This window comes from Actinoplanes sp. NPDC051388, assembly GCF_055586225.1.
Genome location: NZ_JBVJIP010000008.1, coordinates 92639 through 206513 on the forward strand (window position 1 = coordinate 92639; position 113875 = coordinate 206513).

A 113875-nucleotide genomic window follows, 5' to 3' on the forward strand; every position below is an offset into this window, starting at 1 on the left:
ACGTCGGCGGAAACCGCGATGACGTACCGCGGGTTGTCCGCCGGCGCCATGCCGATGAACGACCCCGCGTTGTGCTTCGTGTACTGACCGTCGATCAGCCGCTTGCCGGTGCCGGTCTTGCCGGCGATCCGCCAGCCGTCCACCCGGGCCTGGGTGCCGGTGCCGCCCTTGCTGTCCACCACGGCCTCCATCAGCGTCCTGAGCTGCGCCGCCACCTCCGGCTTGAGCACCTGGTGGCTGGCCGGCGCGGGCGCCGGCACGGCCGGGCCCTCGAACGGGATCGTGGCCTTGATCAGGTGCGGCTGCACGTAGGTGCCGTTGTTCGCGATGGTCGCGTATCCGGCGGCCATCTGGATCAGCGTGGCGTCGACGCTGTGCCCGATCGGGATCGAGCCGCTCGCCGAGCCGCTCCACTCGTCCGGCGGCAGCAGCTTGCCGGCCGCCTCGCCGGGCATGCCCTCGCCGGTGGCCCGGCCCAGGCCGAACTTCTGCTGGTACTCGTACACCTTCTGCTTGCCGAGCCGGTCCGCGATCAGGATGGTGCCGACGTTCGACGAGTAGGCCAGCAACCCGGCCATCGTCATCTTGGTGCCCTTCTTCTGCCGGTGCGTGTCGGCGAACGGGTACCCGCCGCGCTCCACCGCCGGCCCGACGACCTGCACCGACTCCGGCGTGATCAGCCCCTCCTCGAGGGCCGCGCCGAAGATGAAGGCCTTGTGCGTCGACCCCGGGTCGGTGATCACGCTGGTGACCACGTCCTCGCGCTCGACCGGCTTGGACTCGAACGGCTTCTGCGCGTTGTACGCCGGGTAGCTGGCCTGCGCGAGCACCTCGCCGGTCTGCACGTCGAGCACCACCGCGCCGCCGACCGTGGCGTCCACGTCCTCCATCCGCTCGGCCAGGATCCGCTGCACCTCGAACTGCAGGTCACGGTCGATGGTGAGCTGCAGCGACGTGCCCGGAGAGGCGGGCACGAGCTTGTGGAAGCCGCCCGGGATCTCCTTGTCCAGCTCGCCGCGGCCGGTCTCGTAGACCCGTTTGCCGTCGGTGCCGCGCAGCAACTCGTCGTAGCGCGCCTCCAGACCCTCGAGCCCGGTGTGATCCTCACCGGTGAAGCCGATCAGGTTGGCCGCCAGGTCCGCGCCGGGCACGTCCCGGCGCTCGTCGCGGTCCTCGCTGATGCCCGGCAGGTTCATCGCCTTGATCCGGTCGGCCACCCCGACGTCGACGCCGCGGGCCAGATAGACGAAGCGCACGTCGCCGCCGCCGGCCCGGGTCTTCTTGGACATCAGCGCGAACAGCTTGGACTTCTCGACGCCGAGCAGCGGGGACAGCTGCTCGGCCACCGCCCGCGGGTTCTGCACCAGCTTGGGGTCGGCATAGATGTAGCGGGCCTCGACGCTGTGCGCGAGCACCTCGCCGCCCCGGTCCAGGATGCTGCCGCGCGGCGCCGGGAGCAGCACCTCGGTGAGGCGGTCCTGACGCTGGCTGAGCACCCGCTTCAGCGACTCCGGCGACTCCACCATCTGCATCACGACCAGCCGCACGCCGATCGTCGCGAAGAGGGCGAGCGCCAGCACCGTGCCCAGTCGCAGCCGGCGGGCGCTGCTGGCCAGCCGGGGCGGCGGCGCGGGTGGTGCCGGCGGTGGGCGGCGGGCGGGTGGCCGGCGCGGCGGTTCGGCCCGGCCGGGCCGTGCGCCGCCCGCGGTCCGTCGTGGTGCGGGCGCGACGGCGACCTTGCGCTCCCGGATCCCACGACCGTTCGCCTGGGTACGCGCGGAGCCCGCGCCTCGCCGGTCCTTGGTCGCGGTCTCCCGCCTCGCGGGCTCGCGCCGCTCTCTCTGCCCGGGCTCGCGCCGCTCTTTCTGTCCAGGCTCGCGCCGCTCTCGCTGTCCCGGCTCGCGCCGCGCGGGATCGCGCTGGGCCGACTCGCGCTGGGCGCGCTCGCGGCGGGCGGGCTCAGGCTTGGTCGGCGCCTCCTTGCCGCGCGCCTCCCGGCCCTTGGCGGGCTGCCGTGGCTTGCGGGGCTCCTCCGCCTCGTCGTCCTCCACCGGCGGGCGTCGGTCGCGGGCCGGCTTGCCGCCCTCGAGCACCTGCAGCGCCGGGCGGAACGGGTCGGTGGTGCGGCCCGCGCGCGGCGACCGGGTGCGCTGGTCGCGCTCGGCGACCGTGCGTCCGCGCGGCGTGTAGGCCCGGGCGTCCCCGATGCCGCCGAAGCCGCGCCGGGTGTCCTCGTCGCCCGGCGGCGGAACGTCGCGGGACGCACCGCGCCGGGGCTGCTGACCCCGGCGCGGTGGTTCGTCGGCTCTCGGCGACATGTCCTTACTTCCCGGCGTTCGCGGCGGTCTGACCCGTCGAGCCCTGGCCCGCCGCAACCTGGCCCGTCGAGCCCTGGCCCGCCGAGCCCTGGCCGGCAGCGGCGTTGTCGGCCGGGTCCTGCGCGGTCACGGCCGGCTTGCCCTGGCCCGGCTTCGGCACGCCGATGATCTTGCCGTCGGGCAGCCGGATGTAGGCCGGCTCGCCCTTGACCAGACCGGCCCGCTTGGCCGCCGCGTCCAGGTTGCCCACGCTCTCGTAGGCCGCCAGCTGGTTCTCCAGCTGCTGCTGCCGCTTGTCCAGCGCGGTCTGCTCGTCCTGCAGCTTGCTGAGCTCGAACGAGTTCTCCATCGTCTTCGTGTTGATCAGCAGGATGCCCAGCACCCCGGCGACCACGATCGCGATGACCACCGCGATGAACGGAGCCCGCGGCGCCCGGATCGGCGCCGGCGGTGCCACCCGCAGCCGCGGCGGCGCGGTCCGCTCGGTCCGCAGCGGCTCGGCCACGGCGGTGTCCAGCCGCAGCGCGGCCGTCCCGTCGATCGGAGCCTCCGTGACGGTCTGATTCCGGCGCGCCCCCCGGGCGTCGGCTCCCGTGCGGCGCAGCGTCTGGGTGGTGTGCGTCTCCGCGGTCCGGCCCCCCGACCGCGGCGCGTACGTCCGCTCGCTCATTGCCCCTCCCCCTCCTGTGTTCCCCCGGGCGTAACCGCCCTTGTCCCCCGTGCGTTGTCGACATGCGAGGCCGTTCGCGGCGGCTTCGCGTGCCGGGTCGTGCTAGATGCGCTGCACCGCCCGCAGCCTCACCGAGGCCGCTCGCGGGTTCTCCTCCACCTCCGCCGCGGTCGCCTGCTCCGACCCCTTCGTCAGCAGGCGATGCGTCGGAGAAGTCCCGGGCAGCTCGACCGGCAGGTCGATCGGCCCGGTGCTGCGCACCCTCGCGGCGATGGCGCGCTTGACGATCCGGTCTTCCAACGATTGGTAGCTCATCACCACAAGTCGCCCGCCCGGTGCCAAAAGCTCTAAAGCAGACGGCACCGCGGACTCGAGTGCGGCGAGTTCGCCATTTACCTCAATACGTAACGCCTGAAAGGTTCTTTTCGCGGGATTTCCACCCGTTCGTCGCGCGGCGGCCGGGATCGCGTCCTTGACCAGCTCCGCGAGGCGGGCGGTGGACGTGATCCGTCCCTTCTCCCGCTCGCGGACGATGGCCGAGACGATCCGCGAGGCGAACTTCTCCTCGCCGTACGTCCGCAGCACCCGGACCAGGTCGCCCGGCTGATAGCCGTTCACGACCTCCTCGGCCGTGCTCCCCCGTGACTGGTCCATCCGCATGTCCAGCGGCGCGTCCTGCGCATAGGCGAACCCCCGGTCGGGCTCGTCCAGTTGCAGCGACGACACGCCTAGGTCGAACAGGCCACTGTGGAAATCCCGGTGGCCCAGGTCGTCGAGCACCGACGGCAGCTCGTCGTAGACCGCGTGCACCAGGTGCACCCGGTCCGCGAAGCGGGCCAGTCGCCGGCGGCTGTGCGCGAGCGCCTCCTGATCACGGTCGAGTCCGATCAGGACCGCGGCCGGGAACCGCTCGAGCACCGCCTCGGCGTGACCGCCGAGACCGAGAGTGAAGTCGACGTGTATCCGGTTTTCAATCTGGTGTTTTCCGCCGCGTGTTGGCTCAGCAGACGGGAGCTCCAGCGCGGGAGCGAGCAGCTCGAGACAGCGCTCGAGCAGCACTGGCACGTGCGTGCCACGAAGCTCCCCCACGTCGACCCCCAGTCGCCAGGCTGAATTGCGTCACCCGGTGGTCCGACCGGACGTCGAATCCGTACCGCCAGATCCCCATCCGCTCGTGCCCACTGCCGGGGCGTCGCGCCTGGCACCGGGGAAGAGGTGCCAGGAACTCAAGCGGGTGGAGATCTCGCAGTACGGACGGCAGCGACGCCATCACAGTCCGCCGGGCAGCACCCCCTCCTCGATGTCGGCGAAGTCGTCCTCACTCGCCGAGAGGTAGTCCTCCCACGCCTGCTTGTCCCAGATCTCCACTCGAGTGCTGGCCCCGATCACCACCAGCTCACGCTCGAGGGTCGCGTACTCCCGCAGGTGCGACGGGATGGTGACCCGCCCCTGCTTGTCCGGGACCTCGTCGTGCGCGCTGGCGAAGAACACCCGGCTGTAGGCCCGGGCGGCTTTGTGCGTGACCGGCTGCTCGCGCAACTGCCCCGCGATGCGCTGGAACTCCGGCATCGGGAACACGTACAGGCAACGCTCCTGCCCCTTGGTGATCACGACACCCCCCGCCAACTCATCCCGGAACTTCGCCGGAAGGATCAGCCGCCCCTTTTCGTCCAGGCGTGGGGTATGCGTGCCGAGAAACATCGGCCACCCCCCTACGCCCTTGCCCGGCGGTTTCGCGGTCCGCCGAGTCGACTCCGGGCCGGCAGGTCCCCCCTGCCACTGCACTCCACTCTACTCCACTTCCCTCCACTCGCAACCGGAATGACGCCGTCCTTGAAATTGATTCGCGGATGAATGCGCAGCTCAGAGACGTGGAGGAGAAGTGGAGGGAGTTGCGCCTCGATCGGCGGTCCTAAACCCGACATCGCGCCTAGCCGGGCACGAAACCCTGCCCGAAATGGCGTCGGGGAGGGCTGTGGAGGGATCCGGGGAGCGAAGTAGAGGAGAAATGACAGTGGCGGGGCGCGACCCGGGAATCCCGGATCACGCCCCGCCCACTGTCCTACCTACCTGGCGGGTGCCGCTCCTCAGACGAGGCGGCGCACCACGTAGTTGCTGCCGATCATCTTGCGCTTGGAGACCCGGGCGCCGGAGTGCGGCGAGTCCCAGATCTTGCCACCGCCGGCGTAGACCGCGGCGTGGTAGCCGTACGACCCGGACCGGAAGATGATCAGGTCACCGGGCTTCTTGCCGCCCTTGCTGACCGACTTGCCGTACTTCTGCTGCGAGTTCGCCTTGTGCGGCAGCTTCCGCCCGGTCGTCTTCTTGTAGACGTAGAGCGTGAACCCCGAGCAGTCGAAGCGCTTCGGGCCCGCGGCGCCGTACTTGTACAGCGCGCCCTTGTGCTTCGCGGCCTCGGCGAGCACCTTCGTGCCACTCGCCTTGACCGTCACCTTGATGTAGTTGCTGCCGCCGGCCTTCGTCCCGCCGCCACCGAGGAACACGGTGCGGTAGGTGCCGGTGACGAGCGGCTTGCTGGTGAAGGTGACCGTGCCGGACTTGGACAGGCTCTTCGTCTGCCAGGTCTTCCACCCCTTGCGGTACGCCTGGAGGCGGACCTTTCCGGTGGTGACGACCTTGCCGGTCTTCGGGTTGATCACCTTCGCGGTCACTCGCACGGTCGAGCCGTAGGAGATGGTCCGCGTGTTCACGCTCTGGGTCACCTTCGCCGCGGGCAACGCGGCGGCGGCCGTCACGACCGACGTGGAGGCGGCGACGGGAGCGGCAGCCGCGGGCTGGCCGGCCACGAGCAGACCGGCGCAGAGGCTGAGACCCAGGGACAGTGCGATGCTGCCGGTGCCGATGCGGCGACCTCGGCTCGAACTGCTTCCGTGCACGGTAGAGATATCCCTCCGGCACGCCTGCGAGGTTAGCTGTCGGGTTCGGGCGGGAAGGTTGCCCGGCCGCGTTAGCGGCTTCACCCCAAGGCCTGAAGGAATCACCGCGGGTTCGCGGCGACCTTCGCGAGACCGGAAATGGGTCCCCCGTCCCTGCCCCCCACTGCCTATGTTCGGTCTTTCGCTTACTCGGGTCGCGGGACCGGACCGGGGCAGGGCTCGGCGTGATCCGGATCCGCACGAACGGCGAGCGGTCGCTCACCGGCGAGACCTTGCTACCGGATTTTTCGTACGGTCGCTGAGCGTGATTAGTGACCCAGAGTAATTGGCACATCGACGCGTGTCCGGTTTGTGATCGTCCAGAGAAAAATGCCGACGCACTGCGCATCGAAGCCATTACCGATTGTCGAAGTCGACTAGTGAATCAGAACACATAAATAAAGTGTGATGCCCCTATCACGAACGGGTTAAGGCTCCACCATTCATCTCATCAGCCGCCCCATCTGCCGGTTTCCGTCCGGCCGTTCGTCCGAGGCGCCTGGAGGCAACTCGACGTGGTGTCCGTTTCCGGTACTGTCGCGACCGTGACGGACGGGAAGATGCCCCTGCGGGCCAAGGTGGCGAGTTCCGTCTCGCGGACGGCGGCCGCGCTCTCGCGCGCCGCGGGCCGCGGCGACGGCTCGGTGATCGGCGGCTGGATCGGTCTGAAGATCGACCCGGACCTGCTGCGCAACCTGGCCAACGGGCGTGCCATCGCCTTGGTCTCGGGCACCAACGGCAAGACCACGACGACGCGGCTGACCGCCGCGGCGCTGGGAGTGCTGGGCCCGGTGGCGACCAACTCGTTCGGCGCCAACATGCCCACCGGGCACACGTCGGCGCTGGCCAAGGCCGGCGCCACGCCGTTCGCGGTGCTCGAGGTGGACGAGCACTACCTGGCTCGGGTGATCGACGAGACCACCCCGCGCGCGGTCGCGCTGCTCAACCTGAGCCGCGATCAGCTCGACCGGGCCAAAGAGGTCGCGATGATGGCGCAGATGTGGCGGACCGCGCTGGCCGGCCACCCCGACATCAGGGTGATCGCCAACGCGGACGACCCGATGGTGGTCTGGGGCGCGATCGCCAGCCCGCACGTCACCTGGTTCAGCGCCGGCCAGCGCTGGCACGACGACTCCTGGGTCTGCCCCGAGTGCGGCTCCGCCATCGAGCGGGCCAACGGTGACTGGTGGTGCACGGGGTGCCCGCTGCGCCGGCCGGACGCGCAGTGGGTCGTCGAGGACGACGGCGTGGTCGACCCGAACGGCGACTGGCACCTGGTCAAGCTGCAGCTGCCCGGCACGGTCAACCTGGGCAACGCGGCCGCCGCGCTGGCCACCGCCGCCGAGTTCGGCGTCCGCGCGATAGAGGGTGTGCCCCGCCTGGCCGCGGTCACCTCGGTGGCCGGGCGTTATGCGCAGGTCGACCGGGACGGCCGCAACATCCGGCTGCTGCTGGCCAAGAACCCGGCGAGCTGGCTCGAGGCGTTCGACATGGCCGACGTGGCGCCGACGCTGCTCTCCATCAACGCGCGCGACCCCGACGGCTTCGACACGTCCTGGCTCTATGACGTCGACTTCTCCCCGCTGCGCGGCCGGCCCGTGCTGATCACCGGCGACCGGGCGTACGACCTGGCCGTCCGGCTCGAGGTGAACCGTGTCCCGTTCCGGCACGTTAAGACCTTCGACGAGGCGATCCGAGAAACCCCGCCCGGGCGGCTCGAAGTGATCGCGAACTACACCGCATTCCAGGACATCCGAGCGGAGTTGGACCGTGTCAACTGAAAGCACGCTCCGGATCGTGTGGATCTATCCGGACCTGCTGTCGACGTACGGCGACCGCGGCAACATGCTGATCCTGGCGCACCGGGCGGCCCTGCGCGGCATCCCGGCGCAGACCCTCGAGGTCCGTTCCGACCAGCCGATGCCCTCGTCCGCCGACATATACCTGATCGGTGGCGGCGAGGACGGGCCGCAGGCGCTGGCGGCGCAGCGGCTGATCGCCGACGGCGGCGTGCACCGGGCGGTCGGTCAGGGCGCCGCGGTGCTGGCCATCTGCGCCGGTTACCAGCTTTTCGGTCACTCCTTCTTCGCCAAGGGGGCGAAAGTTCAGGGCCTCGGCCTGCTCGACCTGACCTCGGACCGGGGCGAGACCCGGGCGGTCGGCGAGCTGCGCGGCGACATCGACCCGCGGCTCGGGCTGCCGCCGCTGACCGGTTTCGAGAACCACGGCGGCCGCACCCACCTGGGATCGGGCGTCGCGCCGCTGGCCCGCGTGACCGCCGGGATCGGCAACGACGGGCAGACCGAGGGGGCCTGGCACGGCAAGATCCTCGGCACGTACAGCCACGGTCCGGCGCTGGCCCGCAACCCAGATGTAGCCGACCTGCTCCTGCGATGGGCCACCGGCGCGGATAGTCTTGCCCCCGTTGACGACACGTGGGCCGACCGGCTGAGAACCGAGAGACTCGCGGCAGCAAGCGCCTGACCTGCTCTAATCCCAAGACGAACCAGGAGTGCAAGCCTTTATGACTGACACCCTGATCGCCCCGCGGGGCCTTCTGCTCGCGGACCCTCAGGTTGCCGAAACGGCTCCCCTGGCAATTCTTCCCACCGCCCCCAAGATCACTCTGCGTCGCCGCCTGATCCGCTTCGGCGTCCTCGGCCTCGTGGTCGGCGGCCTCGCCGTGGCGGCCTCGGTGCTGCCGCTGCGCGACATCGCGGACGCGGTGGTCGCGCTCGGCCCCGCCGCCGCGGTCGCCATCGCAGTGGTCGGCGGGCTGCTGCTCTCGGTGCTCGTCCCCCGCACGGCGATCACGCTGGCCTGCGGCGCGCTGCTCGGCGCCGGCGTCGGCGCGGCGACCGCCCTGGCCGCCGCGGTGATCGCCGCGATCGCCACCTACTACGCGGGCCGCTGGGCCGGGCGGGGCGCGCTGGGCGCCAAGGCCGGCGGGCGGATGCAGCGCCTGGACGGCTGGCTCAACCGCCGTGGCCTCTCCGCGGTGCTGCTCGTGCGTTTCCTCCCGCTGGCGCCGTTCGGCCTGATCGGCTACGCCTACGGCACCACCAGCGTCTGCCGCAAGCGCTACCTGCTGGGCACCACGCTCGCCTCGATCCCGTCCGCGGTGTCCTACGCGGTGATCGGCGCGGCGGTGACCGCTCCCGGCGACCTGAACCCGATGAGCCTGGCGCCGGCCCTGATCGGCTTCGCCCTCACCACCACGATCGTGGTCCGCTGGCGCCGAGCCGCCCGCCGCGCGGCGGCGATCGCCACCGCCACCGCAATCTGACCCGAAGCACAGCGAAAGGCCCGGCCATTCGGCCGGGCCTTTCGTCTTGGCCGCATGCCGCCCGCCGCGCCGCCACCCGCCGCCCAGCGCGCCGCTACCCGCCGCCCAGCGCGCCGCTACCCGCAGCACCGCCGCCCAGCGCGCCGCTACCCGCAGCACCGCCGCCCAGCGCGCCGCCACCCGCCCGCCGCACCGCCACCTCCCCCACCCAGGCACTGGGTGGGCCTGAAATTAGGCGACGGCTACGACATTTCTGGCCGGCCATCCACAGCAGCACAAAAGGCCCGGCCCACCCGGGGCCGGGCCTTTCGCTTGTCTCAGTCAGACGACGACGCTGACCAGGCGGCCCGGCACCACGATGACCTTCTTCGGCTCGCGGCCGGCCAGCGACTCCGCCACCTCGGCCAGCGCCACCTCGCGCACCAGCGCCTCCGCCGCGTCCGGCGCCACCTCGACCCGCCCGCGGACCTTGCCGTTGATCTGCACCGGGTAGGTGATCGACTCGGCCTTCAGCAGCTCCGGGTCGGCCACCGGGAAGTCCGCATAGGCCAGCGTGCCCGAATGGCCCAGCTTCCCCCACAGCTCCTCGGCCATGTGCGGGGCGAACGGCGACAGCATCAGCACCAGTGGCTCGACCGCCTCGCGGGACGCGACCGGCAGCGGGGTCAGCCCGTTGGTCAGCTCGATCAGCTTGGCGATCGCGGTGTTGAACCGCAGCTCGTCCAGGTCGGTGCGGACGCCGTCGATGGTCCGGTGCAGCAGCCGGCGGGTCTTGGCGTCCAGCGGGTCGTCGGTGACCCGCACCGCGCCGGTCTCCTCGTCCACCACCAGCCGCCACACCCGCTGCAGGAAGCGCTGCGAGCCGACCACCGCGCGGGTCTCCCACGGGCGGGACACGTCCAGCGGGCCCATCGCCATCTCGTAGACCCGGAACGTGTCGGCGCCGTACTGATCGCACATCTCGTCGGGGGTCACCACGTTCTTCAGCGACTTGCCCATCTTGCCGTACTCGCGGGCGACCTCCTGGTCGTGCCAGAACCACTTGCCGTCGCGCTCGACAACCTCCTCGGCCGGCACGATCACGCCACGCGCGTCCCGGTATGCGTACGCCTGGATGTAGCCCTGGTTGAACAGGCGCTTGAACGGCTCGAACGATGACACGTGACCCAGGTCGAACAGGACCTTGTGCCAGAACCGCGCATACAGCAGGTGCAGCACGGCGTGCTCGACCCCGCCGACGTACAGGTCCACGCCGCCGGTGTCGCCGGGCTTGCGCGGGCCCATCCAGTAGGCCTCGTTCTCCGGGTCGACCAGCCGCTTGTCGTTGTGCGGGTCCAGGTAGCGCAGCTCGTACCAGCAGGAGCCGGCCCACTGCGGCATGGTGTTGGTCTCGCGGGTGTAGTGCTTCGGACCGTCGCCCAGGTCCAGCTCGACCTCGACCCAGTCCTTCTTGCGGGACAGCGGGGTCTCCGGCTCGCTGTCCGCGTCGTCCGGGTCGAACGTGCGCGGCGAGAAGTCGTCCACGTCCGGCAGCAGCACCGGCAGCATCGACTCGGGCAGCGCCACCGGCAGGCCGGTCTCGTCGTAGACGATCGGGAACGGCTCGCCCCAGTACCGCTGCCGGCTGAACAGCCAGTCGCGCAGGCGATAGGTGGTGGCGCCGCGGCCCTGGCCGTCCTGCTCCAGCCGGGAGATCATCGCCGCCTTGGCGTCGGCGACCCCCATGCCGTTCAGCCAGTCGCTGTTGATCGCCGGCCCATCACCCGTGAAAGCGCCCGCAAAACCTTCAGGCGCTTCGACCGTACGAATGATCGGCAGGTCGAAGACCTCGGCGAAGGCCCAGTCCCGCTCGTCCTGGCCGGGCACCGCCATGATCGCGCCGGTGCCGTAACCGGCCAGCACGTAGTCCGCGATGAACACCGGGATGCGCGCGCCGTTGACCGGGTTCGTCGCATAGGCGCCGGTGAACACGCCGGTCTTGACCTTGCCGTCGGCGGTGCGCTCGTCGTCGGTCTTGGCCGCGGCGTCCGCCCGGTAGGCCGTCACCGCGTCGGCCGGCGTGGCGTGCCCACCGGTCCAGGCCGGCTTGGTGCCCTCCGGCCAGGCGTCCGGCACGATCGTGGAGACCAGCGCGTGCTCCGGCGCCAGCACCATGTACGTCGCACCGAACAGCGTGTCGGGACGGGTGGTGAAGACGCTGATCACGTCGTCGCCGTCCATCGGGAAGTCGACGTGCGCCCCGCGCGAGCGGCCGATCCAGTTGCGCTGCATGTGCTTGACCGGCTCCGGCCAGTCCATCAGCTCCAGGTCCTCGACCAGACGGTCGCCGTATTCGGTGATCCGCATCATCCACTGCTTCAGGCTGCGCTGGAACACCGGATAGTTGCCGCGCTCGCTGCGGCCGTCGGGGGTGACCTCCTCGTTGGCCAGCACCGTGCCCAGCCCCGGGCACCAGTTCACCGGCGCCTCGCTGACATAGGCCAGCCGGAAGCCGTCGATCACCTTGCGCCGGTCGATCGGGGACAGGTCGGCCCAGGCCACGTCGCCGGGCACCGCGCGGGCGCCGGACTCGAACTCGGCGATCAGGTCGTCGATCGGCCGGGCCTTGCGGGCCTCCCGGTCGAACCAGGAGTTGAACACCTGCAGGAAGATCCACTGGGTCCAGCGGTAGTACTCCGGATCCGTGGTGGCCAGCGAGCGGCGGTTGTCGTAGCCCAGGCCCAGCCGGCGCAGCTGGCCGCGGTAGCGCTCGACGTTCGCCTCGGTGGTGGTGCGCGGATGGGTGCCGGTCTGCACCGCGTATTGCTCAGCGGGCAGCCCGAACGCATCGAAGCCCATCGGGTGCAGCACGTTGAAGCCGGCCATCCGCTGGTAGCGGGCGTAGCTGTCGGTGCCGATGTAGCCCAGCGGGTGCCCGACGTGCAGGCCGGCGCCGGACGGGTAGGGGAACATGTCCTGCACGAACATCTTGGGCGCGCCGTGCCGCGGATGCTCCGGGTCGGCCAGCTCACCCTCCGGGTTCGGCGCGAAGAAGGTGCCGTTCTCCTCCCAGTACGCCTGCCAGCGCGGCTCGATCTCGCCGGCGGTCGCGGCGGTGTAGCGGAAGGGCGGTGTCTCGGACTCGCTCATCTTCACCATCTCGTCAAAGTCAAAAGTGGCCGGGGACAGCCTGCTTCAGGGCATAAAAAAGCCCCTCTCGCAGGAGGGGGCGCCGCGCTGCCGTCGGATGACGGGCGAGCACGGCTAGCTAAGAAGCAGGAAACTCCGGGCCATGCGTTGCATGATACCGGTCGCCGCCGACCGACGGCGACCGGTATCACCTCGTGCGTGCTAGGCGGTCGGCGTTCCGTACGCCGCCAGTTCGACGGAGTCCATGAACACGCAGCCGCTGTAGCCCTCGTTGCCGGTCGGGCAGAGCCCCGCGTCCTGGCCCTGCGTGGTGACCATGGTGTAGCGGATGAACGAGACGCCGGTGGTGCCCGCGGTGAGCGGGACCGTCTGCGGCGTGGTCGTCCAGGCCGGGAAGCTGCCGGTGGCGGCGACCGTCCAGGCCGTGCCGTCCGGCGACGTCTCGACCCGGAAGCCACCGGTCGAGGCGGTGATGTCGTCGCCACAGGTGGCGGACGGGTTGATCACCAGCTCGGAGATGGTGACCGCGGTCGGCATCTTGATCACCGCATTCTGTCCGCCGTCGGCCGTGTCCGAACCCCAGCCCGAGCCCTGCGACTGGTCGATCAGCTGCGGCGGACCGCAACCGAACGGGGTGTAGTCCGGCCCGGTCGCCGAGACGATCGACGCGCCACCGCTGGACGCCGCCCAGTCCCGGCGCACCTGCCAGTCGAGGCGGGTGGTGCCGGAGTTCACCGAGACGGTCCGTGACTGCGGGTCATAGCCGGCCCCACTGGCGAAGACCTTCGGGTACGTGCCCGGAATGATCCCGCTGATCGTGTACGAGCCGTCCGCCGCCGTGGTGGCCGCGTAGTCACCGGCGAACCCGGAGGCGTGCCCGCCGAAGCCGACGGTGACGCCGGCCGACGGGCGGCCGCTGTCCCGGTCGGTGACCGTGCCGGTGAGCGCGCCCCGCGGGGTGTTCGCCGGCGGCGGCATCGAGAAGTCCTCGGCCGGCGCGACGTCCGCCCCGTTGACGGCTCCGGCGAAGTAGCCCATGCCGCGGGCGGCGAAGACCTGCCAGATCTTCGTCTGCTGCTTGCCCTGGTTGACGACCAGGTCGGCTTGCAGGATCGAGTTGCGCATGTCCAGGTAGGACGGGTCCGCCGGGGACAGCTCCATCGCCCGGGTGACCAGCGACCGAGCCTTCTGGCTGCCGATCGCGGTGCGCAGATCCCAGAGGGTCTGCGACCAGATCACGCCGTCCGAGTGCACCTGCGGTCCACCGCCGGCCCAGATCTTGCCGAAGTCGCCGTAGGTGTAGCCGCCCGGGCCGGTGCTCGCGGTGCCCGCGCAGGCGGTCGCGGTGCTGCCCACCTTGCAGTCCATCGGCTGGGTGCGGATGGTGCCGCCGGAGTACCAGTACTTGCCGACCCGGACCTCGCCGTCCGTCGCGGTGTCCGTCTCGAGGCCCTCGTCGACCAGGTAGTCCATCGCGTACCAGTCGCTCCACGCCTCGCCCATCGCGCCGGGCTGCTGGCTGTTCAGCGTGGAGTTGCCGGTCGCGTCCACCACCAGGCGGTTGGACAGGCCGTGGCCGTACTCGTGGTAGACGATGTCCGCCGCGTCGCCGGTGTTGCCCGCGATGCTCTGGGCGCTGGGCAGCGCCAGGTACATCTGCATGCGCGGCGGGGTGCCGTCCGGCGGGGTCAGCATGTTGGCGTTGTTGTCGTGGTCGGCGTCCGGGAGGCCGTTCGCCGTGTTGGCGCCGTCCAGCGACTGGCCCTGCACGGCGTCGCCGTCGACCGCCTCGAAGTTGCCGGCCGCCCGGGTGAAACCGATCGGGGCGGCGGCCAGGTGGTCGTGCCAGTTGCCGAGGAACCAGTACATCTGGGCGGCGTTCTGCTCGCGGTTGGCCTGCCAGGAGAACGGCACGGCCGGGTTCCAGGAGCACTGGTACGCGGCCGAGCAGCGGCCGCCGACCTGCGCGGAGAAGTCCACGAACGGGAAGTCGAAGCTGCGCTTGGCGGCCGGCAGCACCTCCTCGGCGGCCTGCGGGGCGTCGTCGTCGTTGACGTCCGAGTAGACGTGCGCGACGTTGCCCTCGAGCTTCGGGGCGTTGACCGGCAGCCACTTGTTCAGGTTGACGCTGCGCTGCTCGCCACCGCGCGGGGCGCCCGGGTAGTTTTCCCAGGTCTGCGCGCGGTCGTGGGCGAGCAGGCTCTGCCGGTAGAGCACCCGGCCGTCGGACGCGTCCACCACGTGCAGGTAGCCCTCGTCCATGGAGATCGTCTGCCAGGCCGGCTTGGGGCCGCTCGCGGTCTGGAACACCACCTGCCGGGCGCTGCCGCCGTCGCTGAAGGTGGCGGTCTTGGTGGTGGCGGACTTGACGGTGGCCTTCGACGTGCCGAAGACGTCCTTCACCGCGGCCTGCTGCGCCTGGGCGGCGGTCAGCTTCGCGGCGCCCGCGGAGGCGGGCAGTGCGGCCAGCGGGGACCCGTCGATGCCGATCAGCCGGCCGTCCTTGGCGACGTGCGCCTTCAGGCCGTTGCCGAAGACGTCCACTCCGCCGACGCTCTGGGTGAAGCTCAGGTGTGCGGTGCCGGCGACGTCGACATAGCTCTTGCGCAGGCTCAGCCCGGCGATGTCCGCGGCGGTGAGGCCGAAGACCGCGGCGTTGGCCTTGACGTAGTCGCGGGCGATGCGCTCCGGACTCTTGCTCGAGGCCGCGGTGAGAAAGCCGTCGAGTTTGGCGACCCGGCGCGGCGTACCGGTCGTCTTGTCGATGTCGACGATCCCCTGCACGCCGAGCGAAGCACGCAGATCGCGTGCCGCCGAGCCGGGTTTCGCCGCCGTCAGCGCGCGCAGCGCGGCGGGCGAGCCGGTCCGCGCGGGTGCGGCGGTCCGGGCGTCGAAGTTGGGCAGCTCCGCGTCATGGGCGGCGGGCGTGACTCCGCCCGGCTGCGGTGCGGCCTGCGCCTGGTTGGGCAGCAGGGCCGCGAGCAACACCACTCCGGCTGCGGCGGCGAGTAACCGCCGGCCGGATGGTGCGGTCGAAATGTTCATCCAGGTCCCCTATGGCCTACATGGCCTACATGAGGTGCGCCACCCGATGAGGCGAAACCGGGGACCCACCCCCACTGCGGTACGTCGATGCCCGATCGTTTCGAGCATTGAGACAGGTAACCAGATCGATGTCCGATTCGTTACTCATCCGTGATGCGTGCCCGGTTGACCACCGTCCGAGGCGAGAGGCTGCCGGGCTCGGCGGTTTGCTGTGACCGGGCTAACCTGTCAACACGGGCGGCGAGCGCCGGAGGCCCACGGACCGCCGGCCGCCCACGAACCTTCGGTTCCCTTTCGGCGTGCGCGCTTGGATAAGGGGCTGGTACGACTTGGAGGAGGCCCGTGACAACGCCAACCTGGGATGAGCCGGGCGGCGCCCTGCCGCCCGCGGAGTTCCGTGCCGCGACCGAAGCCATCATGGCCAACATCGAGCAGGTCATCGAAGGCAAGAGTGCAACGGTCCGGCTGGCACTAGCCGTGATGCTCGCCGAGGGTCATCTCCTCATCGAGGACGTGCCCGGCGTCGGTAAGACCAAGCTCGCGAAAGCGCTGGCCCGCAGCATCGACTGTTCGGTGCGGCGGATCCAGTTCACCCCCGACCTGCTGCCCAGCGACGTCACCGGGGTGAGCGTCTACAACCAGGAGCAGCGCGACTTCGAGTTCAAGCCGGGTGCGGTGTTCGCCAACCTGGTGGTCGGCGACGAGATCAACCGGGCCTCGCCCAAGACCCAGTCCGCCCTCCTGGAGTGCATGGAGGAGCGGCAGGTCACGGTCGACGGCACGACCTATGAGCTGCAGGCGCCGTTCATGGTGATCGCGACGCAGAACCCGATCGAGATGGAGGGCACCTACCCGCTGCCCGAAGCTCAGCGTGACCGGTTCACCGCCCGCATCGCGATGGGCTACCCGGACCCGCGCGCCGAGCTCGCCATGCTCAGCGGGCACGGCTCGGTCGACCCGCTGAACAAGCTGCGAGCGGTGTCCGACGCGGCGCTGGTGCGGCGGCTGATCGCCACCGTGCGCGAGGTGCACGCGGCCGACGCCGTGCAGCAATATGCGATCGCCCTGGTCACCGCGACCCGCGAGGCGCCGGAGATCCGGCTCGGCGCGTCCCCGCGGTGCACCCTGCAGCTGCTGCGCACGGCCAAGGCCGTGGCCTGTCTCGAGGGCCGCGACTACGTGCTGCCGGACGACCTGCAGGCGCTCGCCGTCCCGGTGCTCGCGCACCGCATCATCCCCACCACGGACGCCCAGCTCAACCGGCGCACCACCGACGCCATCGTGGCCGAGATCGTGCACCGGCTCCCGCTGCCGCACGACCGCTCACGCTCGCCGTACGACACCCGGCAGGCCGGCGACGGACGCGCGCAGTACGAGTCGCGGGGGCGTTAGGCATGCGGGAGGCCATGCGGGGCCTGACCACCCGGGGCCGATCGTTCCTCGCCGCCGCGGCGGCCGCCGCCATCTCGGCGTTCATCCTCGGCGAGCGCGATCTGCTGCGGGTGGCCATCCTGCTGGCCGCGCTGCCGCTGCTGGCGGCGGCATATGTCGGACGCAGCCGTTACAAGCTGGCCTGCACACGATCGCTGGAGCCCGGCCGCACCCCGGTCGGCTCCAGCGCGCGGGTCATCCTGCGCCTGCAAAACCTGTCCCGGCTGCCCACCGGCACGCTGCTGCTGGAGGACCGGCTGCCCTATGCGCTGGGCTCCCGGCCGCGGGTGGTGCTGGAGCGTCTCGGGCCGCACCAGGCGAGCTCGGTGGCATACACGGTGCGGGCCGACGTGCGCGGGCGCTACCCGGTCGGGCCGCTGGTCATCCGGCTGACCGACCCGTTCGGGCTGTGCGAGCTCAACCGCTCGTTCCCCAGCGTCGACCGGCTCACCGTGATCCCGCAGGTGGTGCCGCTGCCCGCGGTGCGGCTCGCGGGCGAATACGCGGGCACCGGCGAGAGCCGCGCCCGGTCGGTGGCCGTGCACGGCGAGGACGACGCGGCGACCCGCGAATACCGGCGCGGCGACGACCTGCGGCGGGTGCACTGGCGCTCGACCGCGCGCACCGGCGAGCTGATGGTCCGGCGCGAGGAGCAGCCCTGGGAGAGCCGGGCCACAGTGGTCCTGGACACCCGGGTCTACGCGCACCGCGGCGAGGGGCCGACCGCCAGCTTCGAGTGGGCGGTCTCGGCGGCGGCCAGCATCGCGGTGCACCTGCGCCAGGCGGGCTACAAGTTGCGCCTGGTCACCGGCAACGGCGTCGACGTGGACGCCACCGACGGGACCGGCGACCACATCATCCTGGACACCCTGGCGGACGTGACCACCGCGCAGAACGGCGACATCTCGGTGCTCGTCGAGCAGGTTCGCCGGCGGTCCGACGGCGGCCTGGTGATCGGCCTGTTCGGCAGCCTCACGGTGGCCGAGGCCGAGGTGCTGAGCGGGCTGCGCGGCAACGGCGCCACCTGCATCGGCTTCGCCATCGACAGCACCACCTGGGTCAACCTGACGCCGGCCGACCGCACCGAGGCCGATCGGGCTCAGGAGGCGGCGGCTCTTTCTCTCGTACGCGCGGGCTGGCGCTCGCTGCCGGTCGTGCACGGCGACGCCCTGCCCGCGCTCTGGCCGGCCGCCGCCCGCGGCTCGCAGGGCTTCGCGTGGCGCGCGGCGATGGCCGAGACGGTGGCCGGCGGAGGCCGGCGATGACGTTCTTCCGGAAAGGAACCTTCAGTGACCGGGCGTAGGCGACTCGGCCTCGTGGCCGCGAGCGCGACCCTGCTGGCGGCCGCACCGCTCTCCGTGATCTTCGACGCGTGGACCTGGCTGATGCAGTGCATCCTGGCGGTCGGCCTGGTGGCCGGCGCCGCGGTGCTCGCCCGCACCCTGCGGTTGCCGTCCTGGGCCCAGGCCCTCGGCATGGTGCTCACCCTGCTCCTGGTCCTGACCTGGATGTTCCCCAGCGGCGAGGAGATCCTCGCGCTGTTCCCCGGCCCGGACACGTTCACCCACTTCGGCCAGCTGTTCAGCCAGGCCGGCGAGGACACCCGCAACTACGGCGTGCCGGTCCCCGACCGCGATGCGCTGCTGTTCATCACCGTGCTCGGCGTCGGCTCCTGCGCGATCGGCGTCGACCTGATGACCGTCGTGCTGCGTCGGCCCGCCCTGGCCGGCCTGCCGATGCTGGCGATCTATTCGGTGCCGGTCGCGATCTTCGTGGACAGCGTCCCGGCCGTCCCGTTCATCATCGGCGCGATCGGCTTCCTCTGGCTGCTGGTCGCGGACAACGTCGACCGGGTGCGCCGCTTCGGCCGCCGCTTCACCGGCGACGGGCGCGACGTCGACGTGTGGGAGCCGTCCCCGCTGGCCGCGGCCGGGCGCCGGTTGGCCGCCATCGGCGTGGCCGTCGCGGTGGTGCTGCCGCTGGCCGTGCCCGGCCTGACCACCGGCCTGCTGTCGCGGCTCACCCAGGTGGGCAACGGGTCGGGCACCGGGGGTTTCGGCACCGGCGGCAACGGGCGGGTCAACCTGTTCGCCTCGCTGAGCGGGTCGCTGACGCAGAGCGAGACCCGCGACATGATCAAGGTGACGACCAACGAGGCCGACCCGTTCTACCTGCGGCTGGGCGTGGCGGACGTGATCAACCCCCAGGGCTTCGCCAACCGTACGCCCACCGGGCGCCCGGTCAACCGCGGTCTGCCCGACCCGCGGGAGGACCAGCAGGCCGGCGTGCAATATCGGCAATACCGCGCCACCGTGCAGATCGAGGATCTGAACATGGCGTTCGCCCCGATCTACACGATCCCGGTGGCGGCCGACGACCTCGGCGGCAACTGGTCCTACGACCAGGCGACCCAGGTGGTCTTCTCGAACCGGACGACGACGAAGGACAAGGAGTACACCTTCGACTACGTCCGGCCGCGCTTCAGCGCCGACGCGTTGCGCCGCGCCAAGCCGCTGGAGGAGAGCAACCCGCTGCGCGCGCAGACCCAGGTGCCCGAGGACCAGTTCGTGAAGCAACTGGTGGCGGACCGCACCAAGGGCGAGGAGACGGAGTACGACAAGGTCCGCGCGATCTACGACTACTTCTCGGCGAAGAACGGGTTCACGTACAGCCTGCAGACCACGTCCGGCACCAGCGGTTCGGAGATCGCGACCTTCCTGCAAAACAAGATCGGCTTCTGCCAGCAGTACGCGGCGGCGATGGCCTGGATGGTCCGGACCGCGGGCATCCCGGCCCGGGTGGCGTTCGGCTTCACCCGCGGCGGCACGCCGGACGGCAACACCTGGACGCTGACCAACCGCAACGCGCACGCCTGGACCGAGGTCTACTTCGAGGGCTTCGGCTGGGTGCCGTTCGACGCCACCCCGGCGGCCGGCGTGGTTGGTTCGAGCCGTTCCGACTGGGCGCCCGACACCGACCGGGTGGAGCCGACCGCGTCGACCTCGACCGGCCCGGTCGCCCCCAACTCGAGCTCGTCCGCCGCGGCCGGCGAGGACCCCCGCCTGGACCGCGAGTTCAACGACCCGGGCCTGGCCGCGGGCGGCGGCGGCAGCTCGTCCGGCGGCTCGACGACGGCCCTGTGGATCGTCGGCTTCGCGGCCCTGCTGATCGCATTGCTGCTGGTCCCGGCCCTGCGCCGGGTCCTGGTGCGACGCCGGAGACACCACGCCACGGTGCCCAAGGAACCGTCGATCGCAGCCGCGACAGCTGCGGGCGGCGACCCGGCCCGCAACGTCACGGTCACCACGGAGACCGTGCAGGCACGGGAGGACGCGCACGCCGCCTGGGACGAACTGGTCGACACGATGATCGACTTCCGGGTGCCGGTCGACCCGGCCGAGACCCCGCGGGTGACGGCTCAACGCCTGGTCCGAGACGCGGAGCTGGACACCGCACCGGCCGAGTCGGCAACGTTGCTGGGCACGGCGGAGGAACGAGCCCGGTACGCCCGCAAGCCCCTCCAGGGCGGCGAGCTGACCGACGCGCTGAGCCAGGTGCGCAAGGGCCTGTCCCGCAGCTCGACGCGCCGCACCAGGCTGGCGGCGGCCCTGATGCCCCCATCGGTGCTGCTGCGCTGGCGACTGGCGCTGGGCGACATCTCGGCCAACACGGTCGACTTCTTCAGCCGAGCCCGAGATTTCGTCATCCGCTTCAGCCCCCGCCGCCTACTCCCCCACCGCTCCCGCTAACCCCAAACGCACACCGCGCGCCGGACGCCCAACAGGCCAACCCGGCGCGCGGTCCAGCTCCCCCGCCACCCACCCAAACCTCGACGCGCGATCCAGCTGCCCCGCCGCCCACCCAAACCTCGACGCGCGATCCAGCTGCCCCGCCGCCCGCACAACCTCGAGCGCGATCCAGCTCGCCCTTCCGACCCGCACAGGCCCCAGGTCTACAGCGGTCGAGGAGGAACCCCCTGCGGCCGACACCAGACGACCCCGGACTTCACGCCGCTCTCGCTTGATCGGCAGGACACGGCCCAGCCACAAGTCCAATCCAGACCCGGGCGAACCGGCCGAGAGGTGTCGCGAGCGCCTACCCGCGGCCTGAACTCACACGGGTTGGCTCGCCTGATAACGGCAGCAAGCAGCGCATGGTTTCACCGCGACACAAGTCGCATTTCGCCCGTCGATGAGTTGAGCGTCAAAAAGGACGAGGCATAGCCGAAGTTCTTTTTGACGCTCAACTCATCGGCCGCCTTTGGGGCGAAATGCCGGAGGAGCGAAGCGACGACCAGCAAGCTCAGCAGCCGTATGCAACCAGCTCAGCCATCGCGGGTCGTGCCCGAGCAACCAGCCCAGCCATCGCGGGTCGTGCCCGAGCAACCAGCCCAGCCATCGCGGGCCACGCCCCGAGCAACCAGCCCACCCCATCGCGGGCCACGCCCCGAGCAACCAGCCCAGCCCATCGCAGGTCACGCCCCGAGCAACCAGCCCAGCCCATCGCAGGTCACGCCCCGAGCAACCGCCCAGCCACCACGGGGCACGCCCTCGGCAACAAACCCCGCACAGGGGTAGACGCCCTCGGCAACCAACCCAGCCAGCGCAGAGGGGTAAGACCCAGGCAACCAGCCCAGGCCGAAGCGGTTGCGCGACCACCCGACTCCAGAACCACGCGTTCCACCAAGGCGGCCACAACCGCCGCAGACAAAAAGGGCGATGGCGGCCTATGGCCGCCATCGTCGGTTTGCCCGGTGCAGGGTTTTCGGGCCCGAAGGCCCGGCGATCAGGTTATCGGTGACCTTCAGGCCGGTTCTTCCAGCGCTCTTCGAGCCGATCCAACAATCCCCCGGACTTCCGTGTCTGGCGGGTGCGACGGGTCGCGGTGCCGCCGACGGCGTGCAGATCGGTGGTCTGGCCCTTGCGGCGGCTCTGCATGGCGAACGCCGCGGCGGCCAGCATCACGACGAAGCCGGCCACGCCGAGGGGCGTGTTGCGGCTCACCGTGCCATAGACGACGAGGGCCAATCCGGCAATGATCACGAAGGCGGCGACCACCAGCCGGCGCCGAGCGTGGAATCGCGGGTCGTTGGCCCGCACGGCCGAGGCGAACTTGGGGTCCTCGGCAAGCGACCGCTCGATCTGATCGAACAGCCGCTGCTCGTGCTCAGAGAGCGGCACGGCTTTCCTCCCCGGGCGCATGTCCGGCCCCGAGGCCGGGGTCGGGTCCTGCCAGTCTGACCGACACAACCAGTGTGACTGATATAACCACTGTGACCGTCACATCTCTGTGGCGGATGCACCAGTGTGACACCGATGACACTAGACAGCCCACCGGCTGCCTTCCCGCAAGTCTACGAGGGGCTTGGCGGGTCGGAAAGCGGGACGACCGCCGAGTGCGGGTGATTTTCGGTTCTGCGAAGATCAGATCGGCCGAGAAGACTGGCTGGACCGACGACAGAACGGCCGAAACGGGCGGCCACCGCGTCTGCCGCCGCCTCGGCCTCGCGCCACCCGCGCTCCGGTGCACCCAGTGTGAGCTGCCGCGATGCGCCCGCAGCCCCGGTCAGCCCCTCGATCCGCACGCCGATCAGGCGGATCTGCTCGGCCGGACCCAGCGTGGTGAACAAACCCCAGGAGATCTCGAAAATCTCACGTGCCACATCGGTCGTCGTCGTCACCGTGCGGGACCTGTTGACGGTCTTGAAATCCGCCAATCTGACCTTGATCGCCACGGTGCGCCCGACATGCCCGCTCGCCCGCAGCCGCGCGCCCACCTTTTCCGACAGGGCGAGCAGGCTGCGCTTGATCACCGCGGGGTCGCCGACGTCGGTGTCGAAGGTCATCTCGGCGCCGATCGATTTCTCCACGTGCTCGGGCTCGACCCGGCGCGGGTCGCGGCCCCAGGCGAGCTCGTGCAGGTGCAGAGCCGACGCCTCGCCGAGCGCGCCGCGCAGCATGCCGACCGGCGCGCGGGCCAGGTCGCCGACCGTCATCAGGCCGAGCCGGTGCAGCGTCTCGGCGGCTTTCTCCCCCACGCCCCAGAGCGCGTCCACCGGCAGCGGGTGCAGGAAGTCGAGCACCAGGCCGGACGGGACCACCAGCAGACCGTCGGGTTTCGCCCGGGTGGATCCGAGCTTGGCCACGAACTTGCTGGACGCGACGCCGACCGAACAGGTCAGCCGCTGGTCCTCGAAGATCCGCCGGCGGATGCTCTGGGCGATCACGGCGGGCCGGCCGAGCAGCCGCTGGGCGCCGGCCACGTCGAGGAACGCCTCGTCGAGGGAGAGCGGCTCGACCAGGGGCGTCACGTCCCGGAAGATGCCCATCACGGCCCGGGAGGCGGCCGTGTATTGCTCGAAGTCGGGCGGCAGGAAGATCGCCTGCGGGCACAGCGCCCGGGCACGCATCGCCGGCATCGCGCTGCGTACCCCGAATTTTCTTGCCTCGTAGCTCGCCGAACTGACCACGCCGCGCGGGCCCACCCCGCCGACCACCACCGGCCGGCCGCGCAACTCGGGTCGCCGGCGGACCTCGACCGCCGCGAAGAACGCGTCCATGTCGACGTGCAGGAACGTGCAACCCGCGTCGTCGGCCTCCGGCCCGAACCGCGGGTCACGCCCACGCCCGATGGCTTGACTGCGTCCCACGGGATGGAGGCTAGCCGGACCCCCCGACAAAACTGATGAGCGGAACCGTCATCTCGGCCGCGGTCACCGAGCCGTGGAAGGCGATCATCTTGGAGATCGCCGGCGGTTCCCAGCCGGGGGCCAGCGTGGCCGTGCGGCCCTGGCAGATCACCACGACGTCGCCGATCCGGCCGGCATGCGCGGGCGGTACCGGGCCGTACCAGCCGCCGTCGATCGCCTCCTCGCGGCTGAGCACCCAGGCCCGGTCGCCGAGGAGCGATCGGCACTCCGCCCGCACGTCCGCGGCGGCACCGTCGGCGACGTGCAGATATCGCGCGCGCGGCTCGCCCGCGATGGCGACCACGCCGTCGGGAGCGAGTTCGACGCGTTGATCAAGCGGCACGTTGAGCTGGCCGTGGTCCGCCGTGATCAGCAACGCCGCGCTCGCCGGCAGGCCGCTGACCAGGATGTCCACCAGCTTCTCGACGTTCGCGGCGGCGGTGTGCCAGGCCGGCGAGCAGACGCCGTCGTCGTGGCCGGCCTTGTCCAGGTCGGGGTGATATCCGTAGACCAGCCCGGGTCCGGCGCGCAGCGCGTCCAGCATCCCGGCGGCCAGCGCCACGTGGTCGGCTCCGCCACGGAACGCCGCGCCCCGGTTGGCGGCGACGCTGAGCCCGCTGCCCTCGAACTCCGCCCGCGTCACCTGGGTCACCGCGACCCCGGCGGCGGCGGCCGTCTCGAAGCGGGTCGGCACCGGCTGCCACTGCGCCGGGTCCGGGTCGTCCTGCCAGCGGATGTGGTTGAGAATCCGGCCGTCGGGCCGGCGCAGCAGGAAGCCGAGGACGCCGTGCGCGCCGGGTGGTGTCCCGGTGCCGAGGGTGACCAGGCTGACCGGCGTCGTGCTCGGAAAACCCGAGGTCAGGGTACGCGCGCCCGCCCCGATCCGAGCCAGCCCGGAAGCCTGCGGCAGTTGATGCGTCCCCAGCCCGTCGACCAGCAGCACCGCCACGCGATCCACCCCGCCCAGCGATTCGCGCAACCCGAGCACGTCCGCCACACCGGGCACCCCGAGCAGCGCGGACACGCTCGGCATCAGATCGGCGAGGCTGCCCGTGCCATAGGCGGGCCGGACCGGACGCAGGGCGGAGGCCGGCAGCCCGTCGGACGGGACGCTCACGACTTACGGGCGAAGAGGTGGAGCTGCGACGCGATGTCCCGGAACGGCGGCCGCGCGGACAGGGTGAGCTCCAGCTCGACCATGGCCTGCGGATCCGCCTCGACGACCGCGGAGGGCACCAGGTCCGCGAGCACGCGTACCCCATGGGTCTCCTCGACCTCGAGCCCCGCGCCGCGCAACAGCGCCGCGGCCGTCTCCGCGTCGTAGCGCCGGCGCAGCGTGTCCCGCGGCCCGGCGCGGCCCTCCGGGTCGGTGAGCAGCGCGGACGCCGCCTCCAGATGGCCGTTGACGGCTCGGCCGAGCACCGCCGCGGCCCGGCCCGCGACCAGCACGCTGACCGCTCCCCCGGGGCGCAGCGCGGCCGCGATCGACGCGAGCACACCGGCCGGATCGTCGACCACTTCCAGCAACGAGTGCAGCAGGATCAGGTCGGCGCTGCCCGGCTCGACCAGCCCCGCCAGCGCGTCGCCGTCGCCCTGCAGCGCGCGCACCCGGTCGGCCACCCCGGCGTCGGCGGCCCGGCGGGTCAGCGCGGCCAGCGCGTCCGGGCTCGCGTCCACCACGGTGACCCGGTGGCCCGCCTCGGCCAGCGGCACCGCGAAGCCGCCGGTGCCCCCGCCCACGTCGAGGACGGTCAGCGCCCGGCCGGTCTGCCGCTCGAGCTCGCGGTGCAGCACGGCCCAGACCGCGGCGGTGCGCGGCGAACGGGGCGCGCGGGTCGGTGTGGTCTCCACAAACGCAGCGTATCGGGCGGTTGCTGGAATGCTCCGGCCAGCCTTTCCACGATCGTTGCCGGGGTGTCGGCACTCATTGGAACCTCATTCCATGAACACAGCTGAGAAACTGGCCCGGCAGGTCATCGACAACTTCCACGCGGACGAGATCGACCGCATCGGCGACCTGGTCACCGACGACTTCGTGGACCACGGCGCGCCGCCCTGGGCACCGCAGGGCCGCGCGGGCTACCTGCAGATCATGCGATTCCTGAAGAACGTGCTGCGGCTGCGCTACGAGATCCACGAGGTGGTCGCCGACGGTGACCTGGTCGCCGCCCGGGCCACCGTGCACGGCGTGCACAACACCGGCCACCTGGGCTTCCCGGCGACCGGCAAGCCCTACGCGATGAACACCATGCACCTGTACCGCGTCGAGGGCGGCCTGCTCGCCGAGCACTGGGGCGTGCGCGACGAGCTCAGCGTGCTCTGGCAGGTCGGCGCCCTGCCGACGCCGCAACCGGTGGCACTGTAGAGGCCATGACCCAGCCCTCGCCGCGGGCGGCGCCGCCACCGCTCGCCGCCCGCGCGGAACAGGTCCGGGCCACCCGGCAGAAGGTGCTGGCCTCGGCTCGTGACCTGTTCCTGGGGCGGGGTTATGCGGGGACGACGATCGAGGCGATCGCCCATCGGGCCGCGGTCAGCCCGCAGACCGTCTACAACGTGATCGGCGGCAAGGCGGCGCTGCTCAAGGCCGTCTACGACGTGGCGCTGGCCGGCGACGACGAGCCGGTGCCGATGAGCCGGCGCCCGATCTATCGGGAGATGGCCGCGGCCACCGATCCGCGCACCTGCCTGCGCCTCTATGCCCGGGTGGCGGGCGAGATGATCTCCCGGGCCGGCCCACTGATCACTGTCGTCTTCGTCGAGGGTGCCGGCCGCGACCAGGACCTGCGCGCCTTCATCGACAAGATCGAGAGCGAGAGAGCGACGGGTACGCGGGAGATGGCCCGCCACCTCAGCGGACGTTTCGGGCTGCGGCCGGGCCTGACCGAGGAGGAGGCGGCGGACGTGCTGTGGACGTTGACGTCGCCCGAGCTGGTCGACCGTCTCACCCGGCGTCGAGGCTGGTCGCTGGAGCGCTTCGAGCAGTGGCAGGCACAGACCATGGCCGACGCGCTGATCGGAGGGGTGTAATGCTGGGCCGATGGAGATCTTCGTCGAGACCGGCGGGCCCTATCGCTTGTGGGCCCGCGCGACCGGACCTTCCGGCGCACCCGTGGTGCTGCTCGTCATGGGCGCGAACGCGGGCGGCCTGACCTGGCCTTCAGCTCTGGTCTCCGCGCTCTCCGAGCACTACCGGGTGGTGGTTTACGACCACCGCGACACCGGGCGCTCGACGGGGGCGTTCGATGAGCATCCCTATGAGATCGCCGATCTGGCCGGCGACGCGGTGGCGGTGCTCGACGCGGTCGGCGCCGAGCGTGCGCACGTGGTCGGCATGTCGATGGGCGGGGTGCTGGTCCAGCTGCTGATGCTGGACGCGCCGTCCCGTCTGCTCAGCGCCACCGCATTCGCGACCGCTGCGCTGGGCGCCGGGCTCGCCGGCGGCGCGGAGGCACCGCCGATGCCCTCGCCGGATCCACGGCTCCTGTCACTGTGGGAGCACATGGCGGACGAGCGGGACCGGAAGGCCGAGCTGGATTGGCGGGTCGCGCATTGGCGGCTCCTGAACGGCGATCAGGTGCCGTTCGACGAAGCGGAGTTCCGGGCCCTCGAATCGTCGTTGATCGATCACGCGGGAACACCGCGGAACTCGGCGGCACATGCGCGGGCGGGTCAGTCCGGGTTGGAGCGCGGGGGTGAGCTGGCCGGGGTGAAGGTGCCGTTCCTGGTGATCGAGGCGCCGGCGGACCCGATCAACCCGCCGCCGCACGCGTCGCATCTGGCGGCGCGGGTGCCGGGCTCGAAGCTGGTCACCGTGCCGGGGATGGGTCACGCGCTGCCGGCCGCCGTGATCCCCCAGGTCACCGAGATCCTGCTCGACTTCTTCGCCGCCGCCGCCCGCTGACCGTCGCCTATCTGGATGACCACGCCGATCATCGACGCTGGGATGTCCGATTGGTGATTACGGCGGTGCCGCCGTCTGGTGTATTCAGGTCGGGTGGATGTCGACGTTGCACAGACCGCCGCCGCGGTGATGCCTTATGTGACCGCCGCGGTGACCGCTTACGGAGTGACCACGCTGGACAAGGTCCGCGACGCGATGGTGGACAAGGCCTCCGACGCGACCGTGGGCGTCGGGCATCGGCTGCTGGCCCGCATCCTGCGGCGCAAGGAGTCGGCGCAGGTGATCGAGGGCGCGATCGTCGATGTCGCGGCCGGCGAAGAAGACAGCGAGAAGGCCCTGCAGTTGCAGATCCGCAAGGCGCTGGCCGCTGATCCGGAGCTGGCACGGGAGATCGCGGGGATGTTGCCGGTCACCCACAACGAGGCGTCCGGGACACGGTCGATCGCGGCCACGAACATTTCCGGCATCGCGAGCACCGGGGACAACGCCACCTTCCACAAGTGACCGGTCCCGGCGAGCGGTCCATCACGGCCGGCGCCATCTCCGGGATCGCCAGCACCGGCGACCACGCGACCTTCGTCCAGCTGGACGCGGGCGCACTCAGGTCCCCTGACCAGGTGCCGCCGCCGGCCGGCCTGTGGAACGTGCCGCGACGGCCGTCCCGGGTGTTCGTGGGCCGCGACAAGGTGATGGAGTCCGTCGCGGAGACGCTGGCATCGTCGCCGCTCGGCGTGATCGGCCAGAGCGTCGCCGGTCTCGGCGGGGTCGGCAAGACCGAGGTGGCACTCCATCACGCCCATGCGTGCCGAGACCGGTACACGGGCGTGTGGTGGGTGAGCGCGGACAGCCGGACCAACGTCACCGCGGGTCTCGCCGCGCTGGCACACCGGCTCGCGCCGGCGACGGTCCTGCTGCCGGACGAGCAGGCCGAATCATGGTCCATGGCATGGCTCAACCAGCACCGCGGCTGGCTGTTGGTCCTGGACAACGTCGAGGAACCCGCCGACATCGAGCCGCTGCTGGGCGGCTTGGACGGCGGCCACGTCCTGGTCACCACCCGCCGCGACATCGAATGGGAGAGCCAGGGCCTGACCCCGATCCGATTGAGCACGCTCACCGCCGCCGAAGCGGTGCAGATGCTGTGCGAACGCACCGGCCAGACCGACGAAGCAACGGCGGCCGAGATCGCGGCCTACCTGGGCCGTCTGCCCCTGGCGTTGGAACAGGCCAGCGCCTATGTCAACCATCACCACATCCCGATGACCGCCTACCGTGATCAACTCAGCGACCAGCCGACCGACCTGCTAGCCGGTGTCGCGCCTGGACGGGACTCGCAACGCGCGGTCACCCGGGTGTGGGCCATCACCATCAAGGGTCTGTCCGACACTGATCCTCAGGCGGTCGAGATCTTGCGAGTCCTGGCCTGGCTCGCGCCCGACGACGTCCCTCGAGACCTGGTCACCGAGCTCACCGACGGCGACCAGGCGGCCGCCGACCGGGCTCTCGGCCTGCTCGCGTCGCACAGCATGGTCACCCTCACGACGGAGACCGTCAGCACCCACCGCCTCGTGCAAACCGTCCTGCGCCTCACGGCGCCCACGCTCGATCCTGGTAAACAGGCCGTCAACCTGCTCAACACGATGGCCCCGGACGACCCTCACAGAGATGTCGCCGGTTGGCCTCGCTGGCGCGAGTTGCTCCCGCACATCGTCGTTCTCGCCGAACACCTGCCCCTCAGCACCGACACCGCACTCAGTCGGCTGCTGAACGAGGCCGCGGTATTCGAATCACAGCAAGGCCTTTACCAGCAGGCCGAGGCTCATCTCACGCGCGCCTTGGCAATCGCCGAGGCAGGATTCGGCTCGGACCACCTCATCGTCGCCATCCGGCTGGGCAATCTCGCTTCCAGCTTCCGCGCTCTGGGCCGTGCTGGTGAAGCGGTGCCGCTGGAACAACGCGCACTCGCAATCACCGAGGCGGCGCTAGGACCGGACCACCCCGACGTCGCCATCCGGCTGGGGAATCTCGCCGGCAGCTATCACGCTCTGGGCCGAACGGCGGAGGCGGTTGCGATGTGCGAGCGTGCGCTGGCCATCACCGAAACGGCGCTGGGTTCGGACCACGCCGATGTCGCCATCCGGCTGGGTAATCTCGCGTTCATCCTTCGAGCCCTGGGCCGTGCTGGTGAAGCGATGCCTCTCGAAGAACGCGCACTCGCAATCAGCGAAGCGGCGCTAGGACCAGACCACCCCGACATCGCCATCCGGCTGGGAAACCTCGCATCCAGCTATCACGCACTGGGCCGCGCCGGAGAAGCGGTGCGGCTGGAACAGCGCGCACTCACCATCACCGAGGCGGCGCTAGGACCGGACCACCCCGACGTCGCCATCCGGCTGGGAAACCTCGCATTCAGCTATCACACTTTGGGCCGCGCCGGAGAAGCGGTGCCCTTGGAACAGCGCGCACTCGCGATCACCGAGGCGGCGCTGGGCCCAGACCACCCCGACGTCGCGACTTTGCTGGGGAATCTCGCTGCCACCCTTCGCACCCTGCGCCGGGCCGCTGAGGCGGTGCGATTGGAACAGCGCGCACTCGCGATCAGCGAAGCGGCGCTAGGACCAGACCACCCCGACATCGCCATCCGGCTGGGAAACCTCGCCTCCACCTATCATGCTTTGGGCCGGAAGGGTGAGGCGATGACACTATGCCGTCGGGCGATGCAGGTCGCCGACGGGAGCTTGCCGGAAGACCACCCCATCGCGAAAGGGCTGCACGCTCTCCAGGGTTTTCTGCAGCACGATTCAGAAAGCCAGGATTCGGGTGGCAACCAATTGTCAGAAGGTGAATAGGGCGCCGGTTGCCTGGGTCATGGCGCACTGGTTGCCGAACGTCGACTCCCAGTGGATGGGCGTTCCCTTCCAGGTGCCGGACACCGTGGCCGTGATCGGGGCGAACTCCATCGTGCACATGCCCGCGGCCGGCGTCAGCTTTCCCGGATCGCCGTCCACCGACTTCAGCGTCTTGCACGCCTTCTGTGGCTGCGGGTGTCCGCCGCCGGGCGGCGAACACGTCAGCACCACCGCCGCCGCGAAGCCGACCTCCGCCATGTAACTCAGCGTGAGATCCGTTTTCGGTTCGGCGACAGCGACCGGAACGGGCCGCGGGGCCGCCGCCGGTCCGGTGCTCGTCGCCTGCGCCGGCGCCCCGCCGACCATCGTCGTCGCCAGCAGAATCGCCGCGACCGGCATCGTGCGCTTCATGGTCCACTCCCCCGTGTAGTCCGCATCCGGTATAAGGCACCAAAGGTGCAAAGGTTGCGGAAGTCGGAGAAAACTGGCCGTTCAGCGGAAGTCGCGCGACGCCGGGCTGATCGGTGGAGTCACCGCCTCCAGCCGGTCGGCGATCAGGTTGAGCACCCCCTCCGCCTTCTCCAGGCGCCCGCGCACGATCAGCGCCGCGCTGGTCCGGGCCACTCTTCGATACTTCTGCCACAGCCCGGGCGAGCACGTGACGTTGAGCATGCCGGTCTCGTCCTCGAGGTTGACGAACGTGACGCCACCCGCGGTCGCCGGGCGTTGCCGGTGCGTGACGATGCCGCCGACGCGGATGCGGGTGCCCGCCTCCACCCGGCCGAGGCGGGCGATCGGCAGCGCGCCGGCCGCCTCGAACTGGTCCCGGATGAACTGGGCCGGATGCGCGTCCGGGGCCAGACCGGTCGCCCAGACGTCGGCCACCAGCTTGTCCACGTCGTCCATGCCGGGCAGGGCCGGCGCTTCGGTGCCGGCGACCGTACCCGGAAGTTTGTCTGGTTTGTCGCGCGCGGCCGCACCCGCGGCCCAGAGCGCCTCACGCCGCGAAAGACCGAACCCGGCAAAGGCATCAGCGGTGGCGAGGGCCTCCAGGTGGGCGGTCGAACATCCGGTCCGCCGCGCCAGATCCGTCATGCTCCGGTACGGGCCATGAGCACGCCGTTCCTCCTCGATGGTCGCGGCCAGGTCCTCGCCCAGCGTCCGCACGCTGCCCAGCCCCTGCCGCACCGCCGGACCGCCCAGCCCCCACGCATGCGGCGGCTCGCCGGCGAGCGAACCCCACCGGGTCTGCCGGTCCGACTCCAGCACCGCGGCGGCAGCACTGCGGTTGATGTCCGGCCGACGCACCTCGACCCCGTGCCGGCGGGCGTCGTCGACCAGCGACTGCGGCGAGTAGAAGCCCATCGGCTGCGCGTTGAGCAGCGCCGCGCAGAAGGCCGCCGGGTGGTAGCGCTTGAGCCACGCGCTCGCATAGACCAGGTAGGCGAAGCTCATCGCGTGGCTCTCCGGGAAGCCGTAACTGGCGAAAGCGGACAGTTTGAGGAACAGGTCGTCCGCGAGATCGCCGGTGATGCCACGCTCGGCCATCCCCTCGTACAGCCGCGTCTTGATCCTCTCCATCTTCTCCACCGACCGTTTGGAGCCCATGGCGCGGCGGAGCTGGTCGGCCTCGGTCGCGTCGAAGCCGGCGACGTCGATCGCGAGCTGCATCAACTGTTCCTGGAAGAGCGGCACGCCGAGCGTCTTCTCGAGGGCGTTGCGCATCAGCGGATGGGGATAGGTGATCTCCTCCTTCTTGTTCTTACGCCGGATGAACGGATGCACCGAGCCGCCCTGGATCGGGCCCGGGCGGATCAGCGCCACCTCGACGACCAGGTCGTAGAAGCAGTTTGGTTTCAGGCGCGGCAGGGTGGCCATCTGCGCGCGGCTCTCCACCTGGAACACCCCGACCGAGTCGGCCCGGCACAGCATCTCGTAGACCTCGGGGTCGTCCAGCCGCATCCCGCTGATGTCCAGATCGGACTCGAGCATGTCGTAGGCGTAGTGCAGCGCGGACAGCATGCCCAGCCCGAGCAGGTCGAACTTGACCAGCTCGATCGCCGCGCAGTCGTCCTTGTCCCACTGCAGCACGGTCCGCCCCGGCATCCGCCCCCACTCGACCGGGCAGACCTCGATGATCGGCCGATCGCAGATCACCATGCCGCCGGAGTGGATGCCGAGGTGCCGCGGGAAGCTCTGCACCTCGTTCGCGAAGTGCACCACCTGCTCCGGGATGTCGTCCACGTCGACGGTCGCCACGCTGCCCCAGCGGTCGATCTGTTTGCTCCACGCGTCCTGCTGGCCGGGTGAAAATCCAAAGGCTTTGGCCATGTCCCGTACGGCGGACCGCGGGCGGTAGGAGATCACGTTCGCCACCTGGGCGGTGTGCTCGCGGCCGTGTTTGCGGTACACGTACTGGATGACCTCCTCGCGGCGGTCCGACTCGATGTCCACGTCGATGTCCGGCGGCCCGTCCCGCTCGGGTGCCAGGAACCGCTCGAACAACAGGTCGTATTCGACGGCGTCGACGTTGGTGATGAACAGCGCGTAACAGACCGCGGAGTTGGCCGCCGAGCCACGCCCCTGGCAGTAGATCTTCTCCGCGCGGCAGAACCGGACGATGTCGTAGACGACCAGGAAGTAGCCGGGGAAGTTGAGCTCCTCGATCATGACCAGCTCGCGCTCGATCTGCGCGTATGCCTTGGGGTGCGCGGCCGGCGGCCCGTAGCGCTGCTGCGCGCCGCGCATGGTCAGCTCGCGCAGCCAGCTCATCTCGGTGTGCCCCGGCTCGGGAATCGTGAAGTCGGGCAGCTGGGGCGCGATCAGCTGCAGGTCGAAGGCCAGGTCGTGGCCGAACATCGCGGCGTTCTCCACGGCGCCCGGCCAGGCCGCGAACCGGCGCGCCATCTCGTCCCCGCTGCGCAGGTGCGCGGTGCCGGCCGCGGGCAGCCAGCCGTCCATGTCGTCCAGGCTGCGCCGGGCCCGCACCGCGGCGAGCGCGGTGGCCAGCCGGCGCCTCTTCGGGGTCGCGTAGTGCACGTTGTTGGTCGCTACCGCTTCTACTTTGCGACTCCGCGCCAGCTCGTAGAGCAGATCGTTGCGCTCGTCGTCGTACGGGTCGCCGTGCGCGGTCAGCTCGACCGCGACGTTGCCCGCGCCGAAGAGGCGGATCAGCCGGTCGAGCTCCGCGGCCGCGGCCGCCGGGCCCTCCTCGGTCAGCTTCTTCGGCACCGGCCCCTTGCGGCAGCCGGTGAGGACGAGCACGTGGTCCTTGAGGCCGGCGGCGACGTCCTCCAGGTCGCCGTAGTCGGGTTTGCCCTTCTCGGCGCCCTTGAGCTGGGCGCGGGAGATGGTGCGGGCGAGGCGGGCGTATCCCTCGTGCCCGTGGGCCAGGACCAGCAGATGGGTGCCTTCGGGGTCGGCTTCGCCGTTCTGCGGTTTGCTGAGATCGAGGGAGAGCTCGGCGCCGACGATGGTGGGCAGGCCCAGTTCGCGGGCGGCCTCGGAGAAGCGGACGACGCCGTAGAACCCGTCGTGGTCGGTGACGGCCAGCCCGGTGAGCCCGAGGCGGGACGCTTCCTCGGCCAGTTCCTCGGGGTGGCTGGCGCCGTCCAGGAAGCTGAAGTTGGTGTGGCAGTGGAGTTCGGCGTATTCCGTGGTGGTCGTGGTCTTGACCAGGTCGGGGGCGGCATAGGGTTGCCGTTTGCGGCTCCAGGCGGGCGAGTCCCCGCCGTCGCCGTCGCCGGCCAGCGGGTCGACAACAGCCGGTTGCCCTTGCGGCCACCCACCATCCTTCTGCCTACTCTCCTTCTTCCCCTCTTCCTGACCGGCCTTGTCGCGCGCGCGTTTCTTCTCGCCGGAGAGCATGCTTTCGATCTGGGACCAGGGCAGTCGGGGATTGTGGAAGCCCATCAGACGCCGCCGTCAGTCATAGACCGCCTCCACCGCCCAGTGCCCTCCGGCGAGCGAGAGCAACATGGCCCGCCCATCGGCGAGCGCCACCTGAAACCGCGCCCGCCGCCGCGTCTCGTCCGGCGCCCACCAGCGTTCCTCGACCGGCCAGGGCCCGGCCCACCCGGTGATCGCCACCGCCGGCGATCGATCGGCCAGAAATCCCGCGGGCACTCCGGTCAGTTCCAGCCGGGCGCTGACCCCGACCAGCTCCCCCGCGGCATCGACCACCACCACACCTCGCGGCTGATCGAGCACCACGGCGGGCGCAGGTTTGGGCAGCCGCCCGGGCCAGGGCGGCAAGGCCTTCGCGGCTTTCCCACCCTTCTTCGGCTTCGCCGGAACCGGCGGAAACTCCACAGCCTCCGGGCTTTTAGTCTCCCCGGAAACCAGCCGCAGACCGGAAGCAGCCGCACCACCGGATTCGGCCTCCCCCGCCGGCTGACCGGGTACCCCAGCGACAGCACCTTTCTCCGCCCGCCCACGGAGACCGGTCACAGTCGAGCCAACAGACCGACCACCCCCACCTTCCGACCGGCCGGGCGCACTGCTCTCCTGGTCCCCCAAGACAGCCGCACGGCCGGACAAGCCAGAGACAGCCGCCCTCTCCGTTCGACCGGGCAAGCCGGAGACAGCCACACCGTCTGACCGGCCGGAAGACCCGGGAGAAACCACATCTCCCGGCCGGCCGTGCAGGTCGGAGATGCCGGAGGGCGTCGTCGAACTCGTCGGTGAAGGGGGTGGGCGGGTGAAAGGGAGGACTTCCGCTTCGGGGAGGTCCGGCATGATCGGGGTGGTGGTCAGGCCCGGGTAGGGGTCGGTGTGGGTAGCGGCCGGGCGGGCCGGGTCTCGTTCGTCGCCCCAGGGGACCAGGCGGATCTGGTCGTCGGCGGAGCGGCCGCCGCTGAGCACCGCGGTCATCACCGCTTCGGGACCGAGCAGGCCCTGGATGCGGCTGAGCGCCCGGTGGGCACGCTCCCGCTCGGCGCCCGCGTCGCCCCACAGGCCGGGCTGCAGTCCCAGGTGGACGATCACGCCGTCGGGGATCAGCCGCAGCCGGACCAGGCCGGCGGTCGGCCGGTTAGTGGTGCCGCGGCGAGCCCCGGTCAGCCAGCCGTCGAGCTGCCAGCGCACCCGTTCGGCGATCGCCGCGGCGGTGAGTGTGCCGTCGTGCCGCCAGACCCGGTGCAGTTCCTGGCCGTCCGCGGTGACCGCCTCGATGCCGAGCCGGGTGCACGCCAGCCCGTGCCCGGCCAGCACGTCGTGCAGCCGCTCGGCCAGCGCCCGCCCGCTGAACGCCGCCACGTCCACCCGTTCCAGCGGCTCGTCGTACGTCTCGGACACGTCCAGATCCGGCGGCGGACGACGCACCGCGAGCGGCCGATGGTCGAAGCCGGCGGCCAGCCGATGAGCCAGCGCCCCGTCGAAGCCGAACCGGGTCAGCACATCCGAAGCCGGCAACGCCGCGAAATCGCCCAGCGTCTTCACCCCGAGCCGGCGCAGCAGATCGGTCAGCTCGGGCCGTTCGAGCGCCTCGACCGCGACGCCGGCCAGGAACTCCCGGACCCGCCCCGGGGCGACGATCCGCCCTTCCCGCGCCGCGAGCCCGGCCGCGAACACCCCATCGGCGACGCCCGCCTGACTCTCCACCTCGCAGACCTGGGCGACCTGCTCGACGATCCGCTCGGCGGCCGCCTCCTCACCGCCGAAATATCGGGCCGGCCCCCGCGCCGCCAGCGCACAGACTCCGGGCCGGATCACCTCGACCCCGACCGCGACCTCTTCGATCGCCGCCACCACCGGCTCGAACGCGCGGGCGTCCCGCCCCGGATCGTGGTCGACGACCACCAGCCGCGAACACCGGCTTTGCGCCTCCCGCCGCCGGAGCCCCCGCCGCACCCCGTCGAACCGGGCCGCCTCGGAACAGGCCACCACCCGATTCGCGTGCAGCACCGCCACCGGCCCGGAGGCCACCACGCCGTCCACGATCTCCGCGGCGACGACCGGCCAGTCCGGACACCAGACCATCAGGGTGCGGACTCCGCCCGCCCCGCCACCATCACCGCGCCCGGCCCCCGCCCGCTTGCGCCCACTCACACCGGCCTCCGCCGGCGCCGCGACTCACCACCAAGCCGACGTGCGGCAACAACTCCACCCAGCCGCGAACAAGGCGGCGGCACGGCAACCGGGCCACGACCACTTCGCCCAGCGTCAGCGGCCCGGGCGGTCGGACCCGTCAGGACTCGACCTTCCTCTGCTCCCGAGCGCCCGACCGCCAAGCCAGGAGCAACCCGGCCGGGAATCGCCCGAGCCGAAGCTCCCGAGCACCCCACCGCCAAGCCAGGAGCAACCCGGCCGGGAATCGCCCGAGCCGATGCTCCCGAGCACCCCACCGCCAAGCCAGGAGCAACCCGGCCAGGGAGCGCCCGAGCCGAAGCTCCCGAGCACCCCACCGCCAAGCCAGGAGCAACCCGGCCAGGAATCGCCCGAGCCGAGGGGCCGGCACCCACCGCGGGCGAAGCCGCGACCAAGGCGGGAGTGGCGCGCGCGGGGATGGAGCCGGATCGCTCGGGGTGGGTCAGCCCCGACCCCGAGCCCCACCTCAACCTGGAACGACGCCGGCGCCTCAACACCGAGGCCGAGGGCCTCCTGCCGCCGGCCGGAGCTGCCACGGCACTGTCCGCCGAAACGGACGAGGACAGCTCCGCGGAAGTGGACCGCAAGGGCCTCTCCACGGAAGAAGACCGCGAAGGCCTCTCCGCGGAAGACCGCGAGGACAGCTCCGCGGAAGAGGACCGCGAGGGCCGGGCCGGGACCTCCGGCGCAGGAGCGGAGGCCGGCTCCGCGGTCCGGCCGGATCGCGGGACCACGTCCCGGTCCGCAGGGTCGATGGCCGGGGCCGGCGGGAACGGCGGCGGCAGGGTCAGGCCCGGCATCCACAACGTCGTCTCGCGCGGGCGGGCCGCCGCGCCCCGGCCGCGGGCCAGGACCGTGACCCGGCGGCGCCGCAGGCGGCCGCGGCCCTGGCCCAGCCCCTCCCACACGCCCTGGGTGACCCGCAGCGTGACATCGGCTCCCGACCAGGACCCGAACGGCATCAGCACCGCCCCGCGCTGCCGTGCCCGCGCCGCCAGCCGGGTGGCTATCCCCGCGGCCACCGGCCCCGGCACCGCCGTGACCACCACATCCACCCCGTCGATCAGCGCGCCCACCACCGTGGGCCAGTCCGGCCCGGGGTTGGGGACCAGCGCCAGCCGGTCGAGGGCGATGCCGCTCTCCGCGGCGGCCAGGGCGCCCAGGTCCGGCACCCCCACCACCGCGCACCACGACCCCGACCGGGAGGCCGCCGACAGCAACGCCAGCAGCAGGGATGTCGCGCCCCCGGCGCCGGTGGCGACCGCGACCGTGCTGCCGCGCCGCAGCCCCCGGCCGGGGAGCAGGCCGCTCAGCTCGGGCACCACGGGCAGCACCCGGTGCGCTCCGGGCTGGTCGGTCTCGCTCGCCGGGCGGACCAGCCCGGCCAGGGCGGCGGTCGCACCGTTGATCATGCGTCCCGCCATGGGTCGCCTTCGTTCTCTAGTAGGGAACCTGCAGGGCAGAGGGCAGAGGGCAGAGGGCAGAGGGCAGAGGGCAGAGGGCAGAGGGCAGAGGGCAGAGGGCAGAGGGCAGAGCAAGGGCAGAGAAGATCAGGCGGCGGCGAGCGGCGGCTGATAGGCCAGGCCGAGCGCCGACTCCACCACCGCGACGAACTGCTCGGCCGCGCGCAGCAGGTCATCCGCCTCGCGCGGGCTGACCACCCGCGGGATGCCGGCCTCCGCCGCCGCGCGTTTGCTCGCGCCGAGGGCGAAATAGCTCGCCCACTCACTGAACTCGGGGGCCACCAGGACCAGCAGTGACCAGACACTGGTCACGCGGGAGCGGCGCTGGGGCGCGGCGGGCCGGGCCCAGGCGGCGAGCACCGCGGCGGCGGCGCGCAGGGCGGCCATGTGCGCGGTGGCATAACGCTGGCCGTCGGCGCGGGTCTGCGCCGCCTCGTCGAGGCCGACCCGCGCGATCGTGAGCAGCTGGGCCGGGGTGCGGTGCGGCAGCATGTGGGCGGGGATGGTGGGCGCGTCCGCGGATCGAACCGCGGCGGTCGGCGCGTGCGCCAGGCCGGGCACCACGCCCGGGGCCGGGTTGCTCGCCATGATCGTTCTCCTCGCGTGCTTCGCATCCGATGGACCGCGAGCCGTGCGGGCACGCGTCCGAATGACGACTTCTCTTGGGGCCGGAACCGGCCGCCGCGGAGGAAGACGCAGCGGATCGAGCAGCCGGCCGGGTGCGAGAGCTTCCCCACACCGCACCCGGCCGGACAGCGCCGGCGGGTTCGTCACCCGCCGCCCGGGGGTCGTTGGGCGGCGGGCGACGAGCCTGCCTTGGTGGGCCCGGACCCGCGAAAATCCGGACCGCCGCGCGACGCTTCGCGGGCGTCGCGCCGGGAGCCACGCCGCGAATCGTCGCTCCCGCAGTTAGATCAGGTTTCGAACACCCGTTCTAACTACTCGAGAGAGTAACACCCGGGTACGACAAAAATGCAAGGCCGATCGGAGACCGGGAATCCCAGGTCAGAGATCAACCGCCGACGTGCCAGGATGCACCGTGGGACCGACGGTTTCCGCCTCGGCCACGACCGAAAGGGGAACGCGTGAGCACGATCGTCGTCACCGGGGCGAGCTCCGGGGTGGGCCTGGCAGCGGCCGAGCAGTTCGCCGCGCGGGGTGACGAGGTGGTCGTGGTCGGCCGCGACCCGCAGCGACTGGCGGCGGCGGTGGATCGGGTCCGCGCGGCCGGGTCCGGGCGCGAGCCGGCACACTTCCAGGCCGATTTCACGCGTCTCGGCGAGGTCCGGGCGCTGGCCGAGAGCCTGCTCCGGGCGTACCCGAAGATTGATGTTCTGGCCAACAACGCCGGTGGGATGGTGGCGTCCTATCAGCGCACCGAGGATGGCTTCGAGGCGACCATGCAGGGCAATCACCTGGCGCCGTTCCTGCTCACCGAGCTGTTGCGGGAGCGGCTGGCCGGCGGCCGGGTGGTGAACACGGCGTCGGACGCGCACCGTGGCGCCCAGGTGCATCCCGACGACCTGGTGCGCGGCGCCGAGGGATACCGCTCGTTCCGGGAATACGGCAGCAGCAAGGCGGCGAACATCCTGTTCACCGCGGAGGCGGCGCGGCGCTGGCCGGAGATCGAGAGCGTGTCGTTCCACCCGGGCGTGGTGCGCTCCAACTTCGGCGCCGACGGCGTGGTCCGGTTCTTCTACAAGTACGCGCCGTTCCTGGTCAGCCCGGAGAAGGCGGGCGCGCTGCTGGTCTGGCTGGCCACCGCGCCCGCGAGCGAGCTGGTGAACGGCGGTTACTACGTGGGCCACAAGCTCAAGCGGCCCGCCTCGAACGCGACCGATCCGCAGCTCGCCGCACGGTTGTGGGAGGCCAGCGCGGCGGCGGTCGCGGCTCACTCGCGATAGAGCGCGGCGCACGGGCCGGAAATCCGGGGCGCGATCCGGCACCATGTCAGGGCATCGCCTTTCCCTGGCTTAGGAGGACCATGTCCGACCGGCTCGCGGCCGCGGCTGTCTTCGGCGGGCTGCGACAGCGCGCCTGGTCCGTGCTCGTGGTCTCGGCCTTCCTGGTGCTGGGCGCGGCCTGCGCGGCGGTGCCGATGTTCGCGGAGGCGTCCGGCAACGCGGCCTTCCAGGCCCGGCGCGACGCGGTGCCGGAGACGGCGCGGCAGGACGACGCCGCGGTCGTGCGGCTGTCCGCGGACGCCGGCCAGGGCCGCGCCGGCCAGGACGTCGTGCTGGCCGACCTGCGCGCGATCCCCGGGTTGCAGGAGCCGCGGCTGACCGGCGGCTCGGTGGGCGCCGAGCTGGTGGGCGGCGCGTTCTGGGAGTCCACAGTGGGCTTCGGCGAGCGGCGGGAGCGCGGGCGGCTGTTCGCCGTCGAGCGGCCGGCCGAAGAACTGCTGCCGGTGGGCTCCCCGGCCGGTGGGGACGGGCTGTGGCTGGCCGAGCCGCTGGCCGCCGATCTGGGCGTCGGCCCCGGCGACGAGGTCGTGCTGACCGTGGGCATCGGGATCTCCGGCAAGCGCAAACGCGCTGCCGCCACGGTGAACGGCGTTTATCGCGTCGACGCCGACGGACGGCTCCCGGCCGACGCGCCGGGCAGCCGCCGGTGGGCCGTGCGGCGCGGGGACACCCCCAAGGACAGCGAATACCGCACGCTGCCGGCATATCTGCTGATCGGTGATCTGGCGACGGTGGAGCGGCTGGCCGGGGCGGTGGGCGATCCGATCCTCTGGTCGGCCGAAGCGGCGCTGGCGCCGGGTGCGACGCTCGCCGAGGCCGAGCGGGCGGCCGGCGGGGTCGAGGCGCTGCGCCGCCGGTTCGCGACCGCGCAGTTCGATGTCGCCACCGAGAGCCCCCTGTCCTTCCGGTTCGCCAGTGGCATCGGGCGGATCGCCGGCGCGGCGCAGGCCACCAACGACGTGGTGCGGCAGCGCACCCGGCCGGTGGAGTGGGCGGCGATCGGGATCGGGCTGGCCTCGGTGCTGGCCGTGGTGCTGCTGTCGATCCGCCGCCGCGAGCGGGAGGTGCGCCACGCGGTCGCGGCGGGTTTGACGCCGTTCGCGGTGGGTGCTCTGTGGTTTCTGGAACATCTGCTGCCGGCGTTGCTCGGGTCGGCCCTGGGGTGGGTGGTCGCGTGGCAGTTGGTGGATCGGTTCGGGCCGCCGGGCGCGGTGGTGGAGTCGCTGACGCCGGCCGTGGTCGCGGCCGGGCTGGCCGGGGTGAGCGGTCTGCTCACGGTGGCCGGTGCGAGCGCGGTCGCGACGGCCCGCCGGGTGCGGCCGGCCGCGCCGGCCACGCCGCGCCGGGCGCTGCCCTGGGGTGTCCTGGTCATCGTCACGGCGCTGGTCGCGGCCGCCGGGCTGGCCGGCGTCGGTGACGGCAGTGCCGCCGCCGGTGGCGGGACGCGCGGGGTGGACCTGCTGGTGCCGCTGCTCGTGCTCGCGGCCGCCGGGGTGGTGGCCGGCTGGGTGCCCGGTTGGCTGGCGGGCCGGGCGGGCGACGACGCGGAGCGAAGCGCGGTGGCGCCGCGCGGCGGGAGGTCCATGCCGAGGCCGGTGCTCTGGCTGGCTCGCCGGCGGCTGGGTGGTGGCGGTTCCGAGCGCAAGCTGGCCGTGGTGGTGGTGACGGCCGGTCTGGGGATGCTGCTGTTCGCGCTGGCCGCCATGCAGTCCACGACGGTGACCGCGGACGACCGGATCGCGGTGGCCGCGGGCGCCGAGGCGGTGGCTGTTCTGGACGGTTCGTGGCAGCTCGACGAGGGAGCGCCTTCCGTGCCGCCGCCCGACGCCGATGGCGCGCTTCCTCCCGGGGTGGTCCCCGGGGTCCGCAATCCGCCGCTGCCAATGGACGCCACGATGGTGTGGCGCGCCGACGTCAGCACGCCGATCGACGCGATCCAGCGAGACCTGCTGCTGATCGACCCGGAACGGTTCCGGGAGATCGCCATGTGGGGGCGCGGCGACGACCTGGCGGCCGCTCGGGCCGCCCTGTCGCGGCTGGGATCCGCCACCGATGGCACCGGGGCGATCCCGGTGATCGCGGTCGCCGACGCGGCGGTCGCGGGGCTCGACTCGGTGCAGGCGGAGGTGGGTTACGAGACCTCGAGCCTGACCGTGGTCGCGCATGTGCCGGCGTTTCCCGGCCTGCAGGGGCGTCCCATGTTCGTCGCCGCGGCGGCGCCGGTGTTCGAGAAGCTCGGTCCGGCCGACCCGCGGCTGCGGCCCCGCGCGGGTCTCATCGGCACCGGGCTGTTCTCACGCACGCTCCTGTGGAGCAGCTCCGGCGCCGCCGGCATCGCCGCGGTGACCACGTCCCGCGGGGTTCGGCCGGAACGGGTGGAGACCGCGGCCGAGCTGCGGCAGGGCAACTCCTATGTGGCGGCCGGGCGGGCTCGCGGCTATCAGGTCGCGGTGGCCGGCTATCTGGCCCTGCTGGCGGTTCTGACACTGTGCGTCTTCGCTCAGCGGACGGCCGTGGCCCGGCGCCCGGCCGACCTGATGCTGGCACGCGTCGGGCTGGGCCGGGCGCGGGTGCTGCGAGCCCGAGCCGTCGAACTGATTCTGCTGACCGCCGTGTCGGTGGGCGCCGCGCTGGCCGGCGTCGCCGCGATCGCGCCGATCGGCGGGCGCCTGCTCGACGACCAGCCGAGTCTGCTGCCCGTGTTCCGCTTCGACCTGCCGGCGATCGCGTCGGCCGTGACGGCCGGCGTCGCCGTGCTGGCGACGATCCTGGCCGTGCTGCTCAGCACGGCCTCCCGCGGCGCGGAGGAGGACGCCTACCGTGACGACTGACCACCGGACCCTGCTGGACGGCCGTGACCTGCTTCAGCTCTATGCCGCGCCGACCGGGCCGACCCAGGCCCTGCGCGGCGTCGACGTCGTCGTGCGCGAGGGCCGGATCAGCGCCATCACCGGTCCGTCCGGCAGCGGCAAGTCGACCCTCCTCGCCGTGCTGGCGTTGCGTGAGCGGCCGGCCGGCGGCGAGCTGCGGCACCGTGACCGGCCGGTGCCGGAGCTGTCCCGCCGGGAGCTGCAACGGTTGCGGCGCACCGAGATCGGCTGGGTGGCCCAGCGCCCGGCGCACAGTCTCTTCCCGCAGCTCGACGCCCGCGGGCAGATCGAGCAGATGGCCCGCCTGCGCGGCGTGCGGTGTGACCCCGCGGCGGCGCTGGCGGAGCTCGACCTGGGTGCTCGCGCACACGCTCGGCCGGCCACCATGTCCGGTGGTGAGCAGCAGCGCCTGGCGGTCGCCGCGGCCGGTGTCGGACCCCCGGCGCTGCTGGTCGCCGACGAGCCGACCGCCGAGCTGGACGACGACACCGCGGCGCTGGTGCTGGCGTTCCTGCGCTCGTGCGCCGACCAGGGCTCGGCCGTCGTGCTGGCCACGCACGACGCGCGGGCGGTCGCGGTGGCCGACACGGTGCTGCGGCTGCGCGACGGCGTCCTCTCCGGCGAACACGAGTCGGGCCAGGCCCGCACCGCGACCATCGACGGCCTCGGCCGGCTCCAACTGCCGGAGGAGGCGCTGACGCTCTTCCCGGACCGGCGCGTGATGATCAGCCTCTCCGACGGTCACGTCGAGCTGCACCCGCCGGGCGGCCCGCGGTGAGCGCGCTCGTCGAGGTGCGCGGCGTCAGCCACACCCGGGGCGCCGGTGCTGCCGCCACCGAGGTGCTGCACAAAGTGGACCTGGCGCTGGCATCGGCCACCCTGGTCGTCCTTGCCGGACGGTCCGGCTCCGGCAAGTCGACGCTGTGTCACCTGATCGCCGGGATCATGGCGCCGACCGCCGGGCAGGTGCTGGTGGCCGGCCGCGCCGCGCACGCCCGGGTGGACTGGGCCGAGGTCGCGCTGTTGCCGCAGCGGCCGGCTCTCGACGCGGAGCTCACCGTGGCCGAAAACGTGCTGCTGCCGGCCGGTCTGCGCGGGCGCGGGGACGACGGCGGTCTGCTCGACCGGCTCGGGCTCGCCCCGATCGCGGGCCGGCCGGCGCGGGACACCTCACTCGGCGAGCAGCAGCGGGCCGCGCTGGCCCGGGCGCTGGTGCTGGGCCCGGCGGTGGCGGTGCTGGACGAGCCGACCGCGCACCAGGACGACGACAACGTGCAGGTGGTGCTGGACACGCTGGCCGATGCGGTGCGGGCCGGCACCCTGGTGCTGGTGGCGAGCCACGATCCACGGGTGATCGAGGTGGCCGACTCCATGGTGCGACTGCGGTCCGGACGGATAGCGACTTGAGCCGGACTTAAGGAAACTGCCAAGGCTTGTTAAGGCGTGCCGGATCACGATCAACGCCGTTCGGAACCCCCTCGATCGGAGTTTTTACATGGCACGCAGACGGCTACGCCTGTTCATCTATCTGGGAGCGGCGTTCATGGCCGTGGGCGGGGGCGCGATCGCCGCGGTGGCGGCGACGAACCCGGTGACCCGGGCCGCCGGGACGCTGACCGCCTCGTTCAGCAAGGACTCCGACTGGGGCTCCGGCTACCAGGGCAAGTTCACCATCAAGAACACCGGCGGCAGCGCGGTCACCGGCTGGCAGCTGGTCTTCGGGCTGCCCTCCAGCGCCAAGCTCAGCAGCGTCTGGGAGGCCTCGGTGACCACCGCCGGCGGCGTCACCACGGCGAAGGACAAGGGTTACAACGGGACCGTCCCGGCCGGCGGCAGCACCGAGTTCGGGTTCGTGGTGGCCGGCAGCGGCGCCCCGATCAGCTGCACGATCAACGGCGCCGCGTGCGTGGGCGACGGCGAGACCACACCGACCACACCGCCGACGACCACCCCGACGAAGCCGCCGGCCACTCCCCCGACCACACCGCCGACGACCACCCGGCCGCCCACCACACCGCCGGTGACGAACCCACCGGCGGCCGGGAACGTGCTGGTCGCGCCCTATGTCGACATGGGTCTGCTGTCCAACGGCAGCACCACGCTGGCCCAGCTCGCGCAGAGCGGCAACGTCAAATCGTTCTCGCTGGCCTTCGTCACGAGCGCGGGCTGCAAGGCGAGCTGGTTCAACGCGTTCGACCCGCGGGCCAAGCAGTTCGCCGACCAGATCGCGGCGCTGCGGGCGGCCGGTGGTGACGTGAAGGTCTCCTTCGGCGGCGCCACCGGCATCGAGCTGGCCCAGGCGTGCACCGACGTGAAGGCGCTCCAGGCCGAATACCAGGCGGTCGTCTCGGCGTACAACCTGAAGTACATCGACCTGGACATCGAGGGCGCCGCGTCGGCTGACCCGACGTCGATCGCCCGCCGCTCGACGGCCCTGGCCGCGCTGCAGAAGGCCAATCCGGGCCTGAAGATCTCGCTGACCCTGCCGGTGCTGCCCGAGGGCCTGACCGGCGACGGCCTCAACGTGGTCCGCTCCGCCAAGAACGCCGGCGTCGACCTCGACCTGGTCAACATCATGGCGATGGACTACGGCCGGTCCGCCCAGGACTACGGCGACCTGGCCATCCAGGCGGTCAGGTCCACCAAGGACCAGATCAAGCAGGTGTACGGGAACAGCGACGCGGCCGCCTTCCGGATGGTCGGCGTCACCCCGATGCTCGGCAAGAACGACGACAACGGCACGTTCAGCCAGAGCGACGCTCGTGATCTGGTGGCCTTCGCGAACACCAACCACATCGGCTTCGTCTCGTTCTGGGAGACGAACCGCGACAAGAACGCCTGCACCGGCGCGCTGTTCCAGTGCACCAACGTGCCGCAGTCCCCGTTCGAGTTCAGCAAGATCTTCGCCGGCTTCAAAGGCTGAGCCTGCAGAGCTGAGTCATGACCCGGACGGCGAGCGCTCCGCTCGCCGTCCGTGGTCTATTGCGCGGCCCCGGCCGCCTCGACGGTGTCGTAGACGCCGAACAGCCGGTCAAGGTTGGTGATCCGGAGCATGTTGCGCAGCAGCGGCGAGCCGGCCGCCAGCCGCAACCAGCCGCCCTCGGCCTCGGTGGCGCGGTGCAGGTCGACGAGCAGGCTCAGACCACTGGAGTCGCAGAAGGTCACCCCGGCCAGGTCGACGATCAGCCGGGCGTGACCCGCGCGGAGGGCCCGCTCGGCCGCCAGGCTCAGCGAGTCCCGGCTCTCCCGGTCGATCTCGCCGGCCGCCACCAGCACCCGACTGCCACCGGGACCGTCGCGCTCGGTGACGGTAAGGATGTCGGAGCTCGTCACAGGGCGTCCCTTCGGTGGTCGTCGCGATGGTCAAGGCACGGTACGTCCTGCAGCGACCGGAGACCACTCGGCCAGCACCAGTGTCGCGTCGTCCGTGGGCGGGCCGTGCTGATGCTCGACGACGGCGTGCGACAGCCGGCGCACGGTCTCCGGCACCGGCAACTCGGCGGCGGCGTGGTGTTCGGTGAGTTCGACCAGCCGATCGAGGCCGAACTGCACGCCGTTCTCGTCCCGGGCCTCGGTGACGCCGTCGGTGTAGAGCAGCAGCCGATCCCCGCGCTGCAGCCGCTGCTCGCCGACGGTGACGCTCGCGTCGTCCAGGCCCAGCGGCATCCGGCCGCCGCCGCTGATCCGGGCGACCGCGGCGCCGTCGCGCAGCAGCACCGGCGCCGGGTGCCCGGCGTTCAGGTAGCGCAGCAAACCGGTGTCGAGGTCCAGCTCGGCCAGGAACGCGGTCACGAAGCGGGCGTCGGGGAACTGCTCGAGCAGGGCGGCGTCGACGGCGCGGGCCTGCGCATAGAGGCCGTTGCCGTCGCGGCGGGCGGCCCGGAGCGCCGCCAGCGTCACCGCGGTGGCCAGTCCGGCCTTGAGATCCGAGCCGACCGCATCGAGGATCGCCAGCTGGGCGACGCGGCCGTTGACGGCGTAGTCGTAACCGTCGCCACCGACCGAGTAGCACGGCCGCAGGACCGCGGCGATGGCCAGGTCGTCGCCCGAGACGGTCAGCGGTTGCAGCAGCTGCCAGAGCAGCTCCGAGGCGATGGACATCGGCTGCGTGCGGCGCACCCGGTGCAGATGGTCACCGCGCGGCGCTGCCGTGGTGATCAGGTGGCCCACCAGCCCGGCGAGCAGCTCACAGCGCTGCCGCAGCGCCGGCAGCTGCGGATCGACGCCGGCCGGCAGGACGAACTCCACCACCCCCAGCCGGTCGGTGCCGTTGACGATCGGCACCCACCACCGCGGCGGCTCGTCCGGCCCGCCGGCGGGGAGGGATCGCACCAGAGCGAAGACCCGCCCGGCCAGTGACGCGTCCACCGGCAGCGGATCCGGGGTGTCGCGACCCGGCACCGGCAGGGCGTGCAGGGCGGCCTGCTCGTCGTCGACGAGACGGATCGTCACCCCGAGGTCCAGTCGTGCCAGGGTCGCGGCGACGGTCTCGGCCAGCTCATCCGGGCGCCAGAGATGTGAGCGGTCCAGCACCCGTCGCATGGCGTCCAGCCAGCGGGACTCGTCGGCGAGGTGCACCATCGTCACCCGGCGATCGTCGGGCGCGGGAATTCCGCCCAGACGTGCTTGACCTCGCCCTCGACGTACCAGCCGACGTCGAGTGCGAGCTTGCTCGCCAGCTGCAGGCCGAGGCCGCCGGCGCCGGGCGCGCGGTCCGCGTCGACCTCGGGGACGATGCCGGGCTCCTTGTCCGCGACGTCGAGGATGAACGAGGTCTCGGTCCGGCTGAGCCGCACCCTGGTCGGCGGCCGGGCGTGCGCGAGAGCGTTGGTGGCGAGTTCGGTGGCGACCACGGCGACCTTCTCCGGGATCTCGTCCAGCTCGCCCCCTTCGGCGAGGACCTGACCGGTGATCGCGTGGTGCAGGGATGAGCGGAGCGACCGGAGCTGAATGAAGCTGTCCAGCACCCAGTGCTGGATCTCCGCGCTCGGGGTGGGCGGCCGGGACGTGTCGAGGAGAGGCACGGCGGACTTATTTCCCCGGCCGGGCGCGCTTCATTCCCGGTCTCGGTGGTCCCGGCCGTTTCTGTCGCCCGGTCGTGGGCAGAATGGCCGCATGCAGAACCATCCCAACGTCATCGCCGTGCAGGATGCGCTGGACGCGGCCGGGGCGCAGGCCGGTGCCGGGCAGCCCGCCCAGGTCATCGTGCTGGACGCGGCGGCGCACACCGCGGCCGCGGCGGCCGCGGCGCTGTGCATCGAGGTCGGGCAGATCGCCAACTCGCTGATCTTCGACGCGGACGGCGAGCCGCTGCTGGTGCTGACCTCGGGCGCGCATCGGGTGGACACCGCCAAGGTGGCGGCCGGCCTGGGCGTCGCCCGGCTCAAGCGGGCCACGCCGGAGTTCGTGCGCGAGCACACCGGGCAGGCGATCGGTGGGGTCGCGCCGCTGGGTCACCCCAAGCCGGTGCGCACGCTGGTGGACACCGCGCTGGGCGGATATGAGGTGGTCTGGGCGGCCGGGGGCGTACCCCAGGCGGTCTTTGCCATCACCTTCGCCGAGCTGGTCCGCGTCACGGCCGGGACCGCGACGGACGTGGCGTAGGCCCTTCGATGCCGGTCAGTTTGCACGTCTGGCGGGTGCCGCGGCGCCGGCTCGGCGCCGCCTTCCTGCGGATGGCGATCGACCCCCTGCGGGTCCGGTCGCGGCCCGGGGTGCGCTTCGCCAAATTCATGGGTACGAGCGCCGGCGTGACGTTCCGCCCCGGCGAGGCGGACTGGACCAGGTACGCGGCGGTGCTCGTGACCGACGGCGATCCGGCCCCGCTGGTCGCCCCCTGGGAGCCGCTCGCCTCCTCCTCGGCCTCCGTCCTGCTGCAGCCACTGCACAGCCGCGGCACCTGGTCCGGCCGGCGTCCCTTTCCCGACGGAAGTGGCAAGTCAGACGGCATGGTCCTGGCTCTGACCCGCGCGCGGCTGCGCCCGGCGAAGGCGCTGACGTTCTGGGGCGCGGTGCCGCCGGTGGCCGCCGAACTGCACGCCGCGGGGGGTCTGCTCGCCCATTTCGGCATGGGTGAGGCGCCGATCGGCTGGCAGGGCACGGTCAGCGTGTGGCGGGGCGCGACGGACCTGACGGCCTTCGCGTACCGTCAGCCGGAACACCGCGCGGTGATCGCGCGGACACCGAAAGACAAGTGGTACGCGGAAGACCTGTTCGCCCGGTTCGCGGTGCTCGACATCACCGGCGACCGAAGCGTGCTGGGCTGGGTGGAGAAGGGGCGGTCGCAGCGATGAGGCCCGCGCGATGAGACTGGTGCCGTGGCAGCCGGACGACCTGCTGAGGCGCCTCGACGACGTGGTGTCGGTGTACGGCGAGGCGATGGGCTACCGCACCGAGCTGCTGCAGACCCGTCGTGGCTACATCGGCGCGCACGTGCGCCGGGCCGGTTTCCGCGCCGTCGCCACCCTCACCACCGACGGCCACCTGGCGGGCTTCGGTTACGGCTACACCTCCGGCCCCGGCCAGTGGTGGCACGACCAGGTCCGGTCGGCGCTCGACGAGGAGTCCCGCAAGCAGTGGCTGAGCGACTGCTTCGAGGTGGTCGAACTGCACGTCAAGCCGGCCGCGCAGGGCCACGGCGTGGGCGCCCGGCAGTTGCGCGCGCTGCTGGCGATGGCCGACGGGCGCACCGTGCTGCTCTCCACGCCGGAGGCCGACGAGACGAAGTCCCGGGCCTGGCGTCTCTACCGCCGTTTCGGGTTCGTCGACGTGCTGCGGGACTTCATGTTTCCCGGCGACGAGCGGGCGTTCGCGATCCTGGGCCGCGAGCTGCCGCTGGCCGAGCGGCCGGTGGACGCGCCCGGCATCGTCGGCATCTGATGGCCCGTCGCCTGCTCTGGGCGCTGTTCGGCGTCCTGATCCTGATCCAGATCTGTTATCCGCTCACGTCCGGCGGGGTGCGGGCCGGGCTGACCGTCTGCACCGTCGTGCTGGGCTGCGTCCTGTCCGTCTCGCACGCGTTCGTGACCCGCGGCGTTCGCGCGTTCCTGGCGTTGATCGGCACCGCCACGCTGGGCGGTTTCCTGGTCGAGGCGATCGGGGTGGCGACCGGGTTCCCGTTCGGCTCCTACGACTACTCCGGGGAGCTCGGGCCGAAGCTGCTGGGCGTACCGCTGATCATCCCGCTGGCCTGGACCTGGATGGCCTGGCCGGCCTGGCTCGCGGCGTTGCGGCTGGCCCGCGGCCGGGCCGCCCGCGTCGCGCTGGCGGCGGCCGGGCTGGCCGCGTGGGATCTCTTCCTCGACCCGCAGATGGTCGCCGAGGGATATTGGCGATGGCTCGATCCGACGCCCGCGCTGCCCGGCGTGCCCGGCGTCCCGATCGGCAACTACCTCGGCTGGCTCGGCTTCGCAGTGCTGCTGATGACCGCGTTGTCCCTGGTGGGAGGCGCCTCGGTCGAGTTATCCACAGGGGACGACTGGCCCGCCCTGACGCTCTGGTTCTGGACGTACGCTTCCTCCGTGCTCGCCCACGCCGTGTTCCTCGACCTCCCCGCCTCCGCCGTCTGGGGCGGGGTGGTGATGGGCGCCGTGGTGGTCCCACTCGCCGTCAGGCTCGCCCGCCGGCCGTCCCGGATCGCGGCGTGAGCTGGCTTCTGCTGCTGCCGCTCGTGCTGCTCACCGGGCACGCGGCGGTGAATGCGGCGTTGCTGCGGCGGCCGCCCCGGGGCGCGACCACCGACCGCCGGGTGGCCGTGCTGCTGCCGCTGCGGGACGAGGCCGACCGGGTCACGCCCTGTCTCGAAGCGCTGCTCGCCCAGCGCGGGGTGCCGCGGCTGGAGATCGTGGTGCTCGACGACGGCTCGACCGACGACACGGCTTCGGTGGTCCGTTTCGTGGCCGGCTCCGACGCCCGCGTGCGGCTGCTGACCGGGGCGCCGCTCCCCGAGGGCTGGCTGGGCAAGCCGCACGCCTGCTTCCAGCTCGCCGCGGCCGCGCCAGAGGCCGAGGTGCTGGTCTTCGTCGACGCCGACGTGGTGCTCGCGCCCGACGCGGTGGCCGGCGGGGTGGTCGCCGCCGAGGGTTTCGCGCTGCTGTCGCCCTACCCGCGGATCACCGGCGCCGGCCGCCTCGTGCAGCCGCTGCTGCAGTGGTCCTGGCTGACCTTCCTGCCGGTGCGCGCGATGGAGCGGTCCGCACGCCCGTCGCTCGCCGCGGCCGGCGGTCAGTGGCTGGTCGCCGACCGCGCCGGTTACGACCGCGCCGGTGGGCACGCCGCGGTCCGCACCGAGGTCCTGGAGGACATCGCGCTGGCCCGCGCGGTCAAGCGCTCCGGCGGCCGCATCGCCCTGGCCGACGGTTCCCGCCTGGCCGACTGCCACATGTACCCGTCCTGGCCCGCCCTGGTCGACGGCTACTCGAAATCCCTCTGGTCCTCCTTCGGCTCCCCGGCCGGTGCGGCCGCCGTCGTGGTCTTCCTCCTTCTCTGGTACGCGTTCCCGCCCGTCCTGCTGGCCACCGGCCTCCCCCTGCTGGGCGCGTCGGCCTATCTGCTCGGTGTGGCCGGCCGCGTCGTCACCGCCCGGGCGACCGGCGGGCGCGCGTGGCCCGACGCGCTGGCCCACCCGGCGTCGATCGTGGTGTTCACGTGGCTGGTGGCCCGCTCGTTCCGGCTGCGCCGCCAGGGCCGCCTCTCGTGGCGGGGGCGCGCGCTGTGACCGGCCGCGTGGTGGTGATCGGCGCCGGGGTCGGCGGGCTGGCGACCGCGATCCGGCTGGCCGGCGCCGGGCATCGGGTGGTGGTGCACGAGCGGTCCGCGTCCGCCGGCGGCAAGCTCGCGATCTATGAGCGCGACGGCTTCCGCTTCGACACCGGGCCGAGCCTGCTGACGCTGCCGCAGGTGTTCGAGGAACTGCGGCTCGGATTGTCGCCGACGCCCCTCGACCCGGTGGTGCGGCACGTGTTCGCCGACGGCACCGTGCTCGACTCGTCCTCCGACCCGGCAGTGTTCCGCGAGCGCATCGCGGCCGCGCTCGGTCCCGGCGCGGCCGACGACTGGGCGGCGTTCTGGGCCCGGGCCGGCCGCATCTGGACGGCTTCCTGGCGGTCGGTCCTGCAACGGCCGGTCACCCCCGCGACGCTGCTGCGCCTCTCGTGGCGCCTCGCCGACCTGCGGGCGATCGCCCCCGGCACGTCGCTGCGCGCGCTCGGCCGGCGCTACCTGCGCGATTCCCGGTTGCGGATGCTGCTCGACCGCTACGCGACCTACACCGGCACCGATCCGCGCCGGGCGCCCGCCGCGCTGGCCGCGATCCCCTATGCCGAGCTGGCGTTCGGTGGCTGGCACCTGCCCGGCGGCCTGGGCACGGTCGCCACCGCTCTGGTGTCCCGCGCGCGGGCGCTGGGCGTCGAGATCGTGCTCGACTCCCCCGTCGCGTCCGTGCTGCAGTCCGGCGGCCGCGTGTCCGGGGTGCGGCTCGACTCCGGATCGGTCGTCGCCGCCGACCTGGTGGTGTCCAACGTGGACGCCCTGACCACCTACCGCGATCTGCTGCCCACGCCGGCCCGCCTGTCCGGGCTGGCCGCGCGCAGCCTGGCCGGGTTCGTGCTGCTGCTCGGGGTGCGCGGCGAGACGCCCGCGCTGGCCCATCACACGGTGTTCTTCCCGCGCGACTACGACGACGAGTTCGACGCGATCTTCGGCGATCCGGGCCACGGCCTCCGGGCCCGTCCGGCCGGCGACCCGGCGATCTTCGTGACCAGGGCCGACGATCCCGCGGTGCGCCCACCCGGCCACGAGGCGTGGTTCGTGCTGGTCAACGCGCCACCGCACGGACCGGGCTTCGGTGCCGTCAACTGGCGGCGGGAGGGGCTCGCGGCGGCGTACCGGGACCGGGTTTTGGCTCTGCTCGCGGCGCGCGGGCTGGAGGTGCGCGACCGGCTGGAGTTCGCGGAGATCCGCACGCCCGCCGACCTCGAGGTCTCGGCGGGGGCGCCGGGCGGCGCGATCTATGGGACGGCCGGTGGGCTGTTGCGGCCGCCCAACCGCGGTCCGGTGCGGGGGCTCTATCTGGTCGGCGGGTCCACCCATCCGGGCGGCGGCTTGCCGATGGTCACCCTGTCCGCCCAGATCGTCGCCGCCGAGATCGAGTCCGACCTGGCCCGCCAACCTCGCGATTGACCGAACCGGGCGTGGCCTCGGGTGTGCATCGCCGCACACGTCCGGCCGGCACAGCTCAGGAACGCAGCTCCGCCAAGGTCGCACCAGCGACGATGCGTGCGATGTTGCCGTCGTGGTCACGGCCGGCCAGTCGCCGGGCGAGGTCGTCCAGGTCGGCGAAGTCGCCGAATCTCGCCCGCAGCAGCGCCCGCATCCCGTCGATGTGACCCTGCTCCAGGCCCTGCTCCAGGCCCTGCTCCAGGCCCTGCTCCCGGTTTCGGCGAGCGATCTCGCGGCCCGACTCCGATTGCTCTAGAACGTCGCTCATGCCTCTCCTTCGCAGCGCTGCGAGAACCTCGAGCGCCAGTGAACCTCCCACGAGCATACCTAGCTCGATCTGGACCAGTTGCTCCTCGAGCGCGCTGGTTGCGGCGATCCGATCGGCGACCCGTTCCGCAAGGTCGGGCGGTGGTTTCTGTGACCACAACGCGAGCGGCGCCAGCGGACCGGCCAGGAGCATGCCGGGGTCCAGGTCGTCGGGAACGTTCACCGACCGGTAGTCGAGCCGGGCCTGGTCACGGCTGAAACGGCCCGGATACCCTCCGCCCAACGGCCAGACCACGACCTGGTGGATTCGGTGATCCGAGCGGCGGTACTTGAGCGCCAGGGCCGCCCAGTAGGCCACCATCCGCTCCTGAAAGTCCTCGGTGCGCTGGACCTGGACCTCGACATGGTAAATGTCGGCGGGCACACCGTCGCCGTGCCGGACCAAGAACACCTTGTCGCGCTGGCGGCTGCGCTGCCGCGGCTGCTCCGTCGGCCCGTCAAGGACCACCGCCCGGCCGTCGAGCCGCGCGCCGCACAACAGGTGCAAGGCGTCGCGGGGGTGGGCCTCCAACAGCGCCTTGTACAAACCGTCGAAGTCGCGGGCTTCCGCCTGCCGCGGTGATGCGGCACCGGAGGGCACACTGTCGGCCATGTGTTACTCCTTCCACGCCGTGATCGGCGCGAAGGACAGCTTCGCCTACAGCATGACTACTAGTCAAGAGACGTGTTGTCCACTGCCCAGGTGCTCCGTGTTTCGACACTCATCGGTGCACGCCCCGACCCCGGATGGCCACCCCCTCCAGCGTCGCGACTCGCACGCACCGACCAGCAACAGGTTCAGCCGCGCCAAGGTCATCGACCCGCTGAACCGGCGGCCAGCGCGGCGATCCCGGCGATCCCCAGCCCGAGTCCGACCTGCGCGGCCGGCAGGCGCACCACCTGGGTGAAGAACAGCACGCCAGCGGTCAGATAGAGCCCACTGCCGACGGTGTAGACGAAGTTCGTCGCCGCGAGCACCCGCTGCGGCCCGGTCTCCGGGATCAGGCTCGGCACGTTCGACCCCCTGACGGTAAGGAGTCATCAACATCTCATGACTTACGCAATCGCGCCCGGGGTGACCGCCGTGATCTCCACTTCCAGGCCGGCGCCAGGCAGGAACAGGCGGCTCACCTCGACCGTGGTGCTGGCCGGCGGCGGGGTGCCCGGAAAGAGCCGAGCGCGCACGGCGCCGTAAGCCGGCAGGTCGTCCAGGTTCGTCATGAACGTGCGAATGTGCAGCACGTCCGCGAACGTCGCGCCGTGGGCGGCCAGGATGTCACCGACAACGGCGAAGATGCGTTCGGACTGGGCCGCCGCATCGCCCGGCGCCACCACCGCGCCGTCGTCGTCCACCGCCACCTGGCCGGCCAGCAGCAGCAACGCCCCCTCGCCGCCCGGGTCGACCCGGGCCACCTGGGCGAACCGGCCGGCGAAGGGCGCGGACACCCCGGCCGGATTGTCCAATGTCGACTTCAATTCTCGTCTCCGCACGCTTTGCCGACCAGGGCCGCCAGGTCGGCAGCCGGGTCCGGGTGGTCGTGCAGGGCTTCGGCCGCCGCCCGCAGGACGCGGACCGGCGCGCTGCCGACCACGGCCAGGGCCAGGTCGGCGTCCTTGGCGGCCAGGTCGATCGCGAACGACGCGCCCTCGGCGGTTGCTCGGGCGACCGCCCCGGCCAGTGGCGTCGCAGCCAGCGCCGCCATGGTCTGCTCCCGGTCCAGGCCGAACGCGTCGGCCACCGTCACCGCGTCCGACAGCGCGGCCATCGCGGTGACCAGGGCGGTGTTCAGCACCAGCTTGACGGCCGCGCCGGCGCCGATCGGGCCGCAGAGCCGCACCTCGCCCAGCGCGTCCAGCATCGGCCGGGCGCGCGCGATCGCGGCCGCCTCGCCGCCGGTCAGCAGGGTCAGTCCGCCGGCGGACGCGGCGCCGACGCTGCCGGCCACCGGGGCGTCGATCAGGTCCACCCCGGGCGGCAGCCGGTTTGCCAGAGCGCGGATCTCACTCGGGGCGATGGTGGACATCTGCACCACGCATACGCCGGGCTTCAGTGGTGCGGAGGCGAGCACCGCGTCCACCGCCGCGGCGTCGCGGACCATCACGATCACCACTTCGGCGTCCCGGACCGCGGCTTCCGGTGTTTCCGCGGCGGGCAGGTTGGCTGTGCGGGACCGGGTGCGGTTCCAGACGGTCACCCGGTGGCCCGTGTCCAGCAGGCGGCGGGCGATGGCGGCGCCCATGTGGCCGGTGCCGAGCACCGCGACAGTAGTCATACGGAAGACGGTATGCACGAATGCGGCATGCGACCAACGAGTCTTCGGCATCGGTGACATGCGGAACTAGCATGGCGTGATGCAGCTGGAGTCGTTCGAGGTGTTCCGCACGGTCGCCCGCCACGGGTCGGTCACCGCTGCCGCGAAAGCGTTGGGATACACGCAATCGGCGGTGTCGCGGCAGATCGCGGTGCTGGAGGCGCAGACCGGGGCGCGGCTGTTCGAGCGGCGGCCGCGGGGCGTGACGCTGACCGACGCCGGGGCCACGCTGTTGCCGCACGCCGAGGCGGTGCTCGACCGGCTGGTCACCGCGCGCAGTGAGATCGAGGCGCTGCGCGGGCTCGGTGGCGGGCGGGTGCGGCTGGGGGCGTTTCCCACGGCGGTGGCGGCGCTGGTGCCTCGGGCGGTGGCGGCTTTTCGCGCGGCGTACCCGGAAGTGAATGTGGGTTTGATCGAAGGGCTGACCCCGCAACTGCTGGCGCGGCTGCGGGCCGGCGACGCGGACGTGGTGGTGATCAGCGCGCCGCCGGAGCAGGCCCGGGACGACCGCCTCGAGCTCGATCATCTGCTGGATGAGCGGCTGCTCGTCGCGGTGCCGTCCGGGCATCGGCTGGCCCGGCGGCGCACGGTGCGGATGGCCGAGCTGGCCGGGGAGTCGTTCGTGGCGGGGTCGGCGACGGCGGAGGAGACGTTGTTGCGGGCCACGTTGCCGGCCGGGTTCCGGCCGCGGATCGACATCGTGGCGGCGGAGTGGACCGGGAAGCTGGGGTGCGTGGCCGCCGGGTTGGGGATCGCGCTGGTGCCGGCGCTGGCGCTGCGGGCGCGGCCGGCCGACATCGTGCTGCTGCGCCTGCATCCGGACGACGCGGTGCCCCGCCAGATCTTCGCGGCGACGGCTGCGGGGCGTGAGCGGAGGCCGGCGGTGGTCGCGCTGATCCAGCAGTTGCATGCGGCGACGCGCGGGCTGGAATTCACTCGCCCGTCGCGGGGGTGATGCACGTGGGTGCTCGGGGCGCTCATCACCGCCCAGGCTGCCGGCTCAGACGGTCGACCGGCCGGACGCCGCCGGGTGCGCGCTGCGCGAATCGTCGGCGGAATCCGGCGGGCGCGATCGGCCGCACGCTCGGGTGTTGCGTATATGTGCGCAGAGCAAAGCGCCCAAACGCACGCTCCGCCAGGGCGCTGCCTATGAGGCCGCAGAGCAAAGCGCCCAACCGCACACTCGGCCAAGGCGCTGCCTAAGAGGCCGCAGAGCAAAGGGCCGAAGCACACCCGCCCGAGGTGTTGCGCCTATCAGGTCAGGTGATCCGGGACCGCCACGCTCAGGACGTCGCGGGATGGCAGCGGCGGCTTGGCTCGCGAGCTAGGGCTGCGCCGTGGGTGGCGCCTCGGCGCGCCAGAACTGTCGGGGTGCGAACCCGTCGCGCTGCAGCCAGTGCTCCGTGTAGACGATGCGATCTGCCGCGATCACGCCGATGGCGCCCACGGGCGGTTCGTTGAGGGAGCCGGATCGTTCGACGTGATCGGATTGCCAGCGGACCGCCGACCAGTAGTGCTCGAAGTCGTCCTCGCCAGGGGTCAGGATGCGGGCGCGGCCGAAGATTTGAGCTCCCCGGCTGCTTGCCTGCCCGACCAGGGGTGCGAAGACGCCGGCCGAGATGCGCGGGTCGGCGCGGATGTTGCGCATCTTGGGCGAGGTGGGACGGGCCGTGAAGACGAGGGTGAACCCGAGGTGGAAGTAGCGGACCGGCGTGGCCAGCGGCCCGTCGGGGCCGGTGGTGGCGAGGACGCACATGTTCTGCGACGACAGCAGATTCAGGATGCGCTCCTCGAGCCGCTCCCGATCCATCCGCTTCGTCGGCTTGGGCCCGGCCAGCCAGGGGTTGGTCACCGCCACGGGTGCAACCTATCGGTAAAAGACGTCGGCAACCGTTGCGTATATGTGTGCAGAGCAAGGCGGGCACGATGAGTCCCATGGCGTTTCTCGTGGAGATCGAGCAGGAGTTTCGGGCCGTGCAGGGGCTGCCGTCGCCGGTGCGGCGGCGGCGTGGGCTGCCGCCGCTGGTCGGGGCCGGTGACGCGGTGCCGATGACGCTGGTGGCGGGGGTGCGGTTCGACGACGGACAGCTCACCGATCAGGGATGGTTCGTCGACACCGACGCTGTCACCGAGGTTCTCGAACGGCAGTGTGCGCGACTGGCGGCACGGCCATGGACCGAGTTGTTCGACTTCCGGCCGACGCTCGAACTGGTTGCCCGGCACCTGCATGCGGAGATCTCCCGGGAAGTGCAGCAGCTGGCGTTCGTGCGGCTGGGTGGATTCGGTGTGAGCGCCGGCTACTTCGGGTCGTCCGGGGAGAGCAGGGCCTGGCCCAGGGGCGTGGCGGTGTAATTGACGGCTCGGCCTGAGCGGGATCGGCTGATCAGGCCCGCCGCGTGCAGAACCGCGAGGTGGCCGCCCACGGTGCCCAGGCTCAGGCCGAGCTGGGCGACCAACTGGCTGGTGGTGGCCGGCGCGGCCAGCGCTCGCAGGATCGCCGCTCGGCCGGCGCCCAGCAGCGGCGTCAGCGCGTCGTCGCGGGGCGGCGCCGGCGGGCCGAAGATGTCGGCCACGCCGCGCGCCCGGTAGACCATCGTGAACGGCACCGGCGGGTGGGTGCTGAGGATCAGATTGCCGAAGACGGTCGGCTCCAGCAACAGGCCACGGCCGGCGATCCGGTATGTCGCGGTGTCTCGGTGGCGGATCGCTATCGCGCCGTCGGCCCAGGTCACCTGGGGGTGCAGGTCGGAGAGAGCGGCGGCCCAGCCATAGGCGGCGAGGCGGCCGGCCCGGTGCACGATGTCGCGCTCCAGGACCGCGCGCAGGCGAAGCCACTCCGGTTCGATCAGGGTCTCCCAGATGGCCTGCATGGCGTCCGCCAAACGGTCCACGACCTGCGGGGAGTCGAGGATCCGCTGGGCGTAGGCCGGCGGGCGGCGATGGCCGGCCAGGTTGCGGGTGAGCTCGGCGCGGGCCCGGCCGGGTGGGGTGGCGCGGAGCACGGCAAGCTCGTCGGCGAACGAGCCGCGCGGGCCCAGCGGCGGTGGATGCAGGAAGTCGGCGTTGTATTCGTCGCGGCGGAACAGCGCGATCAGGGCGCCGACGGCGGGCTCGGCTCGGCGCAGCGGGGCGAGGTGGTGGCGCATGCGGGCCACCCACGGGGCCAGCACGCCGGGCGGGTCGAGGCCGGTCAGCACCCGCAGCGCGAGATGCGCCTCGAACAGCGGGGAGATCGCATATCGACACTCGGCCAGCTCGGCTCGTCCCAGCTCAATCAGCATGTTTCGGCCACGGGCGAAAGCTTAGCCGCGCCGCGACGAGACCGCGAGAGTACGAGGCATGACGACGACCGAGCGGGCCACCTACCGGCAGGTGTTCGCGGTGGCCGAGTTCCGGGCGCTGCTCGGCGGCCAGGCGCTGATGCTGGTCAGCGAGACCGTGAAGATGCTGGCGCTGGCCGTGCTGGTGTTCGCGAGCACCGGCTCGCCGCTGCTGGCCGCGCTGGCCTATGTGGCCGGGTTCCTGCCGCAGGCGCTGGGCGGGACGCTGCTGCTGTCGGTGGCCGATCGGTGGCGGCCGCGGCGGCTGCTCGTCGCCTATGACCTGTTGCGCCTGGTGGTGGCGGTGCTGCTGGCCGCCGGGCCGCTGTCGCCGATCGCGATGATGCTGCTGGTCTTCGCGACCGGTGCGTTCGCGCCGGTGGCCAACTCGGCCCGCACCGCGCTGCTGCCGGATCTGCTGGACGGCGACCGGTTCGTGCTCGGCCGGTCGCTGTTCACGCTGGTGTCGGCGGGCATGCAGGTGGCCGGCGCGGCGGTCGGCGGCCTGCTGATCGCGTTCGTCGGCGCGCCGGGTGCGTTGTGGCTGGCCGCCGCGGCGTGCGCCGGCTCGGCGGTGATCAACCGATTCGGCGTACGCGACCACGACCCGCGCCCGCCCGCCGAGGAGAAGCAGGGCGCCGTCCGCCAGACCTGGCGCGTGAACCGGGCGCTGCTCGCCGACCGCCCGATGCGCGGACTCCTGCTCGCCCACTGGCTGCCGACCTCGCTGATGGTCGGCGCCGAGGGTGTCGTGGTGCCGTTCGCCGCCGGGGCGGGCCGGGAGTCCGCGGCCGGGCTGCTGCTCGCCGCCGCGGCGGGCGGGATGCTCGCCGGCGAGCTCGCGGTCGCGCGTTTCCTGCCGCCACACCGGCGCGAACGGCTGACTCCGTGGCTTGCGCTGCTGATGGGCGTACCCCTGGTGGTGTTTGCCTTTGACCCTGGGATCTTTGTCGCCGGCGCCGCGCTGGCGGTCGCGGCCGCCGGACTCGCCCATCAGCTCGGCCTGGCCCGACGTTTCCTCGAGACCGCGCCGGAGGCGTCCCGTGGGCAGGCGTTCGGGCTGCTGATGACCGGCACGATGACGTTGCAGGGCCTGGCGATGGCGGGCGCGGGCGGGCTGGCCGAGTTGTTCGCGCCGGCGACGGTGATGGCGGTGGCCGGCGTCGCGTCGGTGCTCTCGACCGTCAGTCTGTGGCGGACGTTGAGAGCACGGTGACGCCGTCCGGCAGCGCTCCCCCGGTCGCGATGTGTTCGAGCACGGTGGCCCGCAACGCCGCGGCGGCATGCGGCAGCACCGACCGGCGGCGGTGGGCGAGCGCGATGGTGCGCCGCAGACCCGGCGCGGCCAGCGGCGTCGAACGCAGCAGCGGCCGGTTGGCCAGCACCATGCTGGGCACCACCGCGACGCCCAGCCCGGCCTCCACGAAGGCCAGCACCGCGTCCATCTCGCCGCCTTCGACCGCGAACCGCGGCGTGACCCCGGCCAGCCGCAGCGCCTCGAGCGTCACGTCACGCAGGTCGTAGCCCGGGCGGAACATCACCAGCGGGGTGTGCGCGAGCTCGGTCAGCTCCAGATGCGGCGAGATGGTCGGCGGCGGGCCGGCCGCGACCGAGGCCACCACCAGGCTCTCGCGGAGGATCGGCACGGCGTCCAGCGCCGGGTCGACGCCCTGCCCCGGCTGCACGATCAGGGCCAGGTCCAGGGTGTGTTCGAGCAGGCCGGCGGCCAGGTCGGGCGAGCTGCCCTCGGTCACTCGCAGGCGCAGGTCGGGGTGGGCAGCCCGGAACGTGCGCAGCACCGCCGGCACCAGCGACGAGCACAGGCTCGGCGTCGCGCCCAGCCGCACCTCACCCCGGCGCAGCCCGACGATGTCCTGCACGGCGTCCACCGCGGCGTCCGCGTCGGCGATCATCCGCTGAGCCATCGGGAGCAGCGTCTCGCCCGCCACGGTCAGCGTCACGGCGCCCCGGACGCGATCGAACAGCGGCGCGCCGAGGGACGATTCGAGCGTGTGAATCTGCTTACTCAACGTCGGCTGCGCCACACCGATCAATTCGGCCGCTTGGGTGAAATGTCGCGTTTCGACTAGTGCCAGGAAGTATCGGAGCTGCTGCAGCTGCATCCCGATAGCTTATGTCTATGACAACTGGGGTTGGCATGCATTAGACGAATCACCGACCTCTGTTTAACGTCCGAAGCGTGGCGGTTCTGGAAAGAACGAAGGCGCCGGCGGCGCGCAGCACGGTCTCGCTGAAGATTCTGATGGCGGTGACCGGGCTGCTGCTGGTCGGCTTCCTGTTCGCGCACATGGCGGGCAACCTCAAGATCTTCGTGGGCGCCGAGTCCTTCGATCACTACGCGCACTGGCTGCGCACCCTCGGCACGCCACTGCTGCCGGAGACCTGGTATCTGTGGATCCAGCGCGCGGTGCTGACCTTCGCGCTGATCGGCCACGTGGCGGCCGCGACGATTCTCGCGCGCCGCGCTCGACAGGCCAGACCCGTCCGGTACGCGCACCGCGCCAAGGTCCAGGGCAGCTACGCCGCGCGAACCATGCGCTGGGGCGGCGTGATCGTGCTGCTCTTCGTGGTCTACCACATCCTCGACCTGACCACCGGCACGCTGAACCCGATCGGCGACAAGGCGCACCCGCACGCCAACGTGGTCGCCGACTTCGCGCCGGACCGCTGGTACGTGACGCTCTTCTACACACTCGCGATCGTCGCCGTCGGCCTGCACCTGCGGCACGGCCTGTTCAGCGCGGCCCGCACCTTGGGCCAGCAGACTCCTCGCGGCGAGCGCCGGGCCCGGCTTGCCGCGCTGGTGCTCTCGCTCGTCCTGGTGATCGGCTACCTTTCGGTGCCGTTCGCCGTCCTGACCGGATTGGTGAGCTGACATGGATCTGTGGCAAGAAGGCGACCCCATTCGCGACACGGCCGCGCCGGACGGGCCGATCGAGACCCGCTGGGAACGCCGGCGCTTCGAGGCCAAGCTGGTCAACCCGGCCAACCGCCGCAAGCTGTCGGTGATCGTGGTCGGCACCGGGCTGGCCGGCGGCTCGGCGGCGGCGACGCTGGCCGAGGCCGGCTACCGCGTGCGGTCCTACTGCTATCAGGACAGCCCGCGGCGGGCGCACTCGATCGCCGCGCAGGGTGGCATCAACGCCGCGAAGAACTACCGCAACGACGGCGACTCGATCTACCGGCTGTTCTACGACACCGTGAAGGGCGGCGACTTCCGCGCCCGCGAGTCCAACGTGTACCGGCTGGCCGAGGTGTCGGTGAACATCATCGACCAGTGCGTGGCGCAGGGCGTGCCGTTCGCCCGTGAGTACGGCGGCCTGCTCGACAACCGTTCCTTCGGCGGCACCCAGGTGTCCCGCACGTTCTACGCCCGGGGTCAGACCGGGCAGCAGCTGCTGCTCGGCGCCTACCAGGCGATGGAACGGCAGATCGCGGCCGGGAACATCGAGATGCACGCCCGGCACGAGATGCTCGAGCTCATCGTGGTCGACGGCCGCGCCCGTGGCATCGTGGTCCGCGACCTGGTCACCGGTGAGATCAGCACCGACCTCGCGGACGCGGTGGTGCTGGCCTCCGGCGGCTACGGCAACGTGTTCTTCCTGTCCACCAACGCCAAGGGCTGCAACGTCACGGCGACCTGGCGGGCGCATCGCCAGGGCGCGCTGTTCGCGAACCCGTGCTACACGCAGATCCACCCGACCTGCATCCCCGAGTCGGGCACGCATCAGTCGAAGCTGACGCTGATGAGCGAGTCGCTGCGCAACGACGGCCGGGTCTGGGTTCCGGTTGCTTCTTCTGACGAGAGAAGGCCGGGCGACATCCCCGAGGACGAGCGCGACTACTACCTCGAGCGGATCTACCCGTCGTTCGGCAACCTGGTCCCCCGCGACATCGCCTCGCGCGCCGCGAAGAACGTGTGCGACGAGGGGCGCGGGGTCGGGCCCGGCGGGCTGGGGGTCTATCTGGACTTCGCGGACGCGATCGCGCGGCTCGGCCGCGAGGCCGTGGAAGCCAAGTACGGCAACCTCTTCGAGATGTACCAGCGGATCACCGGCGAGGATCCCTATGAGGTGCCGATGCGGATCTATCCCGCGGTGCACTACACGATGGGCGGGCTCTGGGTCGACTACGACCTGCAGTCCACGATCCCGGGGCTGTTCGTGATCGGGGAGGCGAACTTCTCCGACCACGGCGCGAACCGGCTCGGCGCGTCGGCGCTGATGCAGGGGCTCGCGGACGGCTACTTCGTGCTGCCGAACACGATCAACAACTACCTGGCGGGCGGGCCGTTCCCGGCCCTTTCCGCGGAAGCCGCCGCGGTCGTCGACGCGAAGAAAGCGGTCACCGATCGCCTCGCGCGACTCTTGAAGATCAACGGCGACCGGACCGTCGACTCGTTCCACCGCGAACTCGGCCACATCATGTGGGAGTACTGCGGGATGGAACGTACCGAAGAAGGCCTGACCAAGGCGATCGGCCTGATCCGCGGCCTGCGCGACGAGTTCTGGACCCGGGTCAAGGTGCCCGGCACCGGCGAGCAGCTCAACCAGAACCTGGAGAAGGCCGGCCGCGTCGCCGACTTCTTCGAGCTCGCCGAGCTGATGTGCATCGACGCGCTGCACCGGCGCGAGTCGGCCGGCGGGCACTTCCGCGCGGAGAGCCAGACCGACGACGGCGAGGCGCTGCGCCACGATGACGACTTCGGCTACGTCGCGGCCTGGGCCTACGGCGAGAAGCCGACGCTGCACAAGGAAAACCTCGATTTCGAGTACGTTCACCCGAGCACGCGGAGCTACAAGTAATGGACATCCAGGTGCGCGTCTGGCGCCAGACCAGCCCGGACGACCGTGGCCGCATGGTCGGCTACGACGTGAAGGACATCTCCCCCGACGCCTCGTTCCTGGAGATGCTCGACGTCCTGAACGAGAAGCTGATCCTGGACGGCGACGACCCGATCGCCTTCGACCACGACTGCCGCGAGGGCATCTGCGGCATGTGCGGCATGATGATCAACGGCGTGGCGCACGGTCCCGAGCGGGCCACCACCACCTGCCAGCTCCACATGCGACACTTCCGGGACGGCGACACCATCGACGTCGAGCCGTGGCGGGCGCGGGCCTTCCCGGTGATCAAGGACCTGGTGGTCGACCGCAGCTCGTTCGACGACATCATCCAGGCCGGCGGCTACATCTCGGCGCCCACCGGCACCGCCCCCGACGCGCACGCGACCCCGGTGCCGAAGGCGGACGCGGACGCGGCGTTCGAGGCGGCCACCTGCATCGGCTGCGGCGCCTGCGTGGCGGCCTGCCCGAACGGCTCGAGCATGCTCTTCACCGCGGCCAAGGTGTCCCACCTGGGCCTGCTCCCCCAGGGCCAGCCGGAACGGGCCGGCCGCGTGATCGACATGATCGAGGCGCAGGACGCGGCGGGCTTCGGCGGCTGCACCAACGCCGGCGAGTGCACCACGGTCTGCCCGAAGGGCATCCCGCTCAGCCTGATCGGCCGCCTCAACACCGACTACCGCAAGGCCCTGCGCGGCAAGCTCTAACGGCGGCCGATGCCTACAACCTGGGCTGGAAGCTGGCGTCCGGCGACGACGCGCTGCTGGGCCAAGTCAGCGACGCGGACGACCCGGCCGCCCTGGCCCGGTAGCCGTGGCGCTCCCCCGTTCCACTCACCTGAATCTTCTGCGACTCAGATCTGCAGCGGTGCTGGGCGCGGGGTTCAGGGCTGAGGTGGCCTCGACGGCGCTTTCCGGCGTACCCGGATCCGGGTCTTGATCTCGGTGGGCGCGCAGCGCTGCCGTTGCGGTGATCGCGCAGATCGCCGCCGCGGAGATCAGCGCGACCCGCGCGCCCAGGTGGACCACCGCCGCGCCCAGCGGATTCATCAGGGCGATCGGACCGAACATGATCGTCCCCGAGGTCGCGGAGACGCGGCCGAGCAACCGCTCCGGAGTGCCGGTCTGGATCGCCGTGAGGCCGGCGACCAGCGTCCACGGCAGGCCGATGCCGATCGTGACGCTGCCGGCCACCATCGCCGGCCACCACGGCAGGCAGTGCAGCAGATTGCCGAGGCCGAAGACCGCCACGCCCACCCCGCCGGTCCGGAGTGGACCGTGGGCGGCGATGATCCGGCCCACCACCAGGCCGCCGAGGATCGAGCCGGCGCCCTGGGCCGCGCCGAGCACGCCCAGGAAGGTCGACGGCAGCCCCAGGCCGGCGGTCACCCGCGAGAAGACCGACGCGGTCGCGAACCCGGACAGACCGATCGCCACCGCCGCCACCAGCACCGGACGGCGAATACCCGGCCTCCCCCACAACACGGCCAGGCCGTCGCGCAGGCCGGGTCGCTCGCGCGGCGGCACGATCGGCGGCGTGCGCAGGCGCAGCATCGTGTAGAGCACCGCCGCCACGATCGGCATCGCCGCGCTGACCAGGGCCGCGGCGCCGCCGCCCTGCCAGGCATAGATGCCCGCCCCGGCCAGTGGCGCGATCAGCTTCATCCCCTCCTGGGCGCTGGATCGCCAGCCGTTCACGTCGCCCAGCGCGTCGGCCGGGATCGCCGCCGGCAGCAGTGCGCTCTCGCCGGCGTCCAAGAGCACATAGCTCATTCCGTACGCCAGGAGCACCGCGAAGATCAGCCAGACCTGTCCGCGGTCACGCACCAGCAGAAGTGACGTGAGGACGGCGGCGAGCAGCAGGTCCACCACGATCACCAGGCGCCGCCGCGGGAAGCGGTCGACCAGCCCGCCCAGCCAGGGCGCGGCGAGAGTCGGGGCATAGACGCACAGACCCGCCAGCCCGGCCAGGCTGACCGAGCCGGTGAGGTCGAGGATCCAGACGCCGGCCACCAGCGCCATCGCGGTGCTGCCGAATCCGGCCACCACGGAGATCGCCACGAAGAGCATCGCGTTGCGTCGCATGCGCCACATGCTGCAAAGTTGCGCGTGTCTGGGTCAATGGTGTCAATGTTCTGTTGACGTGTCGTACTCGGGTTTTAGGTTCTCCGGCATGAGGTTGTTCCGAGACGAAGACCTGTCCGGGGCGCGGTTCGAGCACGTCAACCTGCACGGCGTGACGATGCGCGGGGTGGATCTCTCCGACGTCAGCGTCGACGGGTGGGTGTCCAACCTGGTGATCAACGGCGTCGACGTCGTGCCGCTGATCCAGGCCGAGCTCGACCGCCGCGATCCGGAGAACGCCAAGATGCGGCCGGGTGACGCCGACGGCTTCCGCGAGGCGTGGCAGATCATCGAGCGGCGCTGGGCCGAGACCGTGGCCCGGGCGCGGCGGCTCGATCCCGCGCTGCTGCACGAGTCGGTCGATCGCGAGTGGTCCTTCATCGAGACGCTGCGGCATCTGCTCTATGCCACGGATGCCTGGGTGCGCCGGGCGATGCTCGGCGACCCGAGTCCGTGGCACCCGCTCGACCTGCCGTGGGACCAGATGGAGGACTCCCCCGGCACGCCGCGCGACCGCACCGCCCGCCCGTCCCTCGACGAGGTGCTCGAGCTGCGCCGCGACCGCATGGGCACGGTCCGCGAGGTGCTGGCCGGGCTCACCGACGAGCAGCTGGCCGGGCACACCGAGGGGATCGACGCGCCGGGCTGGCCGCCGCCCGGTCCGCTGCCGGTGCGTGAGGTGCTCGAGACCGTGCTCAACGAGGAGTGGCAGCACCGGCGTTATGCGGAACGCGACCTCGAGGTGCTGTTCTCACGGGATCAGCACGGTGCGGACGCCGGGTGACTCCGTCCACATCGACTCGACCGCGGCCAGCGGGCCCGTGCGGGTGGTGATCGTCAGACCGCCGCTGTCGATCTGGATCCAGTTGAGTTCGCGGCTGCGGTCGGGAGCAGCCTGCGCATTCGACCGCCCCCGTCGTGGGACGCTGACGTTCATGACAGGCGAGGGACAGACTGTGATGCAGGTGTACTGCCGGATCGAGGTCGTGGTTGACGATCCGATGGCTGTCGAGGAAAGGGCAGTCCAAGACCTGCGAGATGCGGACATCGACTGGTCCGTGGAGAAGGACACCCTGGAACAGGCGATTGCCGAGATCCGGGGCGACCTTTCGCAGGCCCTGGCGAGCCTGATCGGGCCCCACCGGATGTTGGAGGGCGTTCCAGGAGTGCGGTTTCGGGGTGGGCGTTTGTGGGCCCAACCGGGAGCTCCCGACGAACGATTCAACCCTGGTTGCGGAGAGCCGGCCTCGTCGCCGTAGCGGATCGCCGCCATCGCACGCTGAGGTACGAGCACCTCTACCGGACCTGCCTGACCGACGGCGACGCCCTGGCCGTCGAGTGCAACCTCGCCCGCGGACCCACCAGGGCATCGGGGACCGCACTCCACGCACCGCTTACCTCACGAATGGTCTGCACGATGCCGGATGGGGTCGGCGCCCGATCGCCGGATGGTGACCTCAACGTCTCCGATACTGCGTTGATAACGCCGTGCGATGCGAATACACAGGGGCCAGATGTCCACGCTGCTTGTCATCGCCGGGCCACCCGGAGCCGGGAAGTCGACCGTCAGCTCCATCGCTTCTTCGCGTCTCTCACCAAGCGTTCTGATCCGCGGAGACGCCTTCTTCCGATTCCTGGACCAGGGTGCGCAGAAGCCATGGCTGCCAGAGGCGAAGGATCAGAACCAGACGGTCATCCGCGCCTCGGGTGCGGCAGCTGGGCAGTTCGCGCGGGCGGGATACGAGTCCGTCTTCGACGGAGTCATGGGGCCATGGGGGACTCCGGAGGAAGTGGCTACAAGCATCTTGTCTCGCTACCGTCAGGGCGCGCCTTTGCCTACGGTGCTCGAGACGTCACATAGTCCTGGCGACCCATCGTGCTGGCGCTGCGCCTGGTGCTCGGTCATACCGCGATCCGCGGGGGCGGTGGGGTCCTTTGCCCCAACGCCGACCCCGCCACTTCCACCGCCTACTTTGGGCCGGCCGCCAGACCGGCGGCCACCGCGACACCGGCCAGAATGCCGATGGCCGTGCCGGTGCCTCGGGCTCGCCACTGTCGACCGTGCGTCATCAGGTCCTCGTCCGCCATGCCGGGAGCCAACGGCATACGGCTCGGGTAAGCCCTTTTCGCACGCGCGCCGCCGCTTTCCGGTAGCCGGCTCGGAGGGAACGTCGCGCTCGCGATCGTCAAGCGGGGACGGCGGCGCGCAGCGCCTTGCGCACCCGGCCCACCGCGGCCGCTGTCGCCGACGGCAGCGCCGTCACGCCGGACTCGGCGATGTCCGTGACCGCCTGCGCGACCAACGCGAACAACGGCCCGGGCCCGGCCTCGGCGGCCGCCGCCACCGTCTCGCGCACCAACGCCGCCCGCACGAAGCGCTGATCCCACCGCGGATCCGCCGCCAGCCGCCGATCCAGCGCCACCGTCGCCGCCCGCAAGGCGGCGATGTCGTCCCCGTAGCGAAGGTCGAGCTCGTCCCGGCGCATCGCCTCGGCCCTCGCCACCGCGGCCGCCAACCGCTGCCGTCGCTGCTCGGCCGCCTGCCGGCTGGCCAGCCCCATCGCCGTAGCGATCTCGGCCCAGGTCGCGCCGTCCCGCCGGGCCTGGTCGATCAGCCGCAGCTCGCGCTCGTCCAGCGCGGCCCGGGCGGCCACCGTCCGCGCCAGCTCCCCCAGCTCCACCCGCCGACCGTAAAGCCGTCAACAGATCATTGACAGCCATCAGGCCTGTGGGGTGGATCACATCAGCGGCGCACACAGGGAAGGCCTGGGTTAAATGGATTTAGCAAACGCGACTCGTGATCTTAAATCGGTTGTCCGTTATCGACGGTCGTCATACGGTTGCGCTGAGCAACGCTTTTCTCGGGGCATCAGCCGGCGGCCGGTGGATCGGCACGGGGGCAGATCCACCGGCCGCCCCGCATCCAGCCAGGGGAAAGCCAGGCTCAGATCGTCCGCTAGCGGATGATCCCGCGCTAGGATCACTTCATGGCAAGCCAAGCCCCTCAGCGAACCGTCCGCGACATCACCGGCCTGCTCAACATGGCCGGCCACGCGCTCTCCAACCGGCTCGCGGCCGCTCTCGCCGACATCGACCTCACCCCGCGCATGCAGTGCGTCCTGGTGCACGCGATGGAGGAGGAGCGCACTCAGATCCAGCTCGCGGCCCTGGCCGACCTGGACAAGACCACGATGGTCACCACCGTCGACGACCTGGAGAAACGCGGTTTCGCCGAGCGGCGCCCGTCGGCCACCGACCGGCGCGCGCGGATCATCGCGGTGACCGAGCAGGGCCGCGCCAAGGCGAAAGAGGGACAACGCATCGTCGACCGCGTCCACGCCGACGCGCTGGCCGGATTGTCCGCGGATGATCGGGCCTCCTTCGTCGAGGCCCTCGGCCTGCTGGCCGACAACCGCGACCCCGGCCCGGTACGCCGGCCGCGCGGCAGATAGGTCACTGCCGGATCGTCCGCTAACGGATTATCTGTTACGGTCGGGCCATGACTGCTGCAACCGATCGCCGTGACGCCGCGCTCGCCGTGCTCTGCGCCATGGCTCTGATGATCGTTCTGGACAGCACCATCGTCGCCATCGCCATCCCGGCCATCCAGTCCGACCTGGCGTTCTCCGACGCCGGCGTGGCCTGGGTGGTGAACGGCTACCTGGTCGCGTTCGCCGGCCTGCTGCTGCTCTCCGGGCGACTCGGCGACCTGCTCGGCGCCTGGCGGGTCTTCCTCGCGGGCCTCGTACTCTTCACGCTGGCCAGCCTGCTCTGCGGCTTCGCCGGCACCGCCGAACTGCTCGTCGCCGGCCGCTTCGTGCAGGGCGCGGGCGGCGCGCTCGCCTCGGCCGTCGTGCTCGGCATGATCGTGCGGCTCTACCCGTCGCCGGGCGCGCAGGCCCGTGCCATGGGCATCTACAGCTTCGTGCAGGCCGGCGGCGCGGCGATCGGCTTCGTGCTCGGCGGCATCCTCACCGACTCCGTCGGCTGGCCCTGGATCTTCCTGATCAACGTGCCGGTCGGTGTGCTGGTCGGGCTCGGTGCGTGGCGGGTGCTCCCGCGCGAGCCCGGCATCGGGCTGAGCGGCGGCGTCGACGTCTCGGGCGCGTTGCTGATCACGGCCGGCCTGTCGCTCGGCGTCTACGCCATCGTGCGCACGGCCGAGGGCCCAGGTGGGTGGTTGATCGGGTTGGTCGCGGTGCTGCTCATCGGCGGTTTTCTGGTACGCCAGAAGCTCGCCGCCCACCCCCTGATCGACCTGCGGCTGCTCGCCCGGCCCTGGCTGCTCGCCGCCAGCGGCGCCGTCGTGCTGATCTTCGCCGCCGGCCTGGGTTTCCAGTTCCTGAACACGCTCAACCTCCAGCGCGTCATGGGTTACGACCCGCTGACCACGAGCCTGGCGTTCCTGCCCACCCCGATCGTGATCGGCCTGGTCTCGCTCTTCGTGGCGCCGCGGGTGACCGCCCGCTTCGGCCCGCGCCGGGTGCTGATCGCCGGCCTGGCCCTGCTGATGATCGGCCTGGCCCTGCTCAGCCGCACCACGGCCGGACTGTCCTACCTGACCGGTATGCTCCCCGCGCTGATCATCATGGGCCTCGGCGTCGGCATCACGGTCCCGCCGCTCATCATGCTGTCCATGGCCGGCGCCGACCCGAAGGACACCGGCATGGTCTCCGGCCTGAACAACACCGCCCAACAGGCCGGCGCCGCCCTGGGCCTGGCCGTGCTGGCCTCGGTGGCGGCCGCGGTCGCCGACGGCTCGACGGTCGACGCCCTGCGCTCCGGCTACAGCGCCGCCTTCCTGGTGGCCGCCGCCTTCGTCGCGGCCGCGCTGCTGATCACCGTCATCGCCCTGCGCCACCCGCCGGCCGCATCGCCCGAAGCGAAGCCAGCCGCGCAAGCCGCAACAAAGCCAGCCGCGCTAACCGGAGCAAAGCCAGCCGCGCAAACCGAAGCGAAGCCAGCTGCACAGGCCGGAACAAAGCCAATCGCACAGGCCGAAGCGAAGCCAGCCGCACAAGCCGGAACAAAGCCAACCGCACAAGCCGAAGCGAAGCCGGGCTGACCGACCGGTTCGCCGCACGTCGGCGAAGCCGCCACCTCACCCGCCCGCCGCGCCGCCACCTCACCCGCCCGCCGCGCCGCCACCTCCCCCACCCAGGCACTGGGTGGGCATCAAGTTAGGGGTGGGGTACGACAAGTTTCGGCCGCGGAGAGGCCTCCCTGTGGATGGGCGCCCGCGAGCGGTCGCCCATCGCGGTCTCCAGGATCGACGATCAGCCGGCGGCGGTGCGGAGCATCCACTGGTCCTCGCCGCCGGCCGACTCCGGCTGCACGCGCGGCGGCTCGGTCTCGGTCATCGCGACCATGTCGTCCGGGCGCACCCGGGGCGGCAGCTTCCCGAACCGGGCGGAGCGTCGCTGCTGGTCGTCTTCCACCTCGAGAACGGGCTCATCACTCATCGACCCATCGTCACACGGCCGGCCAAGCGTGCACAGCGCCGGAAGCAGGGCGCCGGCGGACGGATCAGGCGAGGGCCCGGCAGACGGATCAGGCGAGGGCCCGGCAGACGGATCAGGCGAGGGCCCGGCAGACGGATCAGGCGAGGGCCCGGCGGACGGCGAGGACCAGCTGGACGAGCCCGACCATGCCGAGCAGGGCCCAGATCGCCGCGGCCAGGGTCACCACCACCGCATCCCAGGACGGGTCGGTCAGGCCGGCCACTCCCCCGACGAGCAGGCCGCTGATCGCCACCGACACCCTGGTCGGCCGCTCCCCCACGGTGACCGCGCCGATGTCCGGCATGCCGGCCACGGTGGCCCGGGCGCGCAGGTATTCGTGCAGCCAGCTCAGCGCGCCGCCGACCACCACCAGCCAGCCCGGCGCGCCGCCGACCCACAGTGCCGCCAGCCAGGCCAGTTCGCCGAGCCGGTCGGCGACCGAGTCGACGACGAAACCCACTTTCCCGGCCCGGCCGGTCACCACCGCGACCGCGCCGTCGAACGAGTCCGCGAAACCGGCCGCCAGCACCAGGAACGCCGCGCCGACCAGACCCCACGGCCCGCCCAGCGCGGCCACCGGCACCAGCGCGCAGAGCAGCAGGCCGCAGATCGTGACCGTGGTGGGCGCGACACCGAACCGGCCCAGCAGCACCCCGGCCCGCCAGGCGATCCGCACCCAGCCGCGGACCAGTGGCGACGCCTTGTCGGGGTCGAAGCCACCGTGCAGCGCGGACCAGGCGGCCGCGTAGTCGCCCCAGATCAAGGCACCGGCACGGGGGCCAGCTGCTGCCAGACCTCGCGCGTCGCGGTGGAGCGGTTGAGCGTGATGAAGTGGATGCCGGGCACGCCCTCGTCGATCAGCCGGGCGCACATCTGGCTGCACAGCTCGACGCCCAGCTCGCGGATCGCGGTCTCGTCGTGGGCGATCCGCTCGAAGCGGGCCAGCAGCGCCGGCGGGAAGGGCGCGCCGGAGAGCTGGCTGGACCGCTCGATGGTGGCCATCCGGGTGACCGGCATGACGCCGGGCACGATCGGCGTGTCGCAGCCGGCCGCGGCGACCCGGTCGCGCAGGCGCAGGTATTCGTCCGCCTCGAAGAACATCTGGGTGATCGCGAAGTCGGCGCCGGCCCGGCACTTGCGGATGAAGTTGCGGGTGTCCGACTCGATGTCCGCCGATCGCGGGTGCTTGTAGGGGAACGCCGCCACCCCGACGCTGAAGTCGCCGACCTCGCGCAGCAGCCGCACCAGGTCCTCGGCATAGAGCACGCCGGACGGGTGCCGGACCCACTCGCCCATCGGGTCGCCGGGCGGGTCGCCGCGCACCGCGAGCACGTTGCGGATGCCGGCGCCGGCCAGCCGGCCGATCACGTTGCGCAGCTCGGCGACCGAGTGGTTCACGGCGGTCAGGTGGGCCATCGGCAGCAGCGTCGTCTCGGTGGCCACCCGCTCGGTGACCGCCACGGTGGTGTCCCGGGTGGTGCCGCCGGCGCCGTACGTGATCGACACGAACGACGGCTGCAGCGACTCGAGCTCGCGGATCGCCTGCCACAGCAGGCGCTCGCCCTCGCGGGTCTTGGGCGGGAAGAACTCGAACGAGAAGGTCGGCGCCGGGCCCTTGATCAACTCGCCGATGGAGGGCGAGGTGGGCAGCTTGGAGGGCAGACCGAGAGACACACTGTGACTCTACCGGCTGCTCCGCGCATGCCGAGCAGCCGGTGACGGGCTAGTTTGACGCGGTGGAGACCTTCCCGCTCGATCAGGCCGGCCTGCGGGACCGCGTCGACAAGGCGCTGACCGTGTTCCTCGCGACGCAGCGCGAGCGCATGATGGCCATCGACCCGGCGCTGGCCGAGGTGTGCGAGGCGCTGGAGATCTTCGTGCTGGGCGGCGGCAAGCGGTTGCGCCCGGCATTCGCCTATTGGGGCTATCGCGGCGCCGGCGCCACCGACTCGGACGCCGTGGTGGCGGCCGTCTCCGCACTCGAACTGGTGCAGGCCAGCGCGCTGATCCACGACGACCTGATCGACCGCTCGGACACCCGGCGCGGCGAGCCCGCGGTGCACCGGCGGTTCGCGGCCCGGCACACCGACGCCGGCTGGCACGGCGGAGCGGCGGCGTTCGGGGACGCGGCCGCGGTGCTGCTCGGCGACATGGCGCTGGTCTGGTCGGACGAGATGCTGCACACCGCCGGGCTGGCCGACGGCGACCTCGCCCGGGCGCGGCCGATGTTCGACGCGATGCGCACCGAGGTCACCGCGGGTCAGTTTCTCGACGTGCTCGCCCAGGTCACCGCGGACACCTCGCTGGAGCGGGCCGGAAAGGTGGCCCGTTTCAAGTCGGCGAAGTACACGGTGGAGCGGCCGCTGCTGATGGGCGCCGCCCTGGCCGGTGCGCCGGAGGCGCTCTCCCTGGCGTACACGGAATTTGGTTTGCCGTTGGGTGAGGCTTTTCAGATGCGGGACGACGTGCTCGGTGTGTTCGGCGATCCGGCGATGACCGGCAAGCCGGCCGGTGACGATCTGCGCGAGGGCAAGCGGACCTATCTGGTGGCGGCGGCGTTCGAGGCGGCGCCGGCCGCGGATCGGGCCGCGCTGGACGCCGGGCTGGGCGATCCGGGCCTCGACGACGCCGGGGTCGAGCGGTTGCGCGGGATCATCCGGGACTCGGGCGCGCTGGCCCGCACCGAGGAGCGCATCGCGGCGCTGAACGAGCGGTCCCGGGCCGCACTGGCCGCGGCCGACATCGAGCCGGAGTCGCGGACGGTCCTGGACGGCCTCGCCGACGCCGCCATCAGACGAACGGTCTAACCGCGCAGGCGGGCGAGCAGCTTGCTGCCCTCGCCGGCGGCCGGCTTGCGCTGCACGCCACGCCGCCCGAGCCATACCCAGATGGACAGCGTCAGCAGCACCAGCGCGAAGCCGAACAGCAGGTCCTCGACGGGCGCGTAGGCGATCCGCAGGCCGATGATCGCGGCCGGGTCGTAGACGACGATGTGGCGGCCGGTCAGGATGCCGTTGGAGAGCAGCTGAAAAACGATGATGATCGGGTACGTGGCCCAGAACGCGACCCGCCGGACGAGCCGGGTGCGCAGCACGAACAGGTCGACCAGCACCGCCCCCAGCACGCCGAGCAGCGCCGCGACGGTGTAACTCACTCGTCACCCACCGGCTTGCGCAGCACCGCGCGGGTCGCCTCGAAGCCGAGCACCGCGCAGACCGGCACGACCACGAAGAACAGCACCTCGTCGAGCGGCAGCCCGCCCGGGAACACGATGCCGGTCGTCTGGGCCGGGTCGAAGGTCCAGTGCCCGGCCGCGATCGCGCCCAGATCCCAGAGCACGAAGATCACCACCACCGGCACGACCGTGAGCACCAGCCGCCGCCACCGCCGCAGCACGTTGACCCGGAACACCGGCTCCAGCCAGAGCGCGGCGACCAGGCAGCCCGCCAGGACGAACAGGTAGGACAGGTGCCTCATCCGGTCAAAATCCGAGGGCCTGCGCGCGCCGCTTGACCTCGCGGGCGCGGTCACCGCCCAGGCCGAGCGCGGGGTTCCCGTCCAGATCTTGGTCGGGCGTGTAGAGCCACCGGAGCGCCTCTTCGTCGTTGTACCCAGCGTCGCGAAGCAAGGTCAGGATGCCGGGGAGGTGTTTGAGCACGATGCCGTTGGCGATCAGCTCGGACGGCACCACCCGGATGCCGTCGCGCTTCACGGCCAGCAGGTCGCCGTCGCGCACCATCTGGTTCACCTTGCTGATGGACAGGTCCAATTTGTCGGCAACATCCGGCAATGGGACCCACGCGGCCGGAGCCGCGGTCACTGATTCGTTCACGGTATCCAGCCTGCCACAGCCCGCCGGAGCCCCGGCGGGGAGCGGGTACGAGATGAGAAGCGGAGTACCGACCCGATGAGCCTGCTGCGGAGAAGCCGCACCGAGATGGCCGGCGCGTGGCGTTCGCTGCGTTACGACCTGGGCCGCCGCGAGGAAGACCCGACGCCGGCCGAGCCGGTGTCCGGTCCGGACGTCACGTCCACCGGCATGAGCACCTTCAGCGGGGTCGACGGCACGACCGGGGGCGAGCCGGTCGGCTACCGTCGCCCGCCGCGCCGCGCCCTGGCCGTGACCGCGTTCGGCACGCTGGCCGTGGTGGGCGCCGCGGGCAGCTACTTCGCCGTGGTGAACGGCCTGGGTGCGCTGCTCGGCGACGAGCCCGCCGGCACCGGGCCCTACCCGCTCGCGGTCGCCGGGGCGGACGGCGGCACGGACGGCACGCTGGCCGCGAACGCCGGGATGGGCCAGGGTGTCACGGCGGCCCGGCCGGGGGTGGCGGGGACCACGGCCGCCACCACTACCGCCACCACGGCCGGTGCGGTGCGCGTACCGCCGGAGAAGCTGGCGCTGCCGGCGCCCGGACCGGCCACCGCGCCCCGCCCCGGGCCCGCCGCGCCCGGCGCGCCGACCAGTGCGGACTGCGACTGTCTGACCCCGCCGGTGCCGACCCCGACCTCGGTGCCGACGGTCACGCCGTCGGACACCGGCAGCGCGTCGCCGTCGCCGAGCCCCAGCGACGACCCGTCCAGCAGCCCGGCATCGACCGATCCGACTGCCGAGCCGAGCGACCCGGCCAGCACGGCGGCCCGCAGCGGGCACCGGCGCGGCGACCATTGATCACGATTTGGGCAAGCGTCCGGTTGATGCCAAATCACCCGGACGCCCAGGTCACGGCGTCGGGGCGTACCCGTTCGGTCTCAGCTGTGGCATCCTGAACCGCCGGTACCGGAAGGACACATACACTTCACGCCGATGGACACCACAGTCGCCGACACGTTGATCGGCACGACGATTGACGGGCGCTACCGGATCACCGGTCGCGTGGCCCGTGGTGGCATGGCGACCGTGTACACCGCCGTGGACGAGCGGTTGGAGCGCACCGTCGCGCTGAAGATCATCCACCCTTCACAGGCGACCAACGTGCACTTCGTCGACCGGTTCACCGACGAGGCCAAGACGATCGCCCGGCTCACCCACCCCAATGTGGTCGCGGTCTACGACCAGGGCCGCCACCAGGGTCTGCCCTATCTGGTGATGGAGTACGTGCAGGGCCGCACCCTGCGCGACCTGATCACCCAACGGCGCCGGCTCAACCCGGTGGAGGCGCTGGCGATCCTCGAGCAGATGCTCGCCGCGATCGCCGCCGCGCACCGCGCCGGGCTGGTGCACCGCGACGTCAAGCCGGAGAACGTGCTGGTCGCCGAGGCGCCCAGCGGCGGCGTGGCCAACCTGGTGGACGCGGTGGTCAAGGTCGCCGACTTCGGGCTGGCCCGCGCGGTCGAGGCGAGCAGCAGCGACGACTCCGGCCAGCTCATGGCCACGGTCGCCTATGTGGCCCCCGAGCTGGTCACCGACGGCCACGCGGACGCCCGCACCGACGTTTATTCGGCCGGCATCGTGCTCTTCGAGATGGTCACCGGCCGGGTGCCCTATGACGGCGACGAGCCGGTCGAGGTGGCCTGGCAGCACGTGGACAACGACGTGCCGCCGCCGTCCAGCTTCGTCCGCGGCCTGCCCACGGCGATCGACGACCTGGTCGCGCGGGCCACCCGCCGCGACCCCGGCGCCCGGCCCACCGACGCCGGCGCGCTGCTCGCCGAGGTGCAGGTGGTGCGCGACGATCTGGGCGCACAGAACGTGGAGACCGCCCTGCTGCGGCAGGTGCCGGCCCGGCACGCCGCCGAGGCGACCACCGCGCTGCCCGCGGTCACCAGCACCTTCCCGGCCACCGGCGGCGACCGGCCCGGCTGGGCGCGCCTGCCCGAGCAGGGCCACACCCGTGCGCCGCGCCGGCGAAACACCACGCCGGGCGGCGAGCGGGCCGGCGGTGGGCTGTTCGGCCGCGGCGGGGACAGGCGCCGGATCACCATCATGGTCGCGGTCGGGCTGATGATCCTGACCGTGATCGGCAGCACCTGGTGGGTCACCCTGGGCCGTTACACGGACTCGCCGCGCCTGGTGAACATGACCCGCGCGCAGGCCGAGCAGCGCGCCCAGCAGGGCGGCTTCAAGGTGATCTATGCGGACGGGCAGTTCAGCGAGACGGCCGCCAAGGACATCGTGCTCGGGCAGGACCCGGCCGAGGATTCGAAGATCATCAAGGGCGGCGTGGTCACCCTGACCCTGTCGCTGGGCCCGGAGCGCTACCCGGTGCCGGACGTCGTCGGCATGGAGCTGGCCGCCGCCAAGGGCGAGCTCGAGCAGGTGAAGCTCAAGCTCAAGGAAGGCGCCGGGAAATACAGCGACGCGCTGCCGCAGGGCGTGGTGATCTCCTCCGATCCCAAGGCCAACGAGCAGCTGAAACCGGGCGAGACGGTGACCGTGGTGGTGAGCAAGGGCCGCGCCCCGATCACCGTGCCCGACCTGAGCGGCAAGAACATCAACGAGGCGAGGCAAATCCTGCAGGGGCTCGGCCTGTCCGCGGTGGAGTCGTACAAGCAGAACGACGCGCCGAAGGACTCGGTGATCGGCCAGAACCCGAAGCCCGGCTCCGGAGTGGAGAAGGAGGCCGAGGTCAAGCTGGACGTCAGCGAGGGCCCGCCGCTGGTGGCCGTGCCACGGGTGCTCGACCTGCCGTGCGCCCAGGGTCAGCAGGCGCTGGAGGCGGCCGGCCTCAAGGTGCGCATCGACTTCAACCCGAACGGCACGGTGCGCGGGCAGAACCCGCCGGAGAACACCCAGGTGGCGCCGCAGACCGAGGTGGCCATCCAGTGCTTCTGAGCCAACCCGCGGCGGAAAACCCATGAAAGATCGCTGTCTGAGCCCCGTCGGTTCGCACACGAAGACCGCGGGCGGCCTGGCGAAGGCGGCGCTGCCCTATGCCGATGCCGCCGGGTCCGAGGCGGTCCAGGTCTACGTGTCGAACTCGCGCGGCTGGGCCCTGCCGCCCGGCGACCCGGCGCAGGACGCGCTGTTCCGGGACGGCTGCGGCGAGCGCGGCCTGCCCGCCTTCATCCACGCGTCGCTGCTGGTGAACCTCGGCTCGCCGACCATGCTGACGGTCGAGCGGTCGGTGGACACGCTGGCGCACGCGCTCGACCGGGGCGCCGCGATCGGGGCGAGCGCGGTGGTTTTCCACGCCGGCAGCTCGGTCGATCCGGCGCACGACGACAAAGCGATGCACCAGCTGCACGAGGCGCTGCCGCCGCTGCTCGACCGGGCGGCCGCGGCCGGTCTGCCCAGGCTGCTGGTCGAGCCGAGCGCGGGCGGCGGCCGCAGCCTGGCGTCCAAGGTGCAGGACCTGGCGCCCTATCTGGAGGCGGTGGAGCGGCACCCGTGGCTGGGCGTCTGCTTCGACACCTGCCACGCCTGGGCCGCCGGGCACGACCTGGCCACCGCGGGCGGCATGACGGCGACCCTGGACGCGCTGGTCGAGGCGGCCGGGCCGGGCCGGCTGGCGCTGATCCACGCCAACGACTCCAAGGACGACTGCGGCTCGACCCGCGACCGGCACGAGACGATCGGTCAGGGCCGGATCGGCGCCGCCGCCTTCGCCGAGCTCTTCGCGCACCCGGCGGTGGCCGGCCTGCCGGTGATCGTGGAGACGCCGTCGAAGGAGCACGAGGGCCACGCGGCCGACATCGCGCTGCTCAAATCCTTGCGCCCAGCAACTCCCTGAGCACCGCGCCGGCCCGGTCCACGTCGTCGTCGCCGACATCGAGGTGGGTGATCAGCCGGGCCAGGTGCGGCAGCATGGCGGCGATCAGCACCCCCTGCCCGGCGGCCGCGGCGACCAGGCCGGGCGCGTCCCAGCCGGTGCCGGTGAGGTCGAGCAGCACGACGTTGGTCCGCACCGGCCGCACCGTGCCGGTGTGCGCCAGCCCGGCGGCCAGCCGCTGCGCCCGCGCATGGTCGTCGGCCAGTCGCTTCAGGTGGTGGTCCAGCGCATATTGCCCGGCGGCGGCCAGGATGCCCACCTGGCGCATGCCGCCGCCCATCCGTTTGCGCAGCACCCGGGCCCGGGCGATCCGCTCGGCCGAGCCGATCACCAGCGAGCCGATCGGGGCGCCGAGGCCCTTGGAGAGGCACACCGACAGCGTGTCGAAGAGCCGGCCGTAGGTTTCCAGCGGCACGTCCTCGGCCACGTGGGCGTGCCAGATGCGGGCGCCGTCGCAGTGCAGCGCGACGCCCGTGGCGGCGCACACCTCGGCCAGATCCCGCAGCGCCGGCAGCGGGACGACCAGCCCGCCGGCCAGGTTGTGGGTCTGCTCGACGGCGATCGCCCGGGTCGGGTTGGACGGGTAGCCGGGCGGGCGGATCATCGCGGCGATCTCGTCCACGTCCAGGGCGGCTCCGGCCGATCCCCAGGTGCGGGTGGAGACGCCGCCGAACGCGGCGGCCGCACCCAGCTCATAGGACAGCACGTGCGCGTCCGCGCCGGCCAGCAGCTCACCGCCGGGCGGCACCAGCAGTTGCAGCGCGATCTGGTTGGCCATCGTGCCGGACGGGCAGAACAGCGCCGCCTCGTGGCCGAACCGCGCCGCCACGTCCGCTTCCAGCGCGTTCACCGTGGGGTCGTCGCCGAACACGTCGTCGCCGACCTCGGCGGACGCCATCGCCGCCCGCATCTCCGCGGTCGGCCTGGTGACCGTGTCCGAACGGAGGTCAGCCACGCAGCATCTCGGCCACCAGGAACGCCAGCTCCAGGCTCTGCTGGGTGTTCAGGCGCGGGTCGCAGGCGGTTTCGTAACGGTCCGGCAGGTCGAGGTCCTCGATGCCCTGCGCGCCGCCCAGGCACTCGGTCACGTCCTCGCCGGTCAGCTCGACGTGGATGCCGCCCGGGTGGGTGCCGAGGCCGCGGTGCACCTCGAAATAACCCAGCACCTCGTCGACGATCCGGTCGAAGTGCCGGGTCTTGTAGCCGTTGGACGACTCGTGCGTGTTGCCGTGCATCGGGTCGCACTGCCAGACCACCTTGGCGCCGGTGGCGGTGACCTTCTCGACGATCGGCGGCAGCGCCTCGCGCACCTTGCCGTTGCCCATCCGGCTGATCAGCGTGAGCTTGCCCGGCACGTTGTCGGGGTTGAGCTTCTCGCACAGCTCGATCGCGGTCTCCGGGGCGGTGCCCGGGCCGAGCTTCACGCCGACCGGGTTGGCGATGCGGCTGATGAAGTCGATGTGCGCGCCGTCGAGCTGACGGGTGCGCTCGCCGATCCACAGGAAGTGGCCGGACAGGCCGTAGGCGCGACGGTCCGACACCCGGGTGAGCGCGCGGTCGTACTCCAGCGCCAGGGCCTCGTGCGAGCAGTAGAGGCTGACCGTGCGCAGCGCCTCGTCGTCGGTCATGCCGCAGGCCCGGATGAAGTCCAGCGCCCGGTCGATCTCGCGGGCGATCGCCTCGTAACGCTCACCCGCCGGGGAGGCCCGCACGAAGTCCTTGTTCCAGGTGTGCAACCCGGCCAGATCGGCCAGACCACCCGCTAGGTAAGCCCGCAGCATGTTCATCGCCGCCGCCGAGTTCGCATAGGCCCGGATCATCCGCTGCGGATCCGCCACCCGGGCCTTCTCGTTCGCGTCCAGTGCGTTGATCATGTCGCCGCGGTAGGCCGGGAGCCCGAGCGCGTCGGTGGCCGCCGACCTGGGCTTCGTGTATTGCCCCGCGACCCGCGCCACCTTCACCACCGGCATCGAGGCGCCGTACGTCAGCACCACCGCCATCTGCAGCAGGGTGCGCGCGTTGGCCAGCAGGTGGCTCTCGGTGTTGTCCGCGAAGGTCTCCGCGCAGTCGCCGCCCTGCAGCAGGAACGCCCGGCCCTCGGCCACGTCGGCGAGCTTCACCCGGAGCTGGTCGACCTCGTAGGGCGCGACGATCGAGGGCACGTTTTCGAGCACGTCGCAGACCGAGGCGACCTCTGCCATGTCCGGCCACGGCGGCATCTGCAGGCGCGGCAGATCACGCCATCGGTCCAGGCCGAGAGCCGAGTCCTCGGCCGAGTCGGTGGACGGGCGGGAGGTCTGCAAAGCCTGGTTGCCGACCCCGGGATAGCTGAGCTGATGCCACTCGCGGCGCATGCCGACCAGCCTACGGCGGCGCGTCACTGGGCCGATCGGCCGGGTGAACGGAACCAATCGGTGGCCGCGAGATGGCGCGCGGGTTCGACGTGACCGCGGTGACCACATGACGATGCGGGGCGCCGGATCGGCGCCCCGCATCACTTGGATCGGGTGTTACTGAAGGTCGGATGTTACTGGAGGCCGTTCTTGATGGCCGTGATCAGCTCACCGTTGGCGGTGTCTCCGGAGAACTCCCAGAAGAAGGCACCGGCCAGACCCTGGTTCTTGGCGTAGGTCATCTTGCCCGCGATGGTCGCCGGGGTGTCGTAGCTCCACCAGTTGTTGCCGCAGTAGGAGTAGGACGTGCCACCGACCGTGCCGGTGGGCGGGCACTGGGTCTTCAGCACCTTGTAGTCCTGCACGCCCGGCTCGATGCCGGCCGCCGGCCCGGAGGCCGAGCCGCCCGGCGCGGCCTGGTTGACACCGGTCCAGCCGCGGCCGTAGAAGCCGATGCCGAGCAGCATCTTGTTGGCCGGCACGCCCTTGCCCTTGAGCTTCTGGATCGCCGCGTCCGACCAGAAGCCCTGCTGCGGGATCCCGGGGTAGGAGGTCAGCGGCGAGTGCGGAGCGGTCGGGCCGTTCGCGCTGAACGCGCCGTAGTAGTCGTAGGTCATCGGCATCACGAAGTCGAGCTTGGAGATGCCGCTGGCGTAGTCGGCCGCATCCAGCTTGCCGCCGTTCGAGCCGTCCGCCGAGATCGCCGAGGTGACCAGGAAGCTCGAGCCGAACTTGTTGCGCAGCGCGGTGACCACGTTGTTGTACGAGGCCGGCCCGCTGGAGTCGCAGGAGAGGCCACAGGCGTTCGGGTACTCCCAGTCGATGTCGATGCCGTCGAAGACGTCCGACCAGCGGGAGTCCTTGACCAGGTTGTAGCAGGAGTTCGCGAACCCGGTCGGGTTCTGCGCGGCCTGGCTGAAGCCACCGGACCAGGTCCAGCCGCCGAACGACCAGATCACCTTGAGGCCCGGATGCATCCGCTTGAGCTTGCGCAGCTGGTTGAAGTTGCCGCGCAGGGCGCCGGCGTCCCAGGTGTCCGCGACCCCGTCGACGCTGTTCGCCGCCGTGTACGCCATGTCGTAGTCGGCGTAGGAGTCACCGATCGTGCAGTTGCCGCCGCTGGTGTTGCCGAACGCGTACAGGATGTGGGTCAGCTTGTTGGCCGAGCCCGAGGTCTCGATGTTCTTCACGAAGTACTGGCGGGCGTAGACGCCCCACTGCGCGAAGTAGCCGATGACCTTCTTGCCACCCGGGTTCGGCGGCGGGTCGGTCGGCGGGCTGGTGGGGGGACTGGTGGGCGGGTCGGTGGGCGGCGTGGTGCCGCCACAGGTGCCCTGGTCGGCCCAGACGTCCCACTGCCCGCTGTGGGTGGCCGGGCTCTCGTTCTGGTTCCACCACTTGGCCTGGTAGTTGTGGCCGTTCTGGGACGCCTGGTTGCCGTTGACGTAGATCGACGTCGAGTTCCAGGCGGGGGCACACGCGGCAGCGGCGGACGCCTGGACCATGGGCATGGTCGCGACTCCCACCACGACCACCGCTCCGGCCCACAGCGCACGGCGGAGGGATTTCTGCACGGCGTCTCCTCGTGAACATTTAGGAAACTTTCCAAAAAGAACGTTGAAGAGACCGTAGTCACACTTGTAAATGCTCGTCAAGATGCACCGCCAGGATTGAGCACCGACTTAAGTTTTCTAGAGGGAGCAGCACGGCGTGCCATCGAACCACCACAGCGCGTAGTCTGCCGTCATGACCAACTTCGTCGTCCCCATCGACGACCGTGCGCGCCCGCAGGGCGTGCGATGACCGTCAACGTCATCGGCGTCGACGCGTACGCGCTGGGCTGGGTGGGTGTGGAGCTGCGGGACGGCCACTTCGGCCGGGCACTGCTCGCGTCCACCCTGTACGAGATCGTGGCGGGCAGCTCGGGCGCCGCGGTGATCGGAGTGGACATCCCGCTGGGCATGCTGCCGGACCGCTGGCGGGCGGCCGACACGCTGGCCGCGGATCAGCTGGGGCCACGGCGGAGCAGCGTGTTCCGGGTGCCGCCGCGGGCGGTCTGGCAGGAGCCGGACTTCGCCACGGCGAACCGGCTGTGCCGCGAGCTGACCGGATCCGGGCTGAGCCGCCAGTCGTGGGCGCTGCGGCCCAAGCTGCTGGAGGCGAACGCGATCTGGGAACGGCACCCGAAGCTGCTCTTCGAGGCGCATCCCGAGGTGTCGTTCCGGCAGATGGCGGGCGAGCCGCTGGCGTACGCGAAAAAGACCTGGACCGGTCAGGCCCGGCGGCGGGAGCTCCTCGCGCGGCACGGCATCGTGCTGCCGGACAATCTGGGACCGGCCGGGCAGGCGCCGCCGGACGACATCCTGGACGCGGCCGCGGTGGCCTGGAGCGCGCACCGGATGGCCACCGGCTCGGCGATGTCCCACCCGTCGCCGCCGGAGGAAGCCAACGGCGCCCGCATAGCTATTTGGTATTAGCCGCTTCGGCGATCTCCCGGGCCCGGTCCCGGGCCGCTTCCAGGGCGGCCAGCATGGCCGCGCGCACGCCGTGGTTCTCCAGCTCGCGGATCGCCGAGATGGTGGTGCCGGCCGGCGAGGTGACCGCCTCGCGCAGCTTGACCGGGTGCTCCCCGGAGTCGCGCAGCATCACCGCCGAGCCGATCGCGGTCTGCACGATCAGCTCGTGCGCCACCTGACGCGGCAACCCGAGCAGGATGCCGGCGTCGATCATCGCCTCGACCAGCAGATAGAAATAGGCCGGCCCGGAGCCCGACAGCGCGGTGACCGCGTCCTGTTGCGACTCCGGCACCCGGATGGTCGAGCCCAGCGGCTTGAACATCTCCTCCGCGATGGCCAGATGCTCGCCGGTCGCGTGCGGGCCCGCCGAGATCGCGGTCATCGCCTGATCGACCAGGGCCGGGGTGTTCGTCATGACCCGGATCACCGGGGTGCCCTCGGGCAGCCGGCTCGCGAAGAAGCCGGTCGGCAGCCCGGCGCAGAGCGAGATGACCAGCTTGCCGGCCGGCACCTTGGCCCGGATCTCGTCGAGCAGCACGCCGGCGTCCTGCGGCTTCACCGCGATGGCCAGGACGTCCGCCTCGACCACCGCGGTCAGGTTGTCCACCGCGCGCACGCCGTAACGCTCGGAGAGCTCGGTGGCGCGCTCGGCCCGGCGCGCGGTGATCAGCAACTCGGACGGCTGCCAGCCGGCCCGGAGCAACCCGGACAACACCAGCTCACCGATCTTGCCGGTGCCGATCACCGCGACCTTCATCTGGACTCCCCCGTGCCTAGCTGCCGAAGAAGACTTCGGCCTCGTCGTAGCGCTCGATCGGCACGGTCTTGAGCTCACCGGTGCCCTCGGCCAGCGGAACCCGCACGATGTCGGTGCCGCGCAGCGCCATCATCTTGCCGAAGTCGCCCTCGTGCACCGCGTCGATCGCCTGCAGGCCGAAGCGGGTGGCGAGCACCCGGTCGAACGCGGTCGGGGTGCCACCGCGCTGGATGTGACCGAGGACGACCGTGCGGGCCTCCTTGCCGGTCTTCTCCTCGAGCTGCTGTGCCAGCCACTGGCCGATGCCGCCCAGCCGCACGTGGCCGAACGCGTCCAGCTCCTGGTTGTGCGTCACCATCTGGCCCTCGAGCGGCTGCGCGCCCTCGGCGACCACGACGATCGGCGCGTACTCCACCTGGAACCGCTTGGTCACATAGGTCGCGACCTGGTCCACGTCGAAGTTGCGCTCCGGCAGCAGGATCACGTTGGCGCCACCGGCCAGGCCGGCGTGCAGGGCGATCCAGCCGGCGTGCCGGCCCATCACCTCGACGACCAGCGTGCGGTGGTGCGACTCGGCGGTGGTGTGCAGCCGGTCGATCGCCTCCATCGCGATGTTCACCGCGGTGTCGAAGCCGAACGTGTAGTCGGTCGCGTTCAGGTCGTTGTCGATCGTCTTCGGCACGCCGACGACGTTGACGCCGAGGTCGTTGAGCTTGGTCGCCACGCCGAGGGTGTCCTCGCCGCCGATCGCGACCAGCGCGTCCACGCCCTGCTCGGCGAGGTTGGCCTTGATCCGCTCGACGCCGCCCTCGATCTTGAAGGGGTTGGTCCGCGAGGAGCCGAGAATGGTGCCGCCGCGCGGGAGGATGCCCCGCACCTCGGAGATGCCGAGCGGCTTCGTCAGACCCTCGAGCGGGCCCTTCCAGCCGTCCCGGAAGCCGACGAACTCGTGTCCGTAGGTGGCCACGCCCTTGCGCACCACTGCCCGGATCACCGCGTTCAGACCGGGGCAGTCGCCGCCGCCGGTGAGCACGCCGATACGCATGATGACTCGTCCTCCCATGGTGGGTCGCGAGACTCCCGAGCTGCCTGGGATGTTCGGCAACGCTGCCGGTCCGGGGGCCGGGGCCGCATGCGCACTGTAGTCGTCGGGCTGACCCCGGACCAACGCACCCCGCTACCGGCGGACTGTTTCGTTCTCCCCCGCTTCCGGGGTCTTCCCGGTTACGGCCGCCTTCGCGTAGCCGATCAGGATGAGCACCCTCTGCCTTCCTCAGGAGGCGGGCCGAATCATCACCTTCCACCGCGCCAGGTTGTGTTTCGCGTCGACCAGGGCGTCGTGCCGGCCCGCGGCGCTGGGCAGATGCGGCTTGCCCAGGTCGTCCCACAGCTGCCGGAGGTCCTTGGTGAAGCGCGGGATCTCCCGGGGCAGGGCGGGCATCGCGCCCCACAGCTGGGCGAGGGCCACGTGGTCGTAGGCCGCGTACCAGGCCCACAGCTCGATCTGCTCGGATCGGCCGCGCACCGGTTCCATCAGGAACTCGTACAGGTCGTCGCGGATCCGCTCGCGCGACCGCCAGGCGGGGTCGGCCGGGCTGGGCAGCTTGTCGAGCACGTTGCGGCGCACCCAGGGCACCGCCCGGGTGTCGTCGAATTCGGTGGAGACGGCATAGAACTCACGGCCGTGCTCGTCGACCACGCCGATCGAGACGAGGTCGACCAGGCGGCCGTCCTCGATGAACTCGCAGTCGTAGAAATAGCGGTAGACCATCGCGGTACATCCTGGCGCATCGCCGGCCTCAGGCAGACCCCAGGGCCTCCCGCGCCGTCGCCAGCATGGCCCGGGCCGCGTCCGGGCAGACCCCGCCGCCGCCGGGCAGAGCCGCGAGTTGGCGCGCCGACCAGTCGGCCTGGACGGCCCAGCGGAAGCGGATCAGCACCGGCAGGGCGGCGTCCACCTCGTCGCGGTGCACCGGGCCGGCCGCCAGGTAGCCGTCCAGGAACTCGGCCGACGCCTCGGCCCCGCCGGCATAGACCACCGCCGCGGCCACGTCGTAGATCAGTGGCCCGGTGCCGCTCGCCCCGCAGTCGAAGAGCCCGGCCCGCCCGGTCTCCGGATCCACCACGAAGCCGGCCGGCGCCGGGTCGCCGTGCAGCACGCCGTAGGTGAGGCGATCGGTGACGGTGAGCCGGGTGGTGACGGTGACCGCGTCGGCGACCGCGGCGCGCAGCCACGGCTGGACGTCCAGATGCGGCGCGTCCGGGTCGATCAGGTTCCACGGCCGCAGCCCGGGATGGTGGAAGTCCTGCAGCACCCGGTGCACGGCGCCCAGCCGGTCGCCCCACCACTGCTGGTCGACCGGATCGGCGCCGGCCAGCGATCGGCCCGGCACGCGGCGCGAGACCGCGAGCGCGCCCGCCGGGGTCCGTGCGGTGAGACCGCCGCCGAGGGTACGCACCGGAGCACCCACCTCGATCCCCCAGCCGCGCAGGTGTTCCGCCGCGGCCAGACCGGCCTCCACCGGTTGTTTCGCGGGCTCGTCCACCAACCGGGCGACATAGCGCTCCCCGCCCGCGTCGACCTCCCACGCGCAGGACATCAGGCCCCCGTCGAGGGAGGTGATCTCCGTCGGCGTCAGGTGCCAGTGATCACGCAGCATGGATCGAAGGAGGTCGTCGTTGTGCGACACGGCGGCGATTATCCCGGTACGCCCGGTCCATCCGACGGACACCGTGGGCGACTATCACGCTTCGCGCTTGCGACCTATACAGAAAGCAGCGGCCGGAGGATGATCGAGTGCGGATCGCCGGCGGCGGCAGGAATTGCGCCAACGAGGTATCACATGGCGTCGCAGGTGCTCTTCATGCTATGAGTGATCGTCGCGTCGACGGGGCCGGCGCCCCGACCAGCGTGATTCAGGCCCTGACCGGGGAGGAAAGAGCCGTGGACCATCGCCTGCCGGATCCCAGTGATCCGCTGGCCAGCGTGGACATGTTCGCCGGTCTGGAGCCGGAGGTTCGGGCCCGCGTGCTCGCCACCGCCGTGCCCCGCACCTATCGCAAAGGGCAGATCATCTTCGTCGAGCACGACCCCGGCGAGTCGTTGATCATCCTCAAGCGCGGCGCCATCGCGGTCTTCCGCACCTCTCCCACCGGCGAGCGGGCGGTGCTCACCGTGATCCGCCCGCCCGACGTCCTCGGCGAGGTCTCCCTGCTGGATGGTTCCGCCCGCTCCGCCTCGGCCGAAGCGATCGAGGACACCCAGGCCCTCGCCCTCTCCCGGGCGGCGTTCATCGACCTGGTGCACTCCAACCCCAGAATCCTCGACGCGGTGATGCGGTCCTTCGGCGCGCTGATCCGCCGGCTCACCGAGCAGAACGCCGACCACGTGTTCCTCGACCTGCCCGGCCGGGTGGCCAAGACGCTGGTCCGGCTGGCCGGGGAAAATCAGGCGCCGATGATCACCATCGAGCTCAACCAGAGCCAGCTCGCCGAGATGGCGGGCGGCTCGCGGCAGAGCGTCAATCAGGCGATCGGATCCTTCGCCAACCGCGGCTGGCTGCGCACCGAGGGCCGCCGCATCGTGGTCACGGACGTTTCTGCGCTGCGGCGTCGGGCCGGGATGGAAGCGCCGCGGTAGAGGCAGGCGTCGGGGCGATCACGGCGGTCTTCAACGAGGCCGCATAAACGTCGACGTAGGGGCGGCCGGTCAGCGTCATGATCTCGTACATGATCTCGTCGGTGACCGCCCGCTCGACGAACCGGTCGCCCTTGCTCGCGGCATAGCGGGAGAAGTCCAGCGGCTTGCCGAAACGCATCCGCACCCGCTTGACCGACGGGATCAGCTTGCCGGTCGGCTGGATCTCGTCGGTGTTCAGCAGCGCCACCGGCACCACCAGCGCGCCGCTCTCCAGGGCCAGCCGGGCCACCCCCGTCTTGCCGCGGTAGAGCCGGCCGTCCGGTGAGCGGGTGCCCTCGGGGTAGATGCCGGCCACGTCACCGTCGCGCAGCACCCGCAACAGGGTGTCGAGAGCCGCCTGGGCCGCCTTGCCGCCCGATCGGTCCACCGGGATGGTCCCGGTGCCGGAGAAGAACTGGCGCATGAGCCAGCCTTTGATCCCCTTACCGGTGAAGTACTCCGCTTTCGCGACGAACGTCACCCTGCGCCGGACGATCAGCGGTGTGAAGATCGAGTCCGAGAAAGAAAGATGGTTGCAGGCGAGGATCACCGGGCCGGTCGCCGGCACATGGCGCAGACCGTCCACGTCCGGGCGGAAGAGCACCTTGAGCAGTGGCCCGAGCACGACGTACTTGAGCAGCCAGTAGAACACCGATGTCCTTTCCCGCGCCGGTCGGCACAGGAGAGCGTACGGAGCGGGAGCGGCACGCCACAACGCTCTCCCGCAAGTGGGTCATGTCGTGTCACCATTGCCGGCAGGGTCGGCGAGGGAGTGTGCAGGGTGTCAACGGGTGGCGCCCGTCGCGGGCGGCGGGACAACGGGCTCGACGCGGCCGACTTTGCGGCGGCCGGCGACGTCGATCCGCGCGTCGGTGAGCACCTGCTCGACGTGCTGGCCGCGGGCGGCATCGCGGCATATCTGCAGCCGTCCGCCGATCTCAATCCGGTGCTGCGCACGACCACGTACCCGGCTCGTCCGACCGATCGGCTCTTCGTCGACCGCACCCAGCTCGACGCGGCCCGCGAGCAGCTCAACAAGCTGACCGGTGGCCGGCCGCCGACCCCGCCCGGCCCGCCGGCCCGGCCGGAGGTCAGCCAGAGCGACGTGGACGCGGAGTGGGCGAAGATCATCGCCGGCTTCCACACGCTGCCCTCGGACGCGACCGCACCGCCCAAGCCGCAGCCGCCGCCGCTGCCCGACGCCACCGACATCGCCGGCATCACGCTCAACCGCCGTCGCACCGACCCGCAGCCGCCCGAGCCGTCACTTCTGGACGGTCTGGACACATTCGGCGCGGACACCCCGGACGACGACGAGGATCGTTACATCCCGCCGCCTCCGCCGCCGCTCCCCCGGATCAGCAAATACGCGATCGCCGGAGTGCTGGGCATCGTGCTCGGCTTCGTGTTGTTCCTGCGGCCCACGATGCTGCCGGTGGACCGCGACCTGGTGACGCTGATCGGGTTCACCGCGATCGTCGCGGGCGCCGTGACGCTGGTGTGGCGGATGCGCACCGGAGACGACGATGACGACTTCGACGACGGTGCGGTCGTCTGATACGTCACCACTGCGATGCCATTGAGTAGTTGTGGCGTAACCTGTCGTGGTGCGTCAGAGCTCTCTGGTCGTAGTAGCGAACCGTTTGCCCCTGGACGACAATCTGGCGCCGGACGGCGCGTGTGAGTGGAGGCGCAGCCCCGGCGGTCTGGCCAGTGCACTGCACGCGATCCTGCGGTCCACACCGGCCACCTGGGTGGGCTGGGGTGGCGGCTCGGGTGACGCACCGGCGCTGCCGGACATCGGCAGCCTGCGGCTGCGACCGGTGGCCCTCACCGAGCCGGAGATGCGCGGTTACTACGAGGGCTTCGCCAACTCGACACTGTGGCCGCTCTATCACGACGCGGTGCAGCAGCCGGTGTTCGACCGTGGCTGGTGGGAGACCTATCAGGCGGTGAACCGGCGCTTCGCGGAGGCGGCCGCCGAGGTCGCCGAACCCGGTGCGGCGGTCTGGGTGCAGGACTACCACCTGCAGCTGGTCCCGGCGCTCCTCCGCGAGCTGCGGCCCGACCTGCTGATCGGTTTCTTCCTGCACGTGCCGTTCCCGCCGCCGGAGCTCTTCATGCAGTTGCCGCGGCGGCTCGAGCTGCTGCGCGGCATGCTCGGCGCGGACCTGGTCGGCTTTCAGCGGCCGCAGGCGGCGCACAACGTGGCCCAGCTGGCCACCAAGCTGCTCGGGGCGGACGCCACCGACGACGAGATCGCGGTCGACGGCCGGGTCGTGCGGACCGGCGCGTTCCCGGTCTCGATCGACGTCGCCGAGATGATCGCGCTGGCCGCCCGGCCCGACGTGGTCAGCCACGCCCGCCAGCTGCGCACGGATCTCGGGCAGCCGAAACGGGTGCTGCTCAGCGTCGACCGGCTCGACTACACCAAGGGGATCGAGCACCGGCTGACGGCGTACAGCGAATTGCTGCGCGACGGCCGGGTCAAGGTGCGGGACACGGTGATGGTGCAGGTGGCGGTGCCCAGCCGCGAGCGGGTGGACAGCTACCGCAGGCTGCGGGACCGGATCGAGGGCGAGGTCGGCCGGATCAACGGCGAGTACGGCCGGGTCGGCGAACCGGCCATCCACTACCTGAACCAGCCGTTCGACCGGGCCGACCTGGCCGCGCTCTATCAGACCGCGGACGTGATGGTGGTGACCCCGCTGCGGGACGGGATGAATCTGGTGGCCAAGGAGTTCGTGGCGGCCCGGGCGGACGGCGCGGGCGCGCTGGTGCTCAGCGAGTTCGCCGGGGCGGCCGCCGAGCTGGAGACCGCGTTCCTGGTCAACCCGCACGACGTGGACGGTCTCAAGTCGACGCTGCTGGAGGCGATGGACGCACAGCCGGCCGACCTGGCGGCGCGGATGACGGCGATGCAGGACCACCTGCGGCGGCACGACATCGTGAACTGGGCGCGGGCGTACCTGACCGCCCTGGACCACAGTGGACAGATCGCCGAGCTGATCCCGCCACCGCCCGCTCAGGCCGCGGCCAGCTCCTTGCCCAGCCAGTCCAGGATGGCGTCGATGGGCTCGGCCCAGCCGGGGCCGACCGTCAGGTCGTGACCCATGCCGGGGAAGAGCAGTGGCGCGCCGCCGAAGCGGGCGGCCGCGCGGTCGAGCGCGGCGCGCGGCACCACCCGGTCGTCGGGGCTGCCCACCACCAGCACCGGCGGGTCGCCCACCGGGCGCGACGCGGGCCCGGGTGACGGCACCCTGGCCGGGCGCACCTTGGGCAGGTATTCCGCCTGGGTGAGCTGCCGGCCGGAGAGCCGCAGGCGCCCGCCGAAGACCGCGGGCAGTGCCCCCGCCGGGTTGACCCGCAACGCGGCGCCGATCGTGCTCCAGCGGTCGAGCACCGGGCAGACCAGCACCGCCGCCCGAGCCGGGTAGCGGCCGAGCGCGCGGGCCACGATCATCGCGCCGACGCCGTGCCCGATCAGCACGGTCTGCCGCGGCAGCCGGGCGGCGGTCTGCACCACGTCGTGCGCGTAGGCCCGCAGATCCCCGTCCCGGCGTGCGCTGAGCGCGTGCGCCGGGAAGCCCCGCCCCGCGGTGTGCCCCAGCCAGTGCTCGGCGAACGCCCACGCCCCGAACGCCGGCCCGGCCACGAACAGCACCGGCGGCAGACCCTGATCGTCCGCGGCGGACGGCTGGGCGCTCAGCACCTCGCGACGCACCGCCGGCACCGGCGACGTCCAGTCCTCAAAGCGCAGCAGGTTCACGCCGGCTCCAACCGCTTGATCAGGTCGTCGAGCACGGACAGATAGGCCGTGCCGCCCACCTCGAACCAGTGCCGCTCGGTCGGCACCACCCGCGCGCGAGCCCACTGCGCGAGCGGCCGCTTGGACTCGGTCTGCTGCACCGCGGCGGCCCGCACCGGGTCGGTGGTGCGCAGCCGCAGCCAGCGGGCCACCGCGACGCTCTGCCAGTGGGCGAGCGGGAAGAGGCCACCGTCCGGCTGCAGCAACCCGATCACCGCGAGCGTCGGGTGCCGCCGGGCGAACGCGTGCAGGTGCAGATCGGGCTTGCCGTCCTCGTCGAGGTCGAGCAGTTCCGGGGCGAGGAACTCGAACCGCGGGCGGTAACCGGTGGCCGCGATCACCAGGTCGGGTTCGACCCGCGAGCCGTCGGTCAGCTCCACCGCGGCGCCGTCGAAACGGGCCACGTCGGGCACCGACGCGATCCGGCCGTGGCCCAGGTAGTAGATCAGCTGGCTGTTGACGACCGGGTGGCTTTCATAGGGCTTGTGGTCGGGCGCCGGGAGGCCGAACCGGGCCAGGTCGCCGGAGGTCAGCCGGACCGTGCGGTGGTAGAGGAACTGGCGCAGCCACAGCGGCAGGCGCAGCTTGAGCATCAGGGCGTTGACCTGGTCGGCGGGGCGGCCGAAGACGTATTTCGGGGCGTACCAGTAACCGCGCCGGGTGGAATGCCACACCTCCGACGCCTGCTGCGCCGCCTCCACCGCGATGTCGCAGCCGGTGTTGCCGCCGCCGATCACCAGCACCTTGCGCCCGCGCAGCACCGCCGGATTCTTGTACGCGCTCGCGTGCAGAAACCGCCCCCGGAACTCCCCCGGGATCTCCGGCATCCGCGGCGCCCAGTTGTGCCCGTTCGCGATCACCACGCCCGCGTATCGCTGGGTCCGCTCCGAACCACCGCCGGTGCTGCGGGTGGTCACGTCCCACCGCCCGTCCCCGACCGGCGCCACGGACACCACCTCGGTGCCGAACCAGACGTGCTCGCTCAGCCCGAAGTGCGCCGCGTAACGCTCCAGATAGGACAGCACCTGCCCGTGGGCCGGGTAGTCCGGCCAGTCGTCCGGCATCGGGAAGTCCGGGAACTCGGTGAGCGGGCGCGACGAGATCAGGTGCGTGCCCGAGGAGACCGGGCTGCGGTCGTGCCGCCAGTTCCACCCGCCGCCGACGGACGTCTCGCGCTCGTAGCAGTCCACCGCGAAGCCGTGCTCGCGCAGGTTCTTCACCGCCGTGAGGCCGCTGGCGCCGGCCCCGATCACGCACACGGCATCGTGGCGATCGGCGACTCCCGGAGTGTCTGACACGCGGGAATCCTTGCAGAGTCGGAGGTTATCCGGAAGGCAGCCGGTAGTCGGCCACAATCGGCAGGTGATCGCTCGCCAGCCGGGCCTGGTCGCTGTCGATCACCCGGTAGTCCTCGATCTTGACATCCGGCGTCGCGAACAGCACGTCCAGCAGGTGCCGCGGCACGCCGGCCGGGAACGTCGGCGGGGTGCCGTCGCCGGTGTGCAGGCCGTCCGCGACGGTCCGCCAGCCGGCCCCACCCGGACCCTCGTTGAGGTCGCCGCCGGCGATCAGCGGCCCTTCGACCCGGCTCAGCTCCTGCTTCCACCGGTCCGCCTGGCCGGGCCGTTCGACCGGGTCGGTGGCCAGGTGCGAGCCGGACACCGTGAACCGCGCGCCGCGCACCGCACACCGCGCGAACGCGGCGCCGCGCATGTGCCGCCCGGGCGTCAGCGGGTATCGCAGGCACCACGATTCGAGCACCTTGACCCGGAGACTGACCAGCACCAGGTTGCCCAGCGACGGCAGCCCGCCCACGCCGACCACCATGTTGACGTCGTCGGCGAGCGCCGCGCACTTGTGCCGCCAGCGGAACCGCCGCGGCGCCTCCTGCACCAGCACGAGGTCGGGTTCGTGGTCCCGGATCAGGCCGGTGAGCGCGGCCCGATCGTCTCGGAGCCCGTGCACGTTGTAGCTCATCACCCGCAGCGGAACCATGTCAGATCCGCCGGGCCAGGTCCGCGGCGCCGACCACGCCGGCCGTGTTGCCGGTCTCCGCGGCCTTCAGCTCGGCGACCGGGAAGCGGCCGCGCTGCGCGAGCTGGTCGCGGTAGGCGCGCTCGGTCGGTCCCATCAGCAGGTCGCCGGCGTCGATCACGCCGCCGCCGACCACCAGGACCTGCGGGTCGAAGCTCTGCGCCAGGTCGGCCATCGCCACGCCCAGCCAGTAGCCGATCTGCGAGAACGCGTCGCGGGCCACGCCGTCGCCGTGGTGCGCGGCCTCGGTGATCTGCCGGCCGGTGATGGCCAGCGGGTCGCCGCCGGCCAGTTGCAGCAGCAGCGAGGCGCGGTCCGGCTCCTGCCGGGCGCCGGCCCGGGCGAACCGCACCAGCGCGTTGCCGCTCGCGTATTGCTCGAGGCAGCCGAGCCGCCCGCAGCCGCACGGGTGTCCGTCCGGCACCGACTGGATGTGGCCGAGCTCCCCGGCGATCCCGTTGGCGCCACGCCAGAGCGCGCCGTTGAGCACGATGCCGCCGCCGATCCCGGTGCCCACGGTGATCATCACCATCGAGTCGTCCGCGTCGCGCGCCGCCCCGAACCGGAACTCCGCCCAGGCCGCGACGTTGGCGTCGTTCTCCAGCACGGTCGGCAGTCCGACCGCTTTGGTCACGTAGTCGCGCAGCGGCTCGTCCCGCCAAGCCAGGTTGGGCGCGAACAACACGGTCGACCCGGCGGCGTCGATCCAGGCCGCGGCGCCGATCCCGATCGCGGTCGCCTCCGGATGATCGCGGGCGAGCTCGGATGCCACCTCGACGATCGTGTCCCGTGTCCCCGCCTGATCATCGGCGGGCGTCGGCTTGCGCGTGGACGCCAGCACCTTGCCGTGCTCGTCGACCACCCCACCGGCCACCTTGGTGCCGCCGACGTCGACTCCGATGGTCAGCAAGCCATCCCTCTTTCCACGTCTTGTTCCCAGTCCAAGCCACTGCGCTGTCCCACGCCCGCTTCGGTGCGGCCTCGGCGTCTCGATGCAACCTCGGCTTCGGTGCCGCCTCGGCGTTTGGTGCGACCTCGGCTTTGGTGCGACCTCGGCGCTTCGGTGCGGCCTCGGCTTCGATTCGGGGTTGCGGTGCGGCCCCGACATTGAGCTTCGGTCCCGGCCCGGTCCGGCTCCGATCCAGGTCGGTCCGGTTTCAGGCCTTGGGATCGTCGCCGTCGTCCGGGCCGGTCCCATCATGATCCACGCCGGGCGCGCCGGACGCGCTCGCAACCCCCGGATCAGAGGTGGCCGAGGCCCAGACATCACCCGCAAGGTCCGTCGTGGTCCCGCTGCCGTCTTCGTTACGCGGTCCAGCGTCTCCAGAAGCAACACCCACTCCCTTGCCGCTGAGCAGGTCGCCGGCCCCACCCCCGGCACCATCCATGTCTTCGGACGGCGCACCGGCTGCGTCCGCGATGCTCGCACCATCGTCGCTGCCGACCGCATCCGCCATGATCGCTCCCGACGCGGCTTGCGCCCCGTCGGGGAGTGGAGTGGCCGGCTCCTGGCGGAGTCTGGCGGCTCGGGCTTCCTCCCGGCGTGCCTCGGTGCGGATCGCGGCCGCCCACGGGGACTCCCCCGGCCGGGCCGGAGTCTGGTCCGCGGGATCGGGTTCAAGCTCGGGCTCGGGCTGGGCCCGGCGACGTTTGGCTTCTGCTTTCAGCGCGGCCGCACGCTCTTGCGCTCGGGCCGCCGCGGCTTCGCTGCGAGCTCTGGCCGCCTCGCGCTCGGCCGTGCGGGTCGCGGCCGACCAGGGGGAATCGTCTTCGTCCGGCGTCGCGGTGGTGTCGTCGGCGACCGGCGAACCGGCGTGCGTGGCGGACGCCCAGGCCGTATCCGGGTCCGGCGGAGGCGGCGGTGCGGACTTGCGGGGACGGGCCGGCCGGGATCCGGACATCGCCGAGAAGGCCCGCATCAGACTCGCCACCCCGGAGGCCAGATCGCCGGCGCCGGACGCGAGCCGCTCGGCCGACTCGGGCGTCGGGTTCCGCATGTTCTTGATCGCGCGGCAAACCGGGCAGACACAGCACTCGAGGCTGCCGGTCGACCAGCCATAACGGACCGGTTGGCGCTGCTGCTGGGTGCCACCACCGGTCGCCCAGGCCCAGGCACTCTCGAACGGATTTCCGCCCGATCCACCGCCACCGGACTTCCCTGCTCCGCCGGCCGCCCCGGACCCACCGCCCGCACCCGGCGCGCCACGCCCAGCCGACGCATGATCCGAGCCCGCGGACGCGCCCTCCGAGCCGGCGGACGTCGCGGCCGCCCAGGGGTCACCCCCGGCAGACGCCGAAGCCCCGCCCGCTCCCGAGCCGCCACCAGCCGACGAACCCGCAGTGGACGAACCGGTCTCCGGCGCGGACGTCGCAGCCGCCCAGGCATCGTCCCCAGCAGCCGACGCCGCGGCTTCCGACGCGTCACCGTCCGCCGGCTCATCGGTCGCAGGAGTCGCCGTGGCAGCCGCCCAGACACCATCCGCTCGCACGTCACCGGCCGGAGATCCGTCATCCGAAGATCCGCCATCCGCGGCCGACGCCCCACCAGAGCCGCCGGAGCCGCCAGAGCCGCCAGAGTCACCGGAGCCGCCAGAGTCACCGGGCGCCGACTCACCGGCGGCACGGTCGGCCGTCGCGGCTGACCAGGAATCGCCGCCGCCCGCGGAAGAGGAATCGGATCCCCGCTCGGCGGGCCGGGACGTCGCGGCGGCGGTGAGGTGCCCGACGAGGCCGGCGAGAGTTTCGCCGACGGTGTTCAGGCCCTCGACGAGCCTGTCCGCCGTACCCGAAATGGTGTTTTCGTCGTCGTCTTTGGGGTTGGGGTCCGCGCCGCTTTGGGCGGCCATCGCGAGGACCGTGGCGACCAGTCGCTCGGCCTCCTGTCGCGCCGATCCGGTGTCTCCAGCCATCTCGCGCTCCTCGCCGGTCAAGCCTTGGGCAGGGCTTCGACGCGGCGCTTGAGCTGCTTCAACGCCGTGTCCATGATCATCTTTTCGGCCTTGCGACGGAACATGCCGAGCATGCCGACGGAGAGCTCGACCGCCAGCGTGTAGGTCACCGTGGTCACCCCGCTGCCGTCCTCGGCCAGATCGTAGGAGCCGTTCTGCGACTTCTGCGTCTTGGACGGCGCCACCAGATGCCACTCGATGCGGGACAGATCCTCCGCATACGAGTACTCCAACGTGTAGTCATCGGCCAGCACGCCGGCGTCGATCACGAAGCGGACCTCGGCCGCGTAACCGTCCTCGTATTCGCTGAGGACCTCGACCTGTTTCATCGCGTCGGCCCACTCGGGATAGCTCGGGAAATCGCAGATCACCGCGGCGACCCGATCGAGGGGCGCCGAGACCTGAATCGACTGCGTCGAGGTGTCCGCCATAGCTCCGGAGGCTACCCGGTGGCACCGACATTCCGGCCGAGGAGGGCGACCGACGCCGCCGACTCGCCGATGCGCCGCCCACCGAGCATGCGGCTACCATCCGTGACGTGCCAGCCTCCAGCAGCGTGCCCGCGCGCGTCCAGCCCCTCGCCGTCGCCGCCCGCGTCATCATGCTCGCCCTGGTGGCCGCCCTCACCCTGATCGCCACCCAATCCGTCGGCGAGCTCCGCTGGATCGCGTTGCTCCTGGTCGCGGCGTTGCCGGCGTTCCTGGTGCCGGACCATCGGATCTGGGCGCCGGTCGGCCGGGTCGCCGAGGTCGCGATCACCGGACTCGCCGCCGGCTCGATCGCCGCGGCCGCCGATCAGACCGGCAACGTGTACGCCGGCTTCGGCGCCGAAGTGGTCCTCCCCTACCTGACCGTCCCGTTGCTGGCCGCGGCCCTGCGCCGCCGGCCGACCGAGGGCGCCGCCCTGCTCGGCGTGGCCGCGGTGGCCATGGTCGTGGGCGGCACGCTGCTCGGCGACCCGCCGCCGATCACCCAGGCCGGCTTCCTCGCGGCCGGCGGCCAGTGGCTGGTGCTGGGCGCGATCGTCACGTTCCTGGCCGACACCATGCGCCAGTTCATGGCCCCCGCACAGCCCACCCCGCAGCCGTACGCCGAGGCCACCCGCCTGCTCACCCAGCTGCGCAGTGTGGCCCGCTCGCTGCCCGGCGCCACGCTCGACCCGGGCGGCATCTCCGAGCACCTGCTGGAGGAGTTGCGGCAGGTCGCGCCGGGGCATCGGGCCGCGGTGCTGTCCGCGAGCGGCGGCGGCCGGCTGGTGGTGCTCGCCCAGACCGGCGCCGAGCGGGTCGACTGGGAGACCACGCTCGACGCGGATTCGGCGATCGCGGACGCCTGGGCCACCCAGCAGCCGCAGACCGCCAGCCGTTCGCAGGCGCGCTCGCATCGCGGCGGGGAGGCCTCGTCGTCGCTGGTGGTGCCACTGGTCGCGGGCGTTCGTACGATCGGCTTGGTGATCTTGGAAGCGGACACCGCGCAGGCTTATCCCTCAGCCGTGGTCGCGCAGGTCACCGAGGTGACCGGGCCGGCCGCGCTGCGTCTGGAGGCCGCGCTGCTCTTCGACGACGTGCGCTCGCTGGCCACCAACGAGGAGCGCCAGCGACTCGCCCGCGAGATCCACGACGGGGTCGCGCAGGAGCTGGTGATGGTCGGCTACGGCATCGACAACGCCCAGGCGACCCTGCCCGAGGGGGCCGAGGAGACCGCCGAGGAGCTGCGCTCCCTGCGGGCCGAGGTCACCCGGGTGATCACCGAGCTGCGGCTGAGCCTCTTCGAGCTGCGCTCGGAGGTGGATCGCAACGGCGGTCTGGCGGCGGCGATCGCGGAATATGCGAGGACCATCGGTACGCCGGCCGGCCTGCGCGTGCACTTCACCTTCGACGAGTCGACCGCCCGGCTGCCCGCGGCGACCGAGGCGGAACTGCTGCGCATCGCCCAGGAGGCGATCACCAATGCGCGCAAGCACGCGGGTGCCTCGAACCTGTGGGTCACGTGCACGATCGACCCGCCGTACGCGGAAATCACCGTCGCCGACGACGGCAAGGGCTTCGCCGACGACCGTCCCGACGGTCGTTACGGGCTCACCATCATGGCCGAGCGGGCCGAACGAATCCGCGGGAAACTCAAGATCACGCCACGACACCCCAGCGGGACAACCGTAGCCGTGGTGCTTGGCACAGCGTCCCGGCGCGATAGCGTGCGGGATAGCGTTTCCGCTCCAGAAGGGGAGTAACCCGAGCATGTCGACCAGTCCGACGCCGACGACGCGCACCAAGGTCCTCCTTGTCGACGATCATGACTTGATCCGTAAGGGGCTGCGACACGCATTCGAGCGCGACCGGCAGTTCGAGGTAGTCGGCGAGGCGGCCACGGCCGCCGAGGCCGTCCGCCAGGCCGGCGCGCTGCAGCCCGACGTCGTGATCATGGATCTGCGGCTGCCCGATGGCAGCGGCCTCGAGGCCACCCGTGCGCTCCGCAAGAACAACGCCAATATGGGCATCGTGGTGCTGACCATGTATGCCGGTGACGATCAGCTGTTCGGTGCTCTCGAGGCCGGAGCCAGCGCTTTTGTGCCGAAAACGGCGCCCGCCGACGAGGTGGTCGCGGCCGCACGCCATGCCGCCTCGGCCCCGAGCGCATTCACGGCGGCCGATCTGGCCGAGGCCATGAAGCGGCGGCTCGCCCCCAGCGGACCGCAGCTCTCGCCCCGCGAGGGTCAGGTGCTGCGGCTGCTCGCCGACGGCATGAGCGTCGCCGGGATCGCGAAGCAGCTCTTCGTCTCGGAGTCCACGGCCAAGACCCACATCTCCAAGCTGTACGAGAAGCTGGGCGCGGCGAACCGCGCGCAGGCCCTGATGACCGCTCTGCGTCTGGGCCTCCTGGAGGCACCCGACGCCCCGAAGTTCTGAGTGCATTTCCGCTTCACCCGCTGACCCGCCCGGCCGCTGCCCAGCGCCGGGCGGTCGGCTTTCACGACCCCTGCTGGTTCGGGCGGTTCCTGGCAATCCTGGCGTTTGCGGCGTTTCCGGGCGCACGGATCTTCGGTCAAGATCTGTGAGCCGCCCGGGGCGGGGAGGCTCCCCGTTCCGGTCGGCGCGCTTCACCCGGTCGGGGGAACCTGCAGATCTCGATCGGGGTCGATGACCCAATGATTGGTGCGCAGCCGGTGGTCCCCGAAGACGAAGTCCTGCTCGGCGACGAACCGGAAGCCGAGGCTCCGGCAGATGCCGTTCGACGGCGCGTTGGTGACCCCCGGGAAAGCGTGCACGCTCGCCCAGCGCTCGTCGCCCTTGGCTCTCTCCAGCAGCGTGGCGACGGCCCGCTTGCCGACTCCCCGGCCCTGGAACTCGACGAGCACCATCCACCCGATCTCAGCGATCTCCGGACCGTGGTCGGCGTGCCGCCAGAGCGCGAGCGACCCGGCGACCTGCCCGTCGATCTCGATCATCTTGAGCCAGGCGGTGCCGGTCTGCGAGAGCTCCACATCCCGGCGCACCTTGTCGGCGATGCCTTCGCGTGGGAGCGGCCCACCCAGCTCGGACATCATCGCCGGATCACACCGCATCCGGATGTAGGCATCGACATCGCCGAGCTCAACGTCCCGCAGAAGCATCGCTGCATTGTCGCAGCGTTCCCCGCGTGGGGCCGGGCGTGGACTGGGCGACGGCCGCGCGGCTTTATCGCGCCTCGCCGCGCCGGCTAAATGCGTGGGCGTCTCCATTGCGCCGGGCCGTGGGCGACCTTGTCGCGCCTGGTTGGCGCGGGTGGCTTACCGCGCCGGGTGGGAAAGACGGCGCATCGCCAGGTAGGCCTCGCAGCCCAGGCACAGGCCGAAGGCGGCGTTGAGGAAGGCGGCCAGCAGGCCGAAGGCCGCGAAAGTGAGGCCCATGGCGGTGAGGCCGGACAGATAACCGATCGCCGCGAGGGTGAGGAAGACGAAGCCGACCAGTTGGGCGAAGCGCACCGGGGCGGCGGACTCGCGCTCGGCCGGCGGGCCGAGCCGCGGCAGCAGGAGCGCGCGATAGATCAAGGCGTAAGGACCGCGCCGCGGGTCGGCCGCGGTGACGGCGAAGACCACCGCCTGGGCGAGCGCCAGCCAGCCCCAACCGGTCGCGAGCACCGCAATGACCACGACACTTGTCACGGTCGCGGCGAATCGCTGGCCGCGCGGATCAAGTTCCATCCCCTGACTGTCGCACCTCGCGCCCGGCTCGCCACCGTGAGCGGCATCACCATCGCTGACGTGCAGATTCAGGGTTTGATGACCTGCCCGAGCACGGCGATCAGCTGGGCCTTACCGGGCACCCCGGTGGCACGCTTGATCTCCCGCCCTTCGGCATCGAGCACCAGCAATGTCGGGGTGCGCCAGATGTCGAGAGCGCGGACCGCCTCGAGGTGGCTCTCGGCGTCGACCTCGACGTGTCGAACACCGGGCACCATCGCGGCGACCTCGGCGGAGACCCGCCGGACGGCCCGGCACGGCGCGCAGAAAGCGGACGAGAACTGCAACAACGTCGCGGACGCGGCGCCGACGCCGAGCGCCGTCAGCAACGCGGGCTCGATCGGCGGCGCGGCATTCGTGGTCGCCAAGAACGGCTCCGGCTCCGCCGCCGCAGGTGCGGACGACATCGACCGCGTCGCGGAACCCGGCGTCTGCGTCACAGACGGCCGAGCCACCTCCCCGAGGCCCTGCTTCGGGGTCACGGCCGAAGTCTGCGCCGCGGCCGCGGCGGCAGGCGCCCCAGAGGCCGTGGCGAGAGCCGCGGTCGCGGCCGGCGACCCAGTGGCGGTAGGCGACCCAGTGGCGGTAGGCGACCCAGTGGCAGACGGCGCGGTCGCGGCAGACGGCGCGGCCGCGGCAGACGGCGCGGCCGCGGCTTGGGCCCGTCTCGGCTTGGCGTCGGTCAGGCGGCCGTCCGTGTGGCGGCGCCACAGGCCGAAGCCGGTGCCGGCCAGCAGCACCACGGCGACGACGAGCAGGCCGACGGTCATGTCGCCCACTCTGGCACGCACCCCGCGCCCGCGGCCATGTGACGCCGGTCAAGCCGTCTGGTAGGCGCTCGCCTGCAAGGTGAACAGCTGCGCATACGTCCCGCCGACGGCCATCAGCGCAGCGTGATCGCCCTCCTCGACCACCGACCCGTGGTCGAGCACATAGATCTGGTCCGCCTCCCGGACGCTCGCCATCCGGTGCGTGATCAGGATGACCGTGCGCCCGGCGGCCAGTTCGCGCAGCCGCAGGTAGATCGCGTGCTCGGCGCGGGCGTCCAGGTTCGCCGTCGGCTCGTCGCAGATCAGCAACGGCGCGTCCCGATAGAACGCCCGGCTCACCGCCAGCCGCTGCCACTGCCCGCCGGACAGGTCCGCTCCCCCGGTGAAGTGCCGCGACAGCAGCGTGTCGTACTGCCGGGTCAGCTCCATCACGAAGTCGTGCGCGTCGCCGGCCCGGGCCGCGTCCTGCACGGTGTCCACGTCGACCGCTCGGTCGTGCCGGCCGATGGTGATGTTGAGCTGGGCGGACAGCGGCCATCGGGTCGGCTCCTGCATCACCACGGCGACGCGTTCGCGGACCGACTCCGGGTCGAAACCGGTCACGTCCGCGCCGTCCCACCGCACCGCGCCACGCTGCGGTTTGTACAGCCCCGCGATCACGGCCGCCAGCGTGCTCTTGCCGGACCCGTTCTCGCCGACGAGGGCGATGATCTCGCCGCGGCGTACCGTCATCGTGACGTCCTGGACCGCCGGCCGCTCCGCGTCCGGATAGCTGAAGGTGACGCCTTCCAGGCGGATCTCGGCGAAGCCGGTCGGCGCCACCACACCCGGCGCAGGTTCGGCGTGGGCGCGCGACAGCTCGCAGAAGCTCTCGAAATCGGCGAAATAAAGACCCTGTTCAAACACCCGGTTGGCGGAGTAGGCGAGATCTGAGAGCTTCCCGATGCCGACATTGATCGCGTACGCCGCCGCGCCGCCCGCCGCCAGCTCGATCCGGCCGGCCCAGAGAAGCCAGAGCAGCACCGCATAGGTGAGCCCGGTGATGAACCCGCCCACCGCGGTGGCCGCGAGTGTCGTCCGCACCACCGTGTCGGACAGTTTGACCTCGCGCCGGGTCGCGATGGACAGCAGCCGCCCGGTCTCCGCCAGCAGAAACCCGCGCAGGGTGAACGCGCGCAGCTCGGGCGCGGGTTCTCGGGCGGCGAGCAGCTCGGCCAGCATCCGCTGCCGCCGCCACATGGCGATCAGCCGGATCAGGTTGCGGCGCCGCAGCTGAGCGCCGCGGGCGGTGGCCCAGCAGACCGGCACGACGGCGAGCACCAGGAACGGCAGCAGCGCCGGGTGCAGCGAGGCCAGCACGCCGATGGCGGCGATCAGCCCGACCAGGTTGGTGAGCAGCTCGATGCCCAGGTTGACGAGCTGCTGGGCGGCGAAGATCCCCTTGTCCCGGGCGCGTTCCATGGCGTCGCGCCACTCCGGGTCGTCGAACGTGGACAGTTCCACCTCGGTGGTCAGCCGGAGCAGTCGCATCTCGGCGACCTCGGCGACCCGTGGGGTGAGGCGGCCGTTGGCGGAGGTCGCGGCCGAGGTGAGCAGCCCGCGCAGCGCCAGCGCCCCGACCAGCAGGATCAGCGACGGCGCGGCCGCCCGCACCCGCTCGGGGGTGGCGCCCTCGCGGAGCAGCCCGTCGAAGACCCCGACCACGCTGATCAGCCCGACCGCGCTGACCACGCCCGAGGCGAGCTGCAGCACCAGCACCGCGATCGTGGTGCGCCGGCCGGCCTCCCAGGCCAGCGACCAGGACGCGCGCAGCAACGCGGGCAGCCGCCGGGCCATCGCCGGGAACCCGGTGTCGGCCGCCTCGGCGGTGCTGGTCAACCAGTACGGCAGGGCAAGCTCGTCGTCGTCATCGACAAGATCGTCCTGGGTGGACCGGTTTTGCGCCATGTCGACTTGATACGTCAGCGCAACGCTGTGTGTCTATTCATTCACCTGCAGCAGTGATGCCATCCGCTCGGCCTGCTGCTCCCACCGCCACTCACGCTCGACCCACGCGCGCCCGGCCGCGCCCATCGCCGCCGCTCGGTCCGGGTCGGCCAGCAGGTCGGCCACGCGCCCGGCGATGGCCGGCACGTCCCGCCCACCGACCACATATCCCGTCTCGCCCTCGAGCACCGCGTCGGGCGCGCCGCCGGAGTCGCCGGCCACCACCGGCAGCCCGGTCGCCGACGCCTCCAGATAGACGATGCCGAGGCCCTCGACGTCGAGCCCGGCGGCCCGGGTGCGGCACGGCATCGCATAGACATCGCCGGCCGCATAGAGCTCCGGGAGCCCGGACCAGGGCACCGAGCCGGTGAACACGACGTCCTTTTCGACGCCGAGGTCGCGGGTCAGCCGCTCGAGCTTGGACCGATAGGGACCGCCGCTGCCCAGCAGCAACGCCGCGCCCGGCACCCGGCGGCGGATCGCGGGCAGCGCCTTGATCAGCATGTCCTGCCCCTTGCGCGGCACCAGCCGGGAGACGCACACCACGACCGGGCGGTCGCCGAGCCCGAATTTCGCCCGCACCCCGCTGCCGTCCGCGCCGGGGTGGAACGTGTCCACATCGACGCCCGGCGCCAGCCGCTGCAGGTCGGTGAGCCCGTGCAGCGCGCGGTCGAGCCGCACGCGCTGGTAGTCCGTCAGGTAGGTCACCACGTCGTTGCCGCGGCCGATGCCGCGCAGGGCCTGCCGGGCGCCGGGCAGCTTGGCCCAGCCGATCTCGTGGCCGTGGGTGAGCGCCACCGCGCGCCGGATGCCGGCATCGCGGCGCAGGCCGGCGGCGAGCAGGCCGAGCGGCGCGGCGGCCCCGAACCAGACCGTGTCGCACTCGCGGGTGCGGGCGATCTCGGCCGCCCGGCGGGCCACCGAGGGCGTCGGCAGCAGCACGCCGGTGCTCTCCCGGATCACCTCGAACGGCTGCTCGGCGTCGAACTTCTCGGCGCCGCGCCAGGTGGAGGCATAGACCACCACCGAGCCGGCCGGCTGCCGCACCGCCAGGTTGTGCACGAACTGCTGGATGCCACCCGGCCGCGGCGGGAAGTCGTTGGTGATCAGCAGGGTGCGGCCCATCAGCGCTCCCCGCGGGCGAACGCCCGCGCGGCGGCCATCCGCTCCACCGTGGACGGGTGGCTGGCGAACAGCAGGTGCTCCCAGGCCGGCGGATCGGGATCGGACAGGTTGACCGTGCCCAGCCGGCGCTGCATCGACTCGAAGGTGGCCGCGTCGTCGGTCAGCTCGAGCGCGTGCGCGTCGGCCCGCGCCTCCACCTGCCGGGTCACGAACGCCTGCGCCGGCGTCGCCACCAGCCCGGCCACCGTGGCGACGGCGATCAGCAGGCCGAGCGCCCGCGGCTCGGCGATCGACTCGACCCCGGCCGATCGCAGCAGCCACCCCCAGAAGCCCAGCAGATAGAGCGCGACCACCCCGGCCGCGGTGCCCAGGGCGCCGATCACCGTGCCGGTCAGCACGTCGTTCGCCTTGGCGTGGCCGAGCTCGTGCGCGGTCACCGAGACCACCTCGGCCGGGGTCGCCTCGGTCAGCATGGTGTCGTAGACGACGATCCGCCGGGTCGGCCCGAAGCCGGACACATAGGCGTTGACCGCGCGGGTGCGGCGGGACGCGTCGGCGACCAGCACGTCGCGGACCGGCACGCCGTCGCGCTCGGCGAGCTGGAGCAGCTCGGTGCGCAGCGGCCCGGCGGCCATCGGGGTGAACCTGTTGAAGATCGGCTCGACCACCACCGGGAGCACGAACGACAGCAGCACCACGAGCAGCGCCGCGCCGGCCGCGCCCCAGGCCCACCACCAGCGCGGGGCCAGCCGGACGACGAAATAGAATCCGAGCAGCGCCAGGCCACCGATCACCGCGCCGACCGCCCACGACTTGAGCAGGTCGACGATCCACGGACCCCAGGTCTGGGTGGAGATGCCATAACGCACCACGACGGTGTGCCGCCAGGCCGCGAACGGCAGCGTCACCACCTGGGCGACGAGCACCAGCAGCAAGCCGCCGAGCAGCGCCTGGGCGATCCAGTGGTCGCCGAAGGGCCGTCCGGCCAGCGCCACCAGCTTGGCGCCGAGCGGGGTGAGCCCGAGCACCAGCGCCACGATCAGCCCGATGATCATCGAGCCGTAGGACCCCGGCCGCAGGTCGGAGTGGAACTCGCGGGCCCGGGTCACCTTGTCGGCCGGCAGCTGGCCGAGCGCGGCCAGCTGGTCGGCGCGCGGCGCCGGCGGCCGGTGCCAGGGAATCAGCACCGCGGCGGTCACCACCAGCACGATCGCCAGCACGCCCAATGTGCACAGGGCCCAGACTCGTGGCGTCACGCGAGCATCCTAGGGTCTGCTTTAGGAGGGGTCGGAGTGAGGCGAGGTCCAGGTGTCGTCTGGCCATCCCTCCTAAAGCAGACCCTAGGGATCACGCGACGTTACGGCGGAACGGGACGGCCACCGGCGGCGCGGGCGTCTCGAGCAGCTCCACGTCGAAGCCGGCCAGCTCGAAGACCTCGATCGCGCGCATCTCGCCGGGGGTCAGGTCGGTGATGCCGTCGGGCGTCTCGGACAGGGCTTTGACCAGGCAACCGTGGCACTCGTCGGCCTGAGTGGCACAGCGCCCGCAGTCGATGATCATCGTTCCTCCACCCCAAGTTCCACATTCGCCCCTGGCACTCGCCGCGCGAGTGAATGTGAAACCAGGGGCAGCGACGGGGACCATCACTGCTCATCACGCTACGGAGGGGGTACGACAAAAAGCGTCAGGTGCGGCTCAGCCTGCGCAGAAGCGAGTCGGCGCCCATCGGATACGCACCGTGGCGACGCACGCCGTCGGCCACCTCGCGGTCGGAGGACACCACGACGAGCGGCCGCCCGGCCGGCTCGCCGCGCACCAGCTGACGGATCAGCTCGTCGGCGGTGTCGCCCTTGCGGGAGAACAGCACCCGCACGTTGCGCGGCGCCGGCGGCAGCCCGTGCACCCGCTCGGCGCCGTCGAAGACCACGGTCACCTCGTCACCGGTCTGCGCGGCGAGCCCGCCCAGGCCGGTGATCAGGCGCTTGCGCTGCTGCTCCAGCGACATCTCGGCGAAGCCGCGCTTGGTCACGTTGTAACCGTCCACGATCAGATGCGCCCGGGGCAGGGCGAGCAGCTGGTCGAGGCGGGCCGGGTCGTCGGTGTCCTGGGCGCGGGCGCGGGACCGCTCGGGCGCGCCCGGCCGCTCGGCGGACTGGTCGGCCACGTAATCAGCGGGCAGCTTGTCGGACGGGCCCAGGGCGAGCTCGCGGCGCAGCCCGGAGGCGGCCTGCCCGATCGTCTCGAGCAGCAGCCAGAGGCGGGCGTCGTCGGCCGCGCGGGCCTCCTTGGCGGCCTGCTTGCCGGTGGCCGCCATCGCCTCCGCGTCGGCCAGCCGGGTGCGCATGCGGCGCACCTCGGCCTCGTGATCGGTGGTCGCCTTGGCGGCCCGGCCCTTCTCGACGGCCAGCAGCTCGCTCGCCCGTTTCTGCGCGGCCAGCGCCTCGCGCAGCGCCTTGGACGTGGTGCGCGACTCCTCGCGCAACTGACCCAGCTCTTCCCGCACCCGGGACAACTCGTCGCGGAGCTTGTCGGCCTCCACCCGGGCCACCGCGCGGTCGTGCTCGGCGCGGGCGGCGCGCTGCTCGGCGTCGCGCACCTGGTGGACCATCGCGGCGCTGTCCACGTCGGCGCGCACCGCATCGCCGGCGTCCGCGACCAGCGCCCGCCAGCCGTCCGGCCGGGCCAGATAGGCGATCGCGGCGACCTCGACGGGATCGGCGGCGGCCGGCGCCATGCCGGAGGAGATCGCGGCGCCCAGGTCACCGGTGTCGGCCAGCACCCGGGTGCCGATCCGCTGCCGGAACAGCGGGTCGGACGCGAGCTGGGCGGCGAGCGCGGCCCCGCCGAGGCGTGCCCGGCGATGGGGTGCGAAACGGGCAACCTTACGAAGCGGTACGGGTACCTCGTCCATCGGCAGCCCCGGCAGCGCCGCGGCGGTGAGCGTGGTGACCCGCTGCCGCACGGGTTCGGGCAGGGTGGGCTCGGCGTCCACGTGGCCACCGTCGGCGGCCGCCTCCTCCATGGGGCGGTCGTCGATCGGCTCGGCAGCGGACATGAATTCATTGTCCCACCGTGCGGGCGGTAACCGCCGAACTCCGAAGGTGATCTTTTCCGGCCCGGTTCCGGGAATTGTCGTACCCCCGTCCTAATCTCCCCGGCGTGGAAGCACAACCCGCTTATGTCCAGGGCGCAGGACGATTCGTGCAGGGCACTCTGGACACCCTTCTGACCGCAGACGGCTCGGTCGATCCCGCGGCGCTCTCGCTGCGTGACACCACGTTCGTGGTGCTCGACCTGGAAACCACGGGCGGCGCGCCGGACGGCGGCGGCATCACCGAGATCGGCGCGGTCAAGGTCCGCTCGGGCGAGGAGCAGGGGGTGTTCGCGACGCTGGTCAATCCGGGTGAGCGGCTGCCGCCGTTCATCACCGTGCTGACCGGCATCACCGAGGCGATGCTCGCGCCGGCGCCGCCGATCGAGGTGGTGCTGCCCAGCCTGCTCGAGTTCCTGCGCGGGTCGGTGCTGGTGGCGCACAACGCGCCCTATGACGTCGGCTTCCTGAAAGCGGCCTGCGCCCGGCACGGTTATCCGTGGCCGCAGTTGCGGGTGCTCGACACGGCCGCGGTCGCCCGCCGCGCGCTGACCAAGGACGAGGTGCCCAACCGCAAGCTGGCCACGCTGGCCCGGTTCTTCCACGCCGCGGTCGAGCCGACCCACCGGGCGCTGGACGACGCGCGGGCCACCGTCGACGTGCTGCACGGGCTGATCGAGCGGCTGGGCAGCTTCCGGGTGCACACGCTGGGCGACGCCGTGGAGTTCGCCAAGGCGGTCACCCCGGCCCAGCGCCGCCAGCGCCATCTCGCCGACGGCCTGCCGCACGTGCCGGGGGTCTATGTGTTTCGCGCGGCCGATGACCGCGCCCTCTATGTGGGCACGTCGAAGGACATCGCGACCCGGGTGAAGACCTACTTCACGGCCAGTGAGAAACGGGCCCGGATCTCCGAGATGGTGGCCGCGGCGGTGCGGGTGCAGGCGGTGGAGTGCGCGCACCCGCTGGAGGCGGAGGTCCGCGAGCTGCGGCTGATCGCGGCGCACTCCCCGCCATATAACCGCAGGTCGAAATATCCGGAAAGGGTGGTCTGGCTCAAACTGACCGACGAGGCGTATCCCCGTTTGTCGGTCGTGCGGGCACTGGCCGACGACGCCGCGGCCTATCTGGGGCCGTTCTCCTCGCGGCGCACCGCCGAGCTCGCCGCCGCCGGGGTCTATGACGCGGTCCCCCTGCGTCAGTGCACCCACAAGCTGTCGACCAGGACCAAGACGCCGGCCTGCGCACTGGCCGAGCTGGGCCGGTGCCCGGCGCCCTGCGAGCACGAGATCACCCCGGAGGAATATGCGGCCCGCGCCGCCCTGCCGTTCCGCACGGCGACCTTCGGCGACCCGCGGCCGATTGTGGACGCCCTGATGGCCCGCATCGAGCTGCTGTCCTCCCGGCAGCGTTACGAGGAGGCGGCGGTCGTCCGGTCCCGGCTGATCGCGCTGCTCCGGGCCACCATGCGCATGCAGCGGCTGGGCGCGCTGACCCGGCTGTCCGAGCTGGTCGCCGCCCGGCGCGATCAGATCGGCGGGTGGGAGATCGTGGTGGTCCGGCACGGCCGGCTGGCCGCCGCGGCCACCTCGCCGCCGCGTGTGCATCCACGTCCGACGCTCGATCTGGCTCGCGCCACGGCGGAGACTGTCCGGCCCGGACCGGGACCGGTTCCGGCCGCCTCCGCGGAGGAGACCGAGCGGATTCTCGCCTGGCTGGAAAAACCCGACACCCGATTGGTGGAGACTTCCGGCGACTGGGTGTCACCGGCTCGTGGCGCCGCGCGGTTCACTAGCCTTCTCACCAGGGCTGAGGCCGCTGCTGCGGGGCGAGACTCGTCCGTTCGCTCATCGGTAACTGACCGTTCGGACGACGCTCGCTCGCTTAGGCTGTAGGGCAACGCGGGGTTACCGGTGAGTTTTCCGGTTCCTCCCCGTGCCAGCCCCGTGGACAAAGCGGACGAGCGTGGAGGAGGTGTCCGAGTGGACGTCGACGCCGGCCACGGCGCCGCACTCGGGCGCGCCCACAGTTCGGCACCCCGCGAGATAACGCTCTCCCAGCGCCTGCGCTCCTTCCTGAGTTTCCAGGGCAACGACGACGACCCGATCGTCAAGCTCACCCGCACGCATCGCGCGATCCACCCGTCGGCCGACGCCAACGTGCTGCGCCGCAGTTTCAACATCGCGGACAACATGCACCGGGGGCAGAAACGCAAGAGCGGGGATCCCTACATCACGCATCCGCTCGCCGTCGCGCAGATCTGCGCCGAGCTGGGCATGGACACCACCACCCTGGTCGCCGCGCTGCTGCACGACACGGTGGAGGACACCAGCTACACGCTCGAGGCGCTGCACGGCGACTTCGGCCCCGAGGTGGCCCACCTGGTCGACGGCGTGACCAAGTTCGACAAGGCGTTCTACGGCAAGGTCGCCGAGGCCGAAACGATCCGCAAGATGATCATCGCGGCCGGCAAGGACGTCCGGGTGCTGGTGATCAAGCTGGCCGACCGGCTGCACAACATGCGCACGCTGGACGCCCGTTCCCCCGCCTCCCGGGCCCGCATCGCCACCGCCACGCTCGACGTGCTCGTCCCGCTCTGCGACCGGCTCGGCATCCAGGCCCTCAAACGCGACCTCGACGACGTGGTGCTCTACCACCTGGAGCCGGACGCGTTCGCCCGCATCGACGAGCACGTGCGCAACCGCTCGGGCTGGGACGAATACCTGCACGACGTGATCGACAAAGCCCGCGGCGCGCTGCGCAGCCATCGGGTCAGCGCCGACGTGCACTGGCGGCCGCGGCACTACTACTCGATCTGGAAGGACAGCGTGGCCGGTGGCCACGCTGTTCCATTGGACCTGCCGCGCATCGCCGTCGTGGTCGACGGGCCGGACACGGACTGTTATGCCGCGCTCGGCGCCATCCACGGCGAGTGGCGCCCGGTGGCCGGCCGGTTCAAGGACTTCATCGCCTCGCCGAAGAACAACCTCTACCGCTCGCTGCACACCACGGTCACCGGCCCGGGCGGCAGGCTCGTCGAGGTGCTGATCCGCACGCAGTCGATGCACCGCTGCGCGGAATACGGCGTGGCCGCGCCATACCGATACCCGAAGTCCGCGATCGGCGACTCGGCGCCGGGCACCGACCAGCTGACCTGGCTCAAGCGGGTGCTCGACTGGGAGCAGGACACGGTGGACGCCGCCCAGTTCCTGTCCTCGCTGCGGTGCGACCTGTCCGAGGGGCAGATCCAGGTGTTCGCGCACGGCAGCACCGTCGAGTTGCCGGCCGGATCGACGCCGGTCGACGCGGCGTACGAGTTGAGTCTGGAAAAGGGTGAGCAGTGTCTCGCCGCGACCATCAACGGACGTCTCGCACCGCTCAGCTCGCAGCTCCGCGACGGTGACGTCGTGGAGATCTTCACCGAAAACGAGGGCCACGTCGCGGTGGAGCCGAACGCGCCGCGCGGGCCGAGCAAGGACTGGCTGCGGTTCGTGAAGTCGAGCCAGGCCCAGATGCAGATCAACAGGTACTTCGCCGAGGACAACGAGCCCGGCATCAGCATCGCGGACAAGATGCGCCTCGGCCGGGCGACGATCGGGCTGACCCTGCGCAAGCACGACCGCGGGCTGGCCAGCGAGGTGCCGCTGCGCCGGCTGGCCGACGACCTGGGTTACCCCGACCTGGAGACCATGCTGGTCGCCGTCTTCGAGCGCACACTCGACCCGGACGTCGTCGTCGAACAGCTGATCACCCTGGTCGACCACCCGGACTGAGTGGCAGGCACCGGCCCGATAACCTGGCGATCGTGAAGATCCCCCGGCGGCTGCGCGGATACGCCTACCAGACGTTCTACCGGCTGCCCGGCCACATGCGCCGCCGGATCGTGCGGCTCATCGTCCCGAAATACCTGGTCGGCGCGGTCAACGTGATCACCGACGCGGACGCCGAACCACCCGGGCGCATCCTGCTGCTGCGTCAGCCTCCGGGCCGCGGCTGGGGTCTGCCCGCCGGCCTGCTGAAACACCACGAGGCGCCGGCGGTCGGAGCGGCCCGCGAGCTTTTCGAGGAGTCCGGCCTGCGTCTGGACCCGGCCGCGCTGCGCCCGGGAAACCCCAACGCGATCATCCATCCGGCCGGGTGGATCGACACGGTCTTCTTCGGTACGGCGCCGGCCGCCACCGTTTTCACGGTCGACGGCGGCGAGGTGCTGGAGGCCCGCTGGTTCCCGCTCGACGACCTGCCGGGCCTGACGCCGAACACGGAACTGCTGCTGGGCGTCTACGGCATCGGGCCGGCGGCCGGGAACGACCCGGCGGACTCCCCCGATGTGGACTGGTAGGCGCTCGTGGTCTGCGCGGTGATCCTGGCGGCCGGCGAGGGACAGCGTCTGCGGCCGCTGACATCACTGGTGCCGAAGGCGCTGTGCCCGGTCGGGAATGTGCCCCTCCTGGATCATTCGCTGCGGCGGGTGTCGAGGCTGGGGCTCGACGTGGCGGTGAACGCGTCCTATCTGGCCGAACAGGTGGTCGCGCACGTCGGTGATCGGGCGCACCTGTCGGTCGAGCCGGGTGGGCCGCTCGGCACGGCCGGCGGCGTGGGCAACCTGCGGGACTGGATCGCCGGGCGTGGGGTGCTGGTCGGCAACGCGGACGCGTACCTGTCGGACCCGGATCGGGAGCCGGGCAAGGACATCGCGGCACTGTTGGACGGATGGTCGGGCGAGACGGTGCGGTTGCTGACCCTTCCGCTGCGTCCGGGGGAAACGGGAGGGTTCAGCGGGCGCCGGTTCGCGGGGTTCTCGTTGTTGCCGTGGAAGCGGGTGCGTGAGCTGGCGCCCGAGCCTGGCGATCTGGTCCGTCTGGTGTGGCGGGCGGCCGAGGCGGAGGGATCGTTGGAGCTGGTCCCGTATTCGGGGACGTTCATCGATACCGGGACGCCGGCGACGTACCTGGCGGCCAATCTGCACGCGGCCGGCGGTGGGAGTCTGATCTCGCCTTCGGCGGTGGTTTCTGGGGTGGTCACGGAGTCGGTGGTGGGGGCGGGGGCTTCGGTCGCGGGGGCGGTTACCCGGTGCGTTGTCTGGGCGTCTTCCGTTGTTGGTGCCGGTGAGTCTCTGGTTGATTCGATTCGTGGGGCTGGTCTCACTGTTGGTGGTCGTTCCTAGGGACGTTGTGGCGTCGGACCTTGGGTGGGTTGGTGGCGGCTCTTCTTGTATTCGGTTGCGGCTTTGTGGGTGCGTGATGGTTCTTCTTGGGGGCTGATTGTTCGGGGTTGGGGCGGGGTCGTTGTCTCAAACTCGGGCTGTTGAACCCGGTCTTTGGTGTGCTTGGTGCTCGGCTCGTTCTTTGCTCGGGGTGTGGCTTGGTGCGTGGGCGTCTGGTTGCGGTCCCTGGCGATGGGCGCTCTTGCTTGCTCGGCGGCTGAGTGCATGTTCGCTGGTTGGGCTCATGTGGACGGTGTGGACCGCGTCGTTGGGGGGCGTTGGGCGAGCCACTGGTCGGCGTTCCAGGCGTGGAAACGCTCCAGCTCGGTGAAACCCAGCTTTGTCGCCAGGCGCATCG

The 113875-nt window shown here is 71.7% G+C and carries 100 protein-coding genes, 3 pseudogenes and 1 riboswitch (2 of these 104 cut by a window edge); of the genes and pseudogenes, 46 read left to right on the plus strand and 57 right to left on the minus strand.

What is annotated here, in order from left to right; translation table 11 throughout:
• From ACZ6TI_RS21140 to ACZ6TI_RS21160, 5 genes and pseudogenes are all read right to left on the minus strand, one after another.
• A protein-coding gene (locus ACZ6TI_RS21140; protein ID WP_465346801.1) for a peptidoglycan D,D-transpeptidase FtsI family protein crosses the window boundary here: on the minus strand, positions 1-2318 show its 5' portion. The gene continues 124 nt to the left of window position 1, outside the view; only the first 2318 of its 2442 coding nucleotides appear in the window; it begins with the start codon at positions 2316-2318; the stop codon falls past the left edge of the window.
• A gap of 139 nt (positions 2319-2457) precedes the next feature.
• A pseudogene (gene ftsL / locus ACZ6TI_RS21145) lies at positions 2458-2988 on the minus strand (cell division protein FtsL); the annotation flags it as partial.
• Between the two features lie 102 nt (positions 2989-3090).
• Positions 3091-4077, minus strand: coding sequence for a 16S rRNA (cytosine(1402)-N(4))-methyltransferase RsmH (gene rsmH / locus ACZ6TI_RS21150; protein ID WP_465346802.1), 987 nt, complete (start codon positions 4075-4077; stop codon positions 3091-3093).
• A gap of 180 nt (positions 4078-4257) precedes the next feature.
• Positions 4258-4689 (minus strand): division/cell wall cluster transcriptional repressor MraZ, encoded by a 432-nt coding sequence (gene mraZ, locus ACZ6TI_RS21155; RefSeq protein ID WP_465346803.1) that lies wholly within the window; start codon positions 4687-4689, stop codon positions 4258-4260.
• A gap of 386 nt (positions 4690-5075) precedes the next feature.
• On the minus strand, positions 5076-5885 hold the full coding sequence (locus tag ACZ6TI_RS21160) for a C40 family peptidase (RefSeq protein ID WP_465346804.1): 810 nt from the start codon (positions 5883-5885) through the stop codon (positions 5076-5078).
• 6 nt (positions 5886-5891) lie between these two features.
• A riboswitch (cyclic di-AMP (ydaO/yuaA leader) is annotated at positions 5892-6074 on the minus strand.
• 410 nt (positions 6075-6484) lie between these two features.
• Between ACZ6TI_RS21160 and ACZ6TI_RS21165 the strand changes: the two genes are divergently transcribed.
• From ACZ6TI_RS21165 to ACZ6TI_RS21175, 3 genes are read left to right on the plus strand one after another with little or no spacing between them, the layout of a single operon-like run.
• Positions 6485-7705 (plus strand): MurT ligase domain-containing protein, encoded by a 1221-nt coding sequence (locus ACZ6TI_RS21165; RefSeq protein WP_465347122.1) that lies wholly within the window; start codon positions 6485-6487, stop codon positions 7703-7705.
• A complete protein-coding gene (locus ACZ6TI_RS21170) occupies positions 7695-8408 on the plus strand; it encodes a type 1 glutamine amidotransferase (RefSeq protein WP_465346805.1) in 714 nt (237 codons plus the stop codon). Before ACZ6TI_RS21165 ends, ACZ6TI_RS21170 begins: the two co-directional genes overlap by 11 nt.
• Before the next feature lie 40 nt (positions 8409-8448).
• On the plus strand, positions 8449-9210 hold the full coding sequence (locus tag ACZ6TI_RS21175) for a TVP38/TMEM64 family protein (RefSeq protein ID WP_465346806.1): 762 nt from the start codon (positions 8449-8451) through the stop codon (positions 9208-9210).
• 321 nt (positions 9211-9531) lie between these two features.
• Here the strand turns inward: ACZ6TI_RS21175 and leuS are convergent, their stop codons facing one another.
• Positions 9532-12348: a leucine--tRNA ligase gene (gene leuS / locus ACZ6TI_RS21180; protein ID WP_465346807.1), complete on the minus strand. Its 2817-nt coding sequence runs from the start codon at positions 12346-12348 to the stop codon at positions 9532-9534.
• 192 nt (positions 12349-12540) lie between these two features.
• A complete protein-coding gene (locus ACZ6TI_RS21185) occupies positions 12541-15384 on the minus strand; it encodes a M36 family metallopeptidase (protein ID WP_465346808.1) in 2844 nt (947 codons plus the stop codon).
• Between the two features lie 342 nt (positions 15385-15726).
• Between ACZ6TI_RS21185 and ACZ6TI_RS21190 the strand changes: the two genes are divergently transcribed.
• The 3 genes from ACZ6TI_RS21190 to ACZ6TI_RS21200 are packed head-to-tail and all read left to right on the plus strand — an operon-like array spanning position 15727 to position 20564.
• Positions 15727-16776 (plus strand): AAA family ATPase, encoded by a 1050-nt coding sequence (locus tag ACZ6TI_RS21190; RefSeq protein ID WP_465346809.1) that lies wholly within the window; start codon positions 15727-15729, stop codon positions 16774-16776.
• Positions 16777-16778: 2 nt separating this feature from the next.
• Positions 16779-18080 carry a DUF58 domain-containing protein gene (locus ACZ6TI_RS21195; RefSeq protein WP_465346810.1) on the plus strand — a complete coding sequence of 434 codons (1302 nt, stop codon included), beginning with the start codon at positions 16779-16781 and terminating at the stop codon, positions 18078-18080.
• A 24-nt stretch (positions 18081-18104) separates the two neighbouring features.
• Entirely contained in the window at positions 18105-20564 is a 2460-nt protein-coding gene (locus ACZ6TI_RS21200; protein WP_465346811.1) for a transglutaminase TgpA family protein, read from the plus strand.
• Between the two features lie 1041 nt (positions 20565-21605).
• Here the strand turns inward: ACZ6TI_RS21200 and ACZ6TI_RS21205 are convergent.
• The 4 genes from ACZ6TI_RS21205 to ACZ6TI_RS21220 all read right to left on the minus strand — a co-directional run bounded on the left by ACZ6TI_RS21205 (position 21606) and on the right by ACZ6TI_RS21220 (position 25354).
• Positions 21606-21995: a DUF3040 domain-containing protein gene (locus ACZ6TI_RS21205; RefSeq protein ID WP_465346812.1), complete on the minus strand. Its 390-nt coding sequence runs from the start codon at positions 21993-21995 to the stop codon at positions 21606-21608.
• Between the two features lie 173 nt (positions 21996-22168).
• A complete protein-coding gene (gene dinB, locus ACZ6TI_RS21210) occupies positions 22169-23464 on the minus strand; it encodes a DNA polymerase IV (protein WP_465346813.1) in 1296 nt (431 codons plus the stop codon).
• A gap of 10 nt (positions 23465-23474) precedes the next feature.
• Positions 23475-24620, minus strand: a complete 1146-nt coding sequence (locus tag ACZ6TI_RS21215) for an alkaline phosphatase family protein (RefSeq protein ID WP_465346814.1) — start codon at positions 24618-24620, stop codon at positions 23475-23477.
• Positions 24617-25354 carry a methyltransferase domain-containing protein gene (locus tag ACZ6TI_RS21220; RefSeq protein WP_465346815.1) on the minus strand — a complete coding sequence of 246 codons (738 nt, stop codon included), beginning with the start codon at positions 25352-25354 and terminating at the stop codon, positions 24617-24619. Before ACZ6TI_RS21220 ends, ACZ6TI_RS21215 begins: the two co-directional genes overlap by 4 nt.
• Positions 25355-25445: 91 nt before the next feature.
• Between ACZ6TI_RS21220 and ACZ6TI_RS21225 the strand changes: the two genes are divergently transcribed.
• From ACZ6TI_RS21225 to fxsT, 5 genes are all read left to right on the plus strand, one after another.
• A complete protein-coding gene (locus ACZ6TI_RS21225; RefSeq protein ID WP_465346816.1) occupies positions 25446-25868 on the plus strand; it encodes an ester cyclase in 423 nt (140 codons plus the stop codon).
• Between the two features lie 5 nt (positions 25869-25873).
• Complete coding sequence (locus ACZ6TI_RS21230; protein WP_465346817.1) at positions 25874-26530, plus strand: TetR/AcrR family transcriptional regulator; 657 nt, start codon at positions 25874-25876, stop codon at positions 26528-26530.
• A 10-nt stretch (positions 26531-26540) separates the two neighbouring features.
• Complete coding sequence (locus ACZ6TI_RS21235) at positions 26541-27404, plus strand: alpha/beta fold hydrolase (RefSeq protein ID WP_465346818.1); 864 nt, start codon at positions 26541-26543, stop codon at positions 27402-27404.
• A 93-nt stretch (positions 27405-27497) separates the two neighbouring features.
• Positions 27498-27908, plus strand: coding sequence for a hypothetical protein (locus ACZ6TI_RS21240; protein WP_465346819.1), 411 nt, complete (start codon positions 27498-27500; stop codon positions 27906-27908).
• Positions 27905-30253 (plus strand): FxSxx-COOH system tetratricopeptide repeat protein, encoded by a 2349-nt coding sequence (fxsT, locus tag ACZ6TI_RS21245; RefSeq protein ID WP_465346820.1) that lies wholly within the window; start codon positions 27905-27907, stop codon positions 30251-30253. The genes ACZ6TI_RS21240 and fxsT overlap by 4 nt, the downstream gene beginning before the upstream one ends.
• Here fxsT and ACZ6TI_RS21250 read toward each other — a convergent pair.
• The 5 genes and pseudogenes from ACZ6TI_RS21250 to ACZ6TI_RS21270 all read right to left on the minus strand — a co-directional run bounded on the left by ACZ6TI_RS21250 (position 30239) and on the right by ACZ6TI_RS21270 (position 38391).
• Positions 30239-30664 (minus strand): SSI family serine proteinase inhibitor, encoded by a 426-nt coding sequence (locus ACZ6TI_RS21250; RefSeq protein ID WP_465346821.1) that lies wholly within the window; start codon positions 30662-30664, stop codon positions 30239-30241. The genes fxsT and ACZ6TI_RS21250 overlap by 15 nt on opposite strands.
• An 81-nt stretch (positions 30665-30745) precedes the next feature.
• Positions 30746-34165, minus strand: a complete 3420-nt coding sequence (locus ACZ6TI_RS21255) for an error-prone DNA polymerase (RefSeq protein WP_465346822.1) — start codon at positions 34163-34165, stop codon at positions 30746-30748.
• 768 nt (positions 34166-34933) lie between these two features.
• Positions 34934-36232, minus strand: a pseudogene (locus ACZ6TI_RS21260) (DNA polymerase Y family protein); the annotation flags it as partial.
• Positions 36233-37131: 899 nt separating this feature from the next.
• A pseudogene (locus ACZ6TI_RS21265) lies at positions 37132-37764 on the minus strand (hypothetical protein); the annotation flags it as partial.
• A gap of 126 nt (positions 37765-37890) precedes the next feature.
• Entirely contained in the window at positions 37891-38391 is a 501-nt protein-coding gene (locus ACZ6TI_RS21270) for an SAV_6107 family HEPN domain-containing protein (RefSeq protein WP_465346823.1), read from the minus strand.
• Positions 38392-38897: 506 nt separating this feature from the next.
• Here ACZ6TI_RS21270 and ACZ6TI_RS21275 point away from each other — a divergent pair.
• The 5 genes from ACZ6TI_RS21275 to ACZ6TI_RS21295 all read left to right on the plus strand — a co-directional run bounded on the left by ACZ6TI_RS21275 (position 38898) and on the right by ACZ6TI_RS21295 (position 45560).
• Complete coding sequence (locus ACZ6TI_RS21275) at positions 38898-39707, plus strand: SDR family NAD(P)-dependent oxidoreductase (RefSeq protein WP_465347123.1); 810 nt, start codon at positions 38898-38900, stop codon at positions 39705-39707.
• Between the two features lie 80 nt (positions 39708-39787).
• Positions 39788-42598, plus strand: a complete 2811-nt coding sequence (locus tag ACZ6TI_RS21280; RefSeq protein ID WP_465346824.1) for an ABC transporter permease family protein — start codon at positions 39788-39790, stop codon at positions 42596-42598.
• Positions 42588-43415 carry an ABC transporter ATP-binding protein gene (locus tag ACZ6TI_RS21285; RefSeq protein WP_465346825.1) on the plus strand — a complete coding sequence of 276 codons (828 nt, stop codon included), beginning with the start codon at positions 42588-42590 and terminating at the stop codon, positions 43413-43415. Before ACZ6TI_RS21280 ends, ACZ6TI_RS21285 begins: the two co-directional genes overlap by 11 nt.
• Positions 43412-44044 carry an ATP-binding cassette domain-containing protein gene (locus ACZ6TI_RS21290; protein WP_465346826.1) on the plus strand — a complete coding sequence of 211 codons (633 nt, stop codon included), beginning with the start codon at positions 43412-43414 and terminating at the stop codon, positions 44042-44044. Before ACZ6TI_RS21285 ends, ACZ6TI_RS21290 begins: the two co-directional genes overlap by 4 nt.
• An 88-nt stretch (positions 44045-44132) precedes the next feature.
• Complete coding sequence (locus ACZ6TI_RS21295) at positions 44133-45560, plus strand: cellulose binding domain-containing protein (RefSeq protein WP_465346827.1); 1428 nt, start codon at positions 44133-44135, stop codon at positions 45558-45560.
• Positions 45561-45616: 56 nt separating this feature from the next.
• Here the strand turns inward: ACZ6TI_RS21295 and ACZ6TI_RS21300 are convergent, their stop codons facing one another.
• Genes ACZ6TI_RS21300 through ACZ6TI_RS21310 form a run of 3 tightly spaced genes read right to left on the minus strand, consistent with a single transcriptional unit; the run spans position 45617 to position 47661 of the window.
• A complete protein-coding gene (locus ACZ6TI_RS21300; RefSeq protein ID WP_465346828.1) occupies positions 45617-45970 on the minus strand; it encodes an STAS domain-containing protein in 354 nt (117 codons plus the stop codon).
• 30 nt (positions 45971-46000) lie between these two features.
• Complete coding sequence (locus tag ACZ6TI_RS21305) at positions 46001-47218, minus strand: PP2C family protein-serine/threonine phosphatase (RefSeq protein WP_465347124.1); 1218 nt, start codon at positions 47216-47218, stop codon at positions 46001-46003.
• Between the two features lie 2 nt (positions 47219-47220).
• Positions 47221-47661: an ATP-binding protein gene (locus ACZ6TI_RS21310; RefSeq protein WP_465346829.1), complete on the minus strand. Its 441-nt coding sequence runs from the start codon at positions 47659-47661 to the stop codon at positions 47221-47223.
• Positions 47662-47752: 91 nt separating this feature from the next.
• Here ACZ6TI_RS21310 and ACZ6TI_RS21315 point away from each other — a divergent pair, with 91 nt between their 5' ends.
• Genes ACZ6TI_RS21315 through ACZ6TI_RS21340 form a run of 6 tightly spaced genes read left to right on the plus strand, consistent with a single transcriptional unit; the run spans position 47753 to position 52816 of the window.
• Positions 47753-48241, plus strand: coding sequence for a YbaK/EbsC family protein (locus ACZ6TI_RS21315; protein WP_465346830.1), 489 nt, complete (start codon positions 47753-47755; stop codon positions 48239-48241).
• Positions 48242-48249: 8 nt separating this feature from the next.
• A complete protein-coding gene (locus tag ACZ6TI_RS21320; RefSeq protein ID WP_465346831.1) occupies positions 48250-48930 on the plus strand; it encodes a monooxygenase in 681 nt (226 codons plus the stop codon).
• 10 nt (positions 48931-48940) lie between these two features.
• Positions 48941-49516 (plus strand): GNAT family N-acetyltransferase, encoded by a 576-nt coding sequence (locus ACZ6TI_RS21325; RefSeq protein WP_465346832.1) that lies wholly within the window; start codon positions 48941-48943, stop codon positions 49514-49516.
• Positions 49516-50283 carry a carotenoid biosynthesis protein gene (locus tag ACZ6TI_RS21330; RefSeq protein ID WP_465346833.1) on the plus strand — a complete coding sequence of 256 codons (768 nt, stop codon included), beginning with the start codon at positions 49516-49518 and terminating at the stop codon, positions 50281-50283. Before ACZ6TI_RS21325 ends, ACZ6TI_RS21330 begins: the two co-directional genes overlap by 1 nt.
• A complete protein-coding gene (locus ACZ6TI_RS21335; protein WP_465346834.1) occupies positions 50280-51353 on the plus strand; it encodes a glycosyltransferase family 2 protein in 1074 nt (357 codons plus the stop codon). The genes ACZ6TI_RS21330 and ACZ6TI_RS21335 overlap by 4 nt, the downstream gene beginning before the upstream one ends.
• Positions 51350-52816 (plus strand): phytoene desaturase family protein, encoded by a 1467-nt coding sequence (locus tag ACZ6TI_RS21340; protein WP_465346835.1) that lies wholly within the window; start codon positions 51350-51352, stop codon positions 52814-52816. The genes ACZ6TI_RS21335 and ACZ6TI_RS21340 overlap by 4 nt, the downstream gene beginning before the upstream one ends.
• A 55-nt stretch (positions 52817-52871) precedes the next feature.
• Here ACZ6TI_RS21340 and ACZ6TI_RS21345 read toward each other — a convergent pair whose 3' ends face one another.
• The 4 genes from ACZ6TI_RS21345 to ACZ6TI_RS21360 form a co-directional block, all read right to left on the minus strand.
• Complete coding sequence (locus ACZ6TI_RS21345) at positions 52872-53774, minus strand: RpnC/YadD family protein (protein WP_465346836.1); 903 nt, start codon at positions 53772-53774, stop codon at positions 52872-52874.
• A gap of 200 nt (positions 53775-53974) precedes the next feature.
• Positions 53975-54175: a hypothetical protein gene (locus ACZ6TI_RS21350; protein WP_465346837.1), complete on the minus strand. Its 201-nt coding sequence runs from the start codon at positions 54173-54175 to the stop codon at positions 53975-53977.
• Positions 54176-54217: 42 nt separating this feature from the next.
• Positions 54218-54637 carry a RidA family protein gene (locus tag ACZ6TI_RS21355; RefSeq protein WP_465346838.1) on the minus strand — a complete coding sequence of 140 codons (420 nt, stop codon included), beginning with the start codon at positions 54635-54637 and terminating at the stop codon, positions 54218-54220.
• Complete coding sequence (locus tag ACZ6TI_RS21360; protein ID WP_465346839.1) at positions 54634-55494, minus strand: NAD(P)-dependent oxidoreductase; 861 nt, start codon at positions 55492-55494, stop codon at positions 54634-54636. The genes ACZ6TI_RS21355 and ACZ6TI_RS21360 overlap by 4 nt, the downstream gene beginning before the upstream one ends.
• 19 nt (positions 55495-55513) lie before the next feature.
• Between ACZ6TI_RS21360 and ACZ6TI_RS21365 the strand changes: the two genes are divergently transcribed.
• Positions 55514-56428: a LysR family transcriptional regulator gene (locus ACZ6TI_RS21365; protein ID WP_465346840.1), complete on the plus strand. Its 915-nt coding sequence runs from the start codon at positions 55514-55516 to the stop codon at positions 56426-56428.
• 369 nt (positions 56429-56797) lie between these two features.
• Here the strand turns inward: ACZ6TI_RS21365 and ACZ6TI_RS21370 are convergent, their stop codons facing one another.
• Complete coding sequence (locus ACZ6TI_RS21370; protein ID WP_465346841.1) at positions 56798-57331, minus strand: pyridoxamine 5'-phosphate oxidase family protein; 534 nt, start codon at positions 57329-57331, stop codon at positions 56798-56800.
• A 77-nt stretch (positions 57332-57408) separates the two neighbouring features.
• On the opposite strand from ACZ6TI_RS21370, the gene ACZ6TI_RS21375 reads away from it, so the two are divergent.
• Positions 57409-57825: a hypothetical protein gene (locus tag ACZ6TI_RS21375; protein WP_465346842.1), complete on the plus strand. Its 417-nt coding sequence runs from the start codon at positions 57409-57411 to the stop codon at positions 57823-57825.
• Here ACZ6TI_RS21375 and ACZ6TI_RS21380 read toward each other — a convergent pair.
• Positions 57771-58754: an ArsR/SmtB family transcription factor gene (locus ACZ6TI_RS21380; RefSeq protein ID WP_465346843.1), complete on the minus strand. Its 984-nt coding sequence runs from the start codon at positions 58752-58754 to the stop codon at positions 57771-57773. The two genes, ACZ6TI_RS21375 and ACZ6TI_RS21380, sit on opposite strands and share 55 nt — an antisense overlap.
• A gap of 58 nt (positions 58755-58812) precedes the next feature.
• Between ACZ6TI_RS21380 and ACZ6TI_RS21385 the strand changes: the two genes are divergently transcribed.
• Positions 58813-60009 carry an MFS transporter gene (locus ACZ6TI_RS21385; protein WP_465346844.1) on the plus strand — a complete coding sequence of 399 codons (1197 nt, stop codon included), beginning with the start codon at positions 58813-58815 and terminating at the stop codon, positions 60007-60009.
• Here ACZ6TI_RS21385 and ACZ6TI_RS21390 read toward each other — a convergent pair.
• A complete protein-coding gene (locus ACZ6TI_RS21390) occupies positions 59978-60922 on the minus strand; it encodes a LysR family transcriptional regulator (RefSeq protein WP_465347125.1) in 945 nt (314 codons plus the stop codon). The genes ACZ6TI_RS21385 and ACZ6TI_RS21390 overlap by 32 nt on opposite strands.
• Positions 60923-61002: 80 nt before the next feature.
• Between ACZ6TI_RS21390 and ACZ6TI_RS21395 the strand changes: the two genes are divergently transcribed.
• The 3 genes from ACZ6TI_RS21395 to ACZ6TI_RS21405 are packed head-to-tail and all read left to right on the plus strand — an operon-like array spanning position 61003 to position 64365.
• Complete coding sequence (locus tag ACZ6TI_RS21395; RefSeq protein ID WP_465347126.1) at positions 61003-61689, plus strand: succinate dehydrogenase cytochrome b subunit; 687 nt, start codon at positions 61003-61005, stop codon at positions 61687-61689.
• Position 61690: 1 nt separating this feature from the next.
• Entirely contained in the window at positions 61691-63619 is a 1929-nt protein-coding gene (locus tag ACZ6TI_RS21400; protein WP_465346845.1) for a fumarate reductase/succinate dehydrogenase flavoprotein subunit, read from the plus strand.
• Entirely contained in the window at positions 63619-64365 is a 747-nt protein-coding gene (locus ACZ6TI_RS21405; RefSeq protein ID WP_465346846.1) for a succinate dehydrogenase/fumarate reductase iron-sulfur subunit, read from the plus strand. The genes ACZ6TI_RS21400 and ACZ6TI_RS21405 overlap by 1 nt, the downstream gene beginning before the upstream one ends.
• Positions 64366-64491: 126 nt before the next feature.
• Here ACZ6TI_RS21405 and ACZ6TI_RS21410 read toward each other — a convergent pair whose 3' ends face one another.
• Entirely contained in the window at positions 64492-65742 is a 1251-nt protein-coding gene (locus ACZ6TI_RS21410) for an MFS transporter (RefSeq protein ID WP_465346847.1), read from the minus strand.
• Between the two features lie 88 nt (positions 65743-65830).
• Between ACZ6TI_RS21410 and ACZ6TI_RS21415 the strand changes: the two genes are divergently transcribed.
• Positions 65831-66565 carry a DinB family protein gene (locus tag ACZ6TI_RS21415; RefSeq protein ID WP_465346848.1) on the plus strand — a complete coding sequence of 245 codons (735 nt, stop codon included), beginning with the start codon at positions 65831-65833 and terminating at the stop codon, positions 66563-66565.
• Positions 66566-66602: 37 nt separating this feature from the next.
• Positions 66603-67040, plus strand: a complete 438-nt coding sequence (locus ACZ6TI_RS21420; RefSeq protein WP_465346849.1) for a hypothetical protein — start codon at positions 66603-66605, stop codon at positions 67038-67040.
• Positions 67041-67967: 927 nt separating this feature from the next.
• Here the strand turns inward: ACZ6TI_RS21420 and ACZ6TI_RS21425 are convergent.
• Complete coding sequence (locus ACZ6TI_RS21425; protein ID WP_465346850.1) at positions 67968-68462, minus strand: hypothetical protein; 495 nt, start codon at positions 68460-68462, stop codon at positions 67968-67970.
• 306 nt (positions 68463-68768) lie between these two features.
• On the opposite strand from ACZ6TI_RS21425, the gene ACZ6TI_RS21430 reads away from it, so the two are divergent.
• Positions 68769-69233, plus strand: a complete 465-nt coding sequence (locus ACZ6TI_RS21430) for a MarR family winged helix-turn-helix transcriptional regulator (protein ID WP_465346851.1) — start codon at positions 68769-68771, stop codon at positions 69231-69233.
• 47 nt (positions 69234-69280) lie between these two features.
• A complete protein-coding gene (locus tag ACZ6TI_RS21435) occupies positions 69281-70846 on the plus strand; it encodes an MFS transporter (protein WP_465346852.1) in 1566 nt (521 codons plus the stop codon).
• A 211-nt stretch (positions 70847-71057) separates the two neighbouring features.
• Here ACZ6TI_RS21435 and ACZ6TI_RS21440 read toward each other — a convergent pair whose 3' ends face one another.
• The 3 genes from ACZ6TI_RS21440 to metF form a co-directional block, all read right to left on the minus strand.
• Complete coding sequence (locus tag ACZ6TI_RS21440) at positions 71058-71243, minus strand: hypothetical protein (protein WP_465346853.1); 186 nt, start codon at positions 71241-71243, stop codon at positions 71058-71060.
• Between the two features lie 136 nt (positions 71244-71379).
• Entirely contained in the window at positions 71380-72045 is a 666-nt protein-coding gene (locus ACZ6TI_RS21445) for a CDP-alcohol phosphatidyltransferase family protein (RefSeq protein WP_465346854.1), read from the minus strand.
• Positions 72042-72956, minus strand: coding sequence for a methylenetetrahydrofolate reductase [NAD(P)H] (gene metF / locus ACZ6TI_RS21450; RefSeq protein ID WP_465346855.1), 915 nt, complete (start codon positions 72954-72956; stop codon positions 72042-72044). Before metF ends, ACZ6TI_RS21445 begins: the two co-directional genes overlap by 4 nt.
• A 62-nt stretch (positions 72957-73018) precedes the next feature.
• Between metF and ACZ6TI_RS21455 the strand changes: the two genes are divergently transcribed.
• Complete coding sequence (locus ACZ6TI_RS21455) at positions 73019-74089, plus strand: polyprenyl synthetase family protein (protein ID WP_465346856.1); 1071 nt, start codon at positions 73019-73021, stop codon at positions 74087-74089.
• Here the strand turns inward: ACZ6TI_RS21455 and ACZ6TI_RS21460 are convergent.
• From ACZ6TI_RS21460 to ACZ6TI_RS21470, 3 genes are read right to left on the minus strand one after another with little or no spacing between them, the layout of a single operon-like run.
• A complete protein-coding gene (locus tag ACZ6TI_RS21460; protein WP_465346857.1) occupies positions 74086-74436 on the minus strand; it encodes a lycopene cyclase domain-containing protein in 351 nt (116 codons plus the stop codon). The two genes, ACZ6TI_RS21455 and ACZ6TI_RS21460, sit on opposite strands and share 4 nt — an antisense overlap.
• Positions 74433-74759: a lycopene cyclase domain-containing protein gene (locus ACZ6TI_RS21465; RefSeq protein ID WP_465346858.1), complete on the minus strand. Its 327-nt coding sequence runs from the start codon at positions 74757-74759 to the stop codon at positions 74433-74435. The genes ACZ6TI_RS21460 and ACZ6TI_RS21465 overlap by 4 nt, the downstream gene beginning before the upstream one ends.
• A gap of 4 nt (positions 74760-74763) precedes the next feature.
• The gene (locus tag ACZ6TI_RS21470) at positions 74764-75168 is read right to left on the minus strand and encodes an Rv2175c family DNA-binding protein (protein ID WP_465347127.1); all 405 of its coding nucleotides are present in this window, start codon (positions 75166-75168) and stop codon (positions 74764-74766) included.
• A gap of 21 nt (positions 75169-75189) precedes the next feature.
• On the opposite strand from ACZ6TI_RS21470, the gene ACZ6TI_RS21475 reads away from it, so the two are divergent.
• The 3 genes from ACZ6TI_RS21475 (at position 75190) to ACZ6TI_RS21485 (ending at position 78952) form a co-directional block, all read left to right on the plus strand.
• The gene (locus tag ACZ6TI_RS21475) at positions 75190-75951 is read left to right on the plus strand and encodes a hypothetical protein (RefSeq protein ID WP_465347135.1); all 762 of its coding nucleotides are present in this window, start codon (positions 75190-75192) and stop codon (positions 75949-75951) included.
• A 135-nt stretch (positions 75952-76086) separates the two neighbouring features.
• Positions 76087-78054 (plus strand): Stk1 family PASTA domain-containing Ser/Thr kinase, encoded by a 1968-nt coding sequence (gene pknB / locus ACZ6TI_RS21480; RefSeq protein ID WP_465346859.1) that lies wholly within the window; start codon positions 76087-76089, stop codon positions 78052-78054.
• 22 nt (positions 78055-78076) lie between these two features.
• Positions 78077-78952, plus strand: coding sequence for a deoxyribonuclease IV (locus tag ACZ6TI_RS21485; protein ID WP_465346860.1), 876 nt, complete (start codon positions 78077-78079; stop codon positions 78950-78952).
• On the opposite strand, the gene ACZ6TI_RS21490 is transcribed toward ACZ6TI_RS21485, so the two are convergent.
• The 3 genes from ACZ6TI_RS21490 to ACZ6TI_RS21500 form a co-directional block, all read right to left on the minus strand.
• Positions 78924-79946 carry a threonine aldolase family protein gene (locus tag ACZ6TI_RS21490; RefSeq protein ID WP_465346861.1) on the minus strand — a complete coding sequence of 341 codons (1023 nt, stop codon included), beginning with the start codon at positions 79944-79946 and terminating at the stop codon, positions 78924-78926. The two genes, ACZ6TI_RS21485 and ACZ6TI_RS21490, sit on opposite strands and share 29 nt — an antisense overlap.
• Positions 79939-81345 carry a class II 3-deoxy-7-phosphoheptulonate synthase gene (locus tag ACZ6TI_RS21495; protein WP_465346862.1) on the minus strand — a complete coding sequence of 469 codons (1407 nt, stop codon included), beginning with the start codon at positions 81343-81345 and terminating at the stop codon, positions 79939-79941. Before ACZ6TI_RS21495 ends, ACZ6TI_RS21490 begins: the two co-directional genes overlap by 8 nt.
• Before the next feature lie 173 nt (positions 81346-81518).
• Positions 81519-82958 (minus strand): glycosyl hydrolase family 18 protein, encoded by a 1440-nt coding sequence (locus tag ACZ6TI_RS21500; RefSeq protein WP_465346863.1) that lies wholly within the window; start codon positions 82956-82958, stop codon positions 81519-81521.
• A 225-nt stretch (positions 82959-83183) separates the two neighbouring features.
• Between ACZ6TI_RS21500 and ACZ6TI_RS21505 the strand changes: the two genes are divergently transcribed.
• Positions 83184-83861 (plus strand): DUF429 domain-containing protein, encoded by a 678-nt coding sequence (locus ACZ6TI_RS21505; protein WP_465346864.1) that lies wholly within the window; start codon positions 83184-83186, stop codon positions 83859-83861.
• Here the strand turns inward: ACZ6TI_RS21505 and proC are convergent.
• From proC to ACZ6TI_RS21525, 4 genes are all read right to left on the minus strand, one after another.
• The gene (gene proC, locus ACZ6TI_RS21510; RefSeq protein WP_465346865.1) at positions 83848-84657 is read right to left on the minus strand and encodes a pyrroline-5-carboxylate reductase; all 810 of its coding nucleotides are present in this window, start codon (positions 84655-84657) and stop codon (positions 83848-83850) included. The genes ACZ6TI_RS21505 and proC overlap by 14 nt on opposite strands.
• A 16-nt stretch (positions 84658-84673) precedes the next feature.
• Positions 84674-85702 carry a 6-phosphofructokinase gene (locus ACZ6TI_RS21515; protein ID WP_465346866.1) on the minus strand — a complete coding sequence of 343 codons (1029 nt, stop codon included), beginning with the start codon at positions 85700-85702 and terminating at the stop codon, positions 84674-84676.
• Positions 85703-85930: 228 nt separating this feature from the next.
• Positions 85931-86428, minus strand: a complete 498-nt coding sequence (locus ACZ6TI_RS21520) for a polyadenylate-specific 3'-exoribonuclease AS (RefSeq protein WP_465346867.1) — start codon at positions 86426-86428, stop codon at positions 85931-85933.
• Positions 86429-86456: 28 nt separating this feature from the next.
• A complete protein-coding gene (locus tag ACZ6TI_RS21525) occupies positions 86457-87347 on the minus strand; it encodes a phosphotransferase enzyme family protein (RefSeq protein WP_465346868.1) in 891 nt (296 codons plus the stop codon).
• Positions 87348-87601: 254 nt separating this feature from the next.
• Between ACZ6TI_RS21525 and ACZ6TI_RS21530 the strand changes: the two genes are divergently transcribed.
• Positions 87602-88297 carry a Crp/Fnr family transcriptional regulator gene (locus ACZ6TI_RS21530; protein ID WP_465347128.1) on the plus strand — a complete coding sequence of 232 codons (696 nt, stop codon included), beginning with the start codon at positions 87602-87604 and terminating at the stop codon, positions 88295-88297.
• On the opposite strand, the gene ACZ6TI_RS21535 is transcribed toward ACZ6TI_RS21530, so the two are convergent.
• Positions 88245-88988 carry a lysophospholipid acyltransferase family protein gene (locus ACZ6TI_RS21535; RefSeq protein ID WP_465346869.1) on the minus strand — a complete coding sequence of 248 codons (744 nt, stop codon included), beginning with the start codon at positions 88986-88988 and terminating at the stop codon, positions 88245-88247. The genes ACZ6TI_RS21530 and ACZ6TI_RS21535 overlap by 53 nt on opposite strands.
• Positions 88989-89117: 129 nt before the next feature.
• Between ACZ6TI_RS21535 and ACZ6TI_RS21540 the strand changes: the two genes are divergently transcribed.
• Together ACZ6TI_RS21540 and ACZ6TI_RS21545 are read left to right on the plus strand one after the other, a co-directional pair.
• On the plus strand, positions 89118-89894 hold the full coding sequence (locus ACZ6TI_RS21540) for a DUF308 domain-containing protein (RefSeq protein WP_465346870.1): 777 nt from the start codon (positions 89118-89120) through the stop codon (positions 89892-89894).
• Positions 89895-89943: 49 nt separating this feature from the next.
• Positions 89944-91446: an alpha,alpha-trehalose-phosphate synthase (UDP-forming) gene (locus tag ACZ6TI_RS21545; RefSeq protein WP_465346871.1), complete on the plus strand. Its 1503-nt coding sequence runs from the start codon at positions 89944-89946 to the stop codon at positions 91444-91446.
• Here the strand turns inward: ACZ6TI_RS21545 and ACZ6TI_RS21550 are convergent.
• From ACZ6TI_RS21550 to ACZ6TI_RS21575, 6 genes are all read right to left on the minus strand, one after another.
• Positions 91362-92105 (minus strand): alpha/beta hydrolase, encoded by a 744-nt coding sequence (locus ACZ6TI_RS21550; protein WP_465346872.1) that lies wholly within the window; start codon positions 92103-92105, stop codon positions 91362-91364. The genes ACZ6TI_RS21545 and ACZ6TI_RS21550 overlap by 85 nt on opposite strands.
• Entirely contained in the window at positions 92102-93442 is a 1341-nt protein-coding gene (locus ACZ6TI_RS21555) for a flavin-containing monooxygenase (RefSeq protein WP_465346873.1), read from the minus strand. Before ACZ6TI_RS21555 ends, ACZ6TI_RS21550 begins: the two co-directional genes overlap by 4 nt.
• Positions 93443-93467: 25 nt before the next feature.
• Positions 93468-94139: an endonuclease/exonuclease/phosphatase family protein gene (locus ACZ6TI_RS21560; protein WP_465346874.1), complete on the minus strand. Its 672-nt coding sequence runs from the start codon at positions 94137-94139 to the stop codon at positions 93468-93470.
• Between the two features lies 1 nt (position 94140).
• Complete coding sequence (locus tag ACZ6TI_RS21565; RefSeq protein WP_465346875.1) at positions 94141-95088, minus strand: ROK family glucokinase; 948 nt, start codon at positions 95086-95088, stop codon at positions 94141-94143.
• 247 nt (positions 95089-95335) lie between these two features.
• Positions 95336-97108: a hypothetical protein gene (locus ACZ6TI_RS21570; RefSeq protein ID WP_465347136.1), complete on the minus strand. Its 1773-nt coding sequence runs from the start codon at positions 97106-97108 to the stop codon at positions 95336-95338.
• Positions 97105-97557, minus strand: a complete 453-nt coding sequence (locus ACZ6TI_RS21575; RefSeq protein WP_465346876.1) for an SRPBCC family protein — start codon at positions 97555-97557, stop codon at positions 97105-97107. Before ACZ6TI_RS21575 ends, ACZ6TI_RS21570 begins: the two co-directional genes overlap by 4 nt.
• A 107-nt stretch (positions 97558-97664) precedes the next feature.
• Here ACZ6TI_RS21575 and ACZ6TI_RS21580 point away from each other — a divergent pair, with 107 nt between their 5' ends.
• Complete coding sequence (locus ACZ6TI_RS21580) at positions 97665-99356, plus strand: GAF domain-containing sensor histidine kinase (protein ID WP_465346877.1); 1692 nt, start codon at positions 97665-97667, stop codon at positions 99354-99356.
• 7 nt (positions 99357-99363) lie between these two features.
• Positions 99364-100032 (plus strand): response regulator transcription factor, encoded by a 669-nt coding sequence (locus ACZ6TI_RS21585; RefSeq protein ID WP_364301022.1) that lies wholly within the window; start codon positions 99364-99366, stop codon positions 100030-100032.
• A 191-nt stretch (positions 100033-100223) separates the two neighbouring features.
• Here ACZ6TI_RS21585 and ACZ6TI_RS21590 read toward each other — a convergent pair whose 3' ends face one another.
• The 8 genes from ACZ6TI_RS21590 to ACZ6TI_RS21625 all read right to left on the minus strand — a co-directional run bounded on the left by ACZ6TI_RS21590 (position 100224) and on the right by ACZ6TI_RS21625 (position 108281).
• The gene (locus ACZ6TI_RS21590) at positions 100224-100736 is read right to left on the minus strand and encodes a GNAT family N-acetyltransferase (protein WP_465346878.1); all 513 of its coding nucleotides are present in this window, start codon (positions 100734-100736) and stop codon (positions 100224-100226) included.
• 156 nt (positions 100737-100892) lie between these two features.
• The gene (locus ACZ6TI_RS21595; protein WP_465346879.1) at positions 100893-101306 is read right to left on the minus strand and encodes a DUF4395 domain-containing protein; all 414 of its coding nucleotides are present in this window, start codon (positions 101304-101306) and stop codon (positions 100893-100895) included.
• A gap of 68 nt (positions 101307-101374) precedes the next feature.
• The gene (locus ACZ6TI_RS21600; protein ID WP_465346880.1) at positions 101375-102115 is read right to left on the minus strand and encodes a TlpA family protein disulfide reductase; all 741 of its coding nucleotides are present in this window, start codon (positions 102113-102115) and stop codon (positions 101375-101377) included.
• Positions 102116-102163: 48 nt separating this feature from the next.
• Positions 102164-104062 carry an ABC transporter ATP-binding protein gene (locus ACZ6TI_RS21605; RefSeq protein WP_465346881.1) on the minus strand — a complete coding sequence of 633 codons (1899 nt, stop codon included), beginning with the start codon at positions 104060-104062 and terminating at the stop codon, positions 102164-102166.
• Positions 104063-104095: 33 nt separating this feature from the next.
• On the minus strand, positions 104096-105226 hold the full coding sequence (locus ACZ6TI_RS21610) for a glycosyltransferase family 4 protein (protein WP_465346882.1): 1131 nt from the start codon (positions 105224-105226) through the stop codon (positions 104096-104098).
• Positions 105226-106482, minus strand: a complete 1257-nt coding sequence (locus tag ACZ6TI_RS21615) for a M48 family metallopeptidase (protein ID WP_465346883.1) — start codon at positions 106480-106482, stop codon at positions 105226-105228. Before ACZ6TI_RS21615 ends, ACZ6TI_RS21610 begins: the two co-directional genes overlap by 1 nt.
• 91 nt (positions 106483-106573) lie before the next feature.
• Positions 106574-106786 carry a hypothetical protein gene (locus ACZ6TI_RS21620; RefSeq protein WP_465346884.1) on the minus strand — a complete coding sequence of 71 codons (213 nt, stop codon included), beginning with the start codon at positions 106784-106786 and terminating at the stop codon, positions 106574-106576.
• 124 nt (positions 106787-106910) lie between these two features.
• Positions 106911-108281 (minus strand): NYN domain-containing protein, encoded by a 1371-nt coding sequence (locus ACZ6TI_RS21625; RefSeq protein ID WP_465346885.1) that lies wholly within the window; start codon positions 108279-108281, stop codon positions 106911-106913.
• Between the two features lie 146 nt (positions 108282-108427).
• Between ACZ6TI_RS21625 and ACZ6TI_RS21630 the strand changes: the two genes are divergently transcribed.
• The 4 genes from ACZ6TI_RS21630 to ACZ6TI_RS21645 all read left to right on the plus strand — a co-directional run bounded on the left by ACZ6TI_RS21630 (position 108428) and on the right by ACZ6TI_RS21645 (position 113478).
• Entirely contained in the window at positions 108428-110209 is a 1782-nt protein-coding gene (locus ACZ6TI_RS21630) for a DEDD exonuclease domain-containing protein (protein WP_465347129.1), read from the plus strand.
• Positions 110210-110296: 87 nt separating this feature from the next.
• Complete coding sequence (locus tag ACZ6TI_RS21635) at positions 110297-112087, plus strand: RelA/SpoT family protein (RefSeq protein WP_465346886.1); 1791 nt, start codon at positions 110297-110299, stop codon at positions 112085-112087.
• 32 nt (positions 112088-112119) lie between these two features.
• On the plus strand, positions 112120-112653 hold the full coding sequence (locus ACZ6TI_RS21640; RefSeq protein ID WP_465346887.1) for an NUDIX hydrolase: 534 nt from the start codon (positions 112120-112122) through the stop codon (positions 112651-112653).
• A gap of 18 nt (positions 112654-112671) precedes the next feature.
• Positions 112672-113478, plus strand: a complete 807-nt coding sequence (locus tag ACZ6TI_RS21645; RefSeq protein WP_465346888.1) for a nucleotidyltransferase family protein — start codon at positions 112672-112674, stop codon at positions 113476-113478.
• Positions 113479-113759: 281 nt separating this feature from the next.
• Here ACZ6TI_RS21645 and ACZ6TI_RS21650 read toward each other — a convergent pair whose 3' ends face one another.
• Positions 113760-113875: the end of a GNAT family N-acetyltransferase gene (locus ACZ6TI_RS21650; RefSeq protein ID WP_465346889.1), read on the minus strand. Its footprint extends 430 nt past the window's final position; 116 of the gene's 546 nt are visible here — the last part of the coding sequence; the start codon falls outside the window, past its right edge — the gene reads right to left on this strand; the stop codon is at positions 113760-113762.

What these genes read in the sequence shown, in the direction of transcription:
- mraZ (WP_465346803.1), bottom strand. Translation starts at nt 4,689, where the DNA reads ATGTTTCTCGGCACGCATACCCCACGCCTGGACGAAAAGGGGCGGCTG.
- ACZ6TI_RS21165 (WP_465347122.1), top strand. Translation starts at nt 6,485, where the DNA reads ATGCCCCTGCGGGCCAAGGTGGCGAGTTCCGTCTCGCGGACGGCGGCC.
- ACZ6TI_RS21175 (WP_465346806.1), top strand. Translation starts at nt 8,449, where the DNA reads ATGACTGACACCCTGATCGCCCCGCGGGGCCTTCTGCTCGCGGACCCT.
- leuS (WP_465346807.1), bottom strand. Translation starts at nt 12,348, where the DNA reads ATGGTGAAGATGAGCGAGTCCGAGACACCGCCCTTCCGCTACACCGCC.
- ACZ6TI_RS21185 (WP_465346808.1), bottom strand. Translation starts at nt 15,384, where the DNA reads ATGAACATTTCGACCGCACCATCCGGCCGGCGGTTACTCGCCGCCGCA.
- ACZ6TI_RS21195 (WP_465346810.1), top strand. Translation starts at nt 16,779, where the DNA reads ATGCGGGAGGCCATGCGGGGCCTGACCACCCGGGGCCGATCGTTCCTC.
- ACZ6TI_RS21225 (WP_465346816.1), top strand. Translation starts at nt 25,446, where the DNA reads ATGAACACAGCTGAGAAACTGGCCCGGCAGGTCATCGACAACTTCCAC.
- ACZ6TI_RS21230 (WP_465346817.1), top strand. Translation starts at nt 25,874, where the DNA reads ATGACCCAGCCCTCGCCGCGGGCGGCGCCGCCACCGCTCGCCGCCCGC.
- ACZ6TI_RS21235 (WP_465346818.1), top strand. Translation starts at nt 26,541, where the DNA reads ATGGAGATCTTCGTCGAGACCGGCGGGCCCTATCGCTTGTGGGCCCGC.
- ACZ6TI_RS21250 (WP_465346821.1), bottom strand. Translation starts at nt 30,664, where the DNA reads ATGAAGCGCACGATGCCGGTCGCGGCGATTCTGCTGGCGACGACGATG.
- ACZ6TI_RS21255 (WP_465346822.1), bottom strand. Translation starts at nt 34,165, where the DNA reads ATGGGCTTCCACAATCCCCGACTGCCCTGGTCCCAGATCGAAAGCATG.
- ACZ6TI_RS21270 (WP_465346823.1), bottom strand. Translation starts at nt 38,391, where the DNA reads ATGGCGAGCAACCCGGCCCCGGGCGTGGTGCCCGGCCTGGCGCACGCG.
- ACZ6TI_RS21280 (WP_465346824.1), top strand. Translation starts at nt 39,788, where the DNA reads ATGTCCGACCGGCTCGCGGCCGCGGCTGTCTTCGGCGGGCTGCGACAG.
- ACZ6TI_RS21295 (WP_465346827.1), top strand. Translation starts at nt 44,133, where the DNA reads ATGGCACGCAGACGGCTACGCCTGTTCATCTATCTGGGAGCGGCGTTC.
- ACZ6TI_RS21305 (WP_465347124.1), bottom strand. Translation starts at nt 47,218, where the DNA reads ATGGTGCACCTCGCCGACGAGTCCCGCTGGCTGGACGCCATGCGACGG.
- ACZ6TI_RS21315 (WP_465346830.1), top strand. Translation starts at nt 47,753, where the DNA reads ATGCAGAACCATCCCAACGTCATCGCCGTGCAGGATGCGCTGGACGCG.
- ACZ6TI_RS21320 (WP_465346831.1), top strand. Translation starts at nt 48,250, where the DNA reads ATGCCGGTCAGTTTGCACGTCTGGCGGGTGCCGCGGCGCCGGCTCGGC.
- ACZ6TI_RS21325 (WP_465346832.1), top strand. Translation starts at nt 48,941, where the DNA reads ATGAGACTGGTGCCGTGGCAGCCGGACGACCTGCTGAGGCGCCTCGAC.
- ACZ6TI_RS21330 (WP_465346833.1), top strand. Translation starts at nt 49,516, where the DNA reads ATGGCCCGTCGCCTGCTCTGGGCGCTGTTCGGCGTCCTGATCCTGATC.
- ACZ6TI_RS21345 (WP_465346836.1), bottom strand. Translation starts at nt 53,774, where the DNA reads ATGGCCGACAGTGTGCCCTCCGGTGCCGCATCACCGCGGCAGGCGGAA.
- ACZ6TI_RS21360 (WP_465346839.1), bottom strand. Translation starts at nt 55,494, where the DNA reads ATGTCACCGATGCCGAAGACTCGTTGGTCGCATGCCGCATTCGTGCAT.
- ACZ6TI_RS21365 (WP_465346840.1), top strand. Translation starts at nt 55,514, where the DNA reads ATGCAGCTGGAGTCGTTCGAGGTGTTCCGCACGGTCGCCCGCCACGGG.
- ACZ6TI_RS21375 (WP_465346842.1), top strand. Translation starts at nt 57,409, where the DNA reads ATGGCGTTTCTCGTGGAGATCGAGCAGGAGTTTCGGGCCGTGCAGGGG.
- ACZ6TI_RS21380 (WP_465346843.1), bottom strand. Translation starts at nt 58,754, where the DNA reads ATGCTGATTGAGCTGGGACGAGCCGAGCTGGCCGAGTGTCGATATGCG.
- ACZ6TI_RS21385 (WP_465346844.1), top strand. Translation starts at nt 58,813, where the DNA reads ATGACGACGACCGAGCGGGCCACCTACCGGCAGGTGTTCGCGGTGGCC.
- ACZ6TI_RS21400 (WP_465346845.1), top strand. Translation starts at nt 61,691, where the DNA reads ATGGATCTGTGGCAAGAAGGCGACCCCATTCGCGACACGGCCGCGCCG.
- ACZ6TI_RS21405 (WP_465346846.1), top strand. Translation starts at nt 63,619, where the DNA reads ATGGACATCCAGGTGCGCGTCTGGCGCCAGACCAGCCCGGACGACCGT.
- ACZ6TI_RS21410 (WP_465346847.1), bottom strand. Translation starts at nt 65,742, where the DNA reads ATGCGACGCAACGCGATGCTCTTCGTGGCGATCTCCGTGGTGGCCGGA.
- ACZ6TI_RS21415 (WP_465346848.1), top strand. Translation starts at nt 65,831, where the DNA reads ATGAGGTTGTTCCGAGACGAAGACCTGTCCGGGGCGCGGTTCGAGCAC.
- ACZ6TI_RS21430 (WP_465346851.1), top strand. Translation starts at nt 68,769, where the DNA reads ATGGCAAGCCAAGCCCCTCAGCGAACCGTCCGCGACATCACCGGCCTG.
- ACZ6TI_RS21435 (WP_465346852.1), top strand. Translation starts at nt 69,281, where the DNA reads ATGACTGCTGCAACCGATCGCCGTGACGCCGCGCTCGCCGTGCTCTGC.
- ACZ6TI_RS21440 (WP_465346853.1), bottom strand. Translation starts at nt 71,243, where the DNA reads ATGAGTGATGAGCCCGTTCTCGAGGTGGAAGACGACCAGCAGCGACGC.
- ACZ6TI_RS21465 (WP_465346858.1), bottom strand. Translation starts at nt 74,759, where the DNA reads ATGAGGCACCTGTCCTACCTGTTCGTCCTGGCGGGCTGCCTGGTCGCC.
- ACZ6TI_RS21475 (WP_465347135.1), top strand. Translation starts at nt 75,190, where the DNA reads ATGAGCCTGCTGCGGAGAAGCCGCACCGAGATGGCCGGCGCGTGGCGT.
- pknB (WP_465346859.1), top strand. Translation starts at nt 76,087, where the DNA reads ATGGACACCACAGTCGCCGACACGTTGATCGGCACGACGATTGACGGG.
- ACZ6TI_RS21485 (WP_465346860.1), top strand. Translation starts at nt 78,077, where the DNA reads ATGAAAGATCGCTGTCTGAGCCCCGTCGGTTCGCACACGAAGACCGCG.
- ACZ6TI_RS21495 (WP_465346862.1), bottom strand. Translation starts at nt 81,345, where the DNA reads ATGCGCCGCGAGTGGCATCAGCTCAGCTATCCCGGGGTCGGCAACCAG.
- ACZ6TI_RS21505 (WP_465346864.1), top strand. Translation starts at nt 83,184, where the DNA reads ATGACCGTCAACGTCATCGGCGTCGACGCGTACGCGCTGGGCTGGGTG.
- proC (WP_465346865.1), bottom strand. Translation starts at nt 84,657, where the DNA reads ATGAAGGTCGCGGTGATCGGCACCGGCAAGATCGGTGAGCTGGTGTTG.
- ACZ6TI_RS21515 (WP_465346866.1), bottom strand. Translation starts at nt 85,702, where the DNA reads ATGCGTATCGGCGTGCTCACCGGCGGCGGCGACTGCCCCGGTCTGAAC.
- ACZ6TI_RS21520 (WP_465346867.1), bottom strand. Translation starts at nt 86,428, where the DNA reads ATGGTCTACCGCTATTTCTACGACTGCGAGTTCATCGAGGACGGCCGC.
- ACZ6TI_RS21560 (WP_465346874.1), bottom strand. Translation starts at nt 94,139, where the DNA reads ATGGTTCCGCTGCGGGTGATGAGCTACAACGTGCACGGGCTCCGAGAC.
- ACZ6TI_RS21575 (WP_465346876.1), bottom strand. Translation starts at nt 97,557, where the DNA reads ATGGCGGACACCTCGACGCAGTCGATTCAGGTCTCGGCGCCCCTCGAT.
- ACZ6TI_RS21585 (WP_364301022.1), top strand. Translation starts at nt 99,364, where the DNA reads ATGTCGACCAGTCCGACGCCGACGACGCGCACCAAGGTCCTCCTTGTC.
- ACZ6TI_RS21590 (WP_465346878.1), bottom strand. Translation starts at nt 100,736, where the DNA reads ATGCTTCTGCGGGACGTTGAGCTCGGCGATGTCGATGCCTACATCCGG.
- ACZ6TI_RS21595 (WP_465346879.1), bottom strand. Translation starts at nt 101,306, where the DNA reads ATGGAACTTGATCCGCGCGGCCAGCGATTCGCCGCGACCGTGACAAGT.
- ACZ6TI_RS21600 (WP_465346880.1), bottom strand. Translation starts at nt 102,115, where the DNA reads ATGACCGTCGGCCTGCTCGTCGTCGCCGTGGTGCTGCTGGCCGGCACC.
- ACZ6TI_RS21605 (WP_465346881.1), bottom strand. Translation starts at nt 104,062, where the DNA reads ATGGCGCAAAACCGGTCCACCCAGGACGATCTTGTCGATGACGACGAC.
- ACZ6TI_RS21610 (WP_465346882.1), bottom strand. Translation starts at nt 105,226, where the DNA reads ATGGGCCGCACCCTGCTGATCACCAACGACTTCCCGCCGCGGCCGGGT.
- ACZ6TI_RS21620 (WP_465346884.1), bottom strand. Translation starts at nt 106,786, where the DNA reads ATGATCATCGACTGCGGGCGCTGTGCCACTCAGGCCGACGAGTGCCAC.
- ACZ6TI_RS21625 (WP_465346885.1), bottom strand. Translation starts at nt 108,281, where the DNA reads ATGTCCGCTGCCGAGCCGATCGACGACCGCCCCATGGAGGAGGCGGCC.